Annotated in this window: 108 protein-coding genes, 12 tRNA genes, 3 rRNA genes, 2 riboswitches and 1 other annotated feature (2 of these 126 cut by a window edge); of the genes, 109 read left to right on the top strand and 14 right to left on the bottom strand. The window is 37.0% G+C overall.

Annotation, left to right across the window (positions count from 1 at the left end; all coding sequences use genetic code 11):
- The 11 genes from NSQ59_RS25665 to argS all read left to right on the top strand — a co-directional run.
- Positions 1–83, top strand: the 3' portion of a protein-coding gene (locus NSQ59_RS25665) for an SWIM zinc finger family protein (RefSeq protein ID WP_055741382.1). It extends 1480 nt beyond the left edge of the window; 83 of the gene's 1563 nt are visible here — the last part of the coding sequence; its start codon lies beyond the left edge, outside the window; its stop codon occupies positions 81–83.
- Positions 76–2889 carry a DEAD/DEAH box helicase gene (locus tag NSQ59_RS25660; RefSeq protein ID WP_340833017.1) on the top strand — a complete coding sequence of 938 codons (2814 nt, stop codon included), beginning with the start codon at positions 76–78 and terminating at the stop codon, positions 2887–2889. Before NSQ59_RS25665 ends, NSQ59_RS25660 begins: the two co-directional genes overlap by 8 nt.
- Before the next feature lie 221 nt (positions 2890–3110).
- A complete protein-coding gene (locus tag NSQ59_RS25655; protein ID WP_340833016.1) occupies positions 3111–6191 on the top strand; it encodes a S8 family serine peptidase in 3081 nt (1026 codons plus the stop codon).
- Positions 6192–6578: 387 nt separating this feature from the next.
- A complete protein-coding gene (locus NSQ59_RS25650) occupies positions 6579–7196 on the top strand; it encodes a YhbD family protein (RefSeq protein WP_126647584.1) in 618 nt (205 codons plus the stop codon).
- A gap of 16 nt (positions 7197–7212) precedes the next feature.
- A complete protein-coding gene (locus NSQ59_RS25645; RefSeq protein ID WP_235950739.1) occupies positions 7213–7926 on the top strand; it encodes a polymer-forming cytoskeletal protein in 714 nt (237 codons plus the stop codon).
- A gap of 19 nt (positions 7927–7945) precedes the next feature.
- Entirely contained in the window at positions 7946–8650 is a 705-nt protein-coding gene (locus NSQ59_RS25640) for a cytoplasmic protein (RefSeq protein WP_340833015.1), read from the top strand.
- A 22-nt stretch (positions 8651–8672) separates the two neighbouring features.
- Complete coding sequence (locus NSQ59_RS25635) at positions 8673–10181, top strand: MDR family MFS transporter (protein ID WP_340833014.1); 1509 nt, start codon at positions 8673–8675, stop codon at positions 10179–10181.
- Between the two features lie 98 nt (positions 10182–10279).
- Positions 10280–10432 (top strand): Lmo0850 family protein, encoded by a 153-nt coding sequence (locus NSQ59_RS25630; protein ID WP_163258601.1) that lies wholly within the window; start codon positions 10280–10282, stop codon positions 10430–10432.
- A 220-nt stretch (positions 10433–10652) separates the two neighbouring features.
- Complete coding sequence (locus NSQ59_RS25625) at positions 10653–11636, top strand: ABC transporter ATP-binding protein (RefSeq protein ID WP_055741375.1); 984 nt, start codon at positions 10653–10655, stop codon at positions 11634–11636.
- Positions 11614–12387 carry an ABC transporter permease gene (locus NSQ59_RS25620; protein WP_055741374.1) on the top strand — a complete coding sequence of 258 codons (774 nt, stop codon included), beginning with the start codon at positions 11614–11616 and terminating at the stop codon, positions 12385–12387. The genes NSQ59_RS25625 and NSQ59_RS25620 overlap by 23 nt, the downstream gene beginning before the upstream one ends.
- Before the next feature lie 61 nt (positions 12388–12448).
- Positions 12449–12656, top strand: a binding site (T-box leader).
- A 43-nt stretch (positions 12657–12699) separates the two neighbouring features.
- Positions 12700–14388, top strand: a complete 1689-nt coding sequence (gene argS, locus NSQ59_RS25615) for an arginine--tRNA ligase (RefSeq protein ID WP_055741373.1) — start codon at positions 12700–12702, stop codon at positions 14386–14388.
- A gap of 306 nt (positions 14389–14694) precedes the next feature.
- On the opposite strand, the gene NSQ59_RS25610 is transcribed toward argS, so the two are convergent.
- From NSQ59_RS25610 to NSQ59_RS25595, 4 genes are all read right to left on the bottom strand, one after another.
- Positions 14695–16044: a hemolysin family protein gene (locus tag NSQ59_RS25610; protein ID WP_055741372.1), complete on the bottom strand. Its 1350-nt coding sequence runs from the start codon at positions 16042–16044 to the stop codon at positions 14695–14697.
- Between the two features lie 43 nt (positions 16045–16087).
- Positions 16088–16489, bottom strand: coding sequence for a MerR family transcriptional regulator (locus NSQ59_RS25605; protein WP_055741371.1), 402 nt, complete (start codon positions 16487–16489; stop codon positions 16088–16090).
- 367 nt (positions 16490–16856) lie between these two features.
- Positions 16857–18056: an FtsW/RodA/SpoVE family cell cycle protein gene (locus tag NSQ59_RS25600; protein ID WP_055741370.1), complete on the bottom strand. Its 1200-nt coding sequence runs from the start codon at positions 18054–18056 to the stop codon at positions 16857–16859.
- A 120-nt stretch (positions 18057–18176) separates the two neighbouring features.
- A complete protein-coding gene (locus tag NSQ59_RS25595; RefSeq protein ID WP_340833013.1) occupies positions 18177–19496 on the bottom strand; it encodes a hemolysin family protein in 1320 nt (439 codons plus the stop codon).
- A 466-nt stretch (positions 19497–19962) separates the two neighbouring features.
- On the opposite strand from NSQ59_RS25595, the gene NSQ59_RS25590 reads away from it, so the two are divergent.
- Complete coding sequence (locus NSQ59_RS25590; RefSeq protein ID WP_055741368.1) at positions 19963–20730, top strand: hypothetical protein; 768 nt, start codon at positions 19963–19965, stop codon at positions 20728–20730.
- Positions 20731–20824: 94 nt separating this feature from the next.
- Here the strand turns inward: NSQ59_RS25590 and NSQ59_RS25585 are convergent, their stop codons facing one another.
- Positions 20825–21136, bottom strand: a complete 312-nt coding sequence (locus NSQ59_RS25585; protein WP_126647578.1) for a hypothetical protein — start codon at positions 21134–21136, stop codon at positions 20825–20827.
- A gap of 57 nt (positions 21137–21193) precedes the next feature.
- A riboswitch (guanidine-I (ykkC/yxkD leader) is annotated at positions 21194–21283 on the bottom strand.
- A gap of 251 nt (positions 21284–21534) precedes the next feature.
- On the opposite strand from NSQ59_RS25585, the gene NSQ59_RS25580 reads away from it, so the two are divergent.
- The 15 genes from NSQ59_RS25580 to NSQ59_RS25510 all read left to right on the top strand — a co-directional run bounded on the left by NSQ59_RS25580 (position 21535) and on the right by NSQ59_RS25510 (position 40373).
- The gene (locus NSQ59_RS25580; RefSeq protein WP_340833012.1) at positions 21535–22605 is read left to right on the top strand and encodes a D-alanine--D-alanine ligase; all 1071 of its coding nucleotides are present in this window, start codon (positions 21535–21537) and stop codon (positions 22603–22605) included.
- Between the two features lie 142 nt (positions 22606–22747).
- Positions 22748–24121, top strand: a complete 1374-nt coding sequence (locus tag NSQ59_RS25575) for a UDP-N-acetylmuramoyl-tripeptide--D-alanyl-D-alanine ligase (protein ID WP_126647576.1) — start codon at positions 22748–22750, stop codon at positions 24119–24121.
- 406 nt (positions 24122–24527) lie between these two features.
- Entirely contained in the window at positions 24528–25952 is a 1425-nt protein-coding gene (locus NSQ59_RS25570) for a DEAD/DEAH box helicase (protein ID WP_055741363.1), read from the top strand.
- Positions 25953–26586: 634 nt separating this feature from the next.
- Positions 26587–27606, top strand: a complete 1020-nt coding sequence (locus NSQ59_RS25565) for an ABC transporter ATP-binding protein (RefSeq protein WP_055741362.1) — start codon at positions 26587–26589, stop codon at positions 27604–27606.
- On the top strand, positions 27593–28519 hold the full coding sequence (locus NSQ59_RS25560; protein WP_055741361.1) for an ABC transporter ATP-binding protein: 927 nt from the start codon (positions 27593–27595) through the stop codon (positions 28517–28519). The genes NSQ59_RS25565 and NSQ59_RS25560 overlap by 14 nt, the downstream gene beginning before the upstream one ends.
- 20 nt (positions 28520–28539) lie before the next feature.
- On the top strand, positions 28540–29508 hold the full coding sequence (opp4B, locus tag NSQ59_RS25555) for an oligopeptide ABC transporter permease (protein ID WP_055741360.1): 969 nt from the start codon (positions 28540–28542) through the stop codon (positions 29506–29508).
- A gap of 22 nt (positions 29509–29530) precedes the next feature.
- A complete protein-coding gene (locus NSQ59_RS25550; RefSeq protein WP_126647575.1) occupies positions 29531–30439 on the top strand; it encodes an ABC transporter permease in 909 nt (302 codons plus the stop codon).
- 18 nt (positions 30440–30457) lie between these two features.
- Entirely contained in the window at positions 30458–32242 is a 1785-nt protein-coding gene (gene opp4A, locus NSQ59_RS25545) for an oligopeptide ABC transporter substrate-binding protein (protein ID WP_340833011.1), read from the top strand.
- A gap of 413 nt (positions 32243–32655) precedes the next feature.
- Positions 32656–33678: an ABC transporter ATP-binding protein gene (locus NSQ59_RS25540; RefSeq protein ID WP_340833010.1), complete on the top strand. Its 1023-nt coding sequence runs from the start codon at positions 32656–32658 to the stop codon at positions 33676–33678.
- Positions 33665–34591 (top strand): ABC transporter ATP-binding protein, encoded by a 927-nt coding sequence (locus tag NSQ59_RS25535; protein ID WP_055741356.1) that lies wholly within the window; start codon positions 33665–33667, stop codon positions 34589–34591. The genes NSQ59_RS25540 and NSQ59_RS25535 overlap by 14 nt, the downstream gene beginning before the upstream one ends.
- A gap of 19 nt (positions 34592–34610) precedes the next feature.
- Positions 34611–35579 carry an oligopeptide ABC transporter permease gene (gene opp4B, locus NSQ59_RS25530; RefSeq protein ID WP_055741355.1) on the top strand — a complete coding sequence of 323 codons (969 nt, stop codon included), beginning with the start codon at positions 34611–34613 and terminating at the stop codon, positions 35577–35579.
- Positions 35580–35600: 21 nt separating this feature from the next.
- Positions 35601–36506: an ABC transporter permease gene (locus NSQ59_RS25525; protein WP_055741354.1), complete on the top strand. Its 906-nt coding sequence runs from the start codon at positions 35601–35603 to the stop codon at positions 36504–36506.
- Between the two features lie 20 nt (positions 36507–36526).
- Positions 36527–38323 carry an oligopeptide ABC transporter substrate-binding protein gene (gene opp4A, locus NSQ59_RS25520; RefSeq protein WP_340833009.1) on the top strand — a complete coding sequence of 599 codons (1797 nt, stop codon included), beginning with the start codon at positions 36527–36529 and terminating at the stop codon, positions 38321–38323.
- Between the two features lie 144 nt (positions 38324–38467).
- On the top strand, positions 38468–38953 hold the full coding sequence (locus tag NSQ59_RS25515; protein WP_055741352.1) for a PH domain-containing protein: 486 nt from the start codon (positions 38468–38470) through the stop codon (positions 38951–38953).
- Positions 38946–40373 (top strand): PH domain-containing protein, encoded by a 1428-nt coding sequence (locus tag NSQ59_RS25510; protein WP_340833008.1) that lies wholly within the window; start codon positions 38946–38948, stop codon positions 40371–40373. Before NSQ59_RS25515 ends, NSQ59_RS25510 begins: the two co-directional genes overlap by 8 nt.
- Before the next feature lie 12 nt (positions 40374–40385).
- On the opposite strand, the gene NSQ59_RS25505 is transcribed toward NSQ59_RS25510, so the two are convergent.
- A complete protein-coding gene (locus tag NSQ59_RS25505) occupies positions 40386–40874 on the bottom strand; it encodes a rhomboid family intramembrane serine protease (protein WP_340833203.1) in 489 nt (162 codons plus the stop codon).
- A 176-nt stretch (positions 40875–41050) separates the two neighbouring features.
- On the opposite strand from NSQ59_RS25505, the gene acpS reads away from it, so the two are divergent.
- Both acpS and NSQ59_RS25495 read left to right on the top strand, forming a co-directional pair.
- Complete coding sequence (gene acpS / locus NSQ59_RS25500; RefSeq protein WP_340833007.1) at positions 41051–41401, top strand: holo-ACP synthase; 351 nt, start codon at positions 41051–41053, stop codon at positions 41399–41401.
- Between the two features lie 214 nt (positions 41402–41615).
- Positions 41616–42629, top strand: coding sequence for a LolA family protein (locus NSQ59_RS25495; protein WP_340833005.1), 1014 nt, complete (start codon positions 41616–41618; stop codon positions 42627–42629).
- Between the two features lie 424 nt (positions 42630–43053).
- On the opposite strand, the gene NSQ59_RS25490 is transcribed toward NSQ59_RS25495, so the two are convergent.
- The 3 genes from NSQ59_RS25490 to NSQ59_RS25480 form a co-directional block, all read right to left on the bottom strand.
- Complete coding sequence (locus NSQ59_RS25490) at positions 43054–43722, bottom strand: ABC transporter ATP-binding protein (protein ID WP_126647568.1); 669 nt, start codon at positions 43720–43722, stop codon at positions 43054–43056.
- Positions 43723–44066: 344 nt separating this feature from the next.
- Positions 44067–44231: a hypothetical protein gene (locus NSQ59_RS25485; protein ID WP_183101936.1), complete on the bottom strand. Its 165-nt coding sequence runs from the start codon at positions 44229–44231 to the stop codon at positions 44067–44069.
- A 47-nt stretch (positions 44232–44278) separates the two neighbouring features.
- A complete protein-coding gene (locus tag NSQ59_RS25480; protein ID WP_126647567.1) occupies positions 44279–44824 on the bottom strand; it encodes a hypothetical protein in 546 nt (181 codons plus the stop codon).
- 355 nt (positions 44825–45179) lie between these two features.
- Between NSQ59_RS25480 and NSQ59_RS25475 the strand changes: the two genes are divergently transcribed.
- The 16 genes from NSQ59_RS25475 to NSQ59_RS25400 all read left to right on the top strand — a co-directional run bounded on the left by NSQ59_RS25475 (position 45180) and on the right by NSQ59_RS25400 (position 61198).
- Entirely contained in the window at positions 45180–46988 is a 1809-nt protein-coding gene (locus NSQ59_RS25475) for an ATP-binding cassette domain-containing protein (protein WP_183101935.1), read from the top strand.
- Complete coding sequence (locus NSQ59_RS25470) at positions 46985–47548, top strand: MauE/DoxX family redox-associated membrane protein (protein WP_126647565.1); 564 nt, start codon at positions 46985–46987, stop codon at positions 47546–47548. Before NSQ59_RS25475 ends, NSQ59_RS25470 begins: the two co-directional genes overlap by 4 nt.
- Before the next feature lies 1 nt (position 47549).
- Entirely contained in the window at positions 47550–48098 is a 549-nt protein-coding gene (locus NSQ59_RS25465) for a TlpA family protein disulfide reductase (protein WP_126647564.1), read from the top strand.
- 74 nt (positions 48099–48172) lie between these two features.
- Positions 48173–50887 carry an ABC transporter permease gene (locus NSQ59_RS25460; protein WP_340833004.1) on the top strand — a complete coding sequence of 905 codons (2715 nt, stop codon included), beginning with the start codon at positions 48173–48175 and terminating at the stop codon, positions 50885–50887.
- A 587-nt stretch (positions 50888–51474) separates the two neighbouring features.
- Positions 51475–52629, top strand: coding sequence for an alanine racemase (gene alr, locus NSQ59_RS25455; protein WP_340833003.1), 1155 nt, complete (start codon positions 51475–51477; stop codon positions 52627–52629).
- Between the two features lie 389 nt (positions 52630–53018).
- The gene (locus tag NSQ59_RS25450; RefSeq protein ID WP_055741346.1) at positions 53019–53300 is read left to right on the top strand and encodes a CopG family ribbon-helix-helix protein; all 282 of its coding nucleotides are present in this window, start codon (positions 53019–53021) and stop codon (positions 53298–53300) included.
- 4 nt (positions 53301–53304) lie between these two features.
- Positions 53305–53655 (top strand): type II toxin-antitoxin system endoribonuclease NdoA, encoded by a 351-nt coding sequence (gene ndoA / locus NSQ59_RS25445; protein ID WP_055741345.1) that lies wholly within the window; start codon positions 53305–53307, stop codon positions 53653–53655.
- 211 nt (positions 53656–53866) lie between these two features.
- A complete protein-coding gene (locus NSQ59_RS25440) occupies positions 53867–54694 on the top strand; it encodes an STAS domain-containing protein (RefSeq protein ID WP_126650036.1) in 828 nt (275 codons plus the stop codon).
- A gap of 3 nt (positions 54695–54697) precedes the next feature.
- Positions 54698–55054 (top strand): STAS domain-containing protein, encoded by a 357-nt coding sequence (locus NSQ59_RS25435; protein ID WP_055741343.1) that lies wholly within the window; start codon positions 54698–54700, stop codon positions 55052–55054.
- Positions 55055–55058: 4 nt separating this feature from the next.
- Entirely contained in the window at positions 55059–55460 is a 402-nt protein-coding gene (locus NSQ59_RS25430) for an anti-sigma regulatory factor (RefSeq protein WP_055741342.1), read from the top strand.
- Between the two features lie 13 nt (positions 55461–55473).
- A complete protein-coding gene (locus NSQ59_RS25425; protein ID WP_126650037.1) occupies positions 55474–56484 on the top strand; it encodes a PP2C family protein-serine/threonine phosphatase in 1011 nt (336 codons plus the stop codon).
- A gap of 63 nt (positions 56485–56547) precedes the next feature.
- A complete protein-coding gene (locus NSQ59_RS25420; protein WP_055741340.1) occupies positions 56548–56874 on the top strand; it encodes an anti-sigma factor antagonist in 327 nt (108 codons plus the stop codon).
- Positions 56875–56878: 4 nt separating this feature from the next.
- Positions 56879–57349, top strand: coding sequence for an anti-sigma B factor RsbW (gene rsbW, locus NSQ59_RS25415; protein WP_055741339.1), 471 nt, complete (start codon positions 56879–56881; stop codon positions 57347–57349).
- On the top strand, positions 57327–58127 hold the full coding sequence (gene sigB, locus NSQ59_RS25410) for an RNA polymerase sigma factor SigB (RefSeq protein ID WP_055741338.1): 801 nt from the start codon (positions 57327–57329) through the stop codon (positions 58125–58127). Before rsbW ends, sigB begins: the two co-directional genes overlap by 23 nt.
- Positions 58124–58720: a PP2C family serine/threonine-protein phosphatase gene (locus tag NSQ59_RS25405; protein ID WP_340833001.1), complete on the top strand. Its 597-nt coding sequence runs from the start codon at positions 58124–58126 to the stop codon at positions 58718–58720. Before sigB ends, NSQ59_RS25405 begins: the two co-directional genes overlap by 4 nt.
- 300 nt (positions 58721–59020) lie before the next feature.
- A complete protein-coding gene (locus tag NSQ59_RS25400; RefSeq protein WP_340833000.1) occupies positions 59021–61198 on the top strand; it encodes a Tex family protein in 2178 nt (725 codons plus the stop codon).
- 308 nt (positions 61199–61506) lie between these two features.
- Here the strand turns inward: NSQ59_RS25400 and cmpA are convergent, their stop codons facing one another.
- The gene (cmpA, locus tag NSQ59_RS25395; protein ID WP_126650054.1) at positions 61507–61629 is read right to left on the bottom strand and encodes a cortex morphogenetic protein CmpA; all 123 of its coding nucleotides are present in this window, start codon (positions 61627–61629) and stop codon (positions 61507–61509) included.
- A 98-nt stretch (positions 61630–61727) separates the two neighbouring features.
- On the opposite strand from cmpA, the gene NSQ59_RS25390 reads away from it, so the two are divergent.
- From NSQ59_RS25390 to tsaD, 21 genes are all read left to right on the top strand, one after another.
- Entirely contained in the window at positions 61728–62183 is a 456-nt protein-coding gene (locus tag NSQ59_RS25390; RefSeq protein WP_055741335.1) for a SprT family protein, read from the top strand.
- Between the two features lie 87 nt (positions 62184–62270).
- Positions 62271–62345, top strand: a tRNA-Asn gene (locus NSQ59_RS25385).
- Between the two features lie 4 nt (positions 62346–62349).
- A tRNA-Ser gene (locus tag NSQ59_RS25380) sits at positions 62350–62440 on the top strand.
- Positions 62441–62458: 18 nt separating this feature from the next.
- Positions 62459–62530, top strand: a tRNA-Glu gene (locus NSQ59_RS25375).
- An 18-nt stretch (positions 62531–62548) separates the two neighbouring features.
- Positions 62549–62625 (top strand) — tRNA-Asp (locus tag NSQ59_RS25370).
- Positions 62626–62694: 69 nt separating this feature from the next.
- Positions 62695–62769 (top strand) — tRNA-Gln (locus NSQ59_RS25365).
- Positions 62770–62794: 25 nt separating this feature from the next.
- A tRNA-Lys gene (locus NSQ59_RS25360) sits at positions 62795–62870 on the top strand.
- A gap of 27 nt (positions 62871–62897) precedes the next feature.
- Positions 62898–62982, top strand: a tRNA-Leu gene (locus tag NSQ59_RS25355).
- A gap of 62 nt (positions 62983–63044) precedes the next feature.
- Positions 63045–63130 (top strand) — tRNA-Leu (locus NSQ59_RS25350).
- A gap of 49 nt (positions 63131–63179) precedes the next feature.
- A tRNA-Arg gene (locus tag NSQ59_RS25345) sits at positions 63180–63256 on the top strand.
- Between the two features lie 51 nt (positions 63257–63307).
- Positions 63308–63384: transfer RNA gene (locus NSQ59_RS25340), tRNA-Pro, on the top strand.
- Between the two features lie 17 nt (positions 63385–63401).
- Positions 63402–63475 (top strand) — tRNA-Gly (locus tag NSQ59_RS25335).
- A 147-nt stretch (positions 63476–63622) separates the two neighbouring features.
- Positions 63623–65173: ribosomal RNA gene (locus tag NSQ59_RS25330) — 16S ribosomal RNA — on the top strand.
- Positions 65174–65522: 349 nt separating this feature from the next.
- Positions 65523–68457 (top strand): 23S ribosomal RNA (locus NSQ59_RS25325).
- A 101-nt stretch (positions 68458–68558) separates the two neighbouring features.
- A 5S ribosomal RNA gene (gene rrf / locus NSQ59_RS25320) occupies positions 68559–68675 on the top strand.
- Together the 16S, 23S and 5S rRNA genes with 12 tRNA genes alongside form the textbook arrangement of a ribosomal RNA operon.
- Before the next feature lie 29 nt (positions 68676–68704).
- A tRNA-Met gene (locus NSQ59_RS25315) sits at positions 68705–68778 on the top strand.
- Positions 68779–68855: 77 nt separating this feature from the next.
- Positions 68856–69344, top strand: coding sequence for a GNAT family N-acetyltransferase (locus NSQ59_RS25310; protein WP_055741334.1), 489 nt, complete (start codon positions 68856–68858; stop codon positions 69342–69344).
- A gap of 215 nt (positions 69345–69559) precedes the next feature.
- Positions 69560–70015 (top strand): tRNA (adenosine(37)-N6)-threonylcarbamoyltransferase complex ATPase subunit type 1 TsaE, encoded by a 456-nt coding sequence (gene tsaE / locus NSQ59_RS25305; protein WP_055741333.1) that lies wholly within the window; start codon positions 69560–69562, stop codon positions 70013–70015.
- Positions 70012–70725: a tRNA (adenosine(37)-N6)-threonylcarbamoyltransferase complex dimerization subunit type 1 TsaB gene (tsaB, locus tag NSQ59_RS25300; protein WP_055741332.1), complete on the top strand. Its 714-nt coding sequence runs from the start codon at positions 70012–70014 to the stop codon at positions 70723–70725. The genes tsaE and tsaB overlap by 4 nt, the downstream gene beginning before the upstream one ends.
- A gap of 1 nt (position 70726) precedes the next feature.
- Positions 70727–71173 carry a ribosomal protein S18-alanine N-acetyltransferase gene (gene rimI / locus NSQ59_RS25295; RefSeq protein WP_083489471.1) on the top strand — a complete coding sequence of 149 codons (447 nt, stop codon included), beginning with the start codon at positions 70727–70729 and terminating at the stop codon, positions 71171–71173.
- A complete protein-coding gene (gene tsaD / locus NSQ59_RS25290; RefSeq protein ID WP_055741331.1) occupies positions 71173–72192 on the top strand; it encodes a tRNA (adenosine(37)-N6)-threonylcarbamoyltransferase complex transferase subunit TsaD in 1020 nt (339 codons plus the stop codon). Before rimI ends, tsaD begins: the two co-directional genes overlap by 1 nt.
- A 576-nt stretch (positions 72193–72768) precedes the next feature.
- On the opposite strand, the gene NSQ59_RS25285 is transcribed toward tsaD, so the two are convergent.
- Positions 72769–74697 carry an ABC-F family ATP-binding cassette domain-containing protein gene (locus NSQ59_RS25285; protein WP_340832999.1) on the bottom strand — a complete coding sequence of 643 codons (1929 nt, stop codon included), beginning with the start codon at positions 74695–74697 and terminating at the stop codon, positions 72769–72771.
- Between the two features lie 168 nt (positions 74698–74865).
- Between NSQ59_RS25285 and moaC the strand changes: the two genes are divergently transcribed.
- The 4 genes from moaC (at position 74866) to tatC (ending at position 77265) form a co-directional block, all read left to right on the top strand.
- Positions 74866–75354, top strand: a complete 489-nt coding sequence (moaC, locus tag NSQ59_RS25280) for a cyclic pyranopterin monophosphate synthase MoaC (protein WP_055741329.1) — start codon at positions 74866–74868, stop codon at positions 75352–75354.
- Positions 75355–75373: 19 nt separating this feature from the next.
- On the top strand, positions 75374–76045 hold the full coding sequence (locus NSQ59_RS25275; protein WP_340832998.1) for a redox-sensing transcriptional repressor Rex: 672 nt from the start codon (positions 75374–75376) through the stop codon (positions 76043–76045).
- Positions 76046–76097: 52 nt separating this feature from the next.
- A complete protein-coding gene (locus tag NSQ59_RS25270; RefSeq protein ID WP_055741327.1) occupies positions 76098–76340 on the top strand; it encodes a twin-arginine translocase TatA/TatE family subunit in 243 nt (80 codons plus the stop codon).
- 163 nt (positions 76341–76503) lie between these two features.
- Positions 76504–77265 carry a twin-arginine translocase subunit TatC gene (gene tatC, locus NSQ59_RS25265; RefSeq protein WP_055741326.1) on the top strand — a complete coding sequence of 254 codons (762 nt, stop codon included), beginning with the start codon at positions 76504–76506 and terminating at the stop codon, positions 77263–77265.
- Between the two features lie 118 nt (positions 77266–77383).
- On the opposite strand, the gene NSQ59_RS25260 is transcribed toward tatC, so the two are convergent.
- Both NSQ59_RS25260 and NSQ59_RS25255 read right to left on the bottom strand, forming a co-directional pair.
- Positions 77384–77578, bottom strand: a complete 195-nt coding sequence (locus NSQ59_RS25260; RefSeq protein WP_055741325.1) for a YdiK family protein — start codon at positions 77576–77578, stop codon at positions 77384–77386.
- Positions 77575–78318: a CPBP family intramembrane glutamic endopeptidase gene (locus NSQ59_RS25255; protein WP_055741324.1), complete on the bottom strand. Its 744-nt coding sequence runs from the start codon at positions 78316–78318 to the stop codon at positions 77575–77577. The genes NSQ59_RS25260 and NSQ59_RS25255 overlap by 4 nt, the downstream gene beginning before the upstream one ends.
- Before the next feature lie 370 nt (positions 78319–78688).
- On the opposite strand from NSQ59_RS25255, the gene groES reads away from it, so the two are divergent.
- From groES to NSQ59_RS25125, 26 genes are all read left to right on the top strand, one after another.
- Positions 78689–78973, top strand: a complete 285-nt coding sequence (groES, locus tag NSQ59_RS25250) for a co-chaperone GroES (RefSeq protein ID WP_055741323.1) — start codon at positions 78689–78691, stop codon at positions 78971–78973.
- Positions 78974–79035: 62 nt separating this feature from the next.
- Positions 79036–80670: a chaperonin GroEL gene (gene groL, locus NSQ59_RS25245; protein ID WP_055741322.1), complete on the top strand. Its 1635-nt coding sequence runs from the start codon at positions 79036–79038 to the stop codon at positions 80668–80670.
- A gap of 565 nt (positions 80671–81235) precedes the next feature.
- Positions 81236–82024 carry a Flp pilus assembly protein CpaB gene (gene cpaB, locus NSQ59_RS25240; RefSeq protein WP_083489469.1) on the top strand — a complete coding sequence of 263 codons (789 nt, stop codon included), beginning with the start codon at positions 81236–81238 and terminating at the stop codon, positions 82022–82024.
- A 27-nt stretch (positions 82025–82051) separates the two neighbouring features.
- Positions 82052–83203: an AAA family ATPase gene (locus NSQ59_RS25235; RefSeq protein WP_055741321.1), complete on the top strand. Its 1152-nt coding sequence runs from the start codon at positions 82052–82054 to the stop codon at positions 83201–83203.
- Positions 83204–83215: 12 nt separating this feature from the next.
- Positions 83216–84568: a CpaF family protein gene (locus NSQ59_RS25230; protein ID WP_055741320.1), complete on the top strand. Its 1353-nt coding sequence runs from the start codon at positions 83216–83218 to the stop codon at positions 84566–84568.
- Entirely contained in the window at positions 84565–85491 is a 927-nt protein-coding gene (locus NSQ59_RS25225) for a type II secretion system F family protein (protein ID WP_055741319.1), read from the top strand. The genes NSQ59_RS25230 and NSQ59_RS25225 overlap by 4 nt, the downstream gene beginning before the upstream one ends.
- A gap of 4 nt (positions 85492–85495) precedes the next feature.
- Positions 85496–86428 carry a type II secretion system F family protein gene (locus NSQ59_RS25220; RefSeq protein ID WP_055741318.1) on the top strand — a complete coding sequence of 311 codons (933 nt, stop codon included), beginning with the start codon at positions 85496–85498 and terminating at the stop codon, positions 86426–86428.
- 23 nt (positions 86429–86451) lie between these two features.
- Positions 86452–86661, top strand: coding sequence for a hypothetical protein (locus NSQ59_RS25215; RefSeq protein ID WP_055741317.1), 210 nt, complete (start codon positions 86452–86454; stop codon positions 86659–86661).
- A gap of 52 nt (positions 86662–86713) precedes the next feature.
- Positions 86714–88105 carry a VWA domain-containing protein gene (locus NSQ59_RS25210; RefSeq protein ID WP_183102030.1) on the top strand — a complete coding sequence of 464 codons (1392 nt, stop codon included), beginning with the start codon at positions 86714–86716 and terminating at the stop codon, positions 88103–88105.
- Positions 88106–88121: 16 nt separating this feature from the next.
- Positions 88122–89747 carry a YtxH domain-containing protein gene (locus tag NSQ59_RS25205; RefSeq protein WP_055741315.1) on the top strand — a complete coding sequence of 542 codons (1626 nt, stop codon included), beginning with the start codon at positions 88122–88124 and terminating at the stop codon, positions 89745–89747.
- A complete protein-coding gene (locus NSQ59_RS25200) occupies positions 89737–90342 on the top strand; it encodes a hypothetical protein (protein WP_055741314.1) in 606 nt (201 codons plus the stop codon). Before NSQ59_RS25205 ends, NSQ59_RS25200 begins: the two co-directional genes overlap by 11 nt.
- A gap of 15 nt (positions 90343–90357) precedes the next feature.
- Entirely contained in the window at positions 90358–90735 is a 378-nt protein-coding gene (locus NSQ59_RS25195; protein WP_055741313.1) for a hypothetical protein, read from the top strand.
- Positions 90728–91387 carry a hypothetical protein gene (locus NSQ59_RS25190; protein ID WP_055741312.1) on the top strand — a complete coding sequence of 220 codons (660 nt, stop codon included), beginning with the start codon at positions 90728–90730 and terminating at the stop codon, positions 91385–91387. The genes NSQ59_RS25195 and NSQ59_RS25190 overlap by 8 nt, the downstream gene beginning before the upstream one ends.
- Position 91388: 1 nt before the next feature.
- Positions 91389–91841, top strand: a complete 453-nt coding sequence (locus tag NSQ59_RS25185) for a DUF4234 domain-containing protein (RefSeq protein ID WP_126648733.1) — start codon at positions 91389–91391, stop codon at positions 91839–91841.
- Complete coding sequence (locus NSQ59_RS25180) at positions 91838–92260, top strand: pilus assembly protein (protein WP_126648734.1); 423 nt, start codon at positions 91838–91840, stop codon at positions 92258–92260. Before NSQ59_RS25185 ends, NSQ59_RS25180 begins: the two co-directional genes overlap by 4 nt.
- Positions 92257–92919 (top strand): Tad domain-containing protein, encoded by a 663-nt coding sequence (locus NSQ59_RS25175; protein ID WP_126648735.1) that lies wholly within the window; start codon positions 92257–92259, stop codon positions 92917–92919. The genes NSQ59_RS25180 and NSQ59_RS25175 overlap by 4 nt, the downstream gene beginning before the upstream one ends.
- Positions 92920–92934: 15 nt before the next feature.
- A complete protein-coding gene (locus tag NSQ59_RS25170) occupies positions 92935–94209 on the top strand; it encodes a hypothetical protein (RefSeq protein WP_055741308.1) in 1275 nt (424 codons plus the stop codon).
- A 3-nt stretch (positions 94210–94212) separates the two neighbouring features.
- Entirely contained in the window at positions 94213–95064 is an 852-nt protein-coding gene (locus NSQ59_RS25165) for a hypothetical protein (protein ID WP_055741307.1), read from the top strand.
- Positions 95065–95082: 18 nt separating this feature from the next.
- Complete coding sequence (locus NSQ59_RS25160) at positions 95083–95799, top strand: hypothetical protein (RefSeq protein ID WP_340832997.1); 717 nt, start codon at positions 95083–95085, stop codon at positions 95797–95799.
- A 283-nt stretch (positions 95800–96082) separates the two neighbouring features.
- Complete coding sequence (locus NSQ59_RS25155) at positions 96083–97471, top strand: VWA domain-containing protein (protein WP_445669224.1); 1389 nt, start codon at positions 96083–96085, stop codon at positions 97469–97471.
- Positions 97472–97487: 16 nt separating this feature from the next.
- Positions 97488–97655: a hypothetical protein gene (locus NSQ59_RS25150; protein ID WP_161809288.1), complete on the top strand. Its 168-nt coding sequence runs from the start codon at positions 97488–97490 to the stop codon at positions 97653–97655.
- A 21-nt stretch (positions 97656–97676) separates the two neighbouring features.
- Positions 97677–97832, top strand: a complete 156-nt coding sequence (locus NSQ59_RS25145) for a hypothetical protein (RefSeq protein ID WP_161809287.1) — start codon at positions 97677–97679, stop codon at positions 97830–97832.
- Between the two features lie 53 nt (positions 97833–97885).
- Positions 97886–98155, top strand: a complete 270-nt coding sequence (locus NSQ59_RS25140) for a hypothetical protein (protein WP_055741304.1) — start codon at positions 97886–97888, stop codon at positions 98153–98155.
- Positions 98130–98738 (top strand): hypothetical protein, encoded by a 609-nt coding sequence (locus NSQ59_RS25135; protein ID WP_340832995.1) that lies wholly within the window; start codon positions 98130–98132, stop codon positions 98736–98738. Before NSQ59_RS25140 ends, NSQ59_RS25135 begins: the two co-directional genes overlap by 26 nt.
- 144 nt (positions 98739–98882) lie before the next feature.
- The gene (locus NSQ59_RS25130) at positions 98883–99203 is read left to right on the top strand and encodes a transposase (RefSeq protein ID WP_055738127.1); all 321 of its coding nucleotides are present in this window, start codon (positions 98883–98885) and stop codon (positions 99201–99203) included.
- A 17-nt stretch (positions 99204–99220) separates the two neighbouring features.
- On the top strand, positions 99221–100138 hold the full coding sequence (locus tag NSQ59_RS25125; protein WP_152982338.1) for an IS3 family transposase: 918 nt from the start codon (positions 99221–99223) through the stop codon (positions 100136–100138).
- 713 nt (positions 100139–100851) lie between these two features.
- On the opposite strand, the gene NSQ59_RS25120 is transcribed toward NSQ59_RS25125, so the two are convergent.
- A complete protein-coding gene (locus NSQ59_RS25120) occupies positions 100852–102321 on the bottom strand; it encodes an amino acid permease (RefSeq protein ID WP_340832994.1) in 1470 nt (489 codons plus the stop codon).
- A 593-nt stretch (positions 102322–102914) separates the two neighbouring features.
- Here NSQ59_RS25120 and NSQ59_RS25115 point away from each other — a divergent pair.
- From NSQ59_RS25115 to NSQ59_RS25055, 13 genes are all read left to right on the top strand, one after another.
- Entirely contained in the window at positions 102915–103466 is a 552-nt protein-coding gene (locus NSQ59_RS25115) for a cysteine hydrolase family protein (RefSeq protein WP_055741301.1), read from the top strand.
- 123 nt (positions 103467–103589) lie between these two features.
- Entirely contained in the window at positions 103590–105056 is a 1467-nt protein-coding gene (locus NSQ59_RS25110; RefSeq protein WP_340832993.1) for a nicotinate phosphoribosyltransferase, read from the top strand.
- A 27-nt stretch (positions 105057–105083) separates the two neighbouring features.
- The gene (gene nadE / locus NSQ59_RS25105) at positions 105084–105911 is read left to right on the top strand and encodes an ammonia-dependent NAD(+) synthetase (protein ID WP_126648738.1); all 828 of its coding nucleotides are present in this window, start codon (positions 105084–105086) and stop codon (positions 105909–105911) included.
- A 384-nt stretch (positions 105912–106295) separates the two neighbouring features.
- A complete protein-coding gene (locus NSQ59_RS25100) occupies positions 106296–107252 on the top strand; it encodes an AAA family ATPase (RefSeq protein WP_055741298.1) in 957 nt (318 codons plus the stop codon).
- Positions 107253–108449 carry a DUF58 domain-containing protein gene (locus NSQ59_RS25095; RefSeq protein WP_126648739.1) on the top strand — a complete coding sequence of 399 codons (1197 nt, stop codon included), beginning with the start codon at positions 107253–107255 and terminating at the stop codon, positions 108447–108449.
- Complete coding sequence (locus tag NSQ59_RS25090) at positions 108446–110653, top strand: transglutaminase TgpA family protein (RefSeq protein WP_340832992.1); 2208 nt, start codon at positions 108446–108448, stop codon at positions 110651–110653. Before NSQ59_RS25095 ends, NSQ59_RS25090 begins: the two co-directional genes overlap by 4 nt.
- A gap of 27 nt (positions 110654–110680) precedes the next feature.
- Positions 110681–110780, top strand: a riboswitch (purine riboswitch).
- Positions 110781–110922: 142 nt separating this feature from the next.
- Positions 110923–112476 (top strand): glutamine-hydrolyzing GMP synthase, encoded by a 1554-nt coding sequence (gene guaA, locus NSQ59_RS25085; RefSeq protein ID WP_340832991.1) that lies wholly within the window; start codon positions 110923–110925, stop codon positions 112474–112476.
- A 233-nt stretch (positions 112477–112709) separates the two neighbouring features.
- On the top strand, positions 112710–112880 hold the full coding sequence (locus tag NSQ59_RS25080) for a hypothetical protein (protein ID WP_340832990.1): 171 nt from the start codon (positions 112710–112712) through the stop codon (positions 112878–112880).
- 210 nt (positions 112881–113090) lie between these two features.
- Positions 113091–113234, top strand: coding sequence for a hypothetical protein (locus NSQ59_RS25075; protein WP_340832989.1), 144 nt, complete (start codon positions 113091–113093; stop codon positions 113232–113234).
- Between the two features lie 17 nt (positions 113235–113251).
- A complete protein-coding gene (locus tag NSQ59_RS25070) occupies positions 113252–113680 on the top strand; it encodes a hypothetical protein (protein WP_340832988.1) in 429 nt (142 codons plus the stop codon).
- Positions 113681–113752: 72 nt separating this feature from the next.
- Positions 113753–114046: a hypothetical protein gene (locus tag NSQ59_RS25065; protein WP_340832986.1), complete on the top strand. Its 294-nt coding sequence runs from the start codon at positions 113753–113755 to the stop codon at positions 114044–114046.
- Between the two features lie 86 nt (positions 114047–114132).
- Entirely contained in the window at positions 114133–114462 is a 330-nt protein-coding gene (locus NSQ59_RS25060; protein WP_340832985.1) for a hypothetical protein, read from the top strand.
- Between the two features lie 24 nt (positions 114463–114486).
- Positions 114487–115343, top strand: partial view of an FtsK/SpoIIIE domain-containing protein gene (locus NSQ59_RS25055; RefSeq protein ID WP_340832984.1) — the 5' portion only. 526 nt of this gene lie beyond the right edge of the window; the window shows 857 of its 1383 coding nt (coding positions 1–857); the start codon lies at positions 114487–114489; its stop codon lies beyond the right edge, outside the window.

The following is a 115343-nucleotide window of genomic DNA, read 5'->3' as shown; positions in this document are numbered from 1 at the left end:
ATTTTAATGACTTACTTCTAAAGACAAAAAGACTTCGTGCATTTCACGAGGAGTGTAGAAGGGGAAAGCTAATCGATGCTTAAATCTATCTTATTAAAGATTTATATTGAATATATGGGAAATGGAGTTTTTTTTATTTATGCCGAGGATCCACAAGGAAGGGAAATCAATCCGTCTGATTGGAAACGTCAATTATTTATTTGGCATGAAGAAAGCTTCTTTGGCTCTTCCCTTCCTATTTCAACCTATAAGACGCATTCAGGTGTAAAGGTAGATAGCTGGTCATTACTGTCTCTCTTTGCAAACGAAAGCTTCAGTTCATTGCTGGATTGGGAATGGGATTCAAACGGACAATTATTCCTATCAAGCGCTTCCATCATGTATGAAGCTATTATGGAAGGTGTAGGGGTTCCGCGCTTTAATGAAACGGAAGACCATGTATTCGAGTGGAAGCTGCCGCAAATGGTATTGGATGAATTTGAACCAGAATTTTGGGAACAACCTATTCTTGACACTACAACGAAGGCATTTTTAGAAGAATGGTATGATTATGCTATTACTTCTTTCCTGAACAAAAAGGAAGGAATAAAGGAAAAAATAGATAACTTGAAGAAAACTTCCCTTACAACGGAAGAATTTACTTCCTATTTTGATGCAAAACGTTTTCGTGAGTGGATGGAAGGGGAAGACGAGCGTCCTTTTACCATCGGACTTCGTATTTCAGAACCGATGGAAGATGATGAACCATGGATTCTCGAAACCGTTTTAAGAGATAAAAGAAACCCAGAAAAACTGCTTACTACAACTCCCTCAAAAAATGTTCCGGTAAAATGGAGACAATATCTAGATGATGTAATGGAAGAACAAGAACGTTGGGTAAAACTCTTTCCCTGGTTAGGAGATAGTGATGGGCTAAAAAGGGAATTAGATGAGCTTTTAGCTTGGGATTTTTTAACGATTGCAAGTGAAAAGCTACTCTTGCTCGGAGTAGAAATTTTACTGCCATCTTGGTGGGTTGCGATGCGTGATGCGCAATTAACCGTGAAGGCAAGAATAAAGCAAACGAGTACAAACTACCGGCCATCCTTTGTCGGATTAAATGCCTTGCTTGACTTTGATTGGCGATTGTCCATGAATGGCGCTGAAATTTCCGAAGAGGAATTTAATCATCTCGTTGATCATCAGCGAAGACTGATTAAAGTAAATGGGCAATGGGTCAAATTAGATCCCAAAATGATTCGGCAGCTGCAAGACTTAATGAAACGGGCAAAGAAGGAAGGGTTGCGTCTTCAAGACATTATGGAGCAAGAATTAGTTCCAAGAGAAGAAATGGATATGGAGGAGTTAGAAGACTTTAATCCACGTGCCTTTGCAAACATTCAAATCGAGCTAAACCGTTCCTTAAAAAAGCTATTTCATGAATTAAGGGATACTTCCAATATCCCAGCCGTTCCGGTACCGCCGCAGTTTGACGGAAGTCTTCGCCCCTATCAACAGCATGGTTTCGATTGGCTTGTGTTTTTGAGACAATTTCATTTCGGTGCTGTTTTAGCCGATGATATGGGGCTTGGTAAAACCATTCAGCTCATTACGTACTTATTGCATGTAAAACATACAGAGGGAAATCCTGCACCGGCTTTAATTATCTGTCCGACATCCGTACTTGGGAATTGGCAAAAGGAAATCGAACGCTTTGCCCCGGAATTGTCCGTTAAACTGCATTATGGAGCAAATCGTTACAAAGGAGATCACTTTGAAGAAAATTTGAAAGGAACAGATATTGTATTAACAAGCTACGGGCTTTCCCATCTAGATTTTGACGAGCTTTCTTCCATTGAATGGGGAACGATTGCCCTAGATGAAGCCCAAAATATTAAAAATTCCCAAACCAAACAATCAAGGGCAATTCGCAAATTAAAAGGATTACATCATATCGCCCTTACTGGAACACCAATGGAGAATCGATTATCAGAACTATGGTCTATTTTTGATTTTACCAATCACGGGTATTTAGGTACCTATACACAATTTCAAAAGCGATTTATTCTGCCTATTGAAAAGGAAGAGGAACAAGCAAAAATCGGGGAGCTTCAGTCACTGATTCGTCCATTTTTGCTCCGTCGTACGAAGAAGGACCCTGAGGTAGAATTAAACTTGCCGGATAAGCTTGAGCAAAAGGAATATTGCCCATTAACATCGGAACAAGCCTCTTTATATGAACAGCTTATTCGTGAAACCTTTAATCAAATGGATGAGCTGACAGCAATTGAGCGTAAAGGAATGATCCTCCAAATGTTGAACCGTCTCAAACAGTTATGCAATCATCCGGCATTATATCTTAAAGAGGAACATCCGGATAATGTGGAACAACGCTCTCATAAGATGGAGAAGCTATTGGAATTGGTGGAATCCATTTTGGATGCTAAGGAAGCGTGTCTCGTTTTTACCCAATATATTGGAATGGGCGAGATGATTCAAAAGCTTTTATACGAACGTTTCGGTCTTTCTGTTCCTTTTTTAAACGGAAGTATGCCTAAAGCAAAAAGAGATGAATATGTTGGGCGTTTCCAGGATGGGGAATTCCCAGTGTTCCTCCTTTCTTTAAAAGCAGGTGGAACAGGGCTTAACCTAACGGCCGCAAATCACGTTATCCACTATGATCGCTGGTGGAATCCCGCAGTAGAAAACCAGGCTACTGATCGTGCTTACCGAATTGGTCAAAGTCGTTTTGTCCATGTTCACAAGCTGATTACAACCGGCACATTAGAGGAAAAAATTGATGCTATGCTTGAGAAAAAACAAGCATTAAATGATGAAATTATTAATAGTGACAACTGGATTACAGAGCTATCTGATCAGGAATTGCATCATTTGCTTATGTTATCTTAAAAACAGGATCAGCCTGAATATAGGCTGATCCTGTTTGCGTAAAATCAGACTATTGTGACTATATTACTAGGACTAAATAATCTAGTTTATCTCTCAATTACTATGTTAATTTATAAGTGTCTGAATTTTTTGTCACTAAGAGATTCAGAATTTTTTTTCGGGGGAGGTCTCTATTTAATCTATTAATCTATTTTTAAAAACTACTAATAGGGGGACAATAAATGCTGAAGCGAAGTCTTGCAATTTTACTTATTTTATTATTAGCTTGCAGTAGTGCAGTATTTGGGACAGGAAGTTCCCATGCTGTAAATCTAGACAAGGCAAACAAAGTAAAACCAACCAAGGTTCAGCCGAATGTAGATCCGAACAAAGATGTTCGTGTCTTTGTTGAGATGACGGGTGATCCAACCATTGAATATGCGAAGCAAAAAGGTGTTAAATACAATAAACTTAGTAAACAAGAAAGAAAAGGCTTGGAAGACAAAGCACTTGATGAACAAAAAACAGTTAAAGGCAAAATAAAGGACAAGAAAATAAAAACCAAGTTTATTAATGATGTAACAACTATCGTAAACGGTTTCAGCGCCGACATAAAATATGGCGATATTGACCAAATTAAAGCGATTGATGGTGTTAAGTCTGTACAGGTTGTAAACGAATACAAGAGGCCACAAGAAACACCTGATATGATTTATAGCAAGGAGCTGGTACAAGCACAAGAGGCTTGGAGAAACTACGGCTATAAAGGGGAAGGAATGGTTGTCGGTATCATTGATACTGGAATTGACTATGATCATAAGGATATGAAATTAACGGATCCTTCTAAGGAAAAGTTAACAAAATCGAAAATAAATGAGCTAGTTGCAGACAATGGTCTGCCAGGTAAATTTTATACAGATAAAGTTCCTTATGGATATAATTACTATGATAAAAATGATATTGTAAAAGATTTGGGAGCTGGTGCATCGATGCATGGTATGCACGTAGCTGGTACGGTCGGTGCAAACGGAGACGAAAACAATGGAGGCATTAAAGGAATCGCACCAGAAGCACAATTACTGGCGCTTAAAGTATTCAGTAATGACCAATCCAATAAATCAACATATGGAGATATTTATGTTAAAGCCATTGATGATGCGATTAAGCTTGGAGCGGATGTTCTGAACATGAGTTTAGGTTCACCATCCGGATTTGTTAACGCTGATTCACCTGAGCAGCAAGCGGTAAAACGTGCAACAGAGAATGGCATTGTTATGTCCATCTCTGCTGGGAACTCTGCTTATTTTGGAAATGGATACTATTATCCACTTACATCTAACCCTGATTATGGTGTAGTCGGGTCACCGAGTGTTTCGAATGAATCAATTTCTGTTGCATCATTTGAAAATACGAATATGGTAACGGATGGATTGAATTATACGATTGATGGAATTGCTGGAAACGCACCATTTTTATCTGCTGGACAAACACACCCGAATAGTGTTGAGCAAAAAACGTTTGAAGTTTTAGCTGCAGGATTAGGGGGACCAAATGATTTTGCCGGCAAAGACTTTAAAGGAAAATATGCTCTTGTCCAACGTGGAACCTATAACTTTGTAGACAAAGCCCTTAATGCTCAAAAAGCTGGAGCGGCAGGAGTTATTGTTTACAACAACCAAGAAGGTATTGTTAATATGGCATCTGATCCGGCTATCACGATTCCTCAGCTATTTATGCTAAAAGGTGATGGTGATAAACTGAGAGCTGCATTAGATAGCAGCAAACCGGTAACTATTACGTTTAATGGTGGTAAACTGGGTATCCCAAATCCAGATGCGGGAAAAATGAGTGCGTTCTCTTCTTGGGGTGTAGCACCGAGCTTAGATTTTAAGCCGGAAATTACAGCACCAGGCGGACAAATTTATTCCACACTTAATGATAATAAGTATGGTTTAATGAGCGGTACCTCTATGGCAGCACCACATGTTTCAGGTGGATCCGCTTTAGTGTTGGAACGCGTTGATAAAGATTTTGGTTTGGATAGCAGTGACCGCGTATTATTAGCGAAAAATTTACTAATGAATACAGCAAAACCAGTTGTATTTGATGGTAATTTCGTTTCTCCTCGCCGTCAAGGTGCAGGATTAATGCAAATTAACTCAGCTTTAACAACACCTGTAATTGTTACAGAATCAAAATCAAATGTAGGAAAAGTTGCTTTAAAAGAAATTAAAACGGGTAAGGTAACATTCCAATTAACGGCGAAAAACTTAACAAATAAACCAGCAACCTATAATTTGTCCATTAATGCGCAAACAGATACAGCTTTACAAAACGGCAGCGATTTAATTAATGCGCCAAACCTTGTTGGAGCAACTGATTTAAATGGACTTGTTGACTTCAAAATCAATGGCAAAGCAAAGGACCAAGTAGTTGTACCTGCAAAAGGTGATGTGAAAATTAATATTACGATGGATGCAAGAGCGGCTGAAAAGGAGTTAGCTTCTGCATATCCAAACGGATTCTGGTTGGAAGGATTTATTCAATTAACAGATCCATCTGATAACAATCCAACATTAACAGTTCCATATGTAGGATTTGATGGTCAATGGGATAAAGCGCCAATTTTTGATAAACCAATGTGGGATGCAAGCTCCTATTATGGTTACACAGGAGTAGTAACTTCTCAAGGTGGAGACTATTCTTTCCTTGGCGGAGATGTAAAAACGGGGGATATCGATCCTGCAAAAATTGCTTTCTCGCCAAATGGCGACGGGGTTCAAGATGATGCATTGCCAATCTTATCATTCATACGAAATGCAAAAAATGTAACTCTTTATGTGCTAGATAACAAGAAACATAGAGTAGCAACGATTGTAAATGAAGGAAACATGTATAAAGACGCTTATGATAGCGGAAATGGTTCTAAGTATACTTTAGATCCAAACTTTGTATGGGACGGAAAGATCAATGGAAAAACAGCACCGGAAGGTCAATACTACCTTCAAGTAGCAGGTGTCGTTGATTATCAAGCTGCGAAACCTCAAACCATTGAATTACCTATTAAACTAGATGTAACAAAACCAAAACTTGATGTAAGCTACGATAAAGCATCCAAGAATCTTACTGTACATGCTTCCGATGAGAAAAACGGCAGCGGACTTTCATACTGGGATGTTATCGTTGACGGTAAATCCGTCACAAATAAAGCTTACTATTCTGAAGCAGATACTAGCTTCAAAGTAGGAGACATTAGCGGACATACAGTACTGGTTGTAGCATATGATAATGCTGGTAATACAACTGTTGTGCCTGTGAAATAATAACTTAAAAGATAGCTGCCAGTGCATTTCTGGCAGCTATCTTTTTTTTCTTTATTATTCAGTTAGATTGATTCCTAGATCAAAACCTAATTCGTGCCGTTCAACAACGATTTCGTGCGGTTCATTTTTCCATTATTAAAAATAAGGTATATTAATGTCGCACCATATACTATTCAAACCACGCTTACTCAGGATATTAGAAAGGTTGTAAATTTCCAACCTAAAGGAAAACAATGCAGTAAAACAACGTAACAGCATATCATTGTATGCTGTTATTTTTTATGCCACAAGACCCTGATAAATCAACATTTAGTAATTTTTTTGAAAAAGGGCTTTGCAAACGTAACAGTGTTATGTTACATTATTTTATGAAAGGAGACGAATACGATGAGTGAAGAATTAATATCTAAAAAAGATTTATTAGAGCTTACCAATATTTCTTATGGGCAGTTATATAGATGGAAACGAAAAAACCTAATACCGGAAGAATGGTTCATTAGGAAATCTACCTTTACAGGTCAGGAGACATTTTTTCCGAAAGAAAAGATTTTAGAACGAATTGAAAAAATCCAGACAATGAAAGAAAATCTTTCCCTTGACGAGCTGGCAGATGTATTTTCTCCCAATTTGTCAGAGCTTAGCCTAGAGGAAGGGGAAATTATCCAAAAAGGAATTGCTTCGCAGCCTGTGTTAAATATTTTTAAGGAATTGAATCAAGAAATGAAAAAGTTCTCATTTGAACAAATGCTTTCTATTTATATTCTTGAAAAGCTATTGCGCTCAGGTGACATTAATTTGGACGAAGGAAAAATGGTATTGCATGTGATGAATGATTATTATCATTCCATTAAAAGCGGGGAGTTGTTTTTCATCCGAAAGCTTGGAATATCCTCCTGTTTTGTCGTTTCTAGTGTGGATGACATTTATTTTGAAAAATCAACAAAAATTGTGACTCGGGTTTCTTTAACAAACTGTATGGAAGAACTGAAATCAAAATTATTGTAAGGGAGAAATGATGAACATGAATAAAAATCGGGATTTGATCATAAATGGATTTGGTAGTTCCAGTGGCGGTGAATTTGAGCTTGCTTCGATAAACGGAAAAGGCAAGGTGCATGGGGATATAGATTGCAAACATTATGATTGCAACGGATTTGGAACGGTGAACGGCAATATTAAAGCGGAAACGGTAAAAATTAATGGTAAATCGACAATCAATGGCAATGTTGATGCAGACAGCATTACTATTGATGGGCACTCTTCCATGAGCGGGGAAGTGAATACGGAAAAAATAAGAATATCCGGGAGTGGTTCCATTGGCGGATCTTTACGTGGAGAGCACATAAAAATTAACGGGAAAGCCTCCATTGGGGGGGATTGCGAAGCGGAGGAATTTGATTCTGAAGGGTTATTTACAATCGGTGGATTACTAAACGCGGAAAATATCGATATTCTTCTATACGGCGACTGTAAAGCCAAGGAGATTGGCGGACAGACCATTCGCATTAAGCAGAGGATTCATGGTTTTATGAAAATCGTCAAATCTATTTACCCAACTAGATTAGTAACGGATGTTATTGAAGGGGATGATCTTTACCTCGAAGGTGTAAAAGCAAAAATTATCCGGGGTAACAATGTTACGATTGGGAAGAACTGTGAAATTGATTTGTTGGAATATAAAGGAGCCATTGAGGTTGATAAATCTTCCAAAGTGATGAAAACCAACCAACTCTAATATTAAAGGAGGTTATCGTATGGAAAAAAGGAATTTAAATATATTTGGTTCTGGTAGCTCTGGGGGCGGAGAGTTCAACAAAATAAAGATTAGCGGTGATGGAACCATTACGGATGCCCTCACCTGCCAAGTATTTAAGGTATACGGAACAGGAGTTGCTATGGGCGATGTGAAAGCAGAATCGCTTGATATTTACGGAACGATTGATATACATGAAAATGTAAAATCAGGAAGCATTAAGATTTACGGAACAATGAGTGCAAATAAAGACGTAGCTGGAAAAGAAATGAAAATTCGGGGTGCCATGGATGTAGGCGGGAATGTCTCAGGGGAGGATATAAATTTGAAAGGAAGCCTTTCTGTAAAAGGTGATTGCGAAGTGGAAAACTTCATTTCAGATGGTTCCTTTGAAATTGGTGGCTTATTAAACGCTGGTAAGGTAAACATTGAATTGAAATATGGAAACAGCTCTGTGAAGGAAATAGGCGGGGAGGAGATACAGGTAAAAAGGAAATCCTCCTTTCTAGGTATAAATAAACAAAATGGAAGCCTAGATGTAGATACAATTGAAGGTGACCATATTTATGTTGAATATACGAAAGCATCTGTAATTAGAGGCAAAAAAGTTGAGATAGGACCTGGTTGCGATATTGGCTTAGTGGAATATAATGAACAGTTCCATTGTGCAAAAAATTCAAATGTAAAAAAACAGATAAAAATATAGGGTATGTTAGGGAGTTGAATGAATGGCTACAAAAAATAGCAAGTTAGGCTGGGTTGTTGCGGGATTATTATTAGGGATTTTGATGGCATCTATGGATAATACCATCGTTGTGACGGCTATGGGAACAATTGTTGCAGATTTAGGAGGGATTGATAGTTTTATTTGGGTAGTTTCTGCTTATATGGTAGCAGAAATGGCGGGAATGCCAATCTTCGGGAAGTTATCTGATATGTTTGGTAGAAAGCGATTTTTTATGTTTGGTTTATTACTATTTATGATTGGCTCCATTTTATGCGGAACTGCTGAAACCATTACACAATTGAGTATATATCGTGCCATACAAGGAATCGGTGGTGGAGCCCTAATTCCAATTGCCTTTACGATAGTATTTGATATTTTTCCTCCTGAAAAGCGAGGGAAGATGGGTGGATTATTTGGGGCAGTATTTGGTTTATCAAGTATTTTTGGTCCGCTATTAGGTGCCTATATTACCGATCATATTAGCTGGCATTGGATATTTTATATTAATCTGCCGCTTGGCGTTGTAGCGCTGCTATTAATTACACTCTTTTATCATGAGTCTCGTATACATGAAAAACAAAAAATTGATTGGTTTGGTGCAATTACCTTAGTAGGATCCGTTGTATGCTTGATGTTTGCTTTAGAACTCGGCGGGGCGAAATATGCATGGGATTCTAGTATTATTCTAGGATTGTTTGCCGGTTTTGCCGTTCTATTTATTCTCTTTATCTTGATTGAGAGAGTTGTATCAGCGCCCATTATTTCTTTCAAAATGTTTAAAGAAAGATTATTTGCCGGGAGTACGATTGTATCTCTCTTCTATGGTGCAGCTTTTACGGGGGCAACCGTTTACATTCCTATATTTGTGCAAGGGGTTTACGGCGGAACGGCTACTAATTCAGGGTTAATCCTGCTTCCAATGATGCTTGGCTCAGTTGTGTCTGCACAAGTTGGCGGGTTTTTAACTACGAAATTAAGCTATCGAAATATCATGTTTATTTCCGGGATTATTACGATTATCGGAATCTATTTGTTAACTACTATAAATCCAGATACTGCTCGCTTTGTTTTAACGATTTATATGATTATTACCGGCTTTGGGGTTGGATTTTCGTTTTCTGTGCTTGGTATGGCTACTATTCATAATTTCGGTATGGATCAAAGAGGATCAGCAAGCTCGACAAGCAACTTTGTTCGTTCACTGGGCATGACAATTGGAATTACAGTGTTTGGAATGATTCAAAAGAATGCATTTTCTGATCAATTGAAGAAGGTTTTCGCTGGAATGGGACAGATGCCGCAAAATGACTCCTATAATCCAAATGCAATTCTAAAGGAAAGTGCACGCTCACACATTCCTGTACAGGTTTTAAGCAAAATTACAGACGCATTATCCACTTCGATTGTCCATACTTTCTTATGGGGATTAGTTCCCGCTGGATTAGCTTTCTTGTTTATTTTTGTGATGAGCAATGAGAAAATGGCATTCCAAAAAGCCGATGGCAAATAGTTGTGAAAGGAATGTTAAAAATTTTCAAAATCAATATACAGACTTTGGATAATAGGGTAAAATAATAGAGAGTCGTAAATCAAAAGAGGTGATCTATCTTGAAAAGAAAAGATCATGATCAACTAAAAAAAGTAATGGCTAACTTAGCGGGTATCGGGGTAAAAATAACGAAAACGAAATCTCGCCGGGAGCTTTTTAAAGTGCTGGAGGATGTCAAATTAATCCCCAAATATCCAAAACTACATCATTAGTCATAAATAAGTCAGATGTGCTAAGCGCAACTGGCTTATTTTTTTGCAGGTGAATTTATGAAACCTTCCATTGTTATTTTCGTCTGCAAAAGCAGCTGCTTATTTAATTTTTAACTACGGAATAGGTTAAAAGTCTAAATTCATATCCGTCTAGAGATGGAAAACATTAGAACTTAGAAGTGTATAATAAAGATAGAAAATTCTGATTAGGGGTGTGGAGATGGAGTATATCATAGACATACAAGGGATAAAGAAAAGCTATAAAAAAAGAAAATCGAAGGAAATAATTCAAGCAGTCAAAGGTGTCTCATTCCAAGTGAAAAGAGGAGAGGTTGTAGGACTGCTTGGACCAAACGGGGCCGGAAAAACAACCACTATTAAAATGATGTGCGGCTTGCTGCTTCCTAATGAAGGAACGATAAAAATAAATGGCATCGACATTGGAAAGCAGCGTCTAAAAGCACTTCGACATATTAGTACCGTTTTAGAGGGAAATCGAAACCTTTATTGGAGATTAACAGTGCGGGAAAACTTGGAGTATTTCTCGGGAAATCGAGGTTTGTCGAAAAAGGCAGTATCGGCTCAAATTGATGAATTATTAGAGCGACTAAATCTGACACATAAAGCAAATGAAATGGTTAATTCCTTGTCACGAGGAATGCAGCAGAAGGTTTCCATAGCGGTTGCCTTATTATCCAATACGGAGATTATTTTTCTTGATGAACCAACATTGGGGCTCGATATTGAAACTAGCTATGAAGTTCGCAAATTATTAAAGGATATAGCGAAGGAGTACAATAAAACGATTTTACTAAGCTCTCATGATATGCCTGTTGTCCAAGAAATTTGCGAGCGGGTGATCATTATTAATGAAGGAAGAATTGTATCGGACGAGCGGGTTAGTGATTTGCTTGAATTGTTTGATACGAAGGCATATTCCTTTACGGTTAATTCAGTGCTTTCAGATAAGAATTTAAAAGAAATTCAAAATCATTTTATGGCTGAGTTAGAGCTTAATGACGGAATGCAATCCGTCATTACCGTTACGATTACGCATAGCGAAGATTTTTATAAAGTAATCAATTTGTTTGAGGAAATGAATATTGAAATCGATAAAGTAGATCGTTCTATTATTGATTTTGAACAAGTATTTTTGAAAATTGTAAAGGGGGAAATGAAACGTGAAATTGCTGCAACTGTTTAAGGCGAATTTTCGCAGGGAATTTATCCTGCTGAAGAGATATCTTCCCAATACAATTAGCGAACTGATAACTTTCTTTTGTATTTTTTTAGCCATGTTTTTTGGGATAAAAGTGGTCGGTGATCCATCCTCGATGGAAACAAATATTCAATATACTATTGTCAGCTACGTATTTTGGTTCTTGTCCATGGGTGCCATGCAGGGAATAGGGTGGAGTATTATGAGTGAAGCACAGCTTGGAACACTAGAGCAAATGTATATGTCTCCAATGGGGGCTTGGAGGATATTATTAGCGAGAATTGTTTCAACCACCCTGCAGCAGCTAATTATTTTAGCTGTCTTATTGTACTTGTCTATGCTGGTAACTGGCACCTGGTTAAATATAGATGTGGTTTCCATTTTACCTGTATTAATTTTCACCATTATTAGTATGTTTGGCATTAGCTTTATGATTGCTGGAATGGCTATTATTATTAAACAAATTAATGCCTTTTTACAGGTTTTGCAGTTCATCTTAATGGGACTAACTTTCTTTCCTATGTCTATTTCGCCTCTTTTAGCTGTCTTACCAGTTGTAAAAGGTGTAGATATGATAAGGGGAATTATGATTCAAAATCAAACACTTCTTGATTTTCATTGGGCAGATTACGCCAGTTTAATTGCAAATGCTATCATTTATCTTGTTTTGGGAATACTTGTCTTTAAAAGATGTGAGCGCACTGCGATGACTAAAGGAGTATTGGGGCAATATTAGAAATTTTCCTGAAAATGCTGTTGCCTTTTTACTTATTATCTGTATAATACTTAATAATAATGAAAACTCGAGGATGAAGAGAGTAATCTATATGGGGAAAAATAGAGAGTCGGGGATGGTGGAAGCCTGGCACAGAACCAATGGATGAAGCGCACTTCGGAGAGATGAATCTGAACTACAGTAGGATGAATCGGGAACTCCCGTTACAAGGTAAAGTGGTCATTAACCTGAACAATTAGAGTGGTACCGCGGGCTAGCTCGTCTCTTTATATAAGAGATGGGCTTTTTTTAATTAGATTAGGAGGGAAAATAATGGATTTAAAACAAGTCTTGGCAGTATGCCTAAAAGATTATCTGCACGGGGTGTTAACTCAGGAAAAAATATATAATTTAATCGAAATTCCGAAGAATCCCGAGCATGGAGATTTAGCTTTTCCTTGTTTTCAACTTGCAAAGCTTTTGAAAAAGTCACCGGTAGAAATTGCAACGGAGCTTTCTGAGGAGTTAGGGAAAAGTAATCATTTTTCTAAAGTAAACCCAATTGGTCCTTATTTAAATGTATTCTTTTCTTCAAAAGAAATTGGGAAGAAGGTTGTCACAGAAGTATTAAAAGACGGGCATGCATTCGGAAAGGGTTCAATAGGTGAAAACAAAACGGTTGTATTGGATATGTCATCTCCCAATATTGCAAGACCGTTCTCAATGGGGCATTTACGATCTACTGTTATCGGAAACGCATTAGCAAATCTCGCTGACAAATGCGGATATAAAACGGTAAAAATAAATCATTTAGGAGATTGGGGAACCCAATTTGGAAAGCTTATTACTGCCTATAAGAAATGGGGCGATGAAGAAAAGGTCAAAGCTAATCCTATCCAAGAACTATCGAAGTTATATGTTAAATTTCATGAAGAAGCTGAAATAAACCATAATCTTGAAGCAGAAGCACGCGCAGCATTTAAAAGCTTAGAAGACGGGGATAAAGAAAATTTACAATTATGGCAATGGTTTCGGGATGAGTCTTTAAAAGCATTTATGGGAATTTATGATTTATTAGGTGTTTCATTTGATTCGTATAATGGTGAAGCATTTTATAACGATAAAATGGATGAGGTTGTCGACTTACTGAAGGAACGAAAATTATTGGAGACTTCAGACGGGGCAGAAGTTGTCAAGCTAGATAATAACCAGTTACCGCCATGTTTAATTAAAAAATCAGATGGAGCTACTCTCTACGCTACACGGGATTTGGCTGCCGCAATATATCGACAAAAAACTTATCAGTTTGATACCGCCCTATATGTTGTTGGTCAGGAGCAAACCGTTCATTTCAAACAGGTAAAAGGTGTATTAGAAAAATTAGATTTCGGGTGGGCAGATGGAATGCATCATATTCCTTTTGGGCTGTATTTAAAGGATGGAAAAAGAATGTCAACTCGGAAAGGACGGGTTATTCTTTTAGAAGAAGTTTTAAGAGAAGCCATCCAACTTGCTGAAAAGAATATTAAAGATAAAAATCCAACCTTGGTGAATGCAAATCAAGTGGCAGAATCTGTTGGAGTAGGCGCAATTATTTTCCATGACTTAAAAAATGACCGAATGAATAATATTGAATTTTCCTTAAAAGATATGCTTACATTTGAAGGAGAAACAGGGCCATATGTTCAATATACACATGCTCGAGCGATGTCTATTTTACAAAAAGCGGAAATCGATGAATATGAATTTCACGGCCTAAATGATCAAGGAAGCTGGGAAATCATTAAGCACTTAAATCATTTCCCCGATATAATCGAAAATGCGTACAACCAGTTTTCCCCATCTGTGTTGGCAAAGTATTTAATTCATCTTAGTCAGTCCTTCAATAAGTACTATGCAAAAGTACGGATAATTGAAAAGGATGAAGAGCTATTATCAAGACTTTCGTTAGTAAAGGCTGTCACTATTGTACTGAAGGAAGGATTAAGAATTCTTGGTGTTAAGGCTCCGAATGAAATGTAAGAAAAAAAGCAGTGGTATGAAACTCTACATCCGTACAGAAACAGAATTCGTTGCTCTTAAGCGGACACAGGATCCCTTATTTTGATAAAACAGTCCTAATCTAAGGGTGTTTCGGACACAGAATCCGTTATTAATGGAAAACTACAATGAAATCACTGCTTTTTTGCAAAATAACGGAACCTCTGTCCACAAAAATGAAGAATAACCTCATTTTGTCACAGATAGCGGATCCTATGTCCAGTATCACATCCATACTAGTTAAAAAGACCAAATCAATAGGATTTGGTCTTTTAACTAGTAATCTTTTTAAATCGCCTCCGAATTGGTAAGCGCAATATTATGTTTCACTTTTATTTCTTGAGTGCTTTTTTTCTTTACCTCAATATACTTAACGTGAAGGTCTTCTATTTCCTTAATAATAAATTCAAAATCCTCAAATTCGATAATATCGCCTTGCTTGGCCTCGTAATTTTCGGATAACACCCAACCTCCGAGTGTGTCGATATCCTCTTCTTGAATATCAATTCCTAATAAGTCGTTTACTTCACTTAAAAGTACTTTAGAATCGATAATAAAATGATTTTCTTTTACTTTCCGAATCAATGGAACTTCATCCATATCAAATTCGTCGCGGATTTCTCCGACAATTTCCTCTAATATATCTTCAACCGTAACAAGACCGGAAGTACCGCCATACTCGTCAATTAATACAGCCATATGGATTCGTTCCTTTTGCATCATGACCAATAAATCATGAATAGGAATCGAATCAATCACACGAATAATTGGTCGTATATAATCTTCTAAAGATAATGCTTCAATCTCTTTGTCATGGATTATGTCCGTAAGCACTTCTTTTACATTCACAATTCCGATGATATGGTCTTTATCTCCGTCAATGATTGGATAACGGGTAAAGCGCTCTTCTTTCGCAATATCTAAGAATGTTTGAAGATCATCTTCTTTCGATAAAGAAATAATCTCGGTACGAGGTACCATTATTTCTTTGGCAATTCGGTTATCAAATTCAAAGATGTTATTTACATATTTAAACTCTGATTGATTGATTTCTCCACTTTTATAGCTTTCTGATAAAATAATTCGCAATTCCTCTTCCGAATGGGCAATGTCATTTTCACTTGCAGGCTTGAGACCAAAAACCTTTGTTACGAGACGTGCTGATGTGTTTAATACCCAAATAAACGGGAACATTAAACGGTAAAAGAAAATCAAAGGTTTTGCATGAAATAAACTTAAAGCTTCTGCTTTTTGAATGGCCAGTGTTTTTGGTGCTAATTCACCAACTACCACATGTATGAAAGTAATAGTTGCAAATGAGAGTGCCAATGAAATCACATTTGAAATGGAAACTGGAATATGGATTAAATCAAACAATGGATGCAACAATTTGGATACTACCGACTCCCCGATCCATCCTAAAACCAATGATGCGATGGTAATTCCGAGCTGACAGGCAGATAAATACTCATCCAAGTTGGTAATAATTTTTTTCACAGCCAGCGCACTTCTATTTCCTTCTTCAATGAGCTGGTCGATACGTGAGCTCCGCACCCTTATAATTGCAAACTCCGAAGCAACAAAAAATGCGGAAAGTGCTATTAGGAAAAAAACAAGCACTAGTTTAAATATGTCCAAATAAGTTTTCCTACCCCGTGAAATACAGGATAGGAGTCACCTCCTATTTTGTTAAAAAGTGTAGCGATTGCAATAATGCAACGCTCTCCAATGTTAGCCTTTTGAAAATAGCCTCTTTTTGCTTTGTGTTAAGCACTTCTAATACTGGTGCCAAATCGGATAGTTCCATATTAAGTTGTTTTATATGCTCTGAAACAGTTTCAATATGCTGTTCCACAATGGATTCGTTCATTTCATGGCATTTCTTCATTTCCATTTTTCTGCGAATAGTCTCAAGTGATATCCCAAGCTTTTTATATCTTTCAATGAATTTAAGATCTTCTAAAGCTTCTGAAGCATATATACGATAATTTGATTTAGAACGATTAGCATGCAAGAGACCCAAACTCGTATAGTAATCTATCGTTCTCTTAGATACATTTGCTAAGGTTGCTAACTCCCCAATACGGTATACGACCCCATCCTATCACCACCCTTAAAGGAAAATGGTTGTTGCCATTTTTCGATAAAATATTATTAATATTATAAAAAAAACAAACCGTACAGTCAAACGTGATGCTTTTTATTAACTAAAGGCTCTTTTCTTAAAACTTGTTGTTTTAACAACTAAAGCCTAAACAATTTTTTAATCGGATATAAAAGAGATAACCTGAAGCTAAAGTACTTAAGGGTATTTAACAAAGAACGACAAGCAAAAATATATTCGAAATTAACCTTATTATTTTACAATATGGAAATTTATTGTCCAGTATTCTTTGTTCAAGACCGTTTTTTCAAAAGATTAATGATTTTTACTACTTGTTATGCAATTGCTACATATAAAAACGATCAGATGAAGTCGAAAACATATACTCTTTATGATAAAAACGAATGCTAAAAATAACTCCTAATGCAAGCATATTTCCCATTAATGAACTGCCTCCGTAGCTAATAAATGGTAAAGGAATACCTGTAATTGGCAGAACCTGTATTGTCATTCCGATATTTTGAAAGACGTGAAAGGTAATCATGGAGATGACTCCAGCACACACATATGTATTAAACTTTTCCTTTGTTAAAATGGCTGTCTTTGTTAAGTGATACACAAGAACGAAAAATAAACAGATAACTAAGCTGGATCCGATAAAACCATATTCCTCTCCAATCACGCTAAAAATAAAATCAGTATGCCTCTCAGGGAGATACACCTGTTTTCCCATAAACCCTTTTCCAAAAACTTCTCCTGACCCTATCGACATGATAGAACTGCGCAATTGCCGACCTTCATCTGGATAACTTTCCGGGTCAATCCATGTATTTATTCTGTCAAATTGATATGCAGGAACCTCCAAATATTTAATTAAAATTTCCGGTTTATAAATGGCTAAGGATAATATCGTTCCACCAATTATACTTAATGAAATAAACAATGGTGCGATTATTTTCCAAGTAATTCCTGACACAAGTGTCATTCCGGCTACAATCACTAAAATAACCAGGCTTGTTCCTAAATCTGGCTGCATCATGATCAACCCTAGTGGAATAATGGCAATGACTGCAATTTTCACTAAAAGGAGAAAATCACTCTTAAAAGTTTTTAAGCGGACTTTTTCGTGGTGAGATGAAATAACTCTACTTATCGCTAATATAATGAAGGGTTTCATAAATTCAGAAGGCTGTATTTGACCTGCCCCAGGCAAGATATACCAGCTGATTGCACCATTTTTTCTCGGGACAAGACATCCTGTTTCAACGCAATGAGGAGCAACGATTAGTCCTATGAGTAAAATAATACCAAACCCATATAAGTAATAGGAAAGTTTATTATATTGACTTGGTTCCAATAAAAGGGAAAACCCAATGATGACGATTCCGATTCCGTACCAGAAAGCTTGCCGAATGACAAAATTCATTCCATATTGATCAGATGTCTGTGCACTTGATATCGATATGCAGCTTACAAGGAAAAACAAAAATATGATTAAAACAAGTGTCCAATCTATCTTATCAATTATCTTATGTTCTTTTTCCATATTTTTCACCTAATTCCTATCTTTATCCATAATATTAAGACGAAGGAAACAGAGAAAAGTTTCCGATATATTAAACTTAAGATAATTTCAACTGAAAAATGCATACAAAAAAAAAGCCTCTTATTCCTCAGAGACTTTTTGAGTGATTGTCTTTTTCTTTACTTCCACATAAAGGACATGAGACTCTTCCATTTCGGATACGATAAACTCACAAGTTGCCGTTTCTATTTTATCCCCTTGTTTTAAATCATATTTTTGGGTGAGCAGCCAACCTCCGATGGTATCTACCTCTTCCTCTGATATTTCAATTCCCAATAAATCATTTACATCTTCAATCAGTACCTTCCCGTCGAAAATGTAATGGTTATCCTCAACTTTTCGGACAAGCGGAATTTCATCCGCATCAAATTCATCGCGAATTTCTCCAACAATCTCCTCTAAAATATCTTCGACTGTAACCATCCCTGCTGTTCCTCCGTATTCATCTAAAAGAATGGCCATATGTGTTCGATCCTTTTGCATTTTCGCTAATAGGTCCTGTATCGGCACTGTTTCGATAAAACGAAGGATGGGGCTAATGTATTTATCGACAGGATCATCCTCCTGGCACTCATTGTAGATGCAGTCGGTTAATAATTCTTTTATATTAATAAGGCCAATAATACTGTCTTTATCTCCATTTGTAACTGGGTAACGCGTATATTTCTCAATCCGGACAATTTCCATAATTTCTTCGAGGGTAGCGTTTTTATCGATACTGACGATTTCCGTTCTCGGAACCATGATTTCCTTTGCAATTCGATTGTCAAATTCAAATATATTGTTTACATATTTATATTCTGATTGATTAATTTCTCCGCTTTTTAAGCTCTCGGAGAGTATGATACGCAGCTCTTCCTCAGAATGTGCCATCTCGTGATCCGGAATGGGCTCAAAGCCGAATAATTTCGTGACAAGACGGGATGACCTATTTAATACCCATATAATAGGGAACATAATTCTGCTAAACCAAACTAATGGTGTTGCAAATGATAAAGCTATCGACTCCGCGTTTTGTATTGCAATGGTTTTAGGAGCTAACTCACCTAACACAACATTTAAAAATGTAATAATTGCGAAGGAAATAATAAATGATAATATATCTTCTACTGAAGTAGGAAGATGTACCATGTGAAATAGTGGCTTTAAAATCTGCTTTATCGTAGGTTCCCCGAGCCAGCCTAATATTAAGGAAACAACGGTAATTCCTAACTGAATAGCTGAAAGAAATCCATCTAGTTTCGATAAAATTTTTTTTACAACCGATGCTTTTTTATGACCTTCCGCAATTAATTGATCAATCCTTGAAGAGCGGACTCTAACATAGGCAAATTCTGCTGAGACAAAAAAAGCGGTGAGAGCAACTAATATAAAGATGATAACGAGTTTAAAAATAGGCATCTTATTGTCCTTTATAAGGCTCTTTTCATAAACAATGTGGCTTTTGCAGACGAAAACCTTATTTCGGCTTCTCTTTAAGAAAAAATACGCCGAAACTAAGTCTGCATAAGGGTTTTATATGAAAACTCCCTTATCCAAAAAGGACAAGCACCTCCTAACATCTAACACATATAATGTTACTTTACCCGAAAAAGGAATCCAAATACCGTTATCTATGATAATAAGTAAATTTATCTCGAGTACATCAGTATAAGAATTTCTTTGTCAATAAGCTGTAATTTTAATGTAATACAAATAAAAAATTAATTTAGGCAAAAATTAATAAGGAAAATTAAAATAAATTTGGTAAAATAAATTGAAACTTAGATTCGAATAATACAGTTTCTTTTGGAAGCTGTTTTTTTTAGGCGTAGCAATTGCGTCTTCGTTTTGGAATTAGGGTTAGAGCTAATCGGAGGGACCTCAATTGAAAAATCATACAGGGAATCGTGACATTATCTATATACATGTGAATTACCCGGATCATTATGCAATATCCGCGGGAATAGAGTTTAAAGAATTTATGGCAGCCATCCCCGAAATATCAAATATGTTACTTCTTCGTCATCAATTTGAGGATGGGAATTATAATTTACATACTTTCTTTGATTATGTGGATAATGAAACGATTCCAAAGCTTGTCAATGATGATGTATATAGATATGGTGATTTTTGTTGGATTGATTTTGAAAATGAAGAAGCATTAAACCTATTAGAGGGCCAGGAGATCGCTGAGCTTTTATATTTGAGTCATTTGAAAAACCACCTTCGCCTGCCTTTTTATCGGAAACTGGATAATCATTTTGCTTATTTAGCACAAGAGGATGGGGTATTTAACAAGACATATTACCGATCATTTGAAGATTTCTATCGTGTACTGGGCACCTCCATTATGAACAAAATGAGCGATAAAACGGAAAAAACGATGTTTGGCAGAAGAAAAAAACAGGAATTTTCCAATGTACCGGTGGAAATTCTCTATCCGTTTATTGAGAACATGAAGGAAGGGATGGTCGTATCCCTGGAAAGAGCAAAATATTCCCGATCTCAAATTGAAATACCAATATGGGTGATTGGTGACTACTATTATATGGATGAAATGCAAGAAGAATATGCAGCTATTGGAAACCGACCAGTTGATGGCAAAATTGTGTATGATCGAAAATTGAAGGAATGGAAATGCTTTATAAAATAGGAACAGCGAAAACGCGTGCAGCTCTAGCGCACGGATAAGTAAAACCGTCTTCGACTGAGATAAAGAAAACCCGCTTTTAAGTAAGAGCGGGTTATTATTTAGAAAACTTTTTCTGTGCCCATGCATCCAATTTCTTAACTTCCTTTTTTCCGAACGTAAATCCATAAATAAGCAGCACCACAATAATTATCGTGAAGATGTCTAGCTTTCTTGTATGGAAAAAATTAATAATCCCCATTATTACTTGAGGAATTACTCCAGTAACAGCAAATAAAACGCTGGCAACTTTAAACCAAAAAGTAGATTTCATTCCGTATCTGGCATAAAAAAGAAAAAAGGTGGATGCCCAAGCTAAAACTTCAAGAGACACTAGGATAATCCACTTATACTCTAATATAAAATTCATGATTTTTCCTCCTTTAAAAAAGCCTGAGAAATATATCGTTCCACATAAAAACGATATATCTCCCAGGCTTTTTCCCTTCCGTGTTACAAGCTTTCCCTCGGACCAGCTAGTTAAACATAATACTACGGAACCCAAGAAAGCCTTCTATGAATGGAACAACAGTTTACCAAAAGTATTCCAAAAAATCCAGAAAAGAAATTGGAAACAATTTCGCCTAGAACAAAAGGATGAAATCAAGGAAAAGAGGATGAAATACGACCTCATATAGGTTAATATTAATACCGAAGAAGGAGTCGTAATGGAAGATTTCACCGAAGTGTACATTTTTACATATGATATTTCTAGGCAAATGTCATGACTTTTAAAATATAAAGCGAGAGAATAACTGGAGGATTTTTATGAAAACAAAGCTTTGTTTATTATATGGAGGAAAATCCGCTGAACATCAAGTTTCTTTACAAACAGCTAAGGCTGTTATTCAAGCATTAAGCTTAGAAAAATTTGAAATCCATCCTATTTATATAACGACAGATGGACAATGGGTGAAAGGACCCATATTAACACAAGCTGTGGAAAGTGTGCAGGCATTACAATTCACAAAGGGTGATGAAATTGTTCCTAATGCCATGATGTCAGCTTTAACCCCTAATGAGAATACTGGATATGATGTTGTATTTCCACTTTTGCATGGACCAAATGGAGAAGATGGAACCGTTCAGGGGATGCTGGAATTATTGAATCTTCCATATGTAGGAAACGGTGTTCTTGCATCAGCCGCTGGAATGGATAAAGTGATCATGAAAAATATTTTTGCACAGGCTGGTCTTCCGCAAGTGAAGTATGTTTGGTCATTAAGAAGTACATGGAAAGCTGATCCTCATTCTGCTTACCGATATGTGGAGGAGGAACTCGGATACCCATGCTTCGTCAAACCCGCTAATCTTGGATCGAGTGTAGGAATTAGTAAATGCACAAACAGAGAAGAATTGGAAGCGGCTTATAAGGAAGCATTCCAATTTGACCGCAAAATTATTATAGAGGAAGGTATTATCGCCCGTGAAATTGAGATTGGTGTTCTAGGAAATGACCATCCAGAATGCTCAGTAGCAGGTGAAATTTTACCAAAAACAGCGTTTTATGACTATAAAGCGAAATATGAAGATGGAGACACGGCTTTGATTATCCCTGCTGAAATTTCGGAAACGGTATATGCAAAGATGTCTGATATAGCGAAAATGGCTTTTAAGGCACTCGACTGTTCCGGTTTAGTTCGTGCTGATTTTTTTGTTTCAGACGAGGGAAAAGTGTTAATAAATGAAGTAAACACGATGCCAGGCTTTACTCCAGTAAGTATGTTTCCACTTCTATGGAAGCATAGTGGTGTAGAATATCCAGAACTAATTGAGCGTCTTATCCAATTAGCTCTGGAACGTTACGAAGAAAAGCAAAAAATAAAGTATACTTTTTAAAATTATTCAGTCTAGGTCAGCTACAGCGCTTATCGGCAAGCCGATGAACAAGGCGCTTGCGCTTTTCTAGCAGGGATCACGTTTTCGTGATTTCCATTTACTTTAAATCGTGGTGGAAAGATCAAATTGGAGGCACGCAATAATGATGAAGCGTACAGTCAAGCAAATAGCAAATATGATAAAAATAGAAAATGATATAACCGATTTTCAAGATAAAGTAATTATCGGTGCTTGCATCGATACAAGAGCCATTCAAAAGGGAAACTTATATGTACCGTTGAAAGGAAGATTTGTGGATGGACACCAATTTGTAGAAACAGCTATCCAAAATGGGGCAGGAGCTTCCTTTTGGCAAAAAGATATGCCTAATCCGCCTGAAGGCTTGCCTCTTTTAGTAGTAGAGGATGTTTTAACAGCTCTTCAAGAATTAGCTCGTGTTTACCTGCAGGAATTAGATATAAAAGTAGTTGGCGTTACCGGAAGCAATGGGAAAACGACCACAAAAGATATGGTTGCCAGTGTTTTAAGTCAAAAGTTTAAAGTACAAAAAACAATTGGAAATTATAATGGACGCGAAGGCTTGCCGCTAACTGTTTTATCCTTAAAGGAAGATACAGAGGTAGCAGTTCTTGAAATGGGCATGAGTGCTAGAGGAGAAATTGAGTTTTTAACGAAGCTTGCCCGCCCGGATATTGCCATCATTACTAATATTGGAGAAGCACATTTGCAGGATTTGGGTTCACGGGAAGCAATAGCAGATGCAAAAATGGAGATTGTTCAAGGCTTGTCACCGGACGGATTATTTATCTATATGGGAGACGAGCCATTATTGAAGGAAAGGGTACAAGACCATACGCATCTGCGCATGCAAACATTTGGGAAAAATAATGAAAACGACATTTACCCTATTGCGATAAACCAAGAAGAAACAGGGAGTACTTATTCTGTTAATTTAGCTCCAGATCAGCCATTATATATACCGGTTTTAGGAGAGTACAATGTGCTGAATTCCCTAGCTGCCATCCTTACTGGCAGGGAACTTGGATTAACCATAGAAGAAATAAAGGCTGGTTTATCTTCTGTAAAGCTAACAGCAATGAGGATGGAAATGCTGGATGGAATGAATGGGATTAAAGTTATTAATGATGCATACAATGCAAGCCCAACTTCTATGAAAGCGGCCTTAAATTTGATAATGGATCTTGATAAAAAAAGAGAAAAAATCGTTGTGCTTGGAGATATGCTGGAGTTGGGAGAGGAAGAAAAGGAATTTCACCAAGAAATTGGACGCTTCCTTCAGTCTTCCAAAATTAAATATGTTTTTACTTATGGTGAACTTGGGTATTATATTGCAGAGGAAGCACATAAACAATTTGGCGCTGATCGGGTGTTTTCGTTTACAGATAAAAAAGAATTAATTCAATCTATAATATCCCATATAAAAGGGAACGAACTTGTTCTTGTGAAAGCTTCTAGAGGAATGCAATTGGAAGAAGTGGTTACTGCCTTAACGTAAGAAAAGCGGAATTGCTTTAGTCATCCGCTAGCCTATAGGTGCTTGAGCTAAGCAGAGATTAAACTTAATAAATAATTTATTTTGGCAATAAACTTTCACTTCCAACCCAGATCCTCTAAAGGTATACGAATGGATTGATTTTGTTAAACTAAAAATAATTGCCCCCTCTTTAAAATGGTTAAGGAAGAACGATGAATTGGCAAAAGGAGTAAGTCAAGACTGCTTCTTATGGGTTCCATTGACATTGAAATCTCTATTTATTAATGGTACCATATATAGTATCGTTTACACTTTTTGCCGTAAAACAAAAGAGATAGAAATGTCTTTTTTTTTGAAAATAGAATCGGGTGTAACCCGAGGGGGTTAATATGGCCCTGTTAAGTGTCTAGAAGGAGAATGAGAAGCATTGACGAAGTTTTCAGAATTAGAGTTAAGCCCATCACTAATAAAATCAGTGAGAAGAATGGGTTTTGAAGAAGCAACACCGATACAAGCGAAAACAATTCCACTAAGCTTAAAAGGTATCGATATTATCGGTCAAGCACAAACGGGAACCGGAAAAACAGCAGCATTTGGAATCCCGCTCATCGAAAAAATTGATACCAAAAACCCTAATATTCAAGGAATTATTATTGCTCCAACACGTGAACTTGCAATTCAAGTATCCGAAGAACTATATAAAATTGGTTATGATACTAGAACACGTGTATTAGCTGTTTATGGTGGTCAGGATATCGGTAGACAGATAAAAGCGTTGAAGAAGGGACCACATATTATTGTTGGAACACCTGGAAGAATTCTTGATCATATTAATCGCCGTACATTGAAATTGGACCAAGTTCATACATTGATTCTTGATGAGGCAGATGAAATGTTGAATATGGGATTCATCGATGATATTGAAGCTATTCTTTCAAGTGTACCAGAAGATCGACAAACACTGCTTTTTTCTGCTACAATGCCAGATCCAATTCGCAGAATAGCTGAAAGATTTATGAAAAACCCTGAAACAATTAGAGTAAAAACAAAAGAGATGACTGTACCGCTTATTGAACAATATTTTGTAAAGGTTTATGAGCGGGAAAAATTTGATGTGCTTTCACGTCTAATTGATGTGCAATCACCAGAGCTTGCTATTGTATTCGGTCGTACAAAAAGACGAGTGGATGAATTAGCAAATGCCCTAAATCTTCGAGGTTATATTGCAGAAGGTATTCATGGTGATTTAAGCCAAGCAAAACGTCTTTCTGTATTAAGAAAGTTTAAAGAAGGTAAAGTAGATGTGTTGGTAGCAACGGATGTAGCAGCTAGAGGGCTTGATATTTCCGGTGTTACACATGTATACAATTATGATATTCCTCAAGATCCAGAGTCTTACGTACATCGTATTGGCCGAACTGGCCGGGCAGGCAAAGAAGGTATGGCTATTACTTTTGTTAGTCCTCGTGAAATGGGATATTTGAAAACGGTAGAGCAAACAACGAAAAAACGCATGATGCCTATGCGTCCGCCATCCATTGACGAAGCATTTGAAGGACAACAACGTGTTTCCATGGATAAAATTAATGAAATATTAAGAGAGGGCAGTCTTGATCAATATGTTAACGTTGCGAAAGAGTTACTGGAAGGAAATGATCCAGTAATGGTTACTGCAGCAGCTTTAAAACTTATGACAAAAGAGCCTGATAATACACCAGTTCATATTACGGAAGAACGTCCTTTGCCAATGAAAAAGGATTCCCAAAAATCTTCTTATCGCAGAGGGAAACAGTCATCTTCTTCCTATGCTAATAAAAACAGAAAGCCAAAAAGGGCTGGAAGACGACCATAATATTATTGAAATAGTAAATTTAAATTAACCAGAACGGGGCCTAAAAAAGGGTAAGCGATTGGATAAACTGGTTAGAACAAATGCGAAAAGGGGCTATTCATCAACGTACAAACTGTAGGGATTCGACTAAGATAAAAAAACACAGCAAGTGTTCACGAGCTGATGTTGACCTTATTATAGGCGGAAAACCGGAAGTTTGTACATCGATAGCCACTGAAGCTAAACATAGCAACAATATCGAAATAGGATATCATTGAATAAATACTCCTTATTTAGTATAAGGGGTATTTTTTTATTGAGAAGTTGTCTTCTAACAGTACTGGTAATTTTTTCGACATAATTTTCATAAATACAATAACAAATTATTTTCTTTGAATAATAACTAATTAGAATATTCCTACTATTAAATGATAAAAAATTATTCTGATAATTATGAATCCGAAAAAATAAATGCCATTAATTTAAGTCCACCAAGGAGTCCGACCTAAAAAGCAAAATTAAAAATTATATAAAAAAAATAATTGTATTGACTATTCGAATATATCAATCTATACTTTGAAATATAAACTTAATGAAATTTTAACGAAATTCAACAAATTTCGACATATAGGTTTCTTAGTAAGGGGGATTCATATTGGGTAATCAACCACTTTTACAAGTTGAAGATTTACGTACTTCATTTCGAATACAAGACGATTACCATGCTGCGGTAGATGGTGTTACTTTAACGGTTAATGAAAATGAAGTCGTTGCAATTGTAGGTGAGTCAGGATGCGGCAAGAGTGCATTTGCTCTTTCGGTTATGGGACTGCATCCGGAAGGAAGAACAAAGCTAGAGGGAAATGTTAACTTCAATGGACGAAACCTGCTTTCGTTGTCAACAGCAGAAATGAATAAGGTGCGCGGAAAGGATATTGGGATGATCTTTCAGGATCCTCTTACTGCCCTAAATCCATTAATGACTTGCGGAAAGCAAATTGAAGAAAGCATGAACTATCATACAAAATTATCATCCTCAGAAATTAAAGCAAAGGCATTAGAACTCCTAAAAAAAGTTGGGATTCCTAATCCTGAACGAACTTATAAGCAATATCCTCACGAATTATCAGGTGGAATGCGTCAACGTGTTGTTATTGCAATTGCAATTGCATGTGATCCGTCTCTTGTCATTGCGGATGAACCGACTACCGCACTGGATGTAACTATTCAAGCCCAAATAATGGACTTGTTAAAGGACCTTCAGAAGCAAATGAAAACTGGAATCATCCTTATTACACATGATCTTGGGGTTGTCGCCGAAATGGCGGATCGAGTTGCTGTTATGTATGCTGGGGAAATTGTGGAACTGGCGGATGTAAAGACATTATTTAAAAATCCACTTCATCCATATACACGTTCCTTATTAAATTCTATCCCATCCACAACTTCAGGGAATGATCGCTTACATGTTATTAAAGGTATCGTTCCATCATTACAAAAACTTCCGAGACAAGGCTGCCGTTTTAAAGCCCGTATAGATTGGGTAGATGAGCATGAACATGAAGAAAATCCAATTTTGCGAGAAGTTGAACCAAATCATTTTGTTCGCTGCACATGTTATAAAAATTTTCACTTTCCAGAAAATATAGGGGACATGAACAATGACATTTCTTAAAGTTAATAATCTCAAAGTCTATTATCCAATTCGAGGTGGTTTTTTCAGAAGAGTCGTTGACCATGTGAAAGCGGTAGACGATATTAGTTTTGAATTAAAACCCGGAGAGACATATGGACTCGTTGGAGAGTCAGGATGCGGGAAAACAACAACCGGACGAACTCTTATTGGGCTTAATAAAGCGACATCCGGTGAAATTCTTTTTGAAAATAAAGATCTTACAAAATTAAGCAGAAAAGAATTTCATAATATACGCCGTGATGTTCAAATGATTTTCCAGGATCCTTATTCTTCCTTAAATCCAAGAAAACGTGTTTTGGATATTATTGCAGAGCCATTACGTAATTTTGAAAAATTATCAAAAGCAGATGAAAAGGACAAAGTAGCGTACTACATTGAGAAAGTTGGTTTGAACGCAGAATCCATTTATAAGTATCCTCATGAGTTCTCAGGTGGACAACGACAGCGGATTGGGATTGCAAGAGCTTTAACTCTAAAACCAAAACTAATTATTGCCGATGAGCCTGTTTCAGCACTGGACGTTTCCGTACAAGCACAGGTGTTGAACTTTATGCAGGATATCCAAAAGGAATTTAATTTAACATACTTATTTATCAGTCATGACTTAGGAATCATTCAACATATGTGTGATCGTATTGGCATTATGTATCGCGGTCAATTTGTGGAAGAAGGAACAAGTAGTGAAATCTATGCAAATCCGCAACATATTTATACGAAACGTTTGATTTCTGCTATACCGGATATTAATCCTGAAAACAGAGAAAGACAAACAGAGCTTCGCCAGGAAGTAAATGCAGAGTATAAGAATTCGTATGATAAATATTTTAATGCTGAGGGCAAAGTACACAAACTGAAAGCTATTTCTGATACACACTTTGTTGCACTGCCATAAAGAGAGGGGACCCGTAAAAAATGTTGAAGTTTATATTACGAAGAGTTTTAATCATGATCCCTCAGTTATTTATTTTAAGTATTCTCATCTTTGCATTAGCGAAGGCTATGCCGGGAGATGCGTTAACAGGACAATTGGCAAGTAATCCAAAAATGGACGCACAAACTTTGCATGAATTGAAGGATAAGCTAGGTTTGCTTGATCCTCCGTATGTCCAATATGGAAGATGGATTAAAGGATTATTGCATGGGGATCTAGGTATGTCTGTTATGCACCAAGTGCCGGTAACAGAATTAATAGCAGGGAGAATATGGAATACCATTCTTTTATCTGCTGCAATTTTAATTCTGAGTTACCTCATAGCAATCCCACTAGGAATTGTTGGCGGTAGATGGACTGACTCATGGGCAGACAAAGCGATTGTTGGTTATAATTACTTAACTTATGCGACACCGTTATTTATTTTTGGCTTACTTGTACTATTTGTGTTTGGGTTTGTACTCGGATGGTTTCCGACAAGTGGAAGTGTAGATATCCGGGTGGAGAATGGTACGTTTGCTTATTGGATGAGTAAGTTAAATCATATTATTTTACCTGCTTTCTCAGGAGCAATAATTAGTACAGGTGTTACCATTCAATACTTGCGTAATGAAATTATTGATACAAAAATTAAGGACTTTGTGAAAACTGCAAGAGCAAAAGGGGTTAATGAATCGAAAGTTTATTCACGTCATATTTTAAGAAATTCCTTATTACCGATTGCGGCATTTCTAGGATATGAAATTACTGGTTTAATCGGCGGTTCTGTATTTTTGGAGTCCATTTACGGCTATCCTGGAATTGGACAGTTATTTATAGCCTCTATCTCACAACGTGATTTCAGTGTTGTTACAGCTCTTGTTATGATATCTGGACTAGCTACATTAATCGGAACCTTACTTTCAGATATTATTTTAAGTGCTGTGGATCCACGTATCAGAATTGATTAACAAGTGAGAGGGGAGGAAAATCATGAAAGCGGAAGCTATTAATCCAACAGAAGTAAAAGTAAAGAAGGCTAAAAAAATTAGTGCTTTGTCCATTATGATGAGAGAAATCGTAAAGGATAAACTTGCTCTTTTTTCATTAATTTTATTAGCTGTCATCTTAATTATTGTATATGGTGCGGCACTTCTACTAGATCAAGATAAAATCGTAACCGTTGATTTATTATCGATTTATTCACCTCCATCTGCTGAACATTTATTAGGTACAGATTATGGAGGCAGAGATATATTAGGGCAACTAATTATTGGGGCCAAAAACTCATTTACTATTGGTTTATGTATAACATTGTTAACTGGTATCATCGGACTTTGTGTCGGTCTATGTGCAGGTTATTTCGGTGGGAAAGTTGATAATATTATTATGCGTATTATTGATTTTATTATTATCTTGCCTACATTAATGTTAATTATCGTCTTTGTTACTATCGCACCAAAATATAATGTTTACACATTTGTATTAATAATGAGTGCTTTTTATTGGACAGGAAAAGCAAGATTAATTCGTTCCAAAACTCTTGCTGAACGCGAGCTTGATTATGTTCAGGCTTCGAAAACATTGGGAACACCAAACTGGAAAATTATTTTCCGTGAAGTGCTGCCAAACTTAAGCTCTATCATTATCGTTAACTTAACTTTAAACCTTGCTGGAAATATTGGAATCGAGTCAGGTTTAACTTATCTAGGATTTGGTTTGCCTGAAAGTACACCAAGTTTGGGTACTCTTGTAAGCTACGCGTCCAATCCGGATGTTCTACAAAATAAATGGTGGATTTGGTTACCCGCATCAATACTAATTCTAGTTATGATGCTGTGTATAAATTTCATCGGTCAAGCGTTAAAGCGTGCAGCCGATGCAAGACAAAGATTAGGTTAAAAAGGGAGGAAAATAAGGATGAAGAAACAGAAACATCTATTCAAGTTCATGAGTCTTATCGTTGTCCTTGGTTTGCTGTTATCTGCGTGTGGCAGTAAATCAAGCAGCGGGGGCTCATCGGGATCTTCTTCTAAGCCAAAGGAAGACATCAGCAAATTCCCGTTGGTAGTAAAGAATGACAAGAGTGCAGTGGCTGATGGAAGCCTAAATTATGCATTAGTTTCAGATACTCCATTTGAAGGTACTCTGAACCGTGCATTTTATCAAGGTAATCCAGACGCAGAAGTAATGCAATTCTTTGATGAACCATTATTCTCAAATAACGGTGACTATGAGTATACAAATGATGGTGCTGCATCATATGAACTGTCAAATGAAAATAAAACCATCACTGTAACAATTAAAGACAATGTTAACTGGTCTGATGGAAAACCTGTTACTGCTGAAGACTACAAATATTCTTTCTTAGTAATCGGCAGCAAAGATTACACTGGTGTTCGCTACGGTGACGCTATCATCCAAAGCATCGTTGGTATGAAAGATTACCATGCTGGAAAAGCAAAAGATATTTCTGGTATTAAAATTCTTGGTGAGAAAAAGCTTTCTATCACATTTACAGAAGCTAACCCATCTTTATTGACTGGTCTATGGCCATATGCAATGCCTAAGCATTACCTTGGCGATGTTCCTATTAAAGATCTTGCAAAATCTGATAAAATTCATAAAAATCCAATTGGTTTTGGACCGTTCAAAATTAAAAAGATTGTACCAGGTGAATCTGTAGAGTTCGTTCGTAACGATGATTACTATGCAGGAAAACCTAAGTTACAGAGCTTGGTTCTAAAAGTAGTTAACCCTAAAGTTATCTTGCAATCACTTAAAAAAGGCGATGTTGATATTGCAGAATTCCCTGTAGATCAATATCCTGCAGCAAAAGGATCTAAAAACTTCCAATTCGTTGGTACAGTTGATTTAGCTTATAGCTACATTGGATTCAAATTAGGACATTGGGATGCTAAAAAAGGTGTTAACGTAATGGATAACCCTAAATTTGCTGACAAGCGTTTACGCCAAGCTATGGCATATGCTTTAGACGAAAAATCTGTTGGAGAAAAAATTTACAATGGATTACGTTTTCCAGCTACTGGTTTAATCCCACCTTCATTTGCTAGCTGGTACAGCAAGGATACAAATCCAGTTGGATTTGATCCGGCAAAAGCGAAAAAATTACTAGACGAAGCTGGCTACAAAGATGTTGATGGCGATGGTCTTCGTGAAGATCCAAAAGGAAAGAAATTCCATATTAATTTCTTATCTATGAGTGGTGGAGATACCGCTGAACCACTTGCAAAATTCTATATGCAATGCTGGAAAAATGTTGGTTTAGATGTTTCTCTTGTTGATGGACGTCTAGCAGAATTCAACTCATTCTATAAAATGATTCAAGAAGATGATCCAAAAGTAGATGTGTTCGCAGCTGCTTGGGGTACTGGTACTGACGTAGATCCGTACGGATTATACGGAAGAGATGTTCCATTTAACTACTCTCACTTTGTAAGCGAGAAAAACGATCAATTATTAGCGGATGGTCATTCAGTAAAAGCATTTGATCATGATTATCGCCAAAAAGTTTATGTTGAATGGCAAAAATATATGAATGATGAAATGCCAGTAATCCCTACACTATTCCGTTCTGCCATTACTGCAGCTAATAATCGAGTAGTAGGATATTCAGTTGATCCAGCTGCACAACACGTTTGGATGAATGTAGGCGTATCAAGCAAAACACCAGATGTTGAATAATCGTAGGACAAAGGAAGATCCCAAGTTGGGGTCTTCTTTTTTTGTGCTTTTATAAAGAACAATATTTACATTTTAAATATAGAGGATATGTGGGTTTTTAAAATTCTACTAGTTTGAAATTGTAGTGTTCGTTATAAAAAATATTAGTCTCGCATAGCACTTTATAGAAAATTTAAATTATTTAAGAGGAAAGTACTACTGATTAATTAGTAAAAATCCATATTTATCAACGGGCCATAGGGTGTATAGGTAAAAATACTCAGTAAAAAAGTTTAATTTGAAAATTATATAAATAAAAAAACTATATTGACTATTCAAATATATCAATCTATAATTTGGTTAATGAATTTAATCAAATTTTAATAAAATTTTAAATTTTGACATCAAGGTTTTATTGTTAAGGGGGATTAATATTGGAGAATCAACCACTTTTGCAATTACAAAACCTACGTACTTCCTTTCGTATACAAGATGAATATTTTGCTGCAGTGGATGACGTTACATTAACGGTCAATGAAAACGAAGTGGTTGCAATTGTAGGGGAGTCCGGATGCGGAAAAAGTGCACTAGCTCTGTCAGTCATGGGATTACATCCAGCTGGAAGAACGAAATTAGAAGGCAATGTTAACTTTAATGGTCGAAATCTTCTTTCATTGTCAACGGGGGAAATGAATAAGATTCGGGGAAAGGATATTGGCATGATCTTTCAGGATCCGCTTACTGCCCTAAATCCATTAATGACCTGCGGAAAACAAATTGAAGAGAGTATGACTTACCATACAAAACTTTCAAGCTCGGAAATTAAAGCAAGAGCGCTTGAACTTTTAAAAAAAGTCGGAATTCCTAATCCGGAAAGAACATACAAACAATATCCTCACGAGTTATCTGGCGGGATGCGTCAACGTGTTGTTATAGCAATTGCTATTTCGTGTGATCCATCACTGGTCATTGCAGATGAACCGACTACAGCATTGGATGTGACGATACAAGCCCAAATAATGGACTTATTGAAAGAGCTTCAAAAACAAATGAAGACAGGTATTATTCTTATCACCCATGACCTTGGGGTTGTTGCAGAAATGGCAGACAAAGTGGCAGTTATGTATGCTGGTGAAGTGGTGGAATTGGCTGATGTAAATACGTTGTTTAAGAACCCTTTACATCCTTATACAAGATCACTGCTTAACTCTATTCCATCTACTACCACTGCAAAGGGTAGATTGCATGTGATTCAAGGGATTGTACCATCTCTGCAAAAATTGCCAAGACAAGGCTGCCGATTTAAAGAACGTATTCAGTGGATGCCTGACCATGAGCATGAAGAAAATCCTGTTTTGCGTGAAGTAGAACCAAATCATTTTGTGCGCTGCACATGTTATAAGAACTTTGACTTTCCGCAAAACGACATAGGAGATCTTAACTATGACATTTCTTAAAATTAATAATCTAAAAGTTTATTATCCAATCCGCGGGGGATTCTTTCGAAGAGTAGTCGATCATGTAAAAGCGGTTGACGATGTCAGCTTCGAATTAAAACAAGGAGAAACATACGGATTGGTTGGAGAATCAGGATGTGGGAAAACAACGACGGGCCGTACTATTATTGGGCTAAATAAAGCTACCTCCGGTGAAATAATTTTCGAGGGTCAAGATTTGACAAAGCTTAGTCGTCGAGCCTTTCATAATCATCGCCAAGATATACAAATGATTTTTCAAGATCCTTATTCTTCATTGAATCCGAGAAAACGGGTATTAGATATCGTCGCGGAGCCGTTGCGGAATTTTGAGAAATTATCGGCTGCGGAAGAGAAAGAAAAGGTTGAGTATTATATTGAAAAAGTAGGGTTAAACCCTGAATCCATTTATAAATATCCTCATGAGTTTTCTGGAGGGCAACGGCAAAGGATTGGGATTGCCCGCGCGCTGACGTTAAAACCAAAACTAATTATCGCAGACGAGCCTGTATCTGCATTGGATGTTTCCGTCCAAGCGCAAGTGTTGAACTTTATGCAGGATATTCAAAAGGAATTTAATTTAACATACTTATTTATCAGTCATGATTTAGGCATTATTCAACATATGTGTGACCGGATTGGAATTATGTATCACGGACAATTTGTGGAGGAAGGAACTAGTGAAGAAATTTACTCGAACCCACAGCATATTTATACAAAACGATTAATATCTGCAATTCCAGATATTAATCCGGAAAATAGAGAAAAACAAGTCGAACTTCGCCGAGAAGTGAATGCAGAGTATAAAAATTCATATGATAAATATTTTAATGCCGAGGGTAAAGTACACAAGCTAAAAGCAATTTCCGATACCCACTCAGTGGCACTACCGTAGAGAGGGGACCAATCAAAAAATGTTGAAATTTATATTGCGAAGATTCTTAATTATGATCCCTCAATTATTTATTTTAAGTATTCTTATTTTTGCTTTGGCAAAGGCGATGCCTGGTGATGCGTTAACAGGACAATTAGCAAGCAGTCCAAAAATGGACCCGCAAACCTTACATGAATTGAAGGAGAAGCTGGGATTGCTTGATCCTCCATATGTCCAATACGGAAGATGGATGAAAGGATTAGTACAAGGGGATCTGGGAATGTCTATTATCCATCAAGTTCCTGTAACACAATTATTAGAAGGAAGAATCTGGAACACAATTCTTTTATCGGCTGGAGTGCTAATTTTAAGTTATCTTATCTCCATCCCTCTTGGAATTGTAGGAGGAAGATGGACAGATTCATGGGCTGATAAACTAATTGTCGGTTATAACTATTTAACTTTTGCCACACCACTTTTCATTTTTGCATTATTGGTATTATTCATATTTGGTTTTGTCCTCGGATGGTTTCCGACAAGTGGAAGTGTAGATATCCGAGTGGAAAATGGTACATTTGCCTATTGGATGAGTAAGTTAAATCATCTTATTCTACCATCTTTTTCAGGAGCCATAATTAGTACAACCGTAACGATTCAATATTTACGAAATGAAATCATTGATACGAAAATCAAGGATTTTGTAAAAACCGCTAGAGCAAAAGGAGTTCATGAATCAAAGGTTTATACGAACCATATTTTAAGGAATTCCCTCCTACCTATAGCGGCGTTTCTAGGATATGAAATTACGGGATTAATTAGCGGATCCGTCTTCTTGGAATCTATTTTTGGTTATCCGGGGATTGGGCAATTATTTGTTTCCTCTATCTCGCAGCGTGATTTCAGTGTCGTCACAGCTCTCGTTATGATATCTGGATTTGCTACCTTAGTAGGTACATTATTGTCAGATATTATCTTAAGTGCTGTAGACCCACGAATCAGAATTGAGTAACAGGTATGGAGGGAGACAAATATGAAAGCTGAGATTGTTAATCCGAAGCTGAAAATAGGGAAGCCGAAAAATGTTGGGGTTTTATCCGTCATGTGGCGGGAAATCATCAAAGATAAAATTGCGTTAGCTTCACTAATTCTACTAGGAATTATTGTAATTATCGTTTATGGAGCAGCGCTCTTATTAAATCAAGATAAAATTGTTACAGTCGATTTACTATCCATATACTCTCCTCCATCAGCAGAACATTTATTAGGAACTGATTATGGTGGCAGGGATATATTAGGACAATTAATTATCGGAGCCAAAAACTCCTTTACCATTGGATTATGCATCACATTATTAACAGGAATTATCGGCCTTTGTGTAGGATTATGTGCAGGCTATTTCGGCGGTAAGGTTGATAATATTATTATGCGGATTATTGATTTTATCATAATCTTGCCAACATTAATGTTAATTATCGTATTTGTAACAATCGCACCAAAATATAATGTTTACACTTTTATTTTGATAATGAGTGCTTTTTATTGGACTGGAAAAGCAAGGTTAATTCGTTCGAAAACCCTTGCTGAACGAGAGCTTGATTATGTTCATGCTTCCAGAACATTGGGAACACCACATCGGAAAATTATTTTTCGCGAAATATTGCCAAATTTAAGCTCTATTATCATTGTTAACTTAACATTGAACCTTGCTGGAAACATTGGAATCGAGTCAGGTTTAACCTATTTAGGATTTGGATTGCCGGAAAGCACCCCAAGCTTGGGTACTCTCGTCAGTTACGCATCCAATCCAGATGTGCTTCAAAATAAATGGTGGATTTGGTTACCTGCTTCATTACTAATTCTAGTAATGATGCTGTGTATAAATTTTATCGGTCAAGCGCTAAAGCGTGCAGCCGATGCAAGACAAAGATTAGGATAATAAAAGGGGGAAAAGTAAGGATGAAGAAGAAACATCTATTTAAGTTTTTCAGCCTCATCGTCGTCCTGGGACTACTGTTATCTGCTTGTAGCAGTTCGACGGGTGGAGGAAAGAAGAATGAAGGAAAGCCATCAAAGCCTGGTAAGGAAGTAGTGGATACTAGTAAATTTCCGTTGGAGGTAAAAAATAACAAGGATGCTATTCAAGACGGAACTTTGAATTATGCATTAGTTTCCAATACTCCGTTTGAAGGTACTTTGGACTATGCATTCTACACAGGATCTCCAGATTCCAAAGTATTACAATTCTTTTCAGAACCATTATTCTGGACAAATGAAGATTATGAATATACAAATGATGGTCCAGCAAGTTATACATTGTCAGACGATAAAAAAACGTTCACTGTAAAAATTAAAGATAACGTTAATTGGTCAGACGGAAAACCAGTTACTGCAGAAGATTATAAGTATTCTTTCTTAGTAATTGGAAGCAAGGACTATACTGGAGTACGTTATGGTGACGATCTAATCCAAAGCATCGTTGGTATGGATGACTACCATAAAGGAAAAGCAAAAGATATTTCCGGTATTAAGATCATTGATGAAAAAACAGTTTCTTTCACATTTACAAAAGCTAGCCCAGCATTACTAACTGGTTTCTGGCCATATGCAATGCCTAAGCATTACTTAGGTGATATTCCGATTAAAGATCTTGCAAAATCTGATAAAATTCATAAGACTCCAATTGGTTTCGGAGCATTCAAAATTAAAAAGATTGTTCCTGGAGAATCTGTTGAGTTTGAACGCAATGATGATTACTTTGCAGGTAAGCCGAAGCTAAAAACCATTATCTTAAAGGTAGTTAATCCTAAAGTTATTTTACAAGCACTTAAAAAGGGCGAAGTGGATATTGCAGATTTACCTGCAGATCAATACCCAGCTGCAAAAAATGCTAAAGCATTCCAATTCGTAGGTAAGATTGATTTAGCCTACAACTATATTGGCTTCAAGTTGGGTCATTGGGATGCGAAAAAAGGCGAAAACATCATGGATAATCCTAAATTTGCGGATAAGAAATTGCGCCAAGCGATGGCTGCTGCTATAGACTTTAAATCAGTAGGAGAAAAAATCTTCTATGGATTGAAATTCCCAGCTACTGGATTAATCCCACCATCATTCCCGACTTGGTATAATAAGGACTCAAATCCAGTAAAATTTGACCCTGAGCACGCGAAAAAATTATTGGATGAAGCAGGTTACAAGGATAAAGATGGTGACGGACTCCGTGAAGATCCAAACGGTAAGAAGTTCCACATTAATTTCTTAGCAATGAGTGGATCCGACACTGCGGAACCACTTGCAAAATACTATATTCAGTCTTGGAAAAATATTGGTTTAGATGTTTCTCTAGTAGATGGACGTTTAGCTGAATTCAACTCATTCTATAAAATGGTTCAAGAAGATGATCCAAAGGTTGATGTTTATGCAGGTGGATGGGGAACAGGTAGTGACGTAGATCCTTATGGATTATATGGTAGAAATGTACCATTTAACTATCCACACTTTGTAAGCGAGAAAAACGATCAATTGTTAGCTGATGGGCATTCTGAAAAAGCATTTGATAAAGATTACCGTAAGAAAGTGTACGATGAGTGGCAAACTTACATGAATGATGAATTACCTGTAATTCCAACATTATATAGTTATGCACTTAAGGCGGTTAATAACCGTGTGAAAGATTACTCACTTGATGTGATAAAAGGAAATACTACGTGGAGAGACGTATCTGTAACAAGCAACACTCCAGATGTAGAATAATAAATCGAAAAGGGATGGCCATACGTATAGGTCATCCCTTTTTATTATTATTATTAACATGTAAACTGAAACAAAATAGAATCGGCATTCGTAATATAATAAGTTTGTATCAGAAAAAAATATGGAAGCAATGGAGGTGGAAAGATGGATTTCCCAGTACCGCAAAAGAGAATTTCTAAAAGGGCATTACCAGTTTGGAGAATTTCAGGAATTATTTCTTCTCTAATCGTTATTGGTATATTAGCGACCATTCTATTTATTATTCATTTTTTCCTTAATCTTTCGGAATGGTGGTATGTGTTAGGAGTAATTGTTGCTGTACTTTATTTCATTTTAAAGGTGGTTGTTATTCCGAATATTAGATGGAAGATTTGGAGATACGAAGTGAGAGAAAAAGAAGTGGAGCTGCAGCATGGGGTTTTTGTCATTAGTCGTACCTTGATTCCGATGGTTAGGGTTCAACATGTGGACACAGTTCAAGGTCCGTTGCTAAGAAGATATCGTTTAGCTAGTTTATTAATTTCTACCGCTGCAACGGTTCATCATATACCTGCCATCGATATTGATGAAGCGGATCAGCTAAGACATTCCATTTCCTCTTTAGCAAAGGTGGACGAAGAAGATGTCTGAACGAAAGAGATTACATCCAATTACGTGCATAACAAATGTATTAAAGCAAATAAGAGGCATGATCATTCCTCTTATTGGGATATTTATGATTGGACATAAAAGCGATTCTGATGCGGACTGGATTTCCCTTATAACAACCGGTGTTGCTATAATTATTGTATTATTTTCCGGAATAGCAAAGTGGCTTAGGTTCACTTATAGAATTGAGGAAGGAGAACTACGTATTGAGTATGGACTCTTTGTAAAGAAGAAACGGTATATTCCATTAGAAAGAATTCAAAGCCTTAGTTTTTCTGAGGGGATTTTACATAGGCCATTTGGATTGGTAAAAGTAGTAGTGGAAACAGCCAGCTCTAATCTTCATGAAGCAGAAGCAGAACTGACAGCTATCAAAAGGTCGGATGCGGCTGATCTAGAGAAAAAGATAAATGCATCAAAAGGTAAACAGGAAATAATGGAAGAGGAAATGAAGGAAAAGGAAATACAACATTATCATATTACGTCTAAAGAATTACTTATTATGTCTGCTACCTCGGGTGGAATAGGGGTAATATTTTCCGCAATCCTTGCATTTCTATCGCAGTTGGATAATTTAATTCCGTACAAAAAATTATTTAATGAAGCTGGTGCTTTGATACAGGGCGGCATTTTCTTCGTTATAAGTATGATCTTTCTTGGACTTTTAATTGCATGGGTGATCTCCGTCCTCATTACTTTCTTAAAGTATAGCGATTTTACTGTATCAGAAATAGAGAAAGATATCATTATTTCAAGAGGACTGTTAGAAAAGAGAAAGATTACTATTCCTTTAAATCGCATTCAAGCAATCAGAGTATCTGAAAACCCAATTCGTGGTCTATTAGGATATACGTCTGTGTTCATTGAAAGTGCTGGAGGAAATGTAGAAGACAAGGAAAGGAGAAATATTTTATTATTGCCGATGGTAAAAAAAGAGTCATTCGCCGAGTTACTGCATCGTTTTTTAAAAGATTACCACTTTTCCGTGAAGTTTAAAAAACCTCCATTACAAGCAAGAGTGAACTATTTAATGAGAGAAATAATCAAGGTTGCTCCTATTATCGTGATACTAATTATTATTTTTAAGACTTACGGACTATTTAGTCTCTTCCTGTTACTATATCCGATTATCATCGGTCATTTTCGTTACCATTCATCGGGGTGGCATATTTATGAGCAGCAATTAACCTTAAGATATCGTGTCTTTCTAAAACATTCCATTTATATGAGAAAAAATCGGATTCAATCATTGGAAGCATCCTCAACATGGTTTCAAAAAAGGAAGCAATTATCATCTATCCATTCCACAGTGAAATCCACTGGTTTAGGCATGAAAACGAATGTCCGTTATTTATCCGAATCAGATGTGGAAAGTATTTTTAAATGGTATTTTCCGAAATAATACATGTATAAATCATTTGCTTTTTAAAAACAACCATCCGCATAATAGGCCGGTGAATAGACCCGCGGTATGAGCGGTTACGTTTATATCTGTTTCAAAAATGGTCATAAAAGCGGATATACCTAATATAAGCAATAGGATCACCTGATTTTGTTTAGAAACATAAAACTTTTTTTTCAAAACAAATAGAATAAAGCAGCCTAGGAGTCCGAATATAGCACCGCTCGACCCTGCATGTGTATATGTTAGTGGAAGAAAAATAAAAGTAGCAGAATTACCTGCTAATCCTGAAAGAAGATATAATAATGCAAATTTACATTTTCCTAGAATGCTTTCAATCAAAGGCCCCATGATTACAATGGATAATGTGTTGTAAAAAAAATGGGCAAAATTAAGATGTATGAACATAGGGGTCAATAGTCTCCATACATCTCCTTCAGATATATATAAATTAACTCCAACTAAATTTTTATAAAGAGATTGGTGTGGAATAAACGGCATTGACAATATGATATATAAACATAGATGAACCAATACAATGGAACATGTGATAGGGTAGGATTTTATAAATATGGAAAATGAACGGTTATATCGGGAATACATAAGCTTGCTCCTTTTCTAAAGGATTGTACAATATATGTATGCCATAGAAATGTGTGATAGAAGGGATTTTACATATGATAAAAGGAATAGGAATAGATATTGTAGAAATGGAAAGAGTTCAAAAAGTATGTGAAAGACAAGAGAGATTTTCGGAGAGGGTTCTTGTGGAAAGTGAGCTGCAAGTCTATAAAACATTAAATGGAAAGCGGAAAATAGAATTTTTAGCCGGTAGATTTGCTGCAAAAGAAGCTTATGCTAAGGCTAACGGAACAGGTTTTGGAAAAGAACTATCCTTTACAGATATTGAAATTTCCGTTGATCGAAACGGAAAGCCTTATATAACGAAACCAAAAGAGCTAGGGGTTCACCTTTCCATCACACATAGTGAACAATACGCGGTGGCACAAGTCATAATAGAAGAATAAATTTTTGTAGATCAAATTATAGAATTTTAAAGAGAGTTATACATCCTTTGCATATTCCTGAAGGTTGTCTCATATATTCATAGTGCGATAGGAGAGACAAGGCTCAGGAAAAAATAGCTTCAAAGTTCACTTCAAGCAGAACTTTTGGTTATCGATTAATTGAATGGCCTTTCTCTTCACCAACGAATAAATGAGTGATGAAGGGGTTGAAGGGATGAAGAAAAAGTTTTGGATACTTGCAGTGGTATTTGCAGCAATTCTTGCACTATCAGCTTGTGGATCCAAGTCGCAAGAGGATGTTGTCCAAGATTTAAATGGAAAGCTCGAAAAATTATCAGGATATAAGGCAACAGCAGAAATGACATTGAAAATGGGAACGGAACCGCAGAACTACGATATTGAAATTTGGCATAACAAACCGGATTATTATCGGGTTCAATTGAAAAACTCGAAAAAGGATCAAAGCCAAATGATTCTTCGTAACAATGACGGTGTGTTTGTATTAACTCCAACCTTAAACAAAAGCTATAAATTCCAAAGTGATTGGCCAAAAAATAGTAGCCAAGCCTATTTATATGAATCTTTAGTAAAAGATATTTTACAAGATAAAAGCGCGAAATTTAAGGTAACCAAAAATACGTATGTATTCGAAACAAAAACACGTTATCAAAATAATAAAATGCTTCCATATCAAGAAATTTCATTTGATAAAAGGACATTAACACCGAAAAGCGTGAAAGTAATGGATACAAATAAAAACACCTTAGTTTCCGTTAAATTTACAAAGGTACAATTTAATGCAAAGTTTGATAAAAATGCATTTGATACGAAAAAGAATTTAACGAGTGCTAGTTTTGAAAAAGCTCCAAAGGATGTAAAGGTAAGTGGCACAGAATTCTCAGTTAAATATCCGGAAGCTAAAGTTGGTAAGCTGTATGAGGAAAAACAAATAAATACAGCAAATGGCAAACGAGTTATTATAACTTATACAGGTGATAAACCATTTACATTGATACAAGAAAAGGCAACTGTATCTTCTAACAAAGCAATGGAAGTCACTTCAATGAGTGGAGATATGGTGGATTTAGGATTTGTTGTTGGAGAAATTACGAAAAACTCCATATCTTGGACTCAAGATGGAGTTAATTACATGATTGCTTCCAATAAATTATCCCAGGATGAAATGATTGAAATTGCAGAATCAGTACAAGGACAGCCGGTTAAATAAATATTAAAGGCAGGTTACTTTGGTAACCTGCTTGTTTATATGTAAGAAGTTCCCTATAGTTTATTGTTCCTCTTATATTTCCATGTTAACCCTAGCATTTGAGTGGTGTGGATTTCTCCCCAAATATTGCATGGGAAAATGACAATGATCATCATATAGATTAAAACATATATCAAAAGATTGTACATTGAAGAATTTCAATTTGTTTAGAAAATAATTATAACTTTTTATCGTTATTGTATCTGCACTATGTTTAAGAAAAAAATATCCTAAGAAAAAATTTATACTTAGGAAAATAATCTTAAGTTAAATGGTTTGTTCTTGTATTAAACAAGTGATTTTTGAACCTAGTAAGTTTTCTTAATAATAAAGGAGGCTGTATATATAATAACTCATTACAATTTTATTAAATTGTGCAAATATCTCAAATAATGATGCCATCCTTTAACTCAACAATACGATCCGTTTTCTCGGCAAGTCTACTATCATGAGTAACGAAAACAATACCAACTTCTTTTTCAGTATTTAAACGTCTTAGTAAATTAAAAACTAGATTACCACTTTCCGTATCAAGATTACCTGTTGGTTCGTCAGCAAGAATCCAATCCGGATGGTGAACAATCGCTCTTGCAATTGCAACACGCTGTTGTTGGCCACCAGAAAGTTGGGACGGTAAGGCATTAAGTTTTTCACCTAATCCTACCTCATATAAGATCTCCTCGGCACGTTTCTTTTTATTATAAGAAACATTTCTAGCTAATAATGGTACCATTACATTTTCCAATGCAGTTAAAGTAGGTAATAGATGAAATTGTTGGAATATGAAACCGATTTTTTCGAAACGGATATCCGATAGCGATTTATTATTCAGGTTTGTAATTTCCTTTTCATCGTAAAAGATCTTTCCATCAGAAGGCTTATCTAGGGTTCCAATTAAACTTAATAATGTGGACTTTCCGGAACCTGAAGATCCGATGATGGAAGTAAAAATTCCCTTTTGCAGTGAAAGAGTAATATTGTTCAAAGCTTTTGTGATGACTCCATCCCCTTTAAAATCCTTTGATACACCTTTCAATTGTATCGTTTTACTCATTACTTCTTCATCCTTTATTTTTATTTTCACATTTTTTTATGTAAATTTGTATTGTTTGAAAGCTAGCCTCATATCATTCATCTTACCATAATAATTATTTTTAATATTTCATTTATTAAGAGTATTATTGCCACTCTACTATGAATATTTAATATTCAATTTTGATGAGAACCTCAGGCATTAATGGATGTACTACAAGTATATAAGTGGAAAAAGAAGGTATATTTGTGAAACAAGAATAAGGAAAAGAACCTTACAAAGTATAAAAAGATGAATATCTTATTATACAAAAGTAAGGCTCTTTTTCAATGATGTTCAATTTACCACTGTTACTACACAGTGATTTAGCATGAACAGCTTACAGGCTTGTCTGAACAGACATCACCAGAGTCATCTACAATTTTGTAATTATACCAGTACGAATTGGTACCACAAGCATGTTTAGTACAATAATAGTAACCACTGTAATGATTAGGATCCCCACAAATTGGGTATGGAGCAGTACTCATTTTTATCACCTCCTTTAATGGTAAAAACCACCAAATCGAATTTGTTGCTAAGCTGAAATAGGATTTTGGAATATAAGAATAGGGATTGGGGTAATATTTTTTATAGTAAACTTACTATCTATTAACACAAATGCAGGCAAAAACATAATTTTATACTTATCAAATGTACTGTACTCTGTTAAATAAATATTCAGATTACCATCGTATAAATCCAACATTTTTTTTGCGCTATTTATTTGGGAGTTTTCGATTAAAATAACGTAATTTATCTTAGAGTGGTTGTGTACTTTATTTAAAAAAATTTCAAGATTATTATTACAATGAATGCACCCAGTATCAACAAAGATTAAGACAGTATCATCTTCTACAATTTGTTCGAGGCTTTTTTTTTCGCCAGTTTTAAGAGAAGTAGCAAAAAAATTAGGAGCTTTTTTTTCTATAATATTTATGGGATTTACAATATCTAATTCATTGTTATGTATTTTATCATCTGATTGATTTGGTAATTTCACTAGTGTTTTATAATTTGCAAATAAATAAATAATAGAGATAGTTAAAAGAAATAAAGTGGAACTTTCAAAAAGAATCATCATGGTATTATAATCCCTCCAACTAATCAAGGAAATATTACATTAAATGTATTTAAAGTGTTTACATTCCCATATTTTTCTTTTATTATAAATAATAGGTAAGAATATTGTCAATGTTTTTTACATTTTGAATTATAGGATAATACTTATATTTTTTACAAATCAATTCTGGGTCTATTTCTAGTGTTATAAGTTCTTTTTCTATTAGCACCATTCGATAATTTCAAAGCTAGAACCAATAATATCCTGTTACCCTTCTCTCATTAAAAAAGGAAGGGAATTTATCAATGGATTTTCAATTTCCGTGGAGTATGGTCGAAACGTTTTTCGCTTCATAAATATAATGGAGGAAGAAGCTATGAAAAAAATAACAGGAGTAATAGGATGTATACTATACAGCAATAATCTCTTATGGAAATCCTGTAAAGGATCTTACACATCTATAGTTCTCTATAAGGTGATATTAGGGATTTTACCTATAGTACTAATTTGGACAACCCAGGAATTGGTAAACAATATAGTTACATTAGTTAAGGGAAAGGGTGCTTTTTCATTTGTATTAATTCTTTTTCTTGCACAAGTAGGGATTATGTTTATTACCTATTGGTTGCAACAACTTTATCAATTAGAAAGTAAAAAAATAGAGCTATTTTTTGGTGAGACTATTAGTGAAGTAATTTTTGAAAAACTTCAGCGGATTTCTTATATAAACTTTGAAAGTTCAGAGTTCCAAAATAAACTTCATCGGATTGAAACAGCGAAAACACAAATAATTAAAATGACAAATGATAGTCTCGAATTCATTAAAAGTTTTATTTCTTGGGTTGGTATTTTAGTATTTCTTATATCCATCAGTTGGTGGTTTGTTCCGATATTAATAGTAGGTTCTATACCGCTGATTGTTATTGATTTAAAATTCGGAAATCGAAGATATCAGTTAATGGCGTATTTAACCCCTTATGGTAGAAAAGAATCATATATACACGAATTATTATCTAGAAGGGAGTCTTTAAAGGAAATTCGTCTTTATGGAGCAGAAAAGCTGATGGTGAAAAAGTGGAAACAATATTTTTGGAAAAATGGTAAAGAAAATTTAAAATTATTGAAAAGCCAAATAAAGTGGTTGATGCTAACTCAATCATTTTTTATTTTTACATATGGTATATCCGGTATTCTTGTAATTTACTTAATTCATATTAGAGTAATTTTAATTGGTAGTTTAGTAGCTGTTTTGCAGGCGATACAGAATATGCAAGGTGGGTTATACTCCATATCTCATTCTATCTCTGGATTGTATGAATCAAGTTTTCAAATAAATGAATTGCGTTCCTTTTTAGATATGCATGAGGATAATCGTTACATTAATAGAAGAAGCATTTCAGATTTTAATAGTCTTGAAGTTAAGGGGTTAACATTTACTTACCCGGATGCAACTTCACCATCAATAAAACGAATAAATTTAAATATAAACTCCGGAGATAAAATAGTAATTGTAGGAACTAATGGTTCGGGTAAAAGCACGTTAATTAAATGTTTATCTGGATTATATGAAACAAAACATTCATTAACAGTAAACGGGTTTCCTATTGAAGAGATCAATATAAAATCCTATCAAAAAAATATATCGGTTTTATTCCAGGATTTTATTAAATACGAGTTCACTGCTGAAGAGAATATTAGCTTAGGGAAGGAAAATCAGTCTTACAACCAAAAAAATATAAGGGAAGCAGCCTTAAAGGTAGGTATTCATTCTGCTCTTATGGAGTTACCAAATCAGTATGATACTCAACTCGGGAAATTATTTGGACAGGGCTTCGATCTTTCAGGAGGGCAGTGGCAAAGAATTGCTTTAGCACGGTCTATTTTTCGTAATAGTAATCTAATTATTCTAGATGAACCGACAGCTTCTCTCGATCCAAAAAGTGAGGTGGAGATTATTGAGGAACTGTTTAGGACTTTTGAAGATAAATCAATTGTATTAATTACCCATAGACTGGGGGTTGCTCAATTGGCTGATAAAATCTTAGTAATGAAAGAAGGTGAGATTATTGAGCAAGGAACTCATAATGAGCTTCTTAATTTAGGAGGAGAGTATAAGAGGTTATTTGATTCACACGAAAAGCTTAGTCAAATGAAATTGAAGTTGGAAGGGGAGCTTATTGGATGAAATTTCTATTAGTTTTCTTTATGGAATTATTGGCCATACTGTTTTTCTTAACTGCGATTGATAAACTGAAGCATTGGCATAATCATATAGGTAATATGAAATCTTATAGAATAATTCATGGTTCTCTAATAAAACCGTTGTTATTCCTTTTTTTGATAGGGGAGTTATTTATTAGTATTTCCCTAGTTGTCACCGGTATAACACTTTATAATTCTATTATTTTCTATACCTTACTTTTCACATACACCAGTGCTGTATTAATAAACTTGGTAAGAGGTAATCAGCAAATTTCTTGTGGATGTGGTAGCGTTTTAGATAGTGAACAACTAAGTTCTATTCTTATATATAGGAATATATTAATTATGCTTATTTTTACGTTTCTTATTTACCATAATGAGAAGAATGTTTTTTATCACGTAGCTTATTTTGAAAGTATAGTTATTGGCATGTTTGCTCTTAGTACATTACTTGTTTATGGAGTTATTAAGGAATACAAAGCGCATCTATCACTTATTCATAAATTGTTAAGTAAAATTTCCGAAAATAAGGGAGGAATTTAAAATGGAATGGAATTCTTTTATACTTTTGGCAGTTCTTATATTATTGGTTGCTGAACTGGGTGTTTTATATTATTTTGTTAAGTTTAATAAAAATTTTTTAAAACAAATTAAAAGTGTTAATGGATTAGAATTTGCAACTCTACATATAGGACAAATGGCACCATTATTTAGGACATTTGATGAAAATGGAAATAAAGTTATCTCAAAGCATCTATTTAATGAAAAACATACAGTTTTATTATTTATTAGTACGCATTGTCCAAAATGTAAAGCCCTTTTACAGCAAATAGAAAATGCGATTCCAAAATACGATATAAACTTTGTAATAATTAATAGTGATGAAAATGCCGAAGACTCACATATAAAATCCTTACTCAAGGGTAAATTTACATACGTACGGTCCTCCCAAATATCCCAATTATATTTTATCCAAAATGTCCCTTATGCTGTTGTTATTGATAATGATGGAAAAGTGGAATTAAGTAGTTATTTGTCGAATATTAACAGTCTTTATAATTTACTTATAAATCAAAAGCCTTTAGCTGTTTAACCTCTTATAATTATTTGGAAGGCCGGTGTAAATATGAGTCTTATAAAAAATACTCAGAATAGAGCGATTGAAAAATGATTCGATTTATCTGGAATAATTGGTGGCGACATAGGGAAAGGTTTATTTTATTGATTGTTGGTGCCTTAATTATCGGTTCCGGATTAAGCTATCTAGTTGGTTTATCACAATCAAATAAGGGAACCGTGGTAAAAGAATTAGAAAGGCATTGGACTTCATCTTATGATATTGTAGTTCGTCCAATGGGTACTAGAAGTTCAACTGAAACAGACAATCTCATGGAACCAAACTATTTAAGTGGATTACAAGGGGGTATTAGTTTAGATCAATATAAAACAATTCAAAAAATTGAGGGGGTGAGAGTTGCTGCCCCTATTTCCATGATTGGTTATGCCTATATTATTGTTAATTTTCCTAAGATAAAAATAAAAGGAAATGGGTTATACCGTTTACAAGAAAAAAGTGTGACGGATATAGGATCGAGTAAATATGTTGAGACGAATAATTTTTATTTCCCTAATAATACCTGGAGTGCATATAATAAGGACCCTGATTATGGTGTAGGTGTATTTGAAGGAGATTTAAATACTACTGCGCGGGTCTTGTTAGCTGGTATAGATCCTGTACAAGAGGCAAAGCTTGTTGGCCTAGATAAAGCAACATTAAATATTGGTGAAAGTCGTTATTTTAACTCAAATGATAAAAGTTATAGTGAACTAGTATCCCCGGCCCCGAACTTAGAACCAAAAAAAGAGACTTATTTACCGGTTTTCATAAGTAGCACGCCTTGGGTAGATAAATCAATAAACTTTACGATACAACGCCTTGATTTACCATTTAATAATTCTAATCAGGCGGATAAAACGATGGAAATGGTTAAAAATCAAGGTGGGAGAAAATACTTGGATTCAGTTCCTGTAGCCAGATCTGGTAAAGAGTATAATTATTCCTTTTCCTTTAAAAAAACATATGAAAAAATGATTGAACAGGTAACAGGGGTTAATCCAAATACAGGAAAACCTTCTTTGACCGTTGTGAATAATATAATAGATCAAGGCATTTCTATTTCTCAAAAACCAAGTCCACTAGACTATCAAAAAGCCACAAGCCCATTTTCAAACAGGTGGCCAATTAGCTACAATCTTAGGATTCCGGAGAATAGCAAGGAGGGCTACAATTTATTTCGCCCTACTGTATTATTTAGTGAAAACTCGTATAAGTGGCCACAGTTATTTCCTAAATTAATCGGATTTTACGATCCAGAGAGGTTAAAGGTTCCAAAAGATCCATTAACACAACTACCCATGGAAACATATCGTCCGGCTTCCGCCAAGCTTGTATTGGATAACAAGCGTGAGCCTGTGAATCCGCCAATTTCGATTAAACCGACGGATGAAGCATATGATTTGTTGACTCAGCCGCCAGCAATGTTAACTACAATAGAAGCCGCTTCCGAGATTCTCGGTAAAAAGCCTATTTCAGCGATTCGAATCAAAGTAGATGGTGTAGAACATATAAGTAAGCAGAGTCAACAAAAACTTGAAAGGATTGCGCATGAAATACGTGAAAAGACGGGTCTAATTACGGATATCACACTTGGTTCCTCCCCGCAATCAGTTCTCACGCATGTCCCTGCCTCCGGGAAGGAGAAGGCACTCGGATGGATTGAACAGCCTTGGATAAATATTGGATCATCTTTTACGATTTTTCAACAAACACAATTGGGGTTTTCTAGCATTATTGCAAGTGTGATGGTTGTAGCTATCGTGTACGTACTCGCATCGAATTTAGTTTCATTATTTGCAAGACGAAAGGAATTTGCTGTTTTACTATCAGTAGGTTGGCGTCCTAATCAATTGGCGAAGCTTTTATTTATCGAAGCAACCTTTCTAGGCTCCTTTGTTGCCATCATTACCTGGTTTATTCTTGGTTTGGTACTTTCAGTAAAGGGAACGGAAATTTCTCCAACTCGATTTATTCTTTCAGGTTTATTCGGATTAGTCATTTACTGGCTTGGTGCAATTGGTCCGGCATTGCTTACAAAAAAAATACGACCTTACGAGGCAATGCGAACAGGAGAAATTGCTGGTGTTGCTTATAGATTCTTACGGACTAGAGGCAGGATGACTATGGCTATAAATCATTTTATAGGTAAATGGAAACGGGGAGTTCTATCGATAATTGCCATGGCGTTACCAACTGCATTATTAAGTCTCTTTCTATTTATTACCTTTAAGTTGAAAGGAACAATGTTCACATCTTGGCTCGGACAATATGTTGCAGTGGAAGTTGGCGCATCACATTTTATTGCGATGGCAGTAGCGTTTGTCATTGCAATCTTAACAACTGCGGAAATAATGTGGCAAAATATCATGGAAAGGCAGCCAGAAATAGCTTTATTGAAATCGGTTGGTTGGCGAAACAATCATGTTCGAATGTTAATTTTATGGGAAGGAATTTTAAGTGGAATCATAGCTGGTATTATAGGCTTATTAGTTTCAATTTTAATCATAGGAGTCTTATATAAACAATTTCCAACTAATCATCTATGGTTTATTGTTACAACAGGTGTTATTCCGGTTGTTGCAGGAGTGTTTGGGGCCGTCCCACCTGCGGAAAAGGCTGTTCGTATTCAGCCAGCACAGGCAATATCTACATCTTATTCGAATCAAGGCAAAACGGAAAAACTATTAAAGTGGAGTATGGGAATACTGATTTTTGTGCTCTTATCAGGATTAGTATTTGTAGTTATAAGGTTAATTAATCATTAATTAAAATCCATTTCCAAACTTGTGCCTAATTAATCCAACTATTCCACAACTACAGTATAGTAACTTAAAAAAATTATTTAACAAACAAGGTAATTGGGATCTTTTTTTATTAATAGAAAATATAAAATAACCGCCCTTAAAATGGGCGGTTTTAATTTCAACTTGTGTCTTTCAAAGCTTCTAGAATAGATAAAAATTCCATCGCTTCTTATATTATTTCTTCATTTGTGCCAATTTCTCCAAGCGAATATCTTCAATAACAATATCCTCTAAAGAATGGGAAATAGGTTCAATTTTATTACTTACCTAAATGATTATGATAACAAGTCGATTTATTTCAATCTAAATATATTTTCTTCATACTAACGTATAAATAATTCGGAGATTATTTAGATTTTCATACGGATTGTTGAGGAAAAGTAAACGCTAGTTGATTTAGTTTAGAGGAACACCCAAACCCTGAAGAAATAAAACATTATATTCCACTTTACTGCTCTATAAAGGTATTCTAAATTTGACAATTAACAAATGAAGATAAATAATCAAAGCTATTATTACTTATACATTTGTCAGGGATGTGTTTTTAGATGAATTCACCATTTTATCGTGATACTTGGGCGGAGATACAGTTAGATTATTTAAAGGAAAATGTGCTGTCTGTAAGAGAACATTTACCAAAGGACGTCGAAATATTTGCTGTTGTAAAGGCTAATGGATATGGACATGGAGATGTACAAGTTGCGAAGGCCGCATTGGAGGCAGGTGCTCACGGTTTGGCAGTGGCTTTTTTAGATGAAGCGTTGGTTCTCAGAAAAAATGGAATTGATGTCCCAGTTCTTGTATTGGGAGCTACTCGTCCTGAAGATGCAATTATAGCTGTAAAAAATAAAATTTCACTAACTGTTTTTCAAAAGGAATGGCTGGAAAAAGCTATGTTAACATTAGGTAATGACATGCTTTCTGTTCATGTGAAATGTGATACAGGCATGGGCAGAATAGGAATAAGAAACAGAAGTGAACTAAAGGACATCGTAAATGTTATCGAAAATAGCCATAATCTTATATTCGAAGGGATTTTTACTCATTTCGCAACGGCTGATGAGCTAAATACGGATTATTATGAAACACAATTACATCGATTTATGGAAATGGTCAACGCTTTGGATATAAAACCGCGTTATATTCATTGTGCAAATAGTGCTGCAACCTTGCGTTTTCCTCAATCAGGGTTTAATGCCGTTCGATTAGGTATAGCTATGTATGGCTTATCCCCTTCGGATGAAATGAAAAATCTAGTTCCTTTTCCATTAAAAGAGGTTTTTTCTCTGCATACAAAGATTGTCCATGTGAAAAGGCTGTCCCCAGGTGAGAGTATTAGCTATGGTGCAACCTATCAGACAAAAGAAGAGGAGTGGATAGCAACTCTTCCAATTGGATATGCTGATGGGTGGATTCGAAAATTACAAGGGCAAGTTGTTTTAGTGGAAGGAAAAGAAGCTCCTATAGTCGGTAGAATATGTATGGATCAATGTATGATTAGGCTCCCATACTATATGCCTGTTGGAACGAATGTTACATTAATAGGAGAACAAGAGGGTCATTTTATTTCCATAAATGACATTGCTCATAAATTGGAAACGATAAACTATGAGATTCCGTGTACTATATCTAAAAGAGTTCCGAGAGTTTATATAAAAAACGGCGAAGTAGCTGAAATTAGAAATGGATTATTAGACTCCTGAAAAATATTGTTGATGTTAAAGTTATATTAGGTGATTTCGATTGACTTATAGCCTTATGTGTTTACGTGAACGGGTTTTATTTGGGGTGAATGACTTTAGTGAATGTGTATGCAAAAGACGGTATGAATGTTAACTAAACGATATAACCAGACAAATTTTAAAATTAAATGCTATTAAAAAACATTTTGGAGATACTGTTAAATGGTATAGTATTTTCAAGGAAAATATGGATTTGAATGATGCACAGCCTATATATATGCATAAATGGTTGATTTTTTTGCCGATAATAGAGAGGAATGACTAATTAGTCTTTGCATATAGTTAATTTGGTGGTATTATTAAATTGGTATTTAAGAATCGGTGTGTAGTGATTGGTGGAGGTGTCGTTTGTGTCTGAATCCAGCGCAACAACAGAAATATTAATTAGATTACCGCAACAGCTATTATCAGAACTTGATGGATTTGCTGAACAAGAAAATGTGAATCGTAATGAGTTTATTTATCGTGCTACAAAAATGTATCTTCGTGAAAGAAGAAAACGTCAAATTCGTGAATCCATGAGACGTGGCTATATGGAAATGGCTAAAATAAATTTAGCGATAGCATCGGAAGCGATTCAGGCAGAATACGAAGCAGAACATACAGTAGAACGCTTGGTTAGCGGGGGTTAGTCCTTTGATTGTTAAGCGTGGTGACGTGTACTTTGCTGACCTTTCCCCAGTGGTTGGATCGGAACAAGGTGGAGTCCGACCGGTACTAGTTATACAAAATGATATTGGGAATAGGTTTAGTCCGACTGTAATTGTTGCTGCTATTACAGCGCAAATCCAAAAAGCAAAACTGCCTACACATGTTGAAATTGATGCAAAGCGTTACGGCTTTGAACGCGATTCTGTTATTTTGCTTGAACAAATTCGCACAATTGACAAACAACGCTTAACGGACAAAATCACGCATCTTGACGAAGAAATGATGGAAAAAGTAGATGATGCCTTGCAAATAAGCTTAGGACTCATAGAATTTTAAACGTCTCTCCAAAGAGAGCGTTTTTTTATTTTACAAGTAGTCTGAACATTCGGTAATATTACAGGGAATAAGAATTATTTGTTTTCCATAAAAGGCAAAAGAATTTTTTCAATATTAATAATTTGTTACCATTAATATAATAACAAAAGTGGAAACTTCAGCTTATCTAAGGATGTAGGTTAAATGATAATTATAAGAATGGAGAGGTCCTATGCAGAACTTTTTGAAAGACTTTTTGACCAACAATAAAGAAGCTATTTTAACGGAATGGATGAAGAGAATGCAGGAGGAAGGAGATGAACGGGTTACAAAAACAGTTTCAGAAACTGTGTATGTTAACCTGAGTTCAGAATTTGTTGAGGTTATTTTTGCAAGAATGAAAAAATCCAATCAGGAATATACGGAAAAACTCGAGGAATTTTCCGAAAGAATTGTCCGCTTAGGCTGGCCGTTGACTTACGTTTCATTAGGTTTAACGACTTTAGGGCGCATTATATATTCGGAAATTTTTAATAAAGAGTTAATCCCATCAGAAAAAGTAAAGGAATTTGCAATCGTTTATGATCAATGGATGACACCTGTGCTTCAGGAAATTATTCATGCGTATACCGCATCGTGGGAACGGACGGTTTCATTGCAAAAAATTGCTCTTCAAGAACTTTCGGCACCGTTAATTCCAGTGTTTGAAAAAATATCTGTTATGCCATTGGTGGGAACGATTGATACAGAAAGAGCTAAATTAATTATGGAAAATCTCTTGAGTGGAGTGGTAAAACACCGATCTGAGGTGGTTTTAATCGATATTACTGGTGTTCCTGTTGTAGACACTATGGTTGCTCACCATATTATTCAGGCTGCGGATGCAGTTCGATTAGTAGGTGCTAAGTGTATGTTAGTAGGAATTAGACCAGAGATTGCACAAACGATTGTTAATTTAGGAATAAATTTAAATCAAGTCATTACTACTAGCACTTTGCGTATTGGCATAGAAAAGGCATTAGAGATGACCAATCGAAAAATTGTAAAAATGGAGGCATAGGTAGTGAGAATACCAATATTAAAGTTATATGAATGTCTACTTGTTTCCATTCAATGGGAGCTTGATGACCAAACTGCACTGCAATTTCAAGAAGATTTATTACATAAAATACATGAAACGAATGCCAGGGGTGTTGTTATTGATATAACATCGATTGATTTTATCGATTCATTTATAGCGAAAGTTCTTGGGGATGTAATTGAAATGTCAAAGCTAATGGGGGCAAAGGTTGTTGTAACAGGGATACGCCCTGCTGTCGCCATTACACTCATCGAACTCGGAATTCGTTTAGAGGATGTATCGACCGCACTTGATTTAGAAAAAGGTTTGGAGAAATTACAACAGGAACTGGGGGATTGACTTTATGGAGTTCCAATCCAGCGTAAAGATTTTAACCGAATGGGACATCGTTGCTGTCCGCCAGTTAGGAAGAAATATTGCAAAAGAACTCAACTTCGGCACTGTAGATCAAGCAAGAATTACGACAGCAATTAGTGAACTTGCTAGGAATATCTTTCTATACGCGAAACAAGGTCAAATAACAATTAAAAAAGTCTTTGACGATGGGAAATGGGGCTTGCAAATTATTGCCGAAGACGATGGACCTGGGATTCAAGATATTCGCAAAGCAATGGAAGATGGGTACTCAACCTCAGGTGGATTAGGAGCGGGACTGCCCGGGGTAAAACGATTAATGGATACATTTGATATTGATTCTAAACCGAATCAGGGAACCATTATTACAGCGACAAAATGGCTCCGATAGGGGGAGTTACCTGATGACATTTAAAAATAGGATGGAAACAAAGTATAGAAATATTTTATTGAATTATCTGCAGCACCAAAGTGAACAAGTTTTATATCAAGGCCAGAAGTTCAGCCGGAAATTGATTGAACATCAAATATCACCAGAAGAAATGATTAGTTTACATCGCTCGATATTGTTAGAAATTGAACCAAATATGAATGAAAATGTGCTTCATTCCTTTGATGTGCTATTAGAAATTATGATGGGCTATGGTTTAGCCTACAGGGAACACCAAAGTCTCCGTGATCAGCAAATTGAATTGAAGAACGAGATTGAAGTAGCGGCCAATATGCAAAAAACATTACTTGGAACGAAAATCCCTAAAACAGCATATTTAGACATCGGGGCAATTAGTGTGCCAGCGAAAAAAATGAGTGGTGATTATTTCCACTTTATTGAAGATGAGCAAAACCGCATTGGGGTGGCTATTGCTGATATCATAGGAAAAGGGGTCCCTGCGGCTCTTTGCATGTCCATGATCAAATATGCGATGGATAGCTTAACGGATATCCAGCATCAACCAAGCCGATTGCTTGAGGATTTAAATCGCGTCGTGGAGCAAAATGTGGATCCAAGTATGTTTATTACCATGTTTTATGGGATGTATGACCCTAATGCACAGCAATTTCATTATGCATCAGCAGGGCATGAGCCGGGATTTTTCTATGATGCAAGCAAGGGCCGATTTTTAGATCTGGAAGCAGAAGGTTTGCTTCTTGGAGTAAATAAAAAAACTCGTTACCAGGGATATTCCAAAAAACTGCAAATTGGAGATATGATTATTCTTTTATCTGATGGTGTTACAGAGTGCAGAACGGACACGGGATTTATTGAAAGAGAAGCCATCGTTTCATACATACGAAAAAACATTGATTTACCAGCTAGTGAAATAGTGAATACCGTATATAAAGAATTGGAAAGGCTGCAAGCATTCCAGCTGCGTGATGATTTTACGTTGATTATTTTAAAAAGAGTAAAATAAAAGGTTTGACTGAATGGTAAACAGGGTAAAGAGTAAAAGCAAACATGGTAAAGGGGTGGAGTTATGAATTTGACTACAAACATACGAGAAACAGATAACCAAGTGCAAATGGATGTGAACGGTGAGATAGATGCATATACAGCACCGAAGCTTAGGGAGGCATTGAAACCGTTTGAAGGAAAAAAGTCTATACATGTGATGGTTGACCTTTCAGATGTCACTTATATGGATAGTACAGGCTTGGGAGTGTTTGTAGGACTATTTAAACTGTTAAGAGAAAATGAAGGGAGCTTAAAATTGACAGGCTTGTCACCGCGTCTTAAACGTTTATTTCAGATAACTGGTTTAGCAGAGATTATGGACATTAATACCGAGGCAGAGGGTGTGTAAAAAAATGGGGGCATTTGAATACATCGAGATGAAAATACCTGCAAAACCTGAATATGTTGGTATTATTCGCTTAACACTTTCGGGTATTGCCAGTCGCATGGGATTTGATTACGAAAATATTGAGGATTTGAAAATTGCCGTAAGCGAGGCAATTACAAATGCCATTCAGCACGGATATAAAGGGAGTAAGGAAGGGCAAATTTCCATTACCTTTGGGATTTATTCCGACCGATTAGAAGTTGTGGTAGTTGATTCAGGAAAAAGCTTTGATTTTGAAAAAGTAAAAGGAATGATAGGTCCATACCATGAAAGGAACCAAACGGATCTATTGAATGAAGGGGGATTGGGTCTGTACTTAATTAAGAGTCTCATGGATGAAGTAGAAATTCTTCAAAACGAAGGGGTAACTGTCGTCATGACAAAGTACCTTGAAGGAGAGCAGGTGGAGACCGATGGGAAAATTGTCTCAACCTAAATATATGGAATCAAATCAGGTGACCAACTTGATTAAATCATTTCAAAAGGATGGGGACGAAGAGATACAAGAAAAACTTGTAAAGCATTTTGAGAGGCTAGTTGATTCGATTGCGCGAAAATATTCAAAGGGAAATCATTATCATGAGGATATTTTTCAGGTTGGAATTATCGGTTTGCTAGGAGCATTGAAAAGATATGATGAATCATTTGGGAAGGGCTTTGAAGCTTTTGCTGTTCCAACTATCATTGGGGAAATAAAACGATTTTTACGTGATAAAACATGGAGTGTGCATGTCCCAAGAAGAATTAAAGAGCTTGGTCCGAAAATTAAAAAGGCCGCGGAGGAATTAACAGTAGAATTGCAGCGGTCACCTAAAATTGCAGAAATTGCCTTAAGAATAGATGTATCCGAGGAAGATGTTCTTGAGGCAATGGAAATGGGGAAAAGCTACCAATCTCTGTCTGTAGATCATTCCATTGAAGCGGATTCAGATGGAAGCACTGTCACGTTATTAGATATAGTAGGAAATGTAGATGAAGGATATGAAAAGGTAGATCAGCGCTTAGTTGTCGATAAGGCATTACACGTACTAAGTGATCAAGAACGCCAAATTATCCAATATACTTATTTGGAAAATAAAAGCCAAAAAGAAACAGGTTTGAAGCTTGGGATATCCCAAATGCATGTATCAAGACTACAGCGTCGTGCTATAAAAAAATTACGTGAAGCCATTTTTGAGGAAGATACAATAGATTCGGAGAAATACTTATCATGATGCAAATTCAACATAATTTGATGGAAGCAATTGCTTTTCAAACAGCAAAAGAAGGAAAGGATTATTGTGGAGATAGCTTTTTTATGACCGTAAAGAATGACATATTTTTATGTATATTAGCTGATGGACTTGGAAGCGGGAAAGCCGCTTTTGAGGCATCCTCATCTGTTGTAGATTTTGTAAAGGAACACCTGGAATTAGATGTGGAAACACTCATACAAGAATGCAATAAGTTACTAGTAAATAAAAGAGGAGCAGCCGTTTCGATAATGAAAATCGATTTACGGAAGCGTGAATTTATTTATAGCTGCGTCGGGAATATTCGTTTTTTTTTATACACACCTTCCGGGAAAACAATGTATCCTCTACCGGTGACAGGCTATTTATCGGGAAGACCGCAAATTTACCGGACACATCGTTTTTCTTATGAAACGAATTCTCGTTTTTTGTTACATTCGGATGGATTAAAGCTTTCTAATTCAAAAACATTTATTCAAAGCGGACGTCCTCTTGAGGCGATCGCTAATGAAATAGAACGAGACCATATTCGGAAGACGGATGACTCTACTTTTATCCTTGGAAGCTTGCTATAGGTTGCAGGCTTTTTCACTGCTTAGGAATTTATAAAATTGAACCTTTTGGATAACTTTTTAAAAAGTTGTCTACGTCTAGCTTCAGCGCCTATCGGCTAGTGGATTTCTCCGTCTCCTCCCTACGATAAGTCAACATCAGTTCGCGAACTACCTCACTGTGTTTCCTTTATCTCAGTCGAAGACTACGAAATCCATACGCCGATGGGCAAGGCGCTTGCGCATTTGTTCCTTTTTTATAGAAAATGGTAAAATAATAAGGGTCTCACAATAATTCAATAATGGTGGAAATGGGTGAATTGAATGGTTGAACAAACAGTAGCAACAAGAGATGAACAATTAAAAAAGCAATTAGCTGTGGAATTGAAATTTTCCTCTAAACAGATAAATACAGTCATTTCTTTACTTGATGAAGGAAATACCGTTCCGTTCATTGCAAGATATCGAAAAGAGATGACGGGAGCGTTGGATGAGGTTCAAATCAGAGCTATTATGGAGCGATGGACCTATATTCAAAATTTGGAACAAAGAAAAGAAGAGGTTATTAGATTAATTGGAGAGCAGGGAAAGCTTACAGATGAGTTGCAACAAAAAATAATCGCTGCAGATAAGCTTCAAACGATAGAGGACTTGTATCGACCATATAAGCAAAAACGTCGTACAAAAGCAACCATTGCAAAAGAGAAAGGATTAGAACCGCTGGCGGAATGGATGATGACCTTTCCGACAACCGGTAATGTAGAAGAGAAAGCTGCACAATTTATTTCGGAAGAGAAGGAAGTACATACAGCAGAAGAAGCTATAATTGGCGCGAAGGATATTATTGCAGAATGGGTGTCGGATGAGGCTTCCCATCGGGAGTGGATTCGACGTGATACATATAAAACCGGAATCATTTCCTCCTCTGTGAAAAAAGCAGAAAATGATGAGAAAAAGGTTTTTGAAATGTACTATGAATACGAAGAACCGATTAGGAAAATTGTTCCCCACCGAATTTTAGCCTTAAATCGCGGTGAAAAAGAAGATATATTGCGTGTATCCATACAGCCAGAAATAGAAAGAATTATCGATCAGCTTTCTAAAAAGGTAATAAAAACGTCTCATTCTATTACTGCTATTTATGTTCAACAAGCAGTTGAAGATGCTTATAAACGATTGATCCAGCCGGCAATCGAAAGGGAAATTCGTAATGAGCTAACGGAAAAGGGTGAAGATCAAGCGATCCATATCTTTTCCGAAAATTTACGAAACCTTTTATTACAGCCACCATTAAAAGGGAAAATGGTATTGGGGGTAGACCCCGCTTATCGAACCGGCTGCAAATTGGCAGTAGTAAATGAAACAGGAAAAGTATTGTACATAGGTGTCATTTACCCACATCCACCAAAAGCAAAGCCAGAAGAAGCGAAAGAAAAAATTATCAAGATCTTAGAAGAGTACCATATTGAAATCATTGCGATCGGTAATGGAACTGCTTCTCAGGAAACAGAGCAATTTGTAGCAGGAATTCTGAAAGAGGTAAAAAACGATATATCTTATATTATTGTTAATGAAGCGGGTGCAAGCGTTTATTCTGCATCTGATCTAGCGCGGGAGGAGTTTCCGGACTTGCAGGTCGAGGAAAGAAGTGCGGTATCTATTGCAAGAAGACTTCAAGATCCTCTAGCGGAATTAGTAAAAATTGATCCAAAATCCGTAGGGGTCGGCCAATATCAACATGATGTTTCGCAAAAGAAATTAAATGATTCTTTAACATTTGTGGTGGAAACCGCTGTAAACCAAGTTGGGGTGAATGTAAATACAGCTTCACCTTCACTTCTACAATATGTAGCTGGTTTAAGTAAAACTGTAGCTGGAAACATTGTTAAAGTTCGGAATGAGAGTGGTCGGTTCGTTAATCGAAGGCAATTAAAGGACATTCCTCGTTTAGGAGCAAAAACGTATGAGCAATGTATCGGGTTTCTGAGGGTAACAGATGGGGACGAGCCGCTTGATAAAACCTCTATTCACCCTGAAAGATATGAAGAAGTAAAAGCATTGTTGAAAAAGTTGAATTTTACCACTGCAGATATTGGTTCTGAAAAATTAAAGGCTGCAATTGAAGCTCTGTCTATTCAAGAGATTTCGAATGAATTAGGAATAGGAGAGCTTACCTTACGAGATATTATAGATGCATTAAATAAACCGGGACGTGACCCGAGGGATGAATTACCTAAACCACTATTGAAGAAAGATATTTTAAAACTAGAAGACTTAAAGCCTGGAATGGAAATGCAAGGTACAGTAAGAAATGTTGTTGACTTTGGAGCATTTGTGGATGTAGGAGTAAAAGAAGATGGACTAGTCCACATTTCAAAATTAAGCAATCAATTTGTCAAACATCCGCTTGATGTTGTATCTGTTGGGGATATTGTTACTGTGTGGGTTGAAAACGTTGATACTCAAAAAGGAAGATTATCCCTTACAATGCTGAAAAAATAAGTAAGACTGCAATAGGTCTGTTACTTTGGAGAACATTGTGTGAAAAAAAACGACCGAAACGCGTACATGTTTGGTCGTTTTTTGAATTTAGCGGACAGAGGTTCCGTTATCTGCGAGAAAATGGGTTGTTTCCTTCGATTTGCGGACACAAGTTCCGTTATTTAGCAAAATATCAGTAATTTCAATGTGTTTTTTCGCGAATAACGGAACCTCTGTCCGCTTAGTCATGAAATTGAGGTCATTTTATCAAAATAACGGATTCTCTGTCCTCTAATATTATATAGATAGATCGGTAAGACCATGAAATATCAATTGGATTTTTCATTGTTCTGGTTTGTGTAAAAAAACCAGCATTGATTTAATAGTTTAATTTGATATCGATTTTTTTCATTAAACGCCCTTCGCATTTGATTCTGAAACCAGATTGGCATATCGAAACCTCCTTGATTGATAAGTAGGTTAATACCTAGTATATGTTATAATGGGTTGTCATGTTCATTTTGAGTTGTTTAAAAAGGGGAGTTTAAGATTGGACAATCTAAAGCTTCAAAAACTTGTTGAGGATATTTCAATCACTTTTTTTGGAAAGCCATTTAAACATTATGCGTTATTCAATCCGAGATTGCGAACAACTGGTGGACGCTATTTATTGAAGAGCCATAATATTGAGCTTAATTATAAGTATTTTGAGGAGCATGGAATGACGGAACTCATTGCAATCATTAAGCATGAATTATGTCATTATCATCTTCATATAGAAGGAAGAGGCTATCAGCATAAGGATTATGATTTTAAGGCATTGTTAAAACAAGTTGGAGGTTCGAGATTTTGTACGCCTCTTAAAAATGTAAAAACAAAAAGAGTGACTGTTCTTCATTTGTATGAATGTACGAACTGTAAAACCCTGTATAAAAGAAAGAGAAAAGTGGATACGACTCGTTATGTATGTGGAAAATGCGGAGGAAAGCTAAATAAAGCAAAATAATAGTGTCGTAAAAAAGTTTTTTTGAAATTGGGTTGACACATGGCCTGTTCCTCATTATAATTTTAAGAGTCGAGATTGAAATAATATTCCGCAGTAGCTCAGTGGTAGAGCTATCGGCTGTTAACCGATCGGTCGTAGGTTCGAATCCTACCTGCGGAGCCAATATGGGGAAGTACTCAAGTGGCTGAAGAGGCGCCCCTGCTAAGGGTGTAGGTCGCGTAAGCGGCGCGAGGGTTCAAATCCCTCCTTCTCCGCCATAATTCATTAGTTGTTATGGCCCGTTGGTCAAGCGGTTAAGACACCGCCCTTTCACGGCGGTAACACGGGTTCGAATCCCGTACGGGTCATTAGAAATTCATAATATTGGTCTGGTAGTTCAGCTGGTTAGAATGCCTGCCTGTCACGCAGGAGGTCGCGGGTTCGAGTCCCGTCCAGACCGCCATTTTTAATGGGGTTTGAAATTTGTTTTAGTATATGCTATGATGAATTTCCTTTCTTTTAAAATCAATATTGGGCTATAGCCAAGTGGTAAGGCAACGGACTTTGACTCCGTCATTCGCTGGTTCGAATCCAGCTAGCCCAGCCATTTTTTTATTTTTGAAAACTTTAACGAGCCATTAGCTCAGTCGGTAGAGCATCTGACTTTTAATCAGAGGGTCGAAGGTTCGAGTCCTTCATGGCTCACCATTTTAACGTGGATTTTCTTTCTGTAACGCGGGTGTGGCGGAATTGGCAGACGCACCAGACTTAGGATCTGGCGCCGCAAGGCGTGGGGGTTCGACTCCCTTCACCCGCACCAAAATTTACTATTGAAATTTATCTAGCTGTTTGTTATAATGTTTTTTGTCACTTTTAATAAATGCGGTCGTGGCGGAATGGCAGACGCGCTAGGTTGAGGGCCTAGTGGGGGCAACCCCGTGGAGGTTCAAGTCCTCTCGGCCGCACCAAAGTTTTTTGCACAGCAAATTAACTTTCTATAAATAATTTCACTATAATGCGCCCATAGCTCAATTGGATAGAGCGTTTGACTACGGATCAAAAGGTTAGGGGTTCGACTCCTCTTGGGCGCGCCATAAAAAAACTATTCAAGCGAGTATATTATTGTTTTGTATACTTACTTCAATCGGGAAGTAGCTCAGCTTGGTAGAGCACATGGTTTGGGACCATGGGGTCGCAGGTTCGAATCCTGTCTTCCCGACCATTATGAAATTTAAATATGCGGGTGTAGTTTAGTGGTAAAACTACAGCCTTCCAAGCTGTTGTCGTGGGTTCGATTCCCATCACCCGCTCCAAAAAAAGATTTTAAAAAGTTGTTGACATCTTCTTCTGGAGATGATAAACTATAAAAGTTGCTTCACAAGAAGCGGCAAATAATTGATCTTTGAAAACTGAACAGAACGAAACGTCAATGTTTTAAATAATGAGCTATATCAAACACTTTTTTGGAGAGTTTGATCCTGGCTCAGGACGAACGCTGGCGGCGTGCCTAATACATGCAAGTCGAGCGGACTTTTAAAAGCTTGCTTTTAAAAGTTAGCGGCGGACGGGTGAGTAACACGTGGGTAACCTGCCTGTAAGACTGGGATAACTCCGGGAAACCGGGGCTAATACCGGATAACTTCTTTCCTCGCATGAGGAAAGATTGAAAGATGGCTTCGGCTATCACTTACAGATGGACCCGCGGCGCATTAGCTAGTTGGTGAGGTAACGGCTCACCAAGGCGACGATGCGTAGCCGACCTGAGAGGGTGATCGGCCACACTGGGACTGAGACACGGCCCAGACTCCTACGGGAGGCAGCAGTAGGGAATCTTCCGCAATGGACGAAAGTCTGACGGAGCAACGCCGCGTGAGTGATGAAGGTTTTCGGATCGTAAAACTCTGTTGTTAGGGAAGAACAAGTATCGTTCGAATAGGGCGGTACCTTGACGGTACCTAACCAGAAAGCCACGGCTAACTACGTGCCAGCAGCCGCGGTAATACGTAGGTGGCAAGCGTTGTCCGGAATTATTGGGCGTAAAGCGCGCGCAGGCGGTTTCTTAAGTCTGATGTGAAAGCCCACGGCTCAACCGTGGAGGGTCATTGGAAACTGGGAGACTTGAGTGCAGAAGAGGAGAGTGGAATTCCACGTGTAGCGGTGAAATGCGTAGAGATGTGGAGGAACACCAGTGGCGAAGGCGACTCTCTGGTCTGTAACTGACGCTGAGGCGCGAAAGCGTGGGGAGCGAACAGGATTAGATACCCTGGTAGTCCACGCCGTAAACGATGAGTGCTAAGTGTTAGAGGGTTTCCGCCCTTTAGTGCTGCAGCTAACGCATTAAGCACTCCGCCTGGGGAGTACGGCCGCAAGGCTGAAACTCAAAGGAATTGACGGGGGCCCGCACAAGCGGTGGAGCATGTGGTTTAATTCGAAGCAACGCGAAGAACCTTACCAGGTCTTGACATCCTCTGACAACCCTAGAGATAGGGCGTTCCCCTTCGGGGGACAGAGTGACAGGTGGTGCATGGTTGTCGTCAGCTCGTGTCGTGAGATGTTGGGTTAAGTCCCGCAACGAGCGCAACCCTTGACCTTAGTTGCCAGCATTCAGTTGGGCACTCTAAGGTGACTGCCGGTGACAAACCGGAGGAAGGTGGGGATGACGTCAAATCATCATGCCCCTTATGACCTGGGCTACACACGTGCTACAATGGATGGTACAAAGGGCTGCGAGACCGCGAGGTTAAGCCAATCCCATAAAACCATTCTCAGTTCGGATTGCAGGCTGCAACTCGCCTGCATGAAGCCGGAATCGCTAGTAATCGCGGATCAGCATGCCGCGGTGAATACGTTCCCGGGCCTTGTACACACCGCCCGTCACACCACGAGAGTTTGTAACACCCGAAGTCGGTGAGGTAACCTTTTGGAGCCAGCCGCCGAAGGTGGGACAGATGATTGGGGTGAAGTCGTAACAAGGTAGCCGTATCGGAAGGTGCGGCTGGATCACCTCCTTTCTAAGGATAATGGAAAACCACTTACGTGGTTACAAGAAGACGTTTATAAGTTCTGTTCAGTTTTGAAAGGTCAATCCTTTCAAATATATTGTTATAAATTAGAAACTATTAAGAAACTTTTTCTAATTCTAACAAAGTTTTTTGCTCCTGCGGCAAAGCATATTCGAGGATGATTAGGTTCACCTCGGAGCAAGTCAGCATGTAGCAAATTCTCTGACGTTTAATCATGATGTGATTGAAGTCAGTAGCCTTGTTCCTTGAAAACTAGATACTGATAGAAGAAACCAAGTAAAACCGAGAATCGCCACTTTATGGATTTCATCCAATTTAAAGTAGTAATAACCTTATAGGTTAAGTTAGTAAGGGCGCACGGTGGATGCCTTGGCACTAGGAGCCGATGAAGGACGGGACTAACACCGATATGCTTCGGGGAGCTGTAAGCAAGCTTTGATCCGGAGATTTCCGAATGGGGGAACCCACTGCTCGTAATGGAGCAGTATCTTTACCTGAATACATAGGGTAATGAAGGCAGACCCGGGGAACTGAAACATCTAAGTACCCGGAGGAAGAGAAAGCAAACGCGATTTCCTGAGTAGCGGCGAGCGAAACGGAAGAAGCCCAAACCAAGAGGCTTGCCTCTTGGGGTTGTAGGACACTCTATACGGAGTTACAAAGGAACGGAGTAGATGAAGAGGTCTGGAAAGGCCCGTCAAAGAAGGTAACAACCCTGTAGTTGAAACTTCGTTCCCTCCAGAGTGGATCCTGAGTACGGCGGGACACGTGAAATCCCGTCGGAAGCAGGGAGGACCATCTCCCAAGGCTAAATACTCCCTAGTGACCGATAGTGAACCAGTACCGTGAGGGAAAGGTGAAAAGCACCCCGGGAGGGGAGTGAAAGAGAACCTGAAACCGTGTGCCTACAAGTAGTTAGAGCCCGTTAATGGGTGATAGCGTGCCTTTTGTAGAATGAACCGGCGAGTTACGATTTCATGCAAGGTTAAGCTGATGAAGCGGAGCCGCAGCGAAAGCGAGTCTGAATAGGGCGAATAAGTATGAGGTCGTAGACCCGAAACCAGGTGATCTACCCATGTCCAGGGTGAAGGTAAGGTAACACTTACTGGAGGCCCGAACCCACGCACGTTGAAAAGTGCGGGGATGAGGTGTGGGTAGCGGAGAAATTCCAATCGAACTTGGAGATAGCTGGTTCTCTCCGAAATAGCTTTAGGGCTAGCCTCAAGATGAAGAGTATTGGAGGTAGAGCACTGTTTGGACTAGGGGCCCTCATCGGGTTACCGAATTCAGACAAACTCCGAATGCCAAATACTTATGCTTGGGAGTCAGACTGCGAGTGATAAGATCCGTAGTCAAAAGGGAAACAGCCCAGACCACCAGCTAAGGTCCCAAAGTATACGTTAAGTGGAAAAGGATGTGGAGTTGCTTAGACAACCAGGATGTTGGCTTAGAAGCAGCCACCATTTAAAGAGTGCGTAATAGCTCACTGGTCGAGTGACTCTGCGCCGAAAATGTACCGGGGCTAAACGTATCACCGAAGCTGTGGATGGACACCTGACAGGTGTCCGTGGTAGGAGAGCGTTCTAAGGGCGGTGAAGCTAGACCGGAAGGACTAGTGGAGCGCTTAGAAGTGAGAATGCCGGTATGAGTAGCGAAAGAAGGGTGAGAATCCCTTCCACCGAATGCCTAAGGTTTCCTGAGGAAGGCTCGTCCGCTCAGGGTTAGTCGGGACCTAAGCCGAGGCCGAAAGGCGTAGGCGATGGACAACAGGTTGATATTCCTGTACCACCTCTTCACCGTTTGAACGATGGGGGGACGCAGGAGGATAGGGTAAGCGCACTGCTGGTTATGTGCGTCTAAGCAGTTAGGCTGGTTACGAGGCAAATCCCGTAACCGTGAAGGCGGAGCTGTGATAGCGAGGGAAATATAGTACCGAAGTTCCTGATTCCACACTGCCAAGAAAATCCTCTAGTGAGGTGAAAGGTGCCCGTACCGCAAACCGACACAGGTAGGCGAGGAGAGAATCCTAAGGTGAGCGAGAGAACTCTCGTTAAGGAACTCGGCAAAATGACCCCGTAACTTCGGGAGAAGGGGTGCTCTGGTAGGGTGCAAGCCCGAGAGAGCCGCAGTGAATAGGCCCAGGCGACTGTTTAGCAAAAACACAGGTCTCTGCGAAGCCGCAAGGCGAAGTATAGGGGCTGACGCCTGCCCGGTGCTGGAAGGTTAAGAGGAGGGGTTAGCGTAAGCGAAGCTCTGAATTGAAGCCCCAGTAAACGGCGGCCGTAACTATAACGGTCCTAAGGTAGCGAAATTCCTTGTCAGGTAAGTTCTGACCCGCACGAAAGGCGTAACGATCTGGGCACTGTCTCAACGAGAGACTCGGTGAAATTATAGTACCTGTGAAGATGCAGGTTACCCGCGACAGGACGGAAAGACCCCGTGGAGCTTTACTGCAGCCTGATATTGAATTTTGGTACAGCTTGTACAGGATAGGTAGGAGCCTTTGAAGCCGGAGCGCCAGCTTCGGTGGAGGCGTCGGTGGGATACTACCCTGGCTGTATTGAAATTCTAACCCGCACCCCTGATCGGGGTGGGAGACAGTGTCAGGCAGGCAGTTTGACTGGGGCGGTCGCCTCCTAAAGAGTAACGGAGGCGCCCAAAGGTTCCCTCAGAATGGTTGGAAATCATTCGTAGAGTGTAAAGGCACAAGGGAGCTTGACTGCGAGACCTACAAGTCGAGCAGGGACGAAAGTCGGGCTTAGTGATCCGGTGGTTCCGCATGGAAGGGCCATCGCTCAACGGATAAAAGCTACCCCGGGGATAACAGGCTTATCTCCCCCAAGAGTCCACATCGACGGGGAGGTTTGGCACCTCGATGTCGGCTCATCGCATCCTGGGGCTGTAGTCGGTCCCAAGGGTTGGGCTGTTCGCCCATTAAAGCGGTACGCGAGCTGGGTTCAGAACGTCGTGAGACAGTTCGGTCCCTATCCGTCGTGGGCGTAGGAAATTTGAGAGGAGCTGTCCTTAGTACGAGAGGACCGGGATGGACGCACCGCTGGTGTACCAGTTGTCTTGCCAAAGGCATCGCTGGGTAGCTATGTGCGGAAGGGATAAGTGCTGAAAGCATCTAAGCATGAAGCCCCCCTCAAGATGAGATTTCCCATAGCGCAAGCTAGTAAGATCCCTGAAAGATGATCAGGTTGATAGGTTCGAGGTGGAAGTGTGGCGACACATGGAGCTGACGAATACTAATCGATCGAGGACTTAACCAAAATAGAGCGATTCTCTTTACTTCTTCTTCTACAGTATTTAGTTTTGAGGGAACAAACCTCACAACAAAAAAAGTTATTTTGCCTTTGGCAAAAAACTAAGGTCTGGTAATTATGGCGAGAAGGTCACACCCGTTCTCATCCCGAACACGGAAGTTAAGCTTCTCAGCGCCGATGGTAGTTGGGGGCTCTCCCCCTGCAAGAGTAGGACGTTGCCAGGCTTTTGCTTTTATAGTATTTATATTACCGTCGCGGGGTGGAGCAGTCCGGTAGCTCGTCGGGCTCATAACCCGAAGGTCGCAGGTTCAAATCCTGCCCCCGCAATCATATGTGAAAAACGAAACTTTAAGTTTCGTTTTTTTCTTTATAAAAAGATTTTATGGCAATGGAGGAATAAACTTATGCTTCATATAAGGGATGCCGCTGTAACAGATTTAGCAGCAATGCTAGAAATTTACAATGAAGCAATACGAAATCTTTCTGCAACGTTTGACCTAGTTGAACAAACAATAGAACAACGGATGGTTTGGTATAAGGAGCATAGCGGAAAATACCCGTTCATTGTTGCTGAAATGGATGGGAAAGTTGTAGGCTATAGTTGTTTAAGTAAATTTAGGGATAAAGAAGCGTACTCCCAAACAACAGAACTATCCATATACCTTTCATCTGATTGCAGAGGAAAAGGTGTCGGAAGCGTGTTAATGCAAGAAATTCTGATTCGGGCCGCAAAAGATGGATATCATACTATCATTAGCGGGATTACTGGCGGTAATGAGGCAAGTGTAAAGCTCCATGAAAAGTTTGGATTTGAATTTGTGGGCTGTTTTAAAGAAGTGGGATATAAATTTAATGAATGGCAGGATGTTCATTTTTATCAACTTATTCTTTAAGATATGTGTACGACTGTTGGGACCCCAGCAGTTTTTCTTTTGAATTATGGTTAAAAGTTAAAAAGACTTGTACGCTTTGCTCATTTATTGGTATTGAGGTAAACTAGCAGTATAATGATTTCCTTAGGACGTATAATCCTAAGGCTTTTTAATAAGTCTTTTATTATTTTATATAAATTTTTTAGCTAAAACGCTACTTTTTAGAGGAGATCGGTATGCAGGTTTATGAATGGATTTCAAATGGACCAGAAGAAACGTTTGTATTTGCTAAGAAATTAGCATCAATGCTTCAAGAAAATGATTTGATATTATTAGAAGGTGACTTAGGGGCAGGAAAAACGACTTTTACCAAAGGAATTGCTGCTGGTTTGGGAATACGCAGAACTGTAAATAGTCCTACCTTTACCATCATAAAGGAATATCACGGCAGACTTCCTCTGTTTCATATGGATGTATATCGTATACAGGATTCCTATGAGGATCTGGGGTTTGATGAATATTTTGAAGGTGGAGGAGTGACCATAGTTGAATGGTCCAAGATGATTCAGGAGCAACTGCCGCCTGATTATTTGGAAGTCACCATCACACATCAAGGTGATCAAATAAGAAAATTGGAATTTAATCCAAAGGGACAGCGATATGAGTCTTTGTGTAAGGAGTTATTTAAATGAAGGTACTAGCAATTGATACATCGAACCAAGTACTGGGGATTGCCCTTCTAGAGGAAGGAAAGGTTATTGGTGAGTATATAACAAATTTGAAAAAAAATCATAGTATTAGAGTAATGCCGGCTATTCAACATTTGCTTCAGGATTGTGATACATTGCCGAAGGAGTTGGAGAAAATTGTTGTGGCAAAAGGACCGGGTTCCTATACGGGGGTAAGGATTGGTGTAACGATTGCGAAATCATTGGCATGGAGCTTAAAGATACCGCTTGTAGGCGTGTCTAGCTTAGCATTAATGACCGGTGTCGGTCGTTATTTCGATGGATATTTATCGCCGTTGTTTGATGCAAGAAGGGGACAGCTATACACAGGCTTGTATAGATATCATGAAAATAAACTGGAAACAGTGAAGAATGATTGCAATATATTAGCGGTTAATTGGGCGGAAGAACTAAAGAGATTAAACAAAAAAATATTATTTATTGGTCAGGATGCTGCACTTCATCAATCAGTGTTAAGAGATGTACTAGGAAACTATGCGGTATTTGCGGAAATAACAGAAAACAATCCTCGTCCTAGCGAATTAGGTCTTTTAGGGATGGATATGCCAGGTGAAGATATCCATACCTTTGTACCAAATTATATAAGGTTAGTGGAAGCTGAGGCAAAGTGGTTAGAGGCACATAAAAATGATGATGTTGGGTCAGGGGATTAACATGTCACATATTACATTTCGCAAAGCAACTCTGGATGATTTAGATGGAATTATCAAGGTGGAGTTGGAATCATTCACCCTTCCATGGTCCCGGGAAGCTTTTTACAATGAGTTCGTGAATAACCAATTTGCACATTATTTTATCTTAGAACATAATGGCAACATAATTGGCTATTGTGGGGTATGGATTGTCGTGGATGAGGCACATATCACAAATATCGCTATATCGCCGGAATATCGCGGTTTAAAATTGGGTAAAAGTTTGATGAAAAAAATGATGGAATTTGCAAGACTTCATCGTGCCCACTCTATGACCTTAGAGGTTCGGGTTACCAATCATATAGCACAATCATTATACCGAAAGCTTGGCTTCCAGGATGGAGGCATTCGAAAAGGCTATTATACGGATAATCATGAAGATGCTTTAGTAATGTGGGTGAAATTATAATGGAAAAAGATCTTATCGTACTAGGGATAGAAACAAGCTGTGATGAAACGGCAGCATCCGTTATCAAAAATGGGACGATTATTTTATCAAATGTTGTTGCTTCTCAAATTGAAAGCCACAAACGGTTTGGCGGTGTTGTGCCGGAACTGGCATCCAGGCATCATGTTGAACAAATAACAATTGTGATAGAAGAGGCATTAAAGGAAGCTGGGATTACACTAGCAGAATTAGATGCAATTGCTGTAACGGAGGGGCCAGGATTAGTTGGAGCATTATTAGTTGGGGTCAATGCTGCAAAGGCAATAGCTTTCGCTAACAATATCCCATTGGTAAGTGTTCACCATATAGCTGGTCATATTTATGCAAATAGACTAATAAAGGAAATGACTTTTCCATTATTGTCACTTGTTGTTTCGGGAGGTCATACCGAAATAGTCTATATGGAGGAGCATGGAGAGTTTAAGGTAATAGGGGAAACAAGGGACGATGCTGCTGGGGAAGCCTATGACAAAGTAGCCAGAACATTGAACTTGCCATATCCAGGTGGTCCGCATATTGACCGCCTTGCTCATGAGGGGACACCAACTATTGATTTGCCGCGTGCATGGTTGGAAGAAGACTCCTATGATTTTAGTTTTAGCGGCTTAAAATCTGCGGTTATAAACACTTTGCACAATGCCGCCCAAAAAGGGATATCGATTGATTCAAAGGATTTGGCAGCAAGCTTTCAAGATAGCGTTATTGATGTACTTGTTACAAAAACTGTACGTGCTGCAAAAGAATATAACGTAAAGCAAGTTCTATTATCAGGTGGTGTCGCCGCGAATAAGGGCCTGCGAAAAGCTTTGGAAGAGGCATTTAAGCAATTGCCATCTATAGAACTAGTAATCCCGCCATTAAACTTATGCACAGATAATGCTGCCATGATTGCTGCTGCTGGAAGTGTGTTATTTGAAAAAGGGAAAAGAAGCAGCCTTGCTTTAAATGCGAATCCGGGATTAGATATTGAGAGTTTTTAATCAACAAAAAAAGCATTCAGTGATAACTGAATGCTTTTTTTGTGAAGAGATAACGGAGAATTTTATACAAAAATCGTCCTTATTATAACTTATTCATAAGTCTGTGGATAACATATTTAATGAAAAAATCCACAAACTTATGTCAGATAAGAAATGGTTAAAAAGGGACGAACAGATGTTGTTGTGCACAGGTTGTGGATAAGTTGTTAATAACTTTAAGATGATGTGTATAAACAGTAACTATTACTCTCTGCTTTCTGTGTATAAAGTGGATAACTTTGTTGATAAATGTGTATAATGTGGAAAACTTGAAAATAACTTAAAAGATCAGGCATTGTATTGTGAATAAAATTGTGGGAAAGTGAAAAGCGAAATCGCCTTGCTTATTGGCGTACGAATTTCGTAGTCTTCGATGCAAAATATAGAGAACACGGCACAGGGATTAGTAGATTCCTTACCCTCTTGGAGATGATGTAGAAATAGCTAGACAAGGACCAAACTCGTGGAATAAAATCTGCGATACAAAACTTATAATGGTTATATAATAAAAAAATAGCTGGGGTCATTCCCCAGCTATTAAAGGAGTTCGGCAATTTCCGACCATTCTTCCATTAAATCATTAATAAAAGATTTTTTCTTCTCAATCTCCTCATGTAAATTGGCAAGACGGACATGATCTTGATAAATTTCCGGATCACTTAATAAAGCTTCTTTTTCTTGAACCTCTGACTCTAATGCTTCTACGGTTTCTTCTATCTCTTGAATCCGTCTTTTTCGCTGTCGTTCCACTTTCTTTGCTTCTTTATCCATTTGATAAGCTTGCTTGGAAGTGGTTTCAGGTATTGCCTTTGTTATTTTAGTTTGTTCTTCAAGTTTTTGAAGCTCTTCTAATTCTTGCTGTTTTTCCACATAATAATCATAATCACCAAGAAATTCCTTTGTTCCTCGTTTCGAAAGCTCTATGACCTTCGTTGTAATCCTGTTGATAAAATAGCGGTCATGGGAAACAAACAGAATGGTACCTGGATAATCAATTAATGCATTTTCTAAAACTTCCTTACTATCAATATCTAGATGGTTTGTTGGCTCATCTAAAATGAGAAAGTTCGCATTTTGAAGCATGAGCTTTGAAAGGGCAAGCCTTGCCTTTTCTCCACCGCTTAAGGTAGAAACAATTTTAGATACATCATCGCCGGAAAAGAGGAAGTTGCCTAGTACAGTCCGAATTTCCTTCTCGCTTTTTAAAGGATAGTCATCCCATAATTCTTGGAGTACCGTTTTATTGGATGATAATTCGGCTTGTTCCTGATCATAATAACCTATCATTACATTCGAACCATATTCTATCGTCCCGTTAAATAATGAAAGCATTTTAATAATTGTTTTTAAGAGGGTAGATTTTCCTATACCATTCGGGCCGACTAAAGCAATGCTGTCTCCCTTTTTGATGGAAATATCAATGTTTTCGGCAATAACTTGGTTGTTATAGCCAATAGCAGCATTACGTATATTCATAACATCATTTCCGCTTTGACGTTCAATGTCAAAGGAGAAATTAGCGGATTTCTCATCTCCATTAGGCCGGTCCATTAATGTCATTTTTTCCAGTTTTTTTCGACGGCTTTGTGCTCTTTTCGTTGTCGATGCCCTTGCAAGATTACGCTGAATAAAGTCTTGAAGCTTTGCTACTTCCTCTTGTTGCTTTTCATATAGCTTCATATCTTGCTCATACTGTTCGGCCTTTTTTACTAAATAGTCACTATAATTCCCTATATATTTTTGAATCATATGACGGGAAATTTCATACACTTGGTTAACCACTTTATCGAGAAAATATCGATCATGAGAAACAATAAGAATAGCACCTTCATATCCTTGTAAATATTGTTCTAACCAGGATAATGTATCAATGTCCAAGTGGTTAGTAGGCTCATCCAAAATTAAAATATCAGGTTTTGTGAGCAAAAGCTTAGCCAGAGCAAGTCTTGTTTTTTGTCCTCCGCTTAATGTTTTAATCAGTGTATTATAATCATAATCACCAAACCGTAAGCCGTGAAGAACGGAGCGAATATCGGCTTCGTATTGATAACCTCCGGAATCTTTGAACCGTATTTGCAGTTCATCGTACTCTTTTAGGAGTCTCTCATATTGATCGGCTTTATCATAAATAGATGGGTCTGACATTTGATGTTCGAGTGAACGAAGTTTCTTTTCCATTTCCTTTAAATCATGGAACACTGTAAGCATTTCATCCCAAATGGATAATTCTGATTCTAATCCGGTATTTTGAGCTAAATATCCAATAGACACATCTTTTGGTTTGATGATTTCACCAGTATCGTGAGACATCTGCCCAGATATGATTTTTAACAAAGTAGATTTCCCGGCACCGTTTCGTCCAACTAGAGCAATTCTATTTTTTGTTTGGATTTCTAATTTTATATTCGATAAAATAAGTTCAGCACCAAAATATTTTGATAGTTGTTGAACTTGCAATAATATCATTTTTATCACCTCAGATTATTAATGTAAGTGTAACGTATATCGGCATAGTTCGGCAATAATCCTGAATAGGATAGAATAAATGATAGGGATATAAATTTTTCCCATTTCATTGTGGCGATGACATTGACAATGAAAAGGTGTATGATGGAAAAAAGAGGTGAATGCAGGTTGTCGGATTTCACTCATTTTAATGAACAAGGACGGGCAAAAATGGTAGATGTAAGCGCTAAACCGGAAACTATTCGTACCGCAATAGCTGAATCTAGCATCGAACTTAATGCCCAGGTGTATGAACATATTAGTGAGAATAAAATCAAAAAAGGCGATGTATTGGCAGTCGCTCAAATCGCCGGGATAATGGCAGCCAAAAAAACATGGGATATTATTCCGATGTGCCACCCGATTCCTTTAAACGGTATTAATATCGAATTCACTTGGAAAAAGAATGAAGATCAATTTGTGCTTTGTATACGGACAACAGTTAAAACAAAAGGAAGCACCGGTGTGGAAATGGAAGCATTGACTGCCAGCTCTATAGCAGCGCTAACGGTGTATGATATGTGCAAAGCTGTTGATAAAGGAATGGTGATCGGTCCTACTTACTTAGTAGAAAAGACCGGCGGAGTATCTAGTAAGGATTTTAAAAGGGAAGCATAGTATATTTGGGGGAAAGCAAATGAATGAAGACACGCTAAAAATACCTCAGGCAACAGCAAAAAGATTGCCTCTTTACTATCGTTTTTTGCAAAACTTGCATAATGCAGGCAAGCAGAGAGTATCATCAGCGGAACTTAGTGAAGCGGTAAAAGTAGATTCTGCAACAATCAGAAGAGATTTTTCCTATTTTGGAGCCCTAGGTAAAAAAGGGTATGGATATAATGTTAACTATCTTTTAAGCTTTTTTCGAAAAACACTGGACCAGGACGAAGTAACAAAAGTAGCATTAATCGGTGTTGGAAATTTAGGTACCGCCTTTTTAAATTATAATTTTTTAAAAAACAATAATACTAAGATTGAAATTGCTTTTGATATAGATAAAAATAAAATTGGGAAAAAAATCGGACAAGTACATGTCTATGATTTTTCAGAACTGCAAAGCCGTTTAGTAGAAGAAAATATTTCTATTGCTATTTTAACTGTTCCTGCTGAAGTGGCTCAATCTATTACAGATAGCATCTTAGAGACGAATGTTAAAGGTATATTAAATTTTACACCGGCTAGACTAAATGTACCGAGTTCTATTAGAGTGCATCATATCGATTTAGCTGTTGAGCTGCAAGCACTTGTGTATTTTTTGAAGCATTATCCAAATGACACGGAAAATTCACAAGAGGAAACAAATTCATAATAAAAGAATAGTTGATTTCTGCTATCATATCATTATAAGGAGGTGGGCACTGATGAGACCAGGTATTGGAAGTCTTATTATTATTGTAATTGTAGCTTTATTAGTGTTTGGTCCGAAAAAGTTGCCTCAATTAGGGAAAGCTGCTGGTAGTACATTACGTGAATTCAAGAATGCTACAAAAGGTTTGGCAGACGATGATGACGATGAACAAGCGAAAAACACAAAAGTTGATATAACAAAAGACGAAACAGCAAAGGATACAAAAGTTAACATAACAAAAGAGGACGTTAAATAAGGCTTTTTTATCATGCTATGCTGCTTTGAAATGAAATTATTTATTTTGAAGAAGAATATTTCTAATAAAAATACCCGGACTAATTGTTTTGGAGTTTTCATACAGTACGAATAGTGAAATTTACAGTAAAACAGTATACATGTAAATGATAGGATGAAAATAAATGAGTCAAAAAGATATGACGATATTTGAACATTTATCCGAGCTAAGAAAACGACTGTTCGTAATAGTCGTTTTCTTTATCTTGGCTTGTATTGTAAGTATGTTTATTTCCCAGCCGATCATTCGGTATTTGCAAAATGCGGAGATAGCGAAAGATTTGACGATGAATGCTTTTCGTTTGACCGATCCTTTCAAAGTGTATTGGGAGGTTACCGTATATTTAGCCTTAATCATGATACTGCCAGTTATTTTATATCAATTATGGGCATTTATAAGCCCTGGTTTATATGAAAAAGAGCGCAGAGTCACATTAAGCTACATTCCGGTTACACTACTATTATTTATCGGTGGACTTGCCTTTTCTTACTTCATCCTGTTCCCGATAATTATAAACTTCATGCTGAAGTTATCGAATCAACTGGATATTCATGCGGTAATTGGGATAAATGAATACTTCCAATTCTTATTTCAAATTACGCTTCCATTTGGCTTCTTGTTTGAATTGCCGGTAGTGGTATTATTCTTAACGAGATTGGGAATCATTACTCCAATGTTTTTAGGGAAAATCCGTAAATATGCTTACTTTGTCATAACAGTTGTTTCGGCTTTTATTACCCCGCCGGATGTTATGTCACAAATTGCGGTAGGAATTCCACTTATCATTTTATATGAGGTCAGTATTTGGATTTCCAAAATTGGCTATCGAAAAGTAAAAGCTGCGGAAGCGCAGCTCGAATTGGAAAGCCAAAATCAAATGGAATAAGAAAAGCGGAAGCCTTTCTCATCCGCTAGCCGATAGGCGCAATTGAAATTGAAGTGCAAATTTCACCTGTAGCTAGACAAAGTCTAACAGAAAAAAACCTTCCTCAATAAAGGAAGGTTTATTTATTATTACGGCTTGATATTTTAAAATACAGTAAAATCAATCGAATACCTGCACCAAAATCTAATGTGGCTAAAAGAATGAGTACGTATGTAAAAGCTCCCCATCCGCTAATAGCCACTCTTTGTATAGCCATATATGTAAACATTACTCCTAAAAGGCAATAAACAATGCCAGAAAAAATAGCTCTCATCCAAAAAATCCTCCAATAAAGCTATGTACTTTGTCATAATTTTCTATGATCTTTTGTATATTTTCGCGATTTAAGATCTGTACGGTGACAACAATTGTATTCATCATTACATGAGCAATAATGGAGACCATAATTCTTTTTGTTTTATAATAAAGAAACGCGAAGGTAAACCCCATAGCAGAATACAAAATAAGATGGACGGGCTCAAGATGAGCTAATCCAAAAATAATTGAACTAATAACAGCTGAAAAAAAGAAAGAAAAACGCTTATTCAGTGTTCCAAAGATGATTTTCCGAAATACAATTTCCTCTAAAATTGGTCCGACAATGGAACTCACAATTACTACTAACGGGAAGTTTTCGATCAAATCAATGATTCTTTGCGTATTCTCAGAACCCGCTTTAACCCCAAGTAAATGTTCAATAATTGCTGCAATATATTGTGCAAAAAAAGCGAGGAAAATTCCTCCAATAGCCCATCCTATCGATTTTCCTAATGGAAGCGGGATTGTCCGGTCGTCCCGTCGATTATATTCTGCCTTTTTCAAAATCAATAGCACGATGATAAGGGCAGCAATGAAGCTTATGATAATCCAGTACGGAGAGGCAAGCAATTTCATTTGATTATATGGGATATGAAACGCCTTGATTCCTAACATAAGGACAAGTGGAACACCAATTATTCCAGAAAGCTGCATTACAATATAGGTAATTAATATATAGCCATATTCTTTTTTCAATGTAATAAATTCCTTCCTCACCTATAATAGCATATGTTCATTCTACTATTGATAATGGTGGTATTCAACAGAGAACCCTCTCTTATAACGGTAAAATCCTTATACTCCAAAATTTATATTGGAAAATTGCCGAAAACTTTGGCGTATCCTCTACAATTATTTTATGTATGAAAGATAGATAATTATGAATACAATGAACAGGATTGGAAATGATTATTACAGTGTGTATTTTTCCCTTTTTAAAAAAATAATGTACAATACTTGCAAAATTGAAATGAATTATTTATTATAATAATTGTGTTAGCACTCGAGAGTGATGAGTGCTAATAATAAAAAATTTACATATTCAATTTCAAGGAGGTCGTTTCACTTGTTAAAACCACTAGGTGATCGCGTCGTAATTGAGCTAGTAGAAACTGAAGAAAAAACTGCGAGCGGTATCGTGTTACCTGACTCTGCTAAAGAAAAGCCACAAGAAGGCAAGGTTGTCGCTGTAGGTACTGGACGTGTTTTAGATAGCGGTGAGCGTGTTGCACTTGAGGTATCTGAGGGCGATCGTATCATCTTTTCAAAATATGCTGGTACAGAAGTGAAATACCAAGGTAATGAATATTTAATTCTTCGTGAGAGTGACATCTTAGCTGTTATCGGTTAATGATTAACAAAGTATGATAGATTTAGTGAAATTTTGAAGAATGACGAGGAGGTCGTAAAGGAATGGCAAAAGAAATTAAATTCAGTGAAGAAGCACGTCGTGCAATGCTTCGCGGTGTTGATAAATTAGCAGATGCTGTAAAAGTTACATTAGGACCAAAAGGCCGTAACGTAGTTCTTGAGAAAAAATTCGGTTCTCCACTTATCACAAATGATGGTGTAACAATTGCTAAGGAAATCGAATTAGAAGATGCTTTCGAAAACATGGGTGCAAAACTAGTATCTGAAGTTGCAAGCAAAACAAACGATGTTGCTGGTGACGGTACTACTACTGCAACAGTACTTGCTCAAGCAATGATTCGTGAAGGTTTGAAAAACGTAACAGCTGGTGCTAACCCTGTAGGTATCCGTAAAGGTATGGAAAAAGCTGTTCAAGTTGCTATTGAAGAACTTCATGCTATTTCTAAGCCAATCGAAGGAAAAGAATCTATCGCACAAGTTGCTGCTATTTCTTCTGCTGATGAAGAAGTTGGCCGTTTGATTGCAGAAGCAATGGAACGTGTTGGTAACGATGGCGTTATTACAATCGAAGAATCTAAAGGATTCTCTACTGAATTAGATGTAGTAGAAGGTATGCAATTTGATCGTGGATATGCTTCTCCTTATATGGTAACAGACTCTGATAAAATGGAAGCTGTCCTTGAAAATCCATATATCTTAATTACAGATAAGAAAGTTTCTAGCATTCAAGAAATCTTACCTGTTCTTGAACAAGTGGTACAACAAGGCAAGCCATTATTATTAATTTCTGAAGATGTTGAAGGTGAAGTTCTTCCAACATTAGTATTAAATAAACTTCGTGGAACATTCAATGCAGTAGCAGTTAAAGCTCCTGGCTTCGGTGACCGCCGTAAAGCAATGTTAGAAGATATCGCTGCACTAACTGGCGGCCAAGTAATCACGGAAGATCTTGGTCTTGAATTGAAATCTGCTACAATTGAACATTTAGGCCGTGCTGCAAAAGTTGTTGTAACAAAAGAAAATACAACAATTGTAGAGGGTGCTGGAGAACCAGCTACTATCTCAGCTCGTGTAAATCAAATCCGCGTTCAATTAGAAGAAACAACTTCTGAATTTGACCGTGAAAAATTACAAGAACGCCTTGCTAAGCTTGCAGGTGGAGTTGCCGTTATCAAAGTTGGTGCTGCAACAGAAACAGAATTGAAAGAACGCAAACTTCGCATTGAAGATGCTTTGAACTCAACTCGTGCAGCAGTTGAAGAAGGTCTTGTATCCGGTGGTGGTACAGCACTTGTAAATGTATATAATAAAGTAGCGGAAATTTCAGCTGAAGGTGATGTTGCAACTGGTATTAACATCGTACTTCGTGCATTAGAAGAGCCAGTTCGTCAAATTGCTCACAATGCAGGCCTTGAAGGATCTGTTGTTGTAGATCGCTTGAAAAAAGAACAAATTGGCGTTGGCTTCAATGCAGCTACAGGTGAATGGGTAAATATGTTTGATGCAGGTATCGTGGATCCAACTAAAGTTACACGCTCTGCTCTTCAAAATGCAGCATCTGTTGCAGCTATGTTATTAACTACTGAAGCAGTAGTTGCAGATAAGCCAGAACCAGCTGGTGCAGCTGGTGCCGGAATGCCAGATATGGGTGGCATGGGCGGCATGGGAATGATGTAATCCCAAGCAACTAATGCTTGAAAATCCCCTTGGACTATTAGTCTAAGGGGATTTTTTTTTGAATTAGTAACGGTTCCTTGCCCCGAAGGTGTTCTTTAGTAATGATAAATGAAATATCGATCCACAAAACAGTGCTAATTAGTATTGAAAATTTCCCCTTTTGTCGAAAAGCTAGTTCTATTGTTTACGTAACTAGGACTTTTAAAAAAGGTTAAAAAGTCCTATTAATTGTAATATTTGAAATATAATAATGATTATTTTACAAATAACGACAAAATTCCCCATCTCTTTACTAATAAAAATTTCCCACAGAAAGACTATTTACCTAGAAAATTATTTTGGTTTCAAAATAAATGCAGGAAAAAGGTACCATACATAATTCGACAATTTTTACACATTGTTGACCAAATTGTTAACGGATGGTATTTATCAATATAGGGATATTTTTGTATAAATTATGCTATTAATCTCATAAATTGGTATTTAAAGTATAAAAGTTAAATGCGAGAAATATATTGTACCTATCCAACCAGTTGTACTTTAGTCACGGAAATGAGGTAGTAGAATGTTAGAGTCGAAGAGACGAGCAATGATATTTTTGCTCTTGGCATTTATATTGGCAGCTATTGCTGGGTATTTGGTGTTTGATAAGGTTAAAACACTAAATTCGCAATTAGGGGGGATGACAAAAATATATGTGGCTGCGGGTGATATTCCCTCCCGCACACTGATTACAGAAAACCAGATTAAAACGATAGAGATGCCTAATCGATATGTATCCAAGTCATATGTTACGAATAAAAATAAGCTTGTTAATCAGGTGGTTGTTGTCCCTTTAAATAAAGACGATATTATCACAAACAATATGCTTAAGCCTGCAACAGAACTTAGGAAAGCAAACGACCGGTTAGTTGCGATGTATCGTTCTGACAAAATTCAATTTGACCAGGTGGTAGCCACAAATGATCGGGTAGATATTATCGTTTCAACCGAGGAAAATGGCCAAAAGAAAACAGAGATCTTTATGAGAGATGTTCCTGTTGCATGGGCCCAAGGTGAAGGCAGTAAATTTGTCGGTGCCGCATTAGAAGTAAGCCTGGAGAATGCCCCGAAATTGATTAATATGGAGAATTATGCAGATCATATCAGGGTGTTGAAAGCAAATGTAGGTAAGGAAGAGGATAATCCAGCAAAAGAGACACAAGTAGTAACAGAGCAGCAAACAAATCAAAATGCGGCTAATACCTCTGATAATAAAAATCAAGCTACGGATACAAATAATAAGGAAAACAATAAGCAAAAATCGGAAGGAAAAAGCGAACAAAAAAAAGGTAATACATCAAATAAAAAGTAAGCTTTTTAAGGTGGAGAGGAATGTAACGTGGAAACGAATTTAAAGCTCTTATTAGTAAGTGATGATGAAGTACTACATAATCAATTACTGAATGTCATTGAAGATAATATCCATGTCCAAGTTGTAAATCCAATGGATGTGGTGCGTGAAATTAATCGGGATGTACCGGACATCGTCTTATACATTCAGCCAGCAAGTGATATAGCGGTTGAGAATATCCAATACATAAAGTCAGCTAACCCTGCTACGCTTGTAATCTTTATAGCAAAAAGCTCCGACTTTACCTTATTGAGGAATATTACGAAAGCAGGGGCAACAGAATTCTTTGTATTTCCAGAGGAGCAAGGAACATTTGCCGCCAGACTTCCTACAATTATTAAAAACTATGAACTAAATAAAGAAACTAATAATACTTCGTTTTCTACTTTTGTAAGGGGGAGAGGGCAAATCGTTTCCTTCTTTAGCGGCAGCGGTGGATCAGGTAAAACGATTTTAGCTTCTACCTTTGCACAAACATTGAAATTGGAATCAACCGCTGAGGTGATTCTAATTGATCTGAATTTACAATTCGGAGGAATAGAAACCATTGTCTCTATTAACTCTAATCGCTCTATTGCAGACCTTACACCAGTTATAAGGGAATTAAATGAAAGTCATATTCGAAATGTTTCACAAACTGAAAACTATTCAAAAATGGATGTTTTAATCAGTCCTTGTGATGCAGAAGTAGCAGAGACATTGTCAGAGGAGTTCATTGCAAAGCTACTTAGGACCTGTAGACGGAGCTTTGATTTTGTGATTATTGATCTTCCTTCTTTTATCAACAACCAAGTAGTGACAGCTTTAGAGGAATCTGACCAAATATACTATGTATTATCTCCTGATACACCATCGTTAAAGGTTTTAAAGCAATTCGAAGAACTATCCGCAAGGCTCGGCATTGAATTGAAGTCTAGAATGAAGATCATTTTAAATCATGTGGGAAAAGAAAATGAAGTGCAGGAAAAGGATTTGAAGGACATTGTTCGTTTCCCTATTGAGGCAAGAATTCGTAGAGATTTAAAAGGGTTGCAGCCTTTTATTAATAAGGGTGAACCGGTACGTAAAACATTGAAAGAGAGAAGACTTATTCCTTTTGCAAAGGATGTTAGAAAATGGGCGCATTCGGTATTGAAATAGGGGGTTAAAGGAATGTCATCTTTATTTGAAAAGCGTAAGCAGAAGCTGAATGCCAAACCCAGTATCGGGTCGTACCAATATGAAAATCGTTTCGTGGATGAACTAGTTGAACATTATAAGGCAAGACTACTAAGGGACACGAATCTTGAATCACTTACCCAGCTTTCACAAGGCGAGATGCGACTCCGAATTGAACAAATCGTCAGCCAGTTCATGTCGGAAGAGAAAGTCATCATTTCAAGACAGGATAAAGAAATACTGATCACTCGGATTTTAGACGAATCAGTTGGATTTGGCCCATTAGAGCCTCTAATAAATGATTCGACTATAACGGAAATACTTATCAACGGTTTTAATGAAGTGTATGTAGAACGCTTAGGAAAGCTTGAACAGACAGAAGTGAAGTTTCGAAATGACGAACATGTCCGTCATATTGTCGATAGAATTGTCTCCCCTTTAGGAAGAAGGATTGATGAGAGCTCACCAATGGTTGATGCGCGTTTACCAGATGGAAGCCGCGTGAATGCAGTTATATCACCAATTAGTTTAAACGGCACATTAGTTTCAATTCGAAAGTTTAGAAAAGAACCGTTTAAAATGGATGATCTATTAAACTTCCATACTCTTAATTCAGCAATGGCGCAATTTTTAGATGGAGTCGTCAGGGCAAAGATGAATACTCTTATATCTGGAGGGACGGGTAGTGGAAAGACAACACTATTAAATGTTATTGCTGATTCTATCCCGCACGGAGAAAGGGTCATTACAATTGAAGACTCCGCTGAGCTTAGGTTAGACCGTCCAAATGTAGTCGGTATGGAAGCGCGTCCTGCCAATGTGGAGGGCCGCGGGGAGATTACCATTAGGCAACTTGTAAAAAACGCACTAAGGATGCGCCCCGACCGCATTATCGTCGGTGAGGTTCGAAGTGGCGAAGCATTTGATATGCTTCAGGCAATGAACACAGGTCATGAAGGGTCTATCACAACGGTCCACGCCAATTCCCCTGATGATGCATTGCGAAGGGTGGAAGCAATGGTGGTAATGGCAGGAATGGAGCTTCCAAGCCACATTATTAGGGAGTATATTGTAGGTGCTCTCGATATTATTATCCAAGCATCCAGATTAACAGACGGAACAAGGAAAATTGTCTCCATTTCCGAAGTAATGAAGAAAGCGGATGGGTCTCATTCTGTAAAGGAAATTTATCATTTTAAAAGAATCGGAATGCGCCGGGATGGAAGTATTGAAGGCTATTTTACACCAACAGGATATGTTCCCCAGTGTTTAGAACGACTTAAAGTCTTCGGTATAGACATTCCAAAGGCAGCATTCACACCAATCGAAAGGGAGGTGTTAACTTGAATTACGGTCTCGTCACTACACTAGCAGTATTTGTATTCATCATTGCCTTTTACTTTTATTTGGATTATCGAAAAGAGAAAAGAGAATGGAAGAAAAATGTAGATCACTTTTATAATGACGGGGTTAAAAGAAAAAGCTTTATTGTGTTATTGGGAGATCGTTTTGATAAAACGGAAACAGCAAAACCAATACGCGAAAGATTGGAAGCATCCAATATTCCATTTACGCCATCGGAATATATTGGTGCATTAATAGTAGCATATTTGGGTATTAATATTTTTCTTCATAATATTTTTAGTATTAAATTTCCGATGGCCTTGTTCATATCAGCTCTAGTTCTTGAGGGGTCAAGAAGATTAATCTTTTTAATGAGGAAAGGGAAGCTTAAGCAAAAAATAGTTCAGCAGCTACCGGAAATATGCAGAACATTAGCTAATGCAACCCGCTCAGGAATGACTCTCAATCAAGGGATCCAGCTTGTAGCACAAGAAATTAGTATGCCTGCTAAAGCAGAGTTTAAGAGATTAGCATACGAATTATCGCTTGGAGTTGATTTTAATGCTGCATTAAGACAAATGGAAAAAAGACTTGATATACGGGAGTTTCAACTTTTTGTTGCTACCCTGCTTATTCAAAAAAGAGCAGGTGGAAATTTATATGCGGTATTAGATGAAATGAGTCAAACGTTGGAAGAAAGAAATCTTCTCCAACAGGAAATTAAAACGATGACCGCAGAACAGCGATATGTTGCATACATTGTTCCTATCATTCCTATTTTTCTCGTTCTGATGATGAACAATGTTGTAGATGGATTTTTAGACCCATTATTCTCAGGGATTGGTGTAATCTTACTTGTTTTGTTTTTAGCAGGAACCATTGGGACCTTTCTTCTCGTTAGAAAGATTACCAATATAAAGGTGTGAAAATATGGATGGATTAATTGTTATTTTTATCATTATGGCATTAGGATTTTTCGCCCTTTGTTTAAGAAGCTTTTATATATATTTAGTAGAAAAGCAGAAGCTAAAAGAGGAAATAAAGGAAAAAACCTTTATCCAGCATTCATATGAAAGAAAGCTAACTAGAAAAGAAAAAGTAATCTCAAGAATGTTTAAGTTTGCGGATGACTTTTCAGACCTAGGTCAAAGAATTAATTTTTTCAGTGAGAATGAGGATGTAAAAAAGCTATTAACACAAGCGGGTTTCCCTTATCAATTGACCATTGAGAGATTTCAAGGATTGAAAATATTTCTGCTAATAATAGGGTTTTTCATTGGCGCAATCTTACTTTTGTTAAGATTTCCTTTTTCACAGTTTATGGTTATCCTACTACCTGTTATCGGATATATGGGAACAATTTTATGGTTGAAAAGTAAGGCAAAGAGCAGACAAGAAGAACTATCCTACCAGCTACCCGATTTTTTAGACACAATGAGCGTTACATTACAAGCGGGTGTTGGCTTAGATCACGCTTTAAGAGAAATTGTACCCTACTTCGAAGGTCCGATAAAAGAGGAATTTGGGAGATTTATACAAGAAATTGACGTTGGTGTTCCAAGGCCAGAAGCATACAAGTCGTTGCTAGAACGAAACGAAAGCAAGGATTTTCAACTGCTTATTCGATCCTTAATTCAAGGAGAGAAGCTAGGGGTGCCAATCTCGAACACCTTTAAGCAAATATCAGAGGAAATGCGAAAAATTAAAAAAGAAAAAATCAAAGAAAAAGCTGCAAAAGCGTCACCGAAGATTACTCTAGTTACAACATTTTTGGTTATGCCATCAGCCCTCATTCTTATCGGAGGATTGATGATTATGAATATGTTTTCACAAAACAAAAATTTATTTATGTTTTTCAAGTAAAAAAAATAAGGAGAGATGCAAAAATGAAGAAAAAATTATTGGGATTGTATGTAAGATTTATGAATCCGGTGAAAAACGAAAGAGGAGCTCAGTCTTTGGAATGGTTGGGATTGGCTGCATTGTTGATTTTGATCATTGCGATTATATCTAAGGCGCTTGATACACAAAAAGAGTCAATAGGAGGCATTATATCAAAAATTATTGATAAGATTTCTAAAATGGTAGGGGATTGAACGTTTGGCTTTCTAGGATAGAATATATGTATGAATAAAGGATGGAAAAAAATTGAAGTTAATATTAAAGAATGTATTCTTTATATCTATGATATTTTTATTATTATGCTCTTGTAGTAGCAATAATAAAAATGAAGGTGTCGTAAAAGAGAATAATACTGCGAATAAACAAGTAAAACATAATGATCATAAAGCGTCTAGCCAAAACAATAATAACAATAACAATGATGACTTTAATCTAGATCCATTACCCACTACTTATGAAGAATTGGCAAAGTTACCAATGGGCAAACATGATGATATAGATATTTTAGGAAGTGAAGCTGATAAAGAGATTTTGAGGATTTTTGGAAGTTTGCCTCATATTTCTGACAATCCAAGTAAGAAAGAGTTGGATTTATATTATAGTGATTTGTTAAAAAATTTACAACAAAATTATGAAGGTCCAGAGAATATTATTAGAAGGCTCAAATTTAGCTTATTAGGAAGTCCTCTATCCGATAATGATCGATATCAGTTTAAGGAGCATTTAAATGTTGAATTTATAATAGATGCATCGGGAAGTATGGCACAATTGATAGATGGTAAGTCGAAAATGCAAGCTGCTAAAGAATCTATCATAAAGTTTGTAAGTAAGCTCCCAAAAGATGCAAAAGTAGGTATAAGGGTATATGGACATAAAGGAAGTGGCTCCGATTCTGATAAAATTCTTTCCTGCAAAAGTAGTGAAATTGTCTATTCTATTTCAAATTACGATGAGGGAAAGTTTAAATCAGCTTTAAATAAATTTTCCCCAAAAGGTTGGACACCTATTGGATTAGCACTCGCTGAGGCAAAGAAAGATTTATCTATTTATGATGGAAAAAACAATACGAATATTGTTTATTTAGTAAGCGATGGTGTAGACACTTGTAACGATGATCCTATTAATAAAGCAAAGGAACTATACTCATCTAATATTTCACCTATTATTAATGTAATTGGTTTTGATGTTGACAATGAGGGACAAAATCAATTAAAAGAAATTGCTGATGCGACCAAAGGGATATATGAAAATGTTAATGATGAAGGGGAATTACAAAGTGAGTTAGATAAAATCAATGATTTAGCAAATCAGTGGAAAACATGGAAAGAGAATGGTATGAAACAACTTGAAATAAATAAAATCAATAACAACCTAGACATATTTTCTTATATTGCAAGGGAAGAATCAAAAGCGGTTAAAGAAAGAACGAAAATTGAACATATATTGTATGTATTGTACCAGGCGAAAATGTTTGATAAGGATTCTTTTGACTATTTGGATAAGAAGGATTCAGAATATCATAAGTGGATTCAGGAAGAAATAAATAAATTTAACCAAGAATTAAAAGCATTAAATGAGAATAACTACCAAGAAGCTATTAAACAATTAGAAGAAAAATATAATGAAAATACCCAATAGATTGGGGTGATTTTATTTGAGGGGAAGGAAAAATCAAAGATTTATAAGTTTCTTGCTAGTTACCATCCTTACCTTCTGGATGGTTTTCCCGGTTGTTGGTTATGCAGCGTTTATTACACCGGGGACACCGATTACACCGGGAAAAGCTATTACTCCTGGTACTCCTATTAAGGGAGGGAGCTTTATAATACCCGGAAAAGTCTATGATCCTGGTAATCCTATTAAGGGTGGTAGTGTAAGCGGTACTGGAAGCTTGATTTCTGGTCAGCCGATTATCTCAGGGAATGGCTTAACGTTAGGAGCCTTCATTATTCCAAACGCTCCTCCAGTAATAGGAAATCCGCTAAATGGAATTGGCAATTTAAATGGAGGAACAGCAATCCAAGGAGGTCAAGGCCCGAATGGCGGAAACGCAGCCCAAGGAGGTCAAGGCCCGAATGGCGGAACTGCAGCCCAAGGAGGTCAAGGTCCTAATGGAGGAACAGCAGTTCAAGGAGGTCAAGGCCCGAATGGAGGAACAGCAGTTCAAGGAGGTCAAGGCCCGAATGGTGGAACTGCAGCCCAAGGAGGCCAAGGTCCGAATGGTGGAACTGCAGCCCAAGGAGGCCAAGGTCCGAATGGTGGAACTACAGCCCAAGGAGGCCAAGGTCCGAATGGTGGAACTACAGCTCAAGGTGGCCATGGCCCAAATGGATGGAATGTATCACAAGGCAGCGGTGGACAGTCTGGCTCAGGGGTATCCAGTGGTGATAGCGAAAATCCATCCTTTGTTAACCTGTTATTCAAATCAACAGATACTAAGAGAGGGATTTTTGGACAAATAATTGGAGCGGTAAGAGATTACAAGACATATATATTAGGATTTGCAGATAAAGTTGCCCAAGCAGGAGCAGCTGGATATGCTGGCTTTGGTTTCAATGATAAAGGGAATTCCAAATATGGAGTTACAGGGAAAAATAAATTAGATAATAAAGTAGCCAACTGGTTTTATGAAAGATACAAGGGTTATAAGCATAATGGTGAAGAAACCAATTTTGGCCCCAAGTCAAGACATATAGGACAGCAAAGGGTAGACTCATTTTTTAAATCCAAAAAAATCGGAAATGTATGGTCAAGTATAAAGGGTTCTGTTAAGGAATCATGGAATATATTTTCCAAAGATGCTTATAAGATGAAGAATTTAGTTAAGTTAAATGGACCAGTGAATGTCCTATTGTCTTCTGCAAATAATTTAATCGATTATTCGAAGTGGGGAAGCAAAAGTAAACTAGGGTATGCTTCAACAGACTTTGCCGCGGATATGACGGTTGACACAGCTATTGGTGTTGGATCAACAGCTCTTGGAAGTTTAGCATCAAGTGCACTTGCAGGCGCAGTAGCGGGTTCTACTGTTCCGGTTGTTGGAACAATTGTTGGGGCTGCAGCAGGATTAGCAACAGGAATTGTAGTGACTTATTTGATTAACGGTACTGCTACAGGAAGAAAAATAAAAGGCGCAATTAGAGATGGTGTGAAGTTTGCTTACGATGGTATAGCTACTGGTTTGAAGAAGGGCTATGAAAAAGCAAAACAAATTGGTAATAAAATAAGCAAAGGTTTTTCCTCAACATTTAAAAAGTTAGGTGGTCTATTTGGCGGCTAATCAACAAATTGTCAGTTTCAAAAAGAGCAGAATCATCCAATCTTATATTTTACTAGCATTCTTTGGGTTTATAATAAGTTTCGTTCCTTTTGAATTTTGGTCTTTAGCGTTATTTAATGAAATTCTTGCTTTATTGGCAGTGCCATTGTTTTTCCTCTTTTTGAGGAAAAATAGGCACACCAGTAAGCGTTATTTTTCATTATTATCTTTTGTCTTAATGATGGAGATGGCAATTTTTTTTGTGGAACCTATTCTAAGGATATTCTATGGAAGCATCCTCTTTTGGTTTGAGCTATTGGTTCTAATCTTCTTAGGAATATTATCTTACCGTATTGCTGAAAACACTGCTCAAGGTTTTTTAAAGCCTGGTTCCAAATTTGGACTTATTATATACGCAGTATGTGGCGTCATTATCGGTTTAGGAACAATTGTTTATCGAGTTACATTGGCAGCCGAAATTCCGGATGCATTTCCAATAGCGATTATTTTGTATATATTTTCACTAATGTTTTTATTTATATGCCCAATTATGTTAATTCGACCAGAAAGAGTGGAAGATCTGAAAAAAGGTAGATATACGGCTTCCCGAAAATAATGGAGGAACTGATACATGTTTAGCTTAAAAGGGTTATTAAGCACGCTAGGAATCGCACTAATATGTACTGTAGTAGTGTCCTTTTTGATAGGATTACTCAATATAAAATATGAATTTTTAGGTGTTTCTATTATCTTCCTTATTTCGTATGTTGTAACAGGAATAACCGCACCGCTATGGAATCCTAAGACACCTTACTTTTCCAGTTATTTATCCAGCCTGTTTTTAACTATTTTAAACTTTTTTGCAGCTCTTTATGTTTTAGATGTAAATGTGCTCTTTAATCCTGATGGTGTTAATAATAGTTTAGTTTTGAGCTCGATGACATCATTAATTACAACCTTTATAGTTGTGCAGATTATGAAACGAAAACAGGTGAACAAATATGATTAGGGATACCATTGATATTTATAATCGAAACATTATAAATATCTTAATCGCTTCGATACTTCTTGTCATACCCGTAACGTTTTTTTTATTACTTGCTAGTGAGTATGTATATCAACTCGATATTGATCATCCGAACATTCCGATATTTTTCTTTGTTATTTTGAATTTTACCGTTCTTTTTCCACCCTTTTTTATCGTTGCCTGGAAAGACCAAAACGATCAAGCATACAGATGGGTTGATATGCTAAAGGCTTTCTTAAAACAATTCGGATATGTCCTAGTATTTACTTTAATATTTTATATCATCGCCGTTTATGGCGCTGTTCTACTATTGATTCCTACGTTTATCGGTCTTTCTATGATACTGTTATTGCCTTTATTTGTTAATAAAGCAACTATTCGGGATTCCTTATCTTCTGCATGGAATATCTTAAAAGAAGAAAACATATTTATTTTGATTGATTTGTTAATTATTATCTCACTAAACCTATTCGTTTGGTCTGGAGCGCTCTACATTGTAAAAGGGTTTGAAAATAATATGTTTTTCTTCATTATTTTACGATGCATTATCAATGCATTAGTATTTCCAGTTATCTATATCTACTTAACAATTAAATATCAACGCAATGATACAAATGCATTGAAGGGGCAGTGATATGGGGCTTAAATCTGCAAATTCAGAGGATAAAGTGTTTAAAAAGGTAAATATTTTTTTAGTCATTTTCCTATCCATCATAACTGTTGGGATATATATTGGCTACTGGTTCTTAAACAGAAAAAAAGATATTAAACAGTTGCGTGAACAAAATTATATCCCTTTTAAATGGTGGTACGTATTCACAATCTTTCTTAGTGTCTCCTTACTTTATCAAATTTTTGGAGGGGTATTTTTAACAGAATTAGGTTTGAGTTTTTTCGATTCACTGGATGTTATCTTTTCATTCTTCTTTTTAGCTATACTCTATTATTCTGTTTTTAGATTGAGAGATTTGCTGGAAGATGAATTTGATGAAGAAAACTTCAATTTTATTTTGTTAGTACTGTTTCATATTTGGTATATGCAATATAAAATCAATCGTTTAGATAAAGCTGGGAGAGCTTTGTTATGAAAATGAAAAAACTATTGAAAAATGAAGATGGTGCTTTAAGTTTTGAATTTTTAGGGATTCTTCCGTTTTATTTTATACTGTTTTTGTTACTTTGGCAGGTTGTTGCTTCTGGGTATGCATTAATGACAGCAAAGGCCGCAGCAAATGAAGCGGCAAAGGTATATGCATTAGAGGAAGATTCCGTTAAAGCGAAAGATAAGGCATTGGAAGTGATCGGGAAAAGCTCAATACTATCTTTGGCAGATTTCCAAGTGGTTTCAGTCGACAGCAGTGGTGTTGAAAATCCTTCCATGCCGATTAATACAGATTTTGAAGTAAAGCTGGATTTAAAGCATCAACTCGTTTTTGTCCCTGATAAATGGAAAAAGGCAACATCCATCGATTTTAAGGAAAAAACGAGCAGCCGGGTGATGAGATGAAAAAATATTTAGACCAGACTGGAAATGCTACATTCTATTTGATTTGGATTATTTTTATCATGGGACTCATGATGGTTCTTATTTTAAATATCAGTGGAGTTTTTGCTGCAAAACAACAGGCTTCAAATGCGGCTGACCAGGCAAGTATTGCGGCAACAGATGTGTTATATGATGGCATTAGAGGTGCTGTAAGTGATTATGACCAGTATCAAATCAAGAAATTTGAAGGGGAAACATTCCTTGAAAAGGATATGCTTTCTTTTAGGATTTCTGAGGAAGAAAAAAAATTATTGGCACGGGGCTATTCACGTAACGAGGCAAAGATTCAAGCTATTGATAATATAGTAGAATCCACATTACCAGGAACAGATGAAAAGTTGGAAAAATTCGTATCTGATGCAATAGGTGCAAAATTGGTGGAAATGAAAAAGGCAGCTACAGATGTCATCCAAAGAAATGAAGGGGACCCAAGTAAATCGGAAATGACTGTTTTTAAAAATGAACGTGTTCAAGTAAAAGCGGTAGTGCATTTTAAGGGCCAAGAACGAGAGAAGTTCTTGGAGAAAATAGAGAAAGATATTCCTCAAAAGGGAAGCGGACCAAAGATAGACTTTATTCATCGATTAGGTTGGGGAGAAGAGACATATTCATTGGAGTAAGTAAGGAGGGGAAATATGAGGAAATACTTTAGAAAAGCATTAATTATTTTTGTTATTTTCTATGCATTGTTTTTTTCGATGTCCTATTATGTATTGGCAATTACACCAGGAAAAGCAATGACCCCAGGAACTCCTCTTACACCAGGCACCCCTATTAATCCAGGAACTCCAATCGTTCCAGGAAGTCCCATGTATCCTGGTGATTCAATAACATCAGGAGATCAAAGTGGTGGTGGAAACAAAAATGGTGTTCAAACAAATGGACCTGCCAATCCTACACAGATGCCTGACGGTACCGTTATTATTCCCAATGGAGATGGAACATTTACCATATATAAGCCCAATAAAGACGGAACCTACACATCCATCCAACCCAACTCACAACAATATGAATCCATCATAGATACATATAAAAATAGTCAAAACTCATCCCATTCAGACGGAAAAGCGCCTAACCAAATTTCTGGTGATAACGGGGCAAACAAAAATAATCAGAGTGGGAATGATAAGAACAATGCCAATAAAGATAATGAAGCAAAAATTGATCCGTGGGAACTAGGTAAATTTGCAATAAAAGATGTTGGAGTTAATACAGCGAAATACGTGAATAATTTAATTAAATTAGAGCAAACAAACGAATCAATATCAACAAGAGATTTTTTGAAGGAAAATGGAAAGTATAAGTGGAATTTAACTTCCGCCACCTATAAACTAGCAACTAAGGGAACCTTCTTTGAGGATATTAATAAAGAATATGACAAATATAAAGGCATCTATGATAATGGTAAATTAGGTGTTGATACAACTAAGAAATCTTTCAAGCTATTAAATTATTACAAAATCTCCAAAAACGCAAGCTTGCAAGGCGGGATTGTAGACGCTCGATCAGTACTTAATCTTGGCCCTGTCTCAAAGTTTAATGCGGGTGTAGCTGCGGTAGGAGTTGTAACATCTGGTATTGATATGGGAATTAATATCAATAAAGCCATTCATGCTAAACCTGGTGAAGAAAGGAAAAATGCTATTGCCGATAGTGTAGGCAGTCTTGGAGATATGCTTATGAGCGGTGGAACCATAGTTACTGCATCTGGAGCTGGAGCGGCTGTTGGGATCGGTATGATTGTGATTGGAGGAGCATTAAAATTAGGAAGTGTAGTATACAAAAACAGGAAAAAGATTGCAGAGTTTTTCAAAAATCCAAAGAAAACTATCAGTAATGCAGTAAAAACAACAGTTGATAAAGTAAAGACATTTGGCAGTAAGCTTAAAAAATTCTTTTCGTGGGGATAAAAAATGCAAACAATACTATCTCAAAAAGTAGAACAACAAATAAAAAAACACAAAAAAATGTTTGAGAAATATCAGTGTTTTAACTATATTTTTCGTTATAGAAATAACGATTATCACTATGTGGCATATTATACCTCGCAAAATAGTGTAAAGGGTATTCTAATCGTCACAAAGGATGGAATAATTGTTGAGCGGAATGAAGCAATCAAAATATGTAGAAAGATTAATAATTACAATAATGTAATTGTATCTGCATCACGTAAAATAAAGGATGAAATAAATCGGCCAACCGAAGTTATGCATCATATTAAAGGATGGTTAGATCTTTATTTAAAAGAAGTCCGATTCGATATTGATCCTATAAAGCAAGATATTGAAAAAATATATTCTATGGCAGATACGTTTATAGAAGGTCAAAAGGAATTGATAGATATTGAAGATTTTTTAATTAAATCTGATACAGATGTCCGACTAACCAATCATATTTTAACGGAAGAACATGCGAAGGAAGCTGAACAGATACTTTCAAAATATTCATTAGTTATTCACAAACAGGGGATAACACAATGGGAAACGTTCGACTCCATTCAAAAGGTACTTCAATATTTGGAGGAGCATGAAAATAACCCAAAGAAAAAAGAGTACCAGAGTTTAAGAAAACAATTATCCAATTATACGAATCCAAGAAATGTAAAAAGATTGCAAAAGTCTCTAGATAATTATATCGATAAAAGGGTTGGAAGTGTTTTTGATCTACCGAAAGGAGAAGCAGGGATTGAAGCTTTCAAAGAATTGGATCAAAAGGAAACGGAATACTGTTTCCAACACGATATATTACCGCTTTTAAGAAACTAATTTTTATTGGAGTGAATGATGAAAACTATTATTGAAGGATTTTCAATATACAATAGAAATTTTTACTCTATCCTCATACTGTCCTTAACCATAACACTACCTTTTCTAGTTATTCACAATATTATTTCGGGAGCTGTGTATCAAATCGCTTCGATTACTGGCGCTGATTTTGTAGCAGACTTTACGAATCTATTTTTTATGTTATTTTTACTAATTATTGTTCAAGTGCCATTTATTCAATTAGTCAAAAGTGATATAGAGGGAGAGGAAAAGCCGTTAAGTAAGGCATATGTATCATTTCTAAAATATGGATCAGCTGTTTTTCTTTTTAGTATTATTTTTTCGATAGCTGTTGTGTTTGGCCTTTTATTGTTAATCATTCCTGGAATTTTGTTGATGGTTTGGTTCTACTTAACACCACAAATCATGATATTTGAGGAAAAAACAATGTCAAGAAGCTTAAAAAAAGCGGGGAAAATAGGGAAAAAGTACTTTTTCCCCTTAATAGCTATCATTATTTTTGCAAGTTTCATTGATGCATGCGCCGGATACTTAGGATTATTCGCAATATCTGCCGTAACAAATAGTTATTTCCCCATTGTCTTATTCCAGATGCTAATAAATATGATTGTTTTCCCGTTTAATGTAATACTTGTAAGTTTATTTACATCCAAATGGAATCATGAATTAGAAACAGGTCCGTCGGCTGTTACAAGCAAAAAATATTTAGCGTAAATGATCCTATTTTGTTTTTTCTTTAGGTTAAAAATTAACCAAAGTAAATGAGTAATAAGAGAGTACCAATGTTGAAAAGAGAGAAAAGATGGAGAAAATTTTACCTCATTTTGTTCCAGTTTCAGTGTTGGAGCGGCTTATTGTAGACGGGAAATTTCCTCTTACCGCTATTGTGGTTTGTCTCTGGTGTACCTTATTATTTTTTTGTTTTTTTAAAAGATCAAAGATGCATACTTGGGAATATTGGGATTAATCTACGAGATTTAGATTTTCCAAGAAGGATGTGAAGGGATTGAAGGTCAGAACATTTTTGATTCTAGTAATTATTGCAGTAGTTTTAATAGGTTGTGAGAATACAAAGAGTAAAGTGGAGGATCAAGATTCCCACGAAAATACAACAACCGAAACAAATGCTAGTAAAGAAGTATCTTCAAGCAATCCGGAGAATGAGGAACATAGTAAAATCGGGGTTCCCCCTCTGCCATCCACCTATCAAGAATTATCCAATCTGCCAGCAGGGGAATTGGCAGGATTTAAACATGAATTAGATAATGATGAAGAGCTTTTAAATCAGTTGAAAGATTTGCCGAATATTTCTTCGAAACCAACACATGATGAATTGGATCTATTTTATACCAAATTACTGGAAAAAGTACAGCAAGGATTTCAAGGACCTGAAGAAGCTATCAATCAATTAAAGTTTCAATCTATAGGTGACCCGAATATAAAAGACCCAAGGTATCAATTTAAAGACAACCTAAATGTTGAAATTTTATTGGATGCTTCCGGCAGCATGGCAGAAATTATTGATGGGAAATCAAAAATGGATATCGCTAAAGAGTCGATTCTTTCTTTTGTCAGTGAACTCCCTAAGCAAGCTAGAGTTGGGCTGAGAGTTTATGGCCATAAAGGCAGCGGTGCGGACTCGGATAAAAGTCTGTCCTGTGGCAGCAGTGAGATTGTCTATTCAATGTCTAATTATAGTGATCAACCTTTTAAACAGGCTTTAAATAAATTTTCACCAAAGGGTTGGACACCAACAGGTTTAGCGTTAAATGAGGCCAAAAAGGACTTAGAAAAATTCAATGGGGAAAATAATACGAATATTGTCTATTTGGTGAGTGACGGAATATCAACCTGTAATGATGACCCAATTGGGGCGGCAAAGGATTTATATGATTCAAATGTGTCCCCTATTATCAATGTGATTGGTTTTGATGTTGATAGTAAAGGACAAAACGAATTAAAGCAAATTGCAAATGCCACAAAAGGAATTTATGAAACGGTGAAAAATCAGGGTGAACTTCAAAAGCAGCTAGATAATATTAAAAATGTAGCAGAACAGTGGAAGGAATGGAAAGCGCACGGAGAACAAGAACTTAGAATAAAAAAGGTGAAAAATGAGTTATCCATTTTCGGATATGTTACGGAAGAAGAAAGAAAAGAAGTAGACGAAAAAACGGATATTAGCTTCCTATTAAGTAAGTTTTATCAAAACAAGCTAATGGATAATGAAGCATTCGATTATTTAAATAACAAAAATAATGAGTATCATCAATGGATTAAAACGGAAATTGATCAGTTTAATCAGGAGTTAAAGGCATTAAATGAGAAGAGCTATGGAGAGGCATTAAAAGTACTAGAAGACAAATACAATGTGAATACCCAATAGATTGGGGTGATTTTATTTGAGGGGAAGGAAAATTGAAAGATTTATAGGTTTACTGCTAGTTTTTGTCCTTACATTTTGGATAGTCTCCCCTGCTGTCAGTTTTGCAGCATTTATTTCACCGGGAACGCCGATTACACCCGGAAAGGCTATCAATCCAGGTGCTCCAATTAAAGGAGGAAACTAGCTCAAAGAGGTCAAAGTCCGAATGGTGGCAATGCCGCGCAAGGGAGCCAAGGTCAGACAGGCACGGGTTCATCTGGTGAAGGAAATGAAAATCCATCTTTCCTTAATCTATTATTTAAGTCATCGGATCCAAGCATGGGATGCTTGGGCACATAATCGGAGGTATTCGGGATTATAAAACATATAAATTAGGATTTGCAGATAAAGTAGCACAAGCGGGAGCTGCAGGATATGCCGGCTTCGGGTTTAATTATAAAGGTAATTCCAGATATGGAGTTACAGGGAAAAATAGTAACCTATTTAATAAGTGGTACCGCTACAGGAAGAAAAATAAAAGGAGCGGTCAGAGACGGAGTAAAATATGGATATGATGGGATTGCCTCTGGTGCGAAGAAAGGCTATGAAAAGGCAAAACAAATTGGCAGTAAAATAAGCAAAGGATTTTCATCAACATTTAAAAAGTTAGGTGGTCTATTTGGCGGCTTATCAACAAATTGTTAATTTCAAAAAGAGCAGGGTTATCCAAACTTATATATTGTTGGCCTTTCTTGGGTTTATAACAAGCTTTGTTCCAAAAGAGTCATGCCCATTAGCGATATTGAATGAAATCCTTGCATTGCTGGCAGTGCCTATGTTTCTCGTCTTTTTAGGGAGACATAAGCACGCTAGCAAGCGTTACTTTTCTTTATTATCATTTGTCATGATGATAGAGATGGCGATCTTTTTTGTAGAACCCATTCTAAGGATATTTTATGGAAGCATCTTCTTTTGGATAGAGATAGTGGTTCTAATCTTTTTAGGAATAGTATCTTATCGTATTGCTGAAAATGTTGCGCTAGGTTTTATAAAGCCTGGATCAAAATTTGGACTGATTATATATGCAGTATGCGGCGCCATTATTGGTTTAGGGGCTATTGTATATCGCATTACATTAGGAGCCGAAGTACCGGATGCATTTCCGATTGCGATTATTTTGTATCTATTTTCATTAATGTTTTTATTTATATGCCCGATCATGTTAATCCGCCCGGCAAGAGTCGAGGAATTGAGTCAAGGAGATAATAAACATAAGGGAGTTAATTGAATTTAGATTGGTGGAGGTATTAAAATTTAAACTGATTCTTGTAATATACGCTTATATTTTAATACTTTCTATTTAGCCCCCTAACTCGTTTGGACACCTACTTCGTAAGATATTACAATAAATATATCCGAGGGGGCGTATAAAATGAGTAAAAGAAGAGGGCCGATAGAAGAAGTAAAGAAAAATTATGTACGCATGGCTTTAGAATCTGGAAATATGGCATTTGTAGCACGTAAAACTGGTGTAAGTCAATCTACTCTAAAAGCTTGGGTGAATCTATATAGGAGTGAGGTGGAGGCTGAAATGGAACAGGAGGGGGTTAATCCTCTCTCTTCTTCACCTTCTAATAATGACCTTCAAAAAAAATATGATCAAGCAATGAAATTGTTAGGGGAAAAAGAGCTGGAAGTGGCGATGCTTCGTGACATGTTAAAAAAAAAGTTTCCGAACTTTCCGAGAGAGTAGAATTAGCTCACGAATGGATTCAGGAGGGATTCCCAGCTAAACGGGTCCTTAAGATTGCCTCTGTTCACCGTTCTACCTATTACTACCGTCTCTCTCATCCTAAAGGAATGAAAAAAATAAAAGGTGGACGACCTGTACCTGGATTTTCCCGTACGCAATCGAACAAAAAAGTGAGCGACAAAAAGATAAAAGGCTATCTGATGAAATTGATGGAGAGGAAAGAATGCGTCTATGGCTACAGAAAGCTTACTCGAAGTTTAAGAAAGAAATACAAATTAATCATTAATAAGAAAAAGGTTTATCGCCTATGCAAGGAATTGGATATCCTGGTGCCTCAACGGGAGAAAAAGGGGAAGATTCCAAGAAAACTAGCGAAAAACAGAGTGGTTACAGGACCAAATCAGCTCTGGCAGCTAGATATTAAATATGGTTACGTGACAACTTCACGACGTTTTTTCTTTCTTGCCAGTGCCATAGATGTTTTTGATCGTTCCATTGTTGGTTATTTTAAAGGGACTCATTGTGAAGCAAAGGATATTACGAAAATGCTTCAAAAGGCGATGTTAAAGCGTGGAGTTCATATACCTGACTCCGACGATGAAAAAGCTTTAATCATTCGAACGGATAATGGCCCTCAATTTTGTAGTACACATTTTAGAGATTTTTGTGAGAATCAAAAGGTTTTTCATGAACGAATTCCACCCAAATCACCTAATATGAACGCATATATAGAGTCTTTTCATAGTGTACTAGAAAGAGAGTGTTACCAGCCAAACGAGTTTGTAACTTTTGAGCAAGCATATAAAACGGTTGATGAATACATCAAATTCTATAATGAAGAACGGTTCCACGGTGGGCTAAAAGATAATACACCAAAGGAGTACTACGAAAAGTGGCAAAATAAAACCCTAGAACCAGTTAGGTTAGCCATGTAAAACCCTATATCCTGTAGATTTTAGGTAAAAGGAGCCCTTTTACCTAAAATCTACAGGCCACCAAGCGATAGCGCGGTAGATAAAATGGAAAACTAAGAAAAACAGAGAATTCCAAAGTAAGTGTCCAAAATTAAGGGGTTAAACCGCTTTTATTCTGTTCAAAATGGGAACCTCCATACTTTGCTCTTTTTTCGAAGAATTTAAAGATAATCCCGCCAATTTCCTCAACAATCCCGCGAAAATTTGAATTAATTCGGCCAAATTCTCGATTAATCCCGCGAGAATCCTTAATAATCCCGCCAATTTAAAAATAAAGAAAAAACCGGCACACGGCCGGCACAATAAAGGAGGTACTAGACATCTTTTTTGGGGGGAAGAGTCTAGTTAGTATTTTGCTGCTGCTTGTCTGTAAGACTAAATACATCATAATACGTGAATCCTAAAGTTTCATGAAAGGAAAATGATAATTTAATGAGAAACAAAATGTTCACAAATACGAAAAGCGAAAGCGCCTGTCCATCGACGTACAAACTGTAGGGCTTCGACTGAGATAAAGGAAACACAGCGAGGTAGTTCAGGAGCTGATGTTGACTTATGTAGGGAGGAGACCGGAAGTTTGCTAGTCGATAGGCGCTGTAGCTAGACAATACGAAAAGCGAAAAATGCCTTGATCACATAAAAAAGAAGAGCAACCCCATGCTCTTCTCTAATAACTACTTGTTTATCTCAAATTCACATTTCTCCAAAGGAACGACCTTTGTTTTCTTTATAAATTTATAGCCGAACCACATTACTAAAAATAATGGAATACCAAGATAAGCTGCAACGGCACCCATCCAATCGATTTTATTACCCAAAAATGCTTGGTAGTCTTGGGCTAGAACGACAATTAAACACACAATAAAAGCAAAAATTGGTCCGAATGGGTAGAGCTTCGCACGATATGGCAGCTCATCTAATGAATGGCCTTGTGCTACGAAAGCCTTCCTAAATCGATAATGACTGACGGCAATTCCTAGCCAGAAAATAAATCCTGTTACACCTGCTGCATTCAGGAGCCACATATAAATGGCGCCGTCACCATAAATCGAAGCAAGAAAAGCGAGCATTCCCACGATTGTTGTAATGATAAGTGCCGGAACGGGAATTCCTCGTTTATTTAACTTACCTAAGAAGCGAGGGGCTTGACCTTCGCGAGCCATTGCATACAAAATTCGGGTAGATGCATAAAGGCTGGAGTTTCCAGCTGATAATACGGCTGTTAAAATGACCGCATTCATAACAGAGGCTGCAAATGCTAGGCCTGCTTTTTTAAATACTAAAGTAAATGGACTTACCATGATATTATCACTTTGCAAACTTGCTGTAGTGTAAGGAATAATAAGCCCGATAACAAATATCGCTAGTACATAAAATAATAGAATGCGCCAGAAAATACTGCGCGTAGCCTTTGGAACACTTACGCTAGGATTTTCACTTTCCCCAGCCGCAACTCCAATGATTTCCGTACCTTGGAAGGAGAATCCTGCTGTTAGGAAAACTCCCAGTACTGCTAAAAATCCACCATGGAATGGTGCGTCCTTTACTGTAAAGTTCTTAAATCCAATAGCATGTCCACCATTCATAATGCCGAAAATCATCAAAAGACCTACAACAATAAAGATAATTATCGTTGCTACTTTAATAAAAGAGAACCAGTATTCTCCTTCTCCATAACCTTTTACGGATAAAATATTTAACCCAAAAATGATAATAATGAAAATTCCGCTCCATAACCATGATGGGCTATTTGGAAACCAGAATTTCATTACAAGTGTGGAAGCCGATAATTCAGCAGCAAGAGTAATTGCCCAGCTATACCAGTAATTCCATCCTAATGCAAATCCTAATGCTGGATCGATAAATTTGGTAGCGTAAGTGCTGAATGCCCCGCTTGTCGGCATGAATGCTGCAAGTTCTGCGAGACCAGTCATAATAAAATAAACCATGACACCGATAATAATATATGCTAACAATGCACCACAGGGTCCAGCGGAGTAAATGGCGGATCCACTTCCTAAAAATAATCCTGTACCGATGGAACCACCAAGGGAAATCATTGTTAAATGCCTTGTTTTTAGGCCACGTTTTAGTTCATTTTGTTGAGCACTAGATTTTTGATTGGTGGGTTGATAACTCAACATCCACACCCCCCTGAGATGATTAAATAATATAAGTGCTGAATATTTATGCAAACAATCATTTTCTATCATAAACCCAAATGTAACTATTGAAAAGGGGAAATTCCTTACAGTTAAGAGAAAGTATTAAGTTTTTGCCATATACATTATTTAACAAGATTTAACACTGTTTAGCTCCAGTGCCTATCGGCTAGCGGATTTCTCCGTCTCCTCCCTACGATAAGTCAACATCAGTTCGTGAACTACCTCACTGTGTTTCCTTTATCTCAGTCGAAGACTACGAAATCCGTACGCCGATGAGCAAGGCACTTCCGCTTTTCTTATGTTGTCAGTAATTTCGGATATTATTAACATTTTTATAGGCTGGGTTAATGACTCTTTCCTAAAGTTTATTAGGTTATAAAGCTTCGCTGTGGGCAGCTTTGAAAAACTTCTAGCTCCAGCGCCTCAAATGCCTCACTGTGTCTCCTCAATCTAGCCTGTAACTACAAAATCTGTAAGCAGTTGGACAAAGCACTTTCACATTTGTTCTTTTCATCATATAGTGTAAAATGGTAGTGCAAGTTCTTATTAATCCGTTTGGGGGTCTGGAGAATATGTTCAAAAGGGCGCTTATCAATATTGACTATACATATGATTTTGTTGCAGATGCAGGGAAACTTACATGCGGAAAACCAGGACAGGATATAGAAAAAGAAATTGTGAAATTGACGCAGGAGTTTCTTGAGCAGAATGAATATGTTGTGTTTGCTGTTGATTGCCATAAGGAAGGGGATACCCTTCACCCGGAGACAAAACTTTTTCCACCGCATAATATAGAGGGAACAAGTGGCCGTGATTTTTATGGGTCCTTACAAACTATATACAATCAACATAAAAATAATGAGAATGTGCACTATATGGATAAAACGAGATATAGTGCTTTTGCTGGAACGGATTTAGAAATAAAATTACGAGAACGTGGCATAGAAGAACTGCATTTATGCGGGGTATGTACGGATATTTGTATCCTTCACACAGCTGTAGATGCTTACAATAAAGGCTTCCGGCTAGTAATCCATTCAGGTGCTGTAGCAAGCTTTAACGCAATCGGCCATGAATGGGCACTTGAACATTTTAAAAACACATTAGGAGCTAAAGTCCTTTAAATAAATAAGAAAAGTGCATTCGCTAGACAAAGATTAATCTTATGAAATAATTTATATGATAAAAAACATAGATTTTCTTATTATATTCAAAAGGCGCCTTAGCAAAATAAGGAGTGGGGTTTGATGGTTCGGCTCTATAATGATGATAGCTTAAACCTTCATACAGATTTATATCAAATTAATATGGCCAAAACCTATTGGCAGGATGGAATACATGAAAGAAAGGCAGTTTTCGAAGTGTTTTTTCGAAAGCTTCCATTTGATAATGGGTATGCCATTTTTGCAGGGCTGGAAAGAATTACGGAATATTTAAGAGATTTTCGATTTTCCAAAGAAGATATTCAATATTTGCGCAATGAGTTAGGGTACGAAGAGGAATTTTTACAATACTTAAGCAATCTTCGTTTTACGGGGACCGTGCGTGCTATGCATGAAGGTGAGATAGTATTTGGAAATGAGCCGATGATTCAGGTGGAAGCACCCCTTGCTCAGGCGCAGATTGTGGAAACTGCTTTGCTTAACATTGTGAATTTCCAAACATTAATTGCCACGAAAGCATCCAGAATTAAGCATGTCGTTGGTGATGAAACAGTCATGGAATTCGGTTCAAGACGTGCACACGAACTGGATGCTGCTATTTGGGGGACAAGGGCAGCATTTATTGGAGGCTTTGATGCTACCAGTAATGTGAGGGCAGGAAAGCGGTTTGGAATTCCTGTCTCGGGGACACATGCACATGCCATGGTCCAAGCATACCGTGACGATTATACGGCTTTTAAAAAATACGCAGAAAGTCACCGTGACTGTGTATTTCTTGTGGATACGTATGATACGTTGAAATCTGGTGTTCCTAGTGCCATTAAAGTGGCAAAGGAATTCGGAAATAAAATTAATTTCATTGGTATTCGTTTAGACAGTGGAGATATGGCATTTTTATCAAAGGCAGCTAGAAAAATGCTGGATAAAGCTGGCTTCCCAAATGCAAAAATTGTGGCTTCTAGTGACCTGGACGAATATACAATTTTACATTTAAAATCACAAGGGGCAAAAATAGATGTTTGGGGAGTTGGAACCAAACTAATTACTGCCTATGACCAGCCGGCATTAGGGGCTGTCTATAAAATGGTCTCAATTGAAGACGAAAATGGGAATATGCAGGATACCATTAAGATTTCGAGTAACGCCCATAAGGTAACCACTCCTGGGTTAAAAAACGTGTACAGGATTATTAATATGGAAACTAATAAGTCTGAAGGCGATTATATTGCGATGCGGGACGAGGATGTTCAGTCACAAAAAGAATTAAAAATGTTTCATCCTGTTCATACGTATATCAGCAAAGTAGTTACACATTTTGAGGCTAGGAATTTACTTCATGACATATTTGTTAATGGAGAATTCGTGTATAAATTGCCATCCCTTCACGAAATCCAAGGGTATTCACGAGAAAGCTTGGCATTTCTTTGGGAAGAATATAAACGATCTTTAAATCCTCATGAATATCCGGTGGACTTGAGTCAGAAATGCTGGGATAATAAAATTAAAAATATTGAAGAAGTTAAGCAGCATGTAAAAAGCTTATCGGAATAAATTCGAAGCACCGGGAGGTTTTTTTTAATGAAAGATCTGCGAAACCAAATCTTAGAGGAAATGAAAGTAAAGCCAACTATTAATCCACAAGAGGAAATACGCATCAGCGTCGACTTTTTGAAAGATTATTTAAAAAAATATCCGTTTATTAAGGGCTTTGTACTTGGCCAGTCGGGTGGGCAAGACTCAACATTGACAGGAAAACTTGCCCAGCTTGCAATTAATGAGCTGAAAGAAGAGACAGGCAATCAAGAGTATAAATTTATTGCTGTACGTCTTCCTTACGGGGTACAAAAAGATGCAAGTGATGTAGAAGATGCCATTCAATTTATTCAGCCGGACAAGGATGTTACGGTGAATATTAAACCAGCAGTGGATGCCATGGCAGCATCGTTAAAAGAAGCAGGAATCGTGCTTTCGGATTTTGAAAAAGGAAATGTAAAAGCTCGCGAGCGGATGGTCGTGCAGTACGGCATTGCTGCGATGGAAAACTGCGTGGTGCTTGGAACCGATCATTCAGCAGAATCGATTACTGGTTTTTATACAAAATACGGTGATGGCGGAGCAGATCTTATACCGATCTTCCGTCTAAATAAGCGCCAGGGAAAAATGTTATTAAAAGAATTAGGCTGTCCGGAGCATTTATACTTAAAAACTCCGACTGCAGACCTTGAAGATGAACGCCCGCAATTACCGGATGAAAGTGCACTCGGTGTTTCCTATGATGATATTGATGATTATTTAGAGGGAAAAGAGGTTTCCAAACAAACACAGGAAACGATTGAAGCTCTTTATAAAAAATCGGAGCATAAACGCCATTTACCGATAACGGTATATGATGACTTTTGGAAGTAAGATGACGGAGGGAGTTCTCATGAACTCTCTCTTTTGTTTTACTAAGGTAGTCTCTGTCTAGCTCCAAGTGAAATTGGCACTTCAAATTTCACCAGCGCCTATCGGCTAGCGGATTTCTCCGTCTCCTCCCTACGATAAGTCAACATCAGGTGAACTTTGAAGTGCAATTTCAATAGCTCGTGAACTACCTCTCTGTGTTTCCTATATCTCAGTCGAAGACTACGAAACCCGTACGCCGATGAGCAAGGCGCTTCCACTTTTCTTAATAGAATTCCATTTTACCGCTTTTTCTCCTAGGCATTTCATAGTATGCTATAAGTAGAACGTAAATATTAGGAATTTTCCAAAGTATTTCACATTTCTCACAGACCCAGGAGGTAAAAAATGACTGCAAATCATATACATCCTAAGCTTAAACAAGTGTTGAGCAATATTGAAAAAGTAATGATAGGAAAAACAAATGTTGCAGAGCTCAGCCTAGTTGCTTTGCTGGCAGAAGGGCATGTTCTTCTGGAAGATGTTCCGGGAGTCGGAAAAACAATGATGGTTCGTGCTTTAGCAAAATCAGTAAATGCGTCTTTTAAGAGAATTCAATTTACACCAGATTTATTACCGTCCGATGTAATCGGTGTTTCCATATTTAATCCGAAAGATTTAGAGTTTCAATTTAGACCGGGACCAATTATGGGAAATATTATTCTGGCAGATGAGATTAATCGTACATCTCCTAAGACACAATCTGCTCTTTTAGAGGGGATGGAAGAAAGCAGTGTTACTGTGGATGGTGTTACACGCTATCTGGATAAGCCGTTTTTTGTTATGGCTACACAAAATCCTATTGAATATGAGGGTACTTACCCCTTGCCTGAAGCACAGCTGGATCGCTTTTTATTAAAAATGAAGATGGGTTATCCGGAAGTAGCTGAAGAGGTTGAGATATTAAGTAGAGCGGAAAAACAAGCACCAATTGAAAGCCTGGAATCGGTTATTACCCTTCATGAATTACGAGAATTGCAAAATGAAGTAAAGGAAGTTTATGTAGATCATAGTTTAAAACAATATATTGTTAGTATTGCACATCAAACCAGGATTCATGGAAATGTGTATCTAGGGGTAAGCCCGCGTGGTTCGATTGCATTAATGAAAGCGGCACAGGCCTATGCCTTTTTACATGGAAGGGATTTTGTCATACCTGATGATGTTCAATATTTAGCGCCGTATGTATTTTCGCACCGAATTATATTGAAATCTGAAGTGAAATATGGAGGTCAGTCACCAGAGGATATTGTGCATGAAGTAATCCGATATATCCGTGTACCCGTGCAAAAGGTAGTGAAGTAAATGAAAAAGAAATGGAAAATGAAAACATGGATGAAAATAGTACTCCTTTTTTTAACGCTGGGAATTGTCTTTTCTTATGCAATGTTCCAGGGGGGCTTTGTAAGCTGGTTTTTATTCTATAGCTTTACACCGTTTGCTTTATACGCATTGCTCGTAGCATTTTATCCATTGAGTGACTTTAAGGTAGAAAGAACCTTTAATGGCGATAGTTATAGTGTTGGTGATGAGTTAAAAATTACGATTTCGCTTGAAAGAAAGTTTCCGTTTCCACTATTCTTTCTTATTATTCGAAATGATACTAGTTTCGTAGATAAAGGAGAGGAATTAATCCTTTATCCATGGTTTAAGAGAAGAATTAGTGTGGTTTATACGGTTGCTAACTTGCAAAGAGGTGAACACTTTTTTAGGGATATTACGTTAAAAAGCGGGGATTTTCTAGGACTTTTCTTGAAAGACCAAGTTATATCCGATTCCAAAACTATTCTTGTTTATCCATCTTACATAGATATGATTTATAGATCTATTGAAAGTCGCTATGAACAAGGTGCTTCTGCATCTCAGATTAGACTTCAAAATGATTCAACAATGGTAACAGGTGTGAGAGAATATCAGCCCGGTGATCGCTTTACTTGGATTGACTGGAAATCCACTGCCAAAAAGAATGAAATGCAAACGAAGGAATTTGAGGAACGCCAGTCCCATGACATTTCCGTTATTTTAGATCGGATACCGTCAAAGGGCTTCGAATCAATGGTTAAGTTTTCGGCTTCTCTTATTAGGACCATCATTAGGCATGGAGGACAAATCGGCCTTTATTCTGTCGGTAAGGACCATTCCATTTTTCCTATTCGGGGTGGGGAGGAACATCAGCACCAGCTTTTTTACCATTTAGCAAAGGTACAGCCTGATAGTGGAGTACCTGTTCATGCTATTCTTTCCGGTGATAAGGTATTCTATCAACAAGCAGCATCTATCATGATTGTTACTTCCGCGCTTTCCCAGCCATTAGTTGATAGTGCACACATGTTTACAAGAAACACAGGTGCAGTTGTTATTTTTGTTATTAAAGAGACGGGAGACAGAATTACAAATGAAGAAAATGCATTAAATGAGCAGGCCTTAAGAAACGGGACATATGTTCGTTTTCTATATGAAGAAGGTTTTCGCTCCGCCTTATTGGGGGTGAAGCAAAGATGAGACAAACGAAACGAGATAATAAAAGTTTTATCATCATTTTATACATCTTTAGTTTCTTTCTCTTATGGGAGTGGATCAGACCTTTAGAGAGCATAACGGATACCGGTAATTCCTATTTATTCGTTCTGTTTATTCTAATGTCCTTTGCATTGTATATTATTAATATAAGAAAAGGCATTGATATTGTTCTTAAGGTTATCTTTATCTTATTTTCTCTTCACCATTTGTTTTATCACCAGCATTTGCTTGAATTAACCTGGATATTCGATTTCTTTGGAAACCTATTTCATAATCTTAAAAGATTATTTGCCGGCCATTGGGATCTTTTATCAGGAGAGTTCCGCAGTCTTTTATTTTTTATTTTGCTTTGGCTTATTACCTACCTTTTAAAATATTGGCTTACGGTTAGAAGAAATGTCTTTATTTTCTTTTTAATGACCGTTATGTATATCACCGTATTAGATACATTTACACCTTACCACGGAGAGTGGCCAATCGTACGTACGATATTTATTGGCTTTGCTTTACTCGGGGTTCTTTCCTTTAAAAGGCTAGCCGAGCAAAACCGACTGGCAATTTCAAAAAACAATTGGATAAGGTGGACAGTACCACTGGCCATCATCATTTGCGGATGTACTCTTTTTGCGTTGGTAGCTCCGAAAGCAAATGCTATTTGGCCGGACCCGGTGCCTTATATTAAGGCGCATGTAGGAAAGGATAAACAAAATGGCAGAGGTTCTGGTGGAAGGGGGACGGTAGGATATCGTTCGGATGATTCCCATTTAGGCGGACCATTTAAGGGGGATAACACGGTTGTTTTTAGAGTAAAGGCTCCATCAAGACAATATTGGCGAGTGGAGACAAGGGATACGTATACAGGAAAGGGATGGATTAATACTGAGAATGTTTCTACCAATGTTTTTTCTTCGGGATCCCTTGCAAGTACTTCTGTCACTAACAACATGGTAGAAGGTGTAAAAGAGGAAAAGGCTGTTATCCATTTTAATAGGAATAATTATACTGTTGTATATCCATACGGACTTTTAAAGATAGTTGGGAAGAGTGGACTGGAGAAATTTATCGCTAATATTGCAACTGATAAGGTGGAGGTTTTTAGTGAGAGTCCTAATAAGGAGCTAAATGATTATACAACTGTATATATTGCCCCACAGTATAGCGTTAAAGAATTAAAAAAACCGCCGCAACATGGATTTGCGTACCCAAGTGATTCTTTACAGCTGCCAGATACATTACCGCAGCGAGTACGAGATTTGGCAGAAAAAATTACAGCGGGTAAAACGAATGAATATGATAAGGCAAAAGCAATTGAAAAATATTTCCAAATGAATGGCTTCGTCTACGACCAAAAAAATGTTGCTGTTCCAAAGAAGAACCAGGATTACGTAGACCAATTTTTATTTGAAACCAAAAGAGGTTATTGCGATAATTTTTCTACTTCGATGGTTGCCTTATTAAGGTCGGTAGGGATTCCTTCACGATGGGTAAAAGGATATTCTGGCGGAAACTATGTGGATACAGTAGATGATACGTATAAACTGTACGATATCACGAATAATAATGCCCATTCATGGGTAGAGGTTCTGTTTCCAAATGTGGGTTGGGTACCTTTTGAACCAACCGTTGGGTTCTCCAATAATGCTATTTTCAAGGATGATGAAAGTAACAAAGCTGTAAATTCTACATCTCCTGATGATGAAATGAAAAAGAACCAGCCGCAGAAGAAACCAACTGAGCAAGCTACACAGCAAAATACATCGACAACGGAAAAGTTTTCACTTAAAGCGGAGTGGAACAAAGTTTGGAATTATATGAAGCTGCATTGGTTGCGATTTGCAATCATTCTATTGGTAATTCTTTCAGCAGTTTGGTTTATCTATTGGAAACGCGGGAAATGGTTGCCATTTTATTTGGTGTATCATTATCGTAGAAAGAACGATCCGGATACTTTTTCTAAGGCATACCTATCGCTATTGAAACAATTAGAAAGATACGGAATTCGAAAACAAAACGGTCAAACATTAAGGGAGTTTGCCAAGTACGTAGATACTTTCTTTGAAACAAATGCAATGAAACAACTAACGGAGCATTATGAAAGGATTATCTATAGAGGACGAAAGACAGGCGTCAAGTGGGAAGAGACGCGCGAATTATGGGAAAATTTAATTAAAAAAACAAGCGGTTGACCCAAACCACAATCAAGTATACAATGGTACAAAATATAGGTTGCACTTCATATAATTTTGAAAATATGGTTCAAAAGTCTCTACAAATCACCGTAAATGATTTACTATGAAGGCAGTTTTATTCTACCGTTTTTGTGTTAAGGGAGTTGCAATTTGCATACAACCTTAGTGTTTTTTTGCTATTTTACAAAAACTAGAATTCTGCCTTCTATTGTTATTTAAGGCGGGAATTCTAGTTTTTTTTATTTTCTAATAATGGAGGATGTCCAATGACAGAAAATGTAAGCATGCAAAATCAAGAAATGATCGTTGTGTTAGATTTTGGTAGTCAATACAATCAATTAATCACAAGAAGAATTCGTGAGTTCGGTGTATATAGTGAGCTTCATCCTCATACATTAACTGCAGATCAAATTAAAGCAATGAATCCAAAAGGGATTATTTTTTCAGGTGGCCCTAACAGTGTTTATGATGAAAATGCATTCCACTGTGATGAAGCTATTTTCGATTTAGGTATTCCGGTTTTAGGTATTTGTTACGGGATGCAATTGATGACCCAACATTTTGGCGGAAAAGTAGAGCCTGCGCAGCACCGTGAATACGGAAAAGCTAAAATTGAAATCAAATCACCATCGAAGCTTTTCGAAAATCTACCAGATGAGCAAGTAGTATGGATGAGCCATGGTGATTTAGTAACAGCAACACCTGATGGGTTTACTGTAAATGCAACTAGTTCTTCATGTCCTATTGCATCAATGAGTGATCCATCCAGAAACCTATATGCCGTTCAATTCCACCCAGAAGTACAGCATTCTGTTTATGGAAACGACATGCTAAAGAATTTCGTATTCCATGTGTGTGAATGCGAAGCAAATTGGTCTATGGAAAATTTCATAGAGCTAGAAATGCAAAAAATCCGTGAAACGGTAGGGAACAAAAAAGTTCTTTGTGCTTTAAGCGGCGGTGTTGATTCCTCTGTTGTAGCTGTGTTAATTCACAAAGCAATTGGGGATCAATTAACATGTATCTTTGTTGATCACGGATTGCTTCGTAAAGGAGAAGCAGAAAGTGTCATGAAGACATTTGCGGAAGGTTTCCATATGAATGTCATCAAAGTAGATGCGAAAGATCGGTTCTTAAACAAGCTTGAGGGAGTTTCAGATCCTGAGAAAAAACGTAAAATTATCGGAAATGAATTCATCTATGTATTTGATGACGAGGCTACAAAGCTTGAAGGCATTGATTTTCTGGCTCAGGGTACTCTTTATACAGACATTATCGAAAGCGGTACGGCAACTGCACAAACAATTAAGTCACATCATAATGTCGGTGGATTACCAGAAGACATGCAATTCACATTAATTGAGCCGTTAAATACTTTGTTCAAGGATGAAGTAAGAGCTTTAGGTACGGAACTTGGAATTCCAGATGAAATTGTGTGGAGACAGCCATTCCCTGGACCGGGATTAGGTATTCGTGTTCTTGGTGCCATCTCTGAAGATAAATTAGAGATCGTTCGGGAATCAGATTATATTTTACGAGAAGAGATTAAAAAAGCTGGACTTGATCGTGAAATCTGGCAATACTTCACCGTGCTTCCTGATATTAGAAGTGTTGGTGTAATGGGAGATGCCCGTACCTATGATTACACAGTAGGTATACGTGCCGTAACATCTATTGATGGTATGACATCTGATTGGGCAAGAATTCCGTGGGATGTTCTAGAAGTTATCTCTACTAGAATTGTCAACGAAGTAGCACATGTCAACCGTGTCGTGTATGACATTACAAGCAAGCCACCAGCAACTATTGAGTGGGAATAAGATATTAAATTAATAATATTTGTGAAACCTATCTTAAAGCGTTTTTCAACTTGTTAAATGTTTTAAATTCTTGATTTATGATAGTATTCACCACCAAAAGCCCCCCCAAGAAATACATCTTGGGGGGTTAATTGATAAGGGTGCATTCAATGATTCTTCTATTAAATTGTGAAATCACCATATCGGTGGTAAAATGACACGTAATAGGATGTTTATTTATAGGAGGCAATTTTATGAGAATGACAATTACGTTATCTATTGAAGCAAAAGAGAACTTAACAAAGTTGCAAAAATTGATTAGTGAAGAATCTGGAGGAGGAAAAGTAACTCAAGGTTTTGCTATTGGATATGCACTAAAAAATCAAGTTGAACTAATGGAAAAGAAGGATAAAGAAGAAAAATAAATACTAAAACAAAGGTTAATCATTTTAGATTAGCCTTTTTATTTTGCCTTTTTCGAGTTCAAATATTTAATTAAATAGTAACTCACCAAAAAATCACGCGAATATATGATTTTTTGGTGTTGACTTGGTGAAATTATGGTGATAATATTATTTTAACGCAATTTGGTGTTTGTTTGCGTGATTTGAATTGATAGGGAGGTATTAACTGAAATGCTTGAAGAAGAGTTTGAAAATTTGTCAGATGAGGAACAACTTGAAGTCATTGAGTATTTAGATGAGTATATGGAGTCTGTAGCTATCGGAAACGGTGATTATACTGTAGGCCCTAATGGAGAAATTCAGATTGATGATTAATTTAAGGGGGCAGATTGATGAAAACAAATAACAAGAAATTTTCGGCAAAGATGAAAGAAGAAGCGATATATCGTCTTGAAAAATTAGGTATGGATAAAGACGTAATAGAAAAAGTGAAAAATTCAAATGATGTAATTTTTGTAAGTGAAGTATTTAATGTAGAATACATCGGTCAAGTACCCAAGATTGTTGAATACAAAGTCGATGACATTCCCGGACAAGCTCTAACAGCGATGAAAAATTATTTACCTTATTTCGGGATTAATCATGGTGGATTATGTATTTTTTACGTTTCTCCTGATGAGGAGGAATGGGAGTTTGATAGGGAGTGTTTGGATGACAAAAATCCAATCGTATATGTTTACAATGAACGTCAGCCTGATTGTAGTGAATTTGGAGGTATCTGTTTCGATAAAACGCCTCAAGGATTAATTCGTACCTCTTAAATAAGGGATATAAAGGTAGAAGAGAGTTTCTTTTCTACCTTTCATATAAAAAATAGAAGGAGCCTGATTTGTATGTGGAAAGATTATTTAAAAAACAAAATAAAAGAAGAAAAAAATGAGAGTGAGGAAAAAATCATCATGTCGAAAAAAGAAAAATTTCAAAAATTAGCATTGAAAAGGGTAGACAGAACATTGATTGAATTGGATTTAATCGCCAATCTTACTACAAGCCGATATGACTGTACTAAGGAGCAAGCTGAGGCAATAACATCGGAATTAAACAAAAAGGTAAATTATATTGAGGGTTTATTTGATAGACGATTTCTTCTAAATGAAAACAAAGAAAAAAAACAAGAAATTCAGTAGAAAATTTGGAGGAAGGTTTGAATTAGAATACCTGTAATAGAGAGTAGCTAATTAAGTTGCTCCCTATTAAAATACTGGAGGGAAAAATGAAAAATAAAGTCAAAGTGGTAAACAAATTCATTTTTGAAACTGCTATAACTCTTCTACCATTTACCATAACTTATATATTACTTGCTAATTGGTTATCGGGTGTTAACGATTTCGGTAGATATTATGAAGAGACTTGGAACCCCAACATTCGCAAAGGTTGGATAGAGTTTGATACCTTTGGTCAAGGATTTAAGGATTACAGTTTTGAAGTTTCATACGTTTTTTGGGGCGGATTAATATCAGCAATTCTTCTAGTTCTAATTGGCAAGCTAATTCATCTAGGGCTTTTAAAATTAATAGAGAGTCGAGTAAATATTAAACAATAGGATTTGAAAGGGGGTTAGCAATCCATGAATCTAGAGGCACTTAAGAATATGCTCAATAGAGGAAAGGGTGATTGGCATCATGTTGTTTTCCCACGAAAGAAAAATAAATTATTAAAATATTTTCTTGTGTTATTCATTTTTATGTTGCTTTTTGTAATTGCATGGGTGGAGAGTGTTATTCCATCGTTATCTGTTAATATTCCTATCATTTATCGTTCGATAAGCTTTAACTGGCTAGTAAGTTTAATAATGATTATTTTTTGGGGCTTTGTAGTTTATAAAAGTATTAGATTTTATCTGAACTATGTTAAGGGCCATAAGTCAGGGATTGCTAATAATCTAGCTTATATGATAGACACTCTTAAATTATATGATGAAGAATACTTTGAAATTATTAGCGAAGGTAAAGCTGTTAGAGAAAAACGTATTGTGAGGGTTATACGTATTTATTACAAAGAAACGGAAAAATACGTTAATGTGAGAATAATGAGAGACGGTGATCGCTTTACAAAAGAAGCTACTAAACTAGGAGAAAACTTAGAATCAAGTTTAGGAATGGAATTGGAATCTACTAATACGACGGTAAATTTTGCTGAATATATCTTTTTAAAACACAAAGATGAACGTATAAATCTAAATTCAACGGTTAGTAATGTGAATGGTTCAGATGAAATAAAAATCACTGGGAATATATCTTATGAACTTCATAAAGTCCCCCATTCTCTAATTGTTGGGGGGACTGGTTCGGGTAAGTCCTTCTTTATACTAGGTAAAATTGTAAATTATTTAAAGTTATCTCCACAAGCTGACTTGCGAATCATAGACCCGAAAAAAGCTGATTTGAGTCTATTGCGGTTTGTTACTGGTTTTGAAAATAAAGT

It is taken from the genome of Margalitia sp. FSL K6-0131, from assembly GCF_038008735.1.
GTDB lineage: Bacteria > Bacillota > Bacilli > Bacillales > Bacillaceae_C > Margalitia > Margalitia shackletonii.
Note: the sequence above shows the minus strand (reverse complement) of the source record. Positions and strands in the feature narration are given on the sequence as shown.

Excerpts from the sequence above, each read along its gene's own strand:
- tsaD (WP_055741331.1), top strand. The coding sequence starts at position 71,173 with ATGGAAAAAGATCTTATCGTACTAGGGATAGAAACAAGCTGTGATGAA.
- opp4B (WP_055741355.1), top strand. The coding sequence starts at position 34,611 with ATGTTGAAATTTATATTGCGAAGATTCTTAATTATGATCCCTCAATTA.
- nadE (WP_126648738.1), top strand. The coding sequence starts at position 105,084 with ATGAAAGATCTGCGAAACCAAATCTTAGAGGAAATGAAAGTAAAGCCA.
- NSQ59_RS25635 (WP_340833014.1), top strand. The coding sequence starts at position 8,673 with ATGGCTACAAAAAATAGCAAGTTAGGCTGGGTTGTTGCGGGATTATTA.
- NSQ59_RS25575 (WP_126647576.1), top strand. The coding sequence starts at position 22,748 with ATGATGAAGCGTACAGTCAAGCAAATAGCAAATATGATAAAAATAGAA.
- NSQ59_RS25625 (WP_055741375.1), top strand. The coding sequence starts at position 10,653 with ATGGAGTATATCATAGACATACAAGGGATAAAGAAAAGCTATAAAAAA.
- NSQ59_RS25185 (WP_126648733.1), top strand. The coding sequence starts at position 91,389 with ATGGGGCTTAAATCTGCAAATTCAGAGGATAAAGTGTTTAAAAAGGTA.
- tatC (WP_055741326.1), top strand. The coding sequence starts at position 76,504 with ATGAGTCAAAAAGATATGACGATATTTGAACATTTATCCGAGCTAAGA.
- NSQ59_RS25510 (WP_340833008.1), top strand. The coding sequence starts at position 38,946 with ATGTCTGAACGAAAGAGATTACATCCAATTACGTGCATAACAAATGTA.
- NSQ59_RS25475 (WP_183101935.1), top strand. The coding sequence starts at position 45,180 with ATGAAAAAAATAACAGGAGTAATAGGATGTATACTATACAGCAATAAT.
- NSQ59_RS25095 (WP_126648739.1), top strand. The coding sequence starts at position 107,253 with ATGAAAAAGAAATGGAAAATGAAAACATGGATGAAAATAGTACTCCTT.
- NSQ59_RS25130 (WP_055738127.1), top strand. The coding sequence starts at position 98,883 with ATGAGTAAAAGAAGAGGGCCGATAGAAGAAGTAAAGAAAAATTATGTA.
- NSQ59_RS25460 (WP_340833004.1), top strand. The coding sequence starts at position 48,173 with ATGATTCGATTTATCTGGAATAATTGGTGGCGACATAGGGAAAGGTTT.
- NSQ59_RS25640 (WP_340833015.1), top strand. The coding sequence starts at position 7,946 with ATGGAAAAAAGGAATTTAAATATATTTGGTTCTGGTAGCTCTGGGGGC.
- NSQ59_RS25190 (WP_055741312.1), top strand. The coding sequence starts at position 90,728 with ATGATTAGGGATACCATTGATATTTATAATCGAAACATTATAAATATC.
- cpaB (WP_083489469.1), top strand. The coding sequence starts at position 81,236 with ATGTTAGAGTCGAAGAGACGAGCAATGATATTTTTGCTCTTGGCATTT.
- NSQ59_RS25515 (WP_055741352.1), top strand. The coding sequence starts at position 38,468 with ATGGATTTCCCAGTACCGCAAAAGAGAATTTCTAAAAGGGCATTACCA.
- NSQ59_RS25600 (WP_055741370.1), bottom strand. The coding sequence starts at position 18,056 with ATGGAAAAAGAACATAAGATAATTGATAAGATAGATTGGACACTTGTT.
- NSQ59_RS25060 (WP_340832985.1), top strand. The coding sequence starts at position 114,133 with ATGAAAAATAAAGTCAAAGTGGTAAACAAATTCATTTTTGAAACTGCT.
- NSQ59_RS25440 (WP_126650036.1), top strand. The coding sequence starts at position 53,867 with ATGCAGAACTTTTTGAAAGACTTTTTGACCAACAATAAAGAAGCTATT.
- groL (WP_055741322.1), top strand. The coding sequence starts at position 79,036 with ATGGCAAAAGAAATTAAATTCAGTGAAGAAGCACGTCGTGCAATGCTT.
- alr (WP_340833003.1), top strand. The coding sequence starts at position 51,475 with ATGAATTCACCATTTTATCGTGATACTTGGGCGGAGATACAGTTAGAT.
- NSQ59_RS25180 (WP_126648734.1), top strand. The coding sequence starts at position 91,838 with ATGAAAATGAAAAAACTATTGAAAAATGAAGATGGTGCTTTAAGTTTT.
- NSQ59_RS25075 (WP_340832989.1), top strand. The coding sequence starts at position 113,091 with ATGCTTGAAGAAGAGTTTGAAAATTTGTCAGATGAGGAACAACTTGAA.
- sigB (WP_055741338.1), top strand. The coding sequence starts at position 57,327 with ATGGGAAAATTGTCTCAACCTAAATATATGGAATCAAATCAGGTGACC.
- NSQ59_RS25660 (WP_340833017.1), top strand. The coding sequence starts at position 76 with ATGCTTAAATCTATCTTATTAAAGATTTATATTGAATATATGGGAAAT.
- NSQ59_RS25400 (WP_340833000.1), top strand. The coding sequence starts at position 59,021 with ATGGTTGAACAAACAGTAGCAACAAGAGATGAACAATTAAAAAAGCAA.
- NSQ59_RS25580 (WP_340833012.1), top strand. The coding sequence starts at position 21,535 with ATGAAAACAAAGCTTTGTTTATTATATGGAGGAAAATCCGCTGAACAT.
- opp4A (WP_340833009.1), top strand. The coding sequence starts at position 36,527 with ATGAAGAAGAAACATCTATTTAAGTTTTTCAGCCTCATCGTCGTCCTG.
- NSQ59_RS25080 (WP_340832990.1), top strand. The coding sequence starts at position 112,710 with ATGAGAATGACAATTACGTTATCTATTGAAGCAAAAGAGAACTTAACA.
- NSQ59_RS25505 (WP_340833203.1), bottom strand. The coding sequence starts at position 40,874 with ATGCCGTTTATTCCACACCAATCTCTTTATAAAAATTTAGTTGGAGTT.
- NSQ59_RS25100 (WP_055741298.1), top strand. The coding sequence starts at position 106,296 with ATGACTGCAAATCATATACATCCTAAGCTTAAACAAGTGTTGAGCAAT.
- NSQ59_RS25585 (WP_126647578.1), bottom strand. The coding sequence starts at position 21,136 with ATGAATTTTATATTAGAGTATAAGTGGATTATCCTAGTGTCTCTTGAA.
- NSQ59_RS25495 (WP_340833005.1), top strand. The coding sequence starts at position 41,616 with ATGAAGAAAAAGTTTTGGATACTTGCAGTGGTATTTGCAGCAATTCTT.
- NSQ59_RS25465 (WP_126647564.1), top strand. The coding sequence starts at position 47,550 with ATGGAATGGAATTCTTTTATACTTTTGGCAGTTCTTATATTATTGGTT.
- NSQ59_RS25115 (WP_055741301.1), top strand. The coding sequence starts at position 102,915 with ATGTTCAAAAGGGCGCTTATCAATATTGACTATACATATGATTTTGTT.
- NSQ59_RS25260 (WP_055741325.1), bottom strand. The coding sequence starts at position 77,578 with ATGAGAGCTATTTTTTCTGGCATTGTTTATTGCCTTTTAGGAGTAATG.
- NSQ59_RS25140 (WP_055741304.1), top strand. The coding sequence starts at position 97,886 with ATGCCGGCTTCGGGTTTAATTATAAAGGTAATTCCAGATATGGAGTTA.
- NSQ59_RS25215 (WP_055741317.1), top strand. The coding sequence starts at position 86,452 with ATGAAGAAAAAATTATTGGGATTGTATGTAAGATTTATGAATCCGGTG.
- NSQ59_RS25270 (WP_055741327.1), top strand. The coding sequence starts at position 76,098 with ATGAGACCAGGTATTGGAAGTCTTATTATTATTGTAATTGTAGCTTTA.
- NSQ59_RS25285 (WP_340832999.1), bottom strand. The coding sequence starts at position 74,697 with ATGATATTATTGCAAGTTCAACAACTATCAAAATATTTTGGTGCTGAA.
- NSQ59_RS25195 (WP_055741313.1), top strand. The coding sequence starts at position 90,358 with ATGTTTAGCTTAAAAGGGTTATTAAGCACGCTAGGAATCGCACTAATA.
- NSQ59_RS25420 (WP_055741340.1), top strand. The coding sequence starts at position 56,548 with ATGAATTTGACTACAAACATACGAGAAACAGATAACCAAGTGCAAATG.
- guaA (WP_340832991.1), top strand. The coding sequence starts at position 110,923 with ATGACAGAAAATGTAAGCATGCAAAATCAAGAAATGATCGTTGTGTTA.
- NSQ59_RS25650 (WP_126647584.1), top strand. The coding sequence starts at position 6,579 with ATGAGTGAAGAATTAATATCTAAAAAAGATTTATTAGAGCTTACCAAT.
- NSQ59_RS25490 (WP_126647568.1), bottom strand. The coding sequence starts at position 43,722 with ATGAGTAAAACGATACAATTGAAAGGTGTATCAAAGGATTTTAAAGGG.
- NSQ59_RS25535 (WP_055741356.1), top strand. The coding sequence starts at position 33,665 with ATGACATTTCTTAAAATTAATAATCTAAAAGTTTATTATCCAATCCGC.
- NSQ59_RS25220 (WP_055741318.1), top strand. The coding sequence starts at position 85,496 with ATGGATGGATTAATTGTTATTTTTATCATTATGGCATTAGGATTTTTC.
- NSQ59_RS25425 (WP_126650037.1), top strand. The coding sequence starts at position 55,474 with ATGACATTTAAAAATAGGATGGAAACAAAGTATAGAAATATTTTATTG.
- rimI (WP_083489471.1), top strand. The coding sequence starts at position 70,727 with ATGTCACATATTACATTTCGCAAAGCAACTCTGGATGATTTAGATGGA.
- tsaE (WP_055741333.1), top strand. The coding sequence starts at position 69,560 with ATGCAGGTTTATGAATGGATTTCAAATGGACCAGAAGAAACGTTTGTA.
- NSQ59_RS25485 (WP_183101936.1), bottom strand. The coding sequence starts at position 44,231 with ATGAGTACTGCTCCATACCCAATTTGTGGGGATCCTAATCATTACAGT.
- NSQ59_RS25275 (WP_340832998.1), top strand. The coding sequence starts at position 75,374 with ATGAATGAAGACACGCTAAAAATACCTCAGGCAACAGCAAAAAGATTG.
- NSQ59_RS25550 (WP_126647575.1), top strand. The coding sequence starts at position 29,531 with ATGAAAGCGGAAGCTATTAATCCAACAGAAGTAAAAGTAAAGAAGGCT.
- NSQ59_RS25470 (WP_126647565.1), top strand. The coding sequence starts at position 46,985 with ATGAAATTTCTATTAGTTTTCTTTATGGAATTATTGGCCATACTGTTT.
- NSQ59_RS25175 (WP_126648735.1), top strand. The coding sequence starts at position 92,257 with ATGAAAAAATATTTAGACCAGACTGGAAATGCTACATTCTATTTGATT.
- NSQ59_RS25655 (WP_340833016.1), top strand. The coding sequence starts at position 3,111 with ATGCTGAAGCGAAGTCTTGCAATTTTACTTATTTTATTATTAGCTTGC.
- opp4B (WP_055741360.1), top strand. The coding sequence starts at position 28,540 with ATGTTGAAGTTTATATTACGAAGAGTTTTAATCATGATCCCTCAGTTA.
- NSQ59_RS25525 (WP_055741354.1), top strand. The coding sequence starts at position 35,601 with ATGAAAGCTGAGATTGTTAATCCGAAGCTGAAAATAGGGAAGCCGAAA.
- NSQ59_RS25070 (WP_340832988.1), top strand. The coding sequence starts at position 113,252 with ATGAAAACAAATAACAAGAAATTTTCGGCAAAGATGAAAGAAGAAGCG.
- NSQ59_RS25645 (WP_235950739.1), top strand. The coding sequence starts at position 7,213 with ATGAATAAAAATCGGGATTTGATCATAAATGGATTTGGTAGTTCCAGT.
- NSQ59_RS25560 (WP_055741361.1), top strand. The coding sequence starts at position 27,593 with ATGACATTTCTTAAAGTTAATAATCTCAAAGTCTATTATCCAATTCGA.
- acpS (WP_340833007.1), top strand. The coding sequence starts at position 41,051 with ATGATAAAAGGAATAGGAATAGATATTGTAGAAATGGAAAGAGTTCAA.
- NSQ59_RS25230 (WP_055741320.1), top strand. The coding sequence starts at position 83,216 with ATGTCATCTTTATTTGAAAAGCGTAAGCAGAAGCTGAATGCCAAACCC.
- NSQ59_RS25090 (WP_340832992.1), top strand. The coding sequence starts at position 108,446 with ATGAGACAAACGAAACGAGATAATAAAAGTTTTATCATCATTTTATAC.
- NSQ59_RS25480 (WP_126647567.1), bottom strand. The coding sequence starts at position 44,824 with ATGATGATTCTTTTTGAAAGTTCCACTTTATTTCTTTTAACTATCTCT.
- argS (WP_055741373.1), top strand. The coding sequence starts at position 12,700 with ATGGATTTAAAACAAGTCTTGGCAGTATGCCTAAAAGATTATCTGCAC.
- rsbW (WP_055741339.1), top strand. The coding sequence starts at position 56,879 with ATGGGGGCATTTGAATACATCGAGATGAAAATACCTGCAAAACCTGAA.
- NSQ59_RS25430 (WP_055741342.1), top strand. The coding sequence starts at position 55,059 with ATGGAGTTCCAATCCAGCGTAAAGATTTTAACCGAATGGGACATCGTT.
- NSQ59_RS25145 (WP_161809287.1), top strand. The coding sequence starts at position 97,677 with ATGGTGGCAATGCCGCGCAAGGGAGCCAAGGTCAGACAGGCACGGGTT.
- NSQ59_RS25405 (WP_340833001.1), top strand. The coding sequence starts at position 58,124 with ATGATGCAAATTCAACATAATTTGATGGAAGCAATTGCTTTTCAAACA.
- NSQ59_RS25595 (WP_340833013.1), bottom strand. The coding sequence starts at position 19,496 with ATGCCTATTTTTAAACTCGTTATCATCTTTATATTAGTTGCTCTCACC.
- NSQ59_RS25160 (WP_340832997.1), top strand. The coding sequence starts at position 95,083 with ATGAAAACTATTATTGAAGGATTTTCAATATACAATAGAAATTTTTAC.
- opp4A (WP_340833011.1), top strand. The coding sequence starts at position 30,458 with ATGAAGAAACAGAAACATCTATTCAAGTTCATGAGTCTTATCGTTGTC.
- NSQ59_RS25065 (WP_340832986.1), top strand. The coding sequence starts at position 113,753 with ATGTGGAAAGATTATTTAAAAAACAAAATAAAAGAAGAAAAAAATGAG.
- tsaB (WP_055741332.1), top strand. The coding sequence starts at position 70,012 with ATGAAGGTACTAGCAATTGATACATCGAACCAAGTACTGGGGATTGCC.
- cmpA (WP_126650054.1), bottom strand. The coding sequence starts at position 61,629 with ATGCCAATCTGGTTTCAGAATCAAATGCGAAGGGCGTTTAATGAAAAA.
- NSQ59_RS25165 (WP_055741307.1), top strand. The coding sequence starts at position 94,213 with ATGCAAACAATACTATCTCAAAAAGTAGAACAACAAATAAAAAAACAC.
- NSQ59_RS25310 (WP_055741334.1), top strand. The coding sequence starts at position 68,856 with ATGCTTCATATAAGGGATGCCGCTGTAACAGATTTAGCAGCAATGCTA.
- NSQ59_RS25120 (WP_340832994.1), bottom strand. The coding sequence starts at position 102,321 with ATGTTGAGTTATCAACCCACCAATCAAAAATCTAGTGCTCAACAAAAT.
- NSQ59_RS25110 (WP_340832993.1), top strand. The coding sequence starts at position 103,590 with ATGGTTCGGCTCTATAATGATGATAGCTTAAACCTTCATACAGATTTA.
- NSQ59_RS25170 (WP_055741308.1), top strand. The coding sequence starts at position 92,935 with ATGAGGAAATACTTTAGAAAAGCATTAATTATTTTTGTTATTTTCTAT.